This is a genomic window from Promicromonospora sp. Populi (assembly GCF_041081105.1).
Taxonomy (GTDB): domain Bacteria; phylum Actinomycetota; class Actinomycetes; order Actinomycetales; family Cellulomonadaceae; genus Promicromonospora.
Map to the genome: position 1 here is coordinate 971395 of NZ_CP163528.1, position 113597 is coordinate 1084991.

The 113597-nt window shown below is 72.3% G+C and carries 105 protein-coding genes, 1 pseudogene and 1 riboswitch (2 of these 107 only partly in view); of the genes and pseudogenes, 56 read left to right on the top strand and 50 right to left on the bottom strand.

The features are described from left to right. A protein-coding gene (locus tag AB1046_RS04380; protein ID WP_369372713.1) for an NAD-dependent malic enzyme crosses the window boundary here: on the bottom strand, nt 1-685 show its start. Its footprint begins 692 nt before the window's first position; the window shows 685 of its 1377 coding nt (coding positions 1-685); the start codon lies at nt 683-685; its stop codon lies beyond the left edge, outside the window. Nucleotides 686-839: 154 nt separating this feature from the next. On the opposite strand from AB1046_RS04380, the gene AB1046_RS04385 reads away from it, so the two are divergent. Next, a complete protein-coding gene (locus AB1046_RS04385; RefSeq protein ID WP_369375568.1) occupies nt 840-1376 on the top strand; it encodes a GNAT family N-acetyltransferase in 537 nt (178 codons plus the stop codon). A gap of 474 nt (nt 1377-1850) precedes the next feature. Further along, complete coding sequence (locus AB1046_RS04390) at nt 1851-2609, top strand: hypothetical protein (protein ID WP_369372715.1); 759 nt, start codon at nt 1851-1853, stop codon at nt 2607-2609. Nucleotides 2610-2714: 105 nt separating this feature from the next. Here AB1046_RS04390 and AB1046_RS04395 read toward each other — a convergent pair whose 3' ends face one another. Next, the gene (locus tag AB1046_RS04395) at nt 2715-3671 is read right to left on the bottom strand and encodes a ribonuclease Z (protein ID WP_369372717.1); all 957 of its coding nucleotides are present in this window, start codon (nt 3669-3671) and stop codon (nt 2715-2717) included. A 92-nt stretch (nt 3672-3763) separates the two neighbouring features. Beyond that, nucleotides 3764-4099: a hypothetical protein gene (locus tag AB1046_RS04400; RefSeq protein ID WP_369372719.1), complete on the bottom strand. Its 336-nt coding sequence runs from the start codon at nt 4097-4099 to the stop codon at nt 3764-3766. A 226-nt stretch (nt 4100-4325) separates the two neighbouring features. On the opposite strand from AB1046_RS04400, the gene AB1046_RS04405 reads away from it, so the two are divergent. Then, the gene (locus tag AB1046_RS04405) at nt 4326-5558 is read left to right on the top strand and encodes a hypothetical protein (RefSeq protein ID WP_369372721.1); all 1233 of its coding nucleotides are present in this window, start codon (nt 4326-4328) and stop codon (nt 5556-5558) included. Nucleotides 5559-5561: 3 nt separating this feature from the next. Here the strand turns inward: AB1046_RS04405 and galE are convergent, their stop codons facing one another. Further along, nucleotides 5562-6584, bottom strand: a complete 1023-nt coding sequence (galE, locus tag AB1046_RS04410; RefSeq protein ID WP_369372723.1) for a UDP-glucose 4-epimerase GalE — start codon at nt 6582-6584, stop codon at nt 5562-5564. A gap of 55 nt (nt 6585-6639) precedes the next feature. On the opposite strand from galE, the gene AB1046_RS04415 reads away from it, so the two are divergent. The 6 genes from AB1046_RS04415 (at nt 6640) to AB1046_RS04440 (ending at nt 13556) form a co-directional block, all read left to right on the top strand. Beyond that, nucleotides 6640-7101, top strand: a complete 462-nt coding sequence (locus AB1046_RS04415; RefSeq protein WP_369372725.1) for a hypothetical protein — start codon at nt 6640-6642, stop codon at nt 7099-7101. A 75-nt stretch (nt 7102-7176) separates the two neighbouring features. Further along, entirely contained in the window at nt 7177-7887 is a 711-nt protein-coding gene (locus AB1046_RS04420; protein ID WP_369372727.1) for a LysE family translocator, read from the top strand. A 107-nt stretch (nt 7888-7994) separates the two neighbouring features. Then, entirely contained in the window at nt 7995-9485 is a 1491-nt protein-coding gene (locus tag AB1046_RS04425) for a tyrosine-type recombinase/integrase (RefSeq protein ID WP_369372729.1), read from the top strand. Between the two features lie 105 nt (nt 9486-9590). After that, nucleotides 9591-10007 carry a YciI family protein gene (locus AB1046_RS04430; protein ID WP_369372731.1) on the top strand — a complete coding sequence of 139 codons (417 nt, stop codon included), beginning with the start codon at nt 9591-9593 and terminating at the stop codon, nt 10005-10007. Between the two features lie 23 nt (nt 10008-10030). After that, nucleotides 10031-11185: an RNA polymerase sigma factor gene (locus tag AB1046_RS04435; protein ID WP_369372733.1), complete on the top strand. Its 1155-nt coding sequence runs from the start codon at nt 10031-10033 to the stop codon at nt 11183-11185. A gap of 142 nt (nt 11186-11327) precedes the next feature. Beyond that, complete coding sequence (locus AB1046_RS04440; protein WP_369372735.1) at nt 11328-13556, top strand: MMPL family transporter; 2229 nt, start codon at nt 11328-11330, stop codon at nt 13554-13556. A 4-nt stretch (nt 13557-13560) separates the two neighbouring features. Here AB1046_RS04440 and AB1046_RS04445 read toward each other — a convergent pair whose 3' ends face one another. Beyond that, nucleotides 13561-14319: a MerR family transcriptional regulator gene (locus AB1046_RS04445; protein WP_369372737.1), complete on the bottom strand. Its 759-nt coding sequence runs from the start codon at nt 14317-14319 to the stop codon at nt 13561-13563. 58 nt (nt 14320-14377) lie between these two features. On the opposite strand from AB1046_RS04445, the gene AB1046_RS04450 reads away from it, so the two are divergent. Beyond that, nucleotides 14378-15595 carry an erythromycin esterase family protein gene (locus tag AB1046_RS04450; RefSeq protein ID WP_369372739.1) on the top strand — a complete coding sequence of 406 codons (1218 nt, stop codon included), beginning with the start codon at nt 14378-14380 and terminating at the stop codon, nt 15593-15595. Between the two features lie 122 nt (nt 15596-15717). Here the strand turns inward: AB1046_RS04450 and AB1046_RS04455 are convergent, their stop codons facing one another. Continuing rightward, complete coding sequence (locus tag AB1046_RS04455; protein ID WP_369372741.1) at nt 15718-16407, bottom strand: hypothetical protein; 690 nt, start codon at nt 16405-16407, stop codon at nt 15718-15720. Nucleotides 16408-16908: 501 nt separating this feature from the next. Here AB1046_RS04455 and AB1046_RS04460 point away from each other — a divergent pair. The 4 genes from AB1046_RS04460 to AB1046_RS04475 are packed head-to-tail and all read left to right on the top strand — an operon-like array spanning nt 16909 to nt 21564. Then, the gene (locus tag AB1046_RS04460) at nt 16909-17859 is read left to right on the top strand and encodes a DNA-binding protein (protein ID WP_369372743.1); all 951 of its coding nucleotides are present in this window, start codon (nt 16909-16911) and stop codon (nt 17857-17859) included. 44 nt (nt 17860-17903) lie between these two features. After that, nucleotides 17904-18320 (top strand): VOC family protein, encoded by a 417-nt coding sequence (locus AB1046_RS04465; RefSeq protein WP_369372745.1) that lies wholly within the window; start codon nt 17904-17906, stop codon nt 18318-18320. A gap of 50 nt (nt 18321-18370) precedes the next feature. After that, a complete protein-coding gene (locus AB1046_RS04470; RefSeq protein WP_369372747.1) occupies nt 18371-20212 on the top strand; it encodes an alpha/beta fold hydrolase in 1842 nt (613 codons plus the stop codon). Then, on the top strand, nt 20209-21564 hold the full coding sequence (locus AB1046_RS04475; RefSeq protein ID WP_369372749.1) for a CehA/McbA family metallohydrolase: 1356 nt from the start codon (nt 20209-20211) through the stop codon (nt 21562-21564). The genes AB1046_RS04470 and AB1046_RS04475 overlap by 4 nt, the downstream gene beginning before the upstream one ends. Here the strand turns inward: AB1046_RS04475 and AB1046_RS04480 are convergent. From AB1046_RS04480 to AB1046_RS04505, 6 genes are all read right to left on the bottom strand, one after another. Beyond that, nucleotides 21554-22957: an MFS transporter gene (locus AB1046_RS04480; RefSeq protein ID WP_369372751.1), complete on the bottom strand. Its 1404-nt coding sequence runs from the start codon at nt 22955-22957 to the stop codon at nt 21554-21556. The two genes, AB1046_RS04475 and AB1046_RS04480, sit on opposite strands and share 11 nt — an antisense overlap. A gap of 14 nt (nt 22958-22971) precedes the next feature. Then, nucleotides 22972-23841, bottom strand: a complete 870-nt coding sequence (locus AB1046_RS04485; protein ID WP_369372753.1) for a ChbG/HpnK family deacetylase — start codon at nt 23839-23841, stop codon at nt 22972-22974. A 100-nt stretch (nt 23842-23941) separates the two neighbouring features. Next, the gene (locus AB1046_RS04490; RefSeq protein ID WP_369372755.1) at nt 23942-24625 is read right to left on the bottom strand and encodes a hypothetical protein; all 684 of its coding nucleotides are present in this window, start codon (nt 24623-24625) and stop codon (nt 23942-23944) included. 142 nt (nt 24626-24767) lie between these two features. After that, entirely contained in the window at nt 24768-25469 is a 702-nt protein-coding gene (locus AB1046_RS04495; protein WP_369372757.1) for a hypothetical protein, read from the bottom strand. Between the two features lie 163 nt (nt 25470-25632). Next, nucleotides 25633-26310: an FMN reductase gene (locus AB1046_RS04500; RefSeq protein WP_369372759.1), complete on the bottom strand. Its 678-nt coding sequence runs from the start codon at nt 26308-26310 to the stop codon at nt 25633-25635. Next, on the bottom strand, nt 26307-27473 hold the full coding sequence (locus AB1046_RS04505; protein ID WP_369372761.1) for an LLM class flavin-dependent oxidoreductase: 1167 nt from the start codon (nt 27471-27473) through the stop codon (nt 26307-26309). The genes AB1046_RS04500 and AB1046_RS04505 overlap by 4 nt, the downstream gene beginning before the upstream one ends. A 377-nt stretch (nt 27474-27850) precedes the next feature. Here AB1046_RS04505 and AB1046_RS04510 point away from each other — a divergent pair, with 377 nt between their 5' ends. Then, the gene (locus tag AB1046_RS04510) at nt 27851-28195 is read left to right on the top strand and encodes an RNA polymerase-binding protein RbpA (protein WP_026365682.1); all 345 of its coding nucleotides are present in this window, start codon (nt 27851-27853) and stop codon (nt 28193-28195) included. A gap of 68 nt (nt 28196-28263) precedes the next feature. Here AB1046_RS04510 and lnt read toward each other — a convergent pair whose 3' ends face one another. From lnt to AB1046_RS04550, 8 genes are all read right to left on the bottom strand, one after another. Then, entirely contained in the window at nt 28264-29937 is a 1674-nt protein-coding gene (lnt, locus tag AB1046_RS04515; protein ID WP_369372764.1) for an apolipoprotein N-acyltransferase, read from the bottom strand. 45 nt (nt 29938-29982) lie between these two features. Next, complete coding sequence (locus AB1046_RS04520; protein ID WP_369372766.1) at nt 29983-31764, bottom strand: amidohydrolase; 1782 nt, start codon at nt 31762-31764, stop codon at nt 29983-29985. A 25-nt stretch (nt 31765-31789) separates the two neighbouring features. Then, entirely contained in the window at nt 31790-34753 is a 2964-nt protein-coding gene (locus AB1046_RS04525) for a DEAD/DEAH box helicase (protein WP_369372768.1), read from the bottom strand. Nucleotides 34754-34831: 78 nt separating this feature from the next. Beyond that, nucleotides 34832-35575, bottom strand: a complete 744-nt coding sequence (tatC, locus tag AB1046_RS04530) for a twin-arginine translocase subunit TatC (RefSeq protein WP_369372770.1) — start codon at nt 35573-35575, stop codon at nt 34832-34834. Between the two features lie 37 nt (nt 35576-35612). Then, nucleotides 35613-35909, bottom strand: a complete 297-nt coding sequence (gene tatA, locus AB1046_RS04535) for a Sec-independent protein translocase subunit TatA (protein WP_369372772.1) — start codon at nt 35907-35909, stop codon at nt 35613-35615. 127 nt (nt 35910-36036) lie between these two features. Further along, on the bottom strand, nt 36037-36366 hold the full coding sequence (locus AB1046_RS04540; protein WP_369372774.1) for a hypothetical protein: 330 nt from the start codon (nt 36364-36366) through the stop codon (nt 36037-36039). Between the two features lie 11 nt (nt 36367-36377). Next, complete coding sequence (locus AB1046_RS04545; RefSeq protein WP_369372776.1) at nt 36378-37409, bottom strand: helix-turn-helix transcriptional regulator; 1032 nt, start codon at nt 37407-37409, stop codon at nt 36378-36380. Beyond that, nucleotides 37402-38472 (bottom strand): helix-turn-helix transcriptional regulator, encoded by a 1071-nt coding sequence (locus AB1046_RS04550; protein WP_369372778.1) that lies wholly within the window; start codon nt 38470-38472, stop codon nt 37402-37404. Before AB1046_RS04550 ends, AB1046_RS04545 begins: the two co-directional genes overlap by 8 nt. Nucleotides 38473-38506: 34 nt before the next feature. On the opposite strand from AB1046_RS04550, the gene AB1046_RS04555 reads away from it, so the two are divergent. Genes AB1046_RS04555 through AB1046_RS04590 form a run of 8 tightly spaced genes read left to right on the top strand, consistent with a single transcriptional unit; the run spans nt 38507 to nt 45263 of the window. Beyond that, entirely contained in the window at nt 38507-39724 is a 1218-nt protein-coding gene (locus AB1046_RS04555; RefSeq protein ID WP_369372780.1) for a DUF3866 family protein, read from the top strand. After that, nucleotides 39721-40482, top strand: coding sequence for a DUF4129 domain-containing protein (locus AB1046_RS04560; RefSeq protein ID WP_369372782.1), 762 nt, complete (start codon nt 39721-39723; stop codon nt 40480-40482). The genes AB1046_RS04555 and AB1046_RS04560 overlap by 4 nt, the downstream gene beginning before the upstream one ends. Continuing rightward, nucleotides 40479-41024, top strand: a complete 546-nt coding sequence (locus AB1046_RS04565) for a hypothetical protein (RefSeq protein ID WP_369372784.1) — start codon at nt 40479-40481, stop codon at nt 41022-41024. Before AB1046_RS04560 ends, AB1046_RS04565 begins: the two co-directional genes overlap by 4 nt. Then, nucleotides 41017-42069, top strand: a complete 1053-nt coding sequence (locus AB1046_RS04570) for an AAA family ATPase (protein ID WP_369372786.1) — start codon at nt 41017-41019, stop codon at nt 42067-42069. The genes AB1046_RS04565 and AB1046_RS04570 overlap by 8 nt, the downstream gene beginning before the upstream one ends. After that, complete coding sequence (locus AB1046_RS04575; protein WP_369372788.1) at nt 42066-43436, top strand: DUF58 domain-containing protein; 1371 nt, start codon at nt 42066-42068, stop codon at nt 43434-43436. Before AB1046_RS04570 ends, AB1046_RS04575 begins: the two co-directional genes overlap by 4 nt. Then, nucleotides 43433-44041 carry a hypothetical protein gene (locus AB1046_RS04580; protein ID WP_369372790.1) on the top strand — a complete coding sequence of 203 codons (609 nt, stop codon included), beginning with the start codon at nt 43433-43435 and terminating at the stop codon, nt 44039-44041. Before AB1046_RS04575 ends, AB1046_RS04580 begins: the two co-directional genes overlap by 4 nt. Before the next feature lie 52 nt (nt 44042-44093). Continuing rightward, nucleotides 44094-44606 (top strand): Dps family protein, encoded by a 513-nt coding sequence (locus AB1046_RS04585; RefSeq protein WP_369372792.1) that lies wholly within the window; start codon nt 44094-44096, stop codon nt 44604-44606. A 24-nt stretch (nt 44607-44630) separates the two neighbouring features. Beyond that, nucleotides 44631-45263: a GNAT family N-acetyltransferase gene (locus AB1046_RS04590; protein ID WP_369372794.1), complete on the top strand. Its 633-nt coding sequence runs from the start codon at nt 44631-44633 to the stop codon at nt 45261-45263. A 4-nt stretch (nt 45264-45267) separates the two neighbouring features. On the opposite strand, the gene AB1046_RS04595 is transcribed toward AB1046_RS04590, so the two are convergent. Next, entirely contained in the window at nt 45268-45876 is a 609-nt protein-coding gene (locus tag AB1046_RS04595) for a tyrosine-type recombinase/integrase (protein WP_369372796.1), read from the bottom strand. 189 nt (nt 45877-46065) lie between these two features. Between AB1046_RS04595 and AB1046_RS04600 the strand changes: the two are divergent. The 5 genes and pseudogenes from AB1046_RS04600 to AB1046_RS04620 form a co-directional block, all read left to right on the top strand. Then, nucleotides 46066-46293, top strand: a pseudogene (locus AB1046_RS04600) (YigZ family protein); the annotation flags it as partial. A gap of 155 nt (nt 46294-46448) precedes the next feature. Further along, the gene (locus AB1046_RS04605) at nt 46449-46700 is read left to right on the top strand and encodes a DUF1949 domain-containing protein (protein ID WP_369375849.1); all 252 of its coding nucleotides are present in this window, start codon (nt 46449-46451) and stop codon (nt 46698-46700) included. Nucleotides 46701-46766: 66 nt separating this feature from the next. Continuing rightward, a complete protein-coding gene (locus tag AB1046_RS04610; RefSeq protein WP_369372798.1) occupies nt 46767-48170 on the top strand; it encodes an ABC transporter substrate-binding protein in 1404 nt (467 codons plus the stop codon). Further along, nucleotides 48167-49144: a carbohydrate ABC transporter permease gene (locus AB1046_RS04615; RefSeq protein ID WP_369372800.1), complete on the top strand. Its 978-nt coding sequence runs from the start codon at nt 48167-48169 to the stop codon at nt 49142-49144. Before AB1046_RS04610 ends, AB1046_RS04615 begins: the two co-directional genes overlap by 4 nt. Beyond that, on the top strand, nt 49141-49989 hold the full coding sequence (locus AB1046_RS04620) for a carbohydrate ABC transporter permease (protein WP_369372802.1): 849 nt from the start codon (nt 49141-49143) through the stop codon (nt 49987-49989). The genes AB1046_RS04615 and AB1046_RS04620 overlap by 4 nt, the downstream gene beginning before the upstream one ends. A 19-nt stretch (nt 49990-50008) precedes the next feature. Here AB1046_RS04620 and AB1046_RS04625 read toward each other — a convergent pair whose 3' ends face one another. From AB1046_RS04625 to AB1046_RS04635, 3 genes are all read right to left on the bottom strand, one after another. After that, entirely contained in the window at nt 50009-51415 is a 1407-nt protein-coding gene (locus tag AB1046_RS04625) for a UTP--glucose-1-phosphate uridylyltransferase (protein ID WP_369372804.1), read from the bottom strand. A gap of 91 nt (nt 51416-51506) precedes the next feature. Further along, nucleotides 51507-52127, bottom strand: coding sequence for an L-threonylcarbamoyladenylate synthase (locus AB1046_RS04630; protein WP_369372806.1), 621 nt, complete (start codon nt 52125-52127; stop codon nt 51507-51509). 50 nt (nt 52128-52177) lie between these two features. Beyond that, on the bottom strand, nt 52178-53164 hold the full coding sequence (locus tag AB1046_RS04635; protein ID WP_369372808.1) for a threonine/serine dehydratase: 987 nt from the start codon (nt 53162-53164) through the stop codon (nt 52178-52180). Nucleotides 53165-53259: 95 nt separating this feature from the next. Between AB1046_RS04635 and AB1046_RS04640 the strand changes: the two genes are divergently transcribed. Both AB1046_RS04640 and AB1046_RS04645 read left to right on the top strand, forming a co-directional pair. Beyond that, nucleotides 53260-54180: a LysR family transcriptional regulator gene (locus tag AB1046_RS04640; RefSeq protein ID WP_369372810.1), complete on the top strand. Its 921-nt coding sequence runs from the start codon at nt 53260-53262 to the stop codon at nt 54178-54180. A gap of 76 nt (nt 54181-54256) precedes the next feature. Further along, a complete protein-coding gene (locus AB1046_RS04645) occupies nt 54257-54715 on the top strand; it encodes a hypothetical protein (protein WP_369372812.1) in 459 nt (152 codons plus the stop codon). 16 nt (nt 54716-54731) lie between these two features. Here AB1046_RS04645 and AB1046_RS04650 read toward each other — a convergent pair whose 3' ends face one another. After that, nucleotides 54732-55289 (bottom strand): DinB family protein, encoded by a 558-nt coding sequence (locus tag AB1046_RS04650; protein WP_369372814.1) that lies wholly within the window; start codon nt 55287-55289, stop codon nt 54732-54734. A 128-nt stretch (nt 55290-55417) separates the two neighbouring features. Here AB1046_RS04650 and AB1046_RS04655 point away from each other — a divergent pair, with 128 nt between their 5' ends. Then, nucleotides 55418-56557: a hypothetical protein gene (locus AB1046_RS04655; RefSeq protein ID WP_369372816.1), complete on the top strand. Its 1140-nt coding sequence runs from the start codon at nt 55418-55420 to the stop codon at nt 56555-56557. 51 nt (nt 56558-56608) lie between these two features. On the opposite strand, the gene AB1046_RS04660 is transcribed toward AB1046_RS04655, so the two are convergent. Together AB1046_RS04660 and AB1046_RS04665 are read right to left on the bottom strand one after the other, a co-directional pair. Next, nucleotides 56609-57511, bottom strand: coding sequence for a DMT family transporter (locus tag AB1046_RS04660; protein WP_369372818.1), 903 nt, complete (start codon nt 57509-57511; stop codon nt 56609-56611). 354 nt (nt 57512-57865) lie between these two features. Further along, the gene (locus AB1046_RS04665) at nt 57866-58603 is read right to left on the bottom strand and encodes a pyridoxamine 5'-phosphate oxidase family protein (protein ID WP_369372820.1); all 738 of its coding nucleotides are present in this window, start codon (nt 58601-58603) and stop codon (nt 57866-57868) included. A gap of 80 nt (nt 58604-58683) precedes the next feature. On the opposite strand from AB1046_RS04665, the gene AB1046_RS04670 reads away from it, so the two are divergent. Then, complete coding sequence (locus tag AB1046_RS04670) at nt 58684-60021, top strand: PLP-dependent aminotransferase family protein (RefSeq protein WP_369372821.1); 1338 nt, start codon at nt 58684-58686, stop codon at nt 60019-60021. Nucleotides 60022-60133: 112 nt separating this feature from the next. On the opposite strand, the gene AB1046_RS04675 is transcribed toward AB1046_RS04670, so the two are convergent. The 7 genes from AB1046_RS04675 to AB1046_RS04705 all read right to left on the bottom strand — a co-directional run bounded on the left by AB1046_RS04675 (nt 60134) and on the right by AB1046_RS04705 (nt 73193). After that, on the bottom strand, nt 60134-61987 hold the full coding sequence (locus tag AB1046_RS04675) for an ABC transporter ATP-binding protein (RefSeq protein WP_369372823.1): 1854 nt from the start codon (nt 61985-61987) through the stop codon (nt 60134-60136). Then, the gene (locus AB1046_RS04680) at nt 61984-63780 is read right to left on the bottom strand and encodes an ABC transporter ATP-binding protein (protein ID WP_369372825.1); all 1797 of its coding nucleotides are present in this window, start codon (nt 63778-63780) and stop codon (nt 61984-61986) included. Before AB1046_RS04680 ends, AB1046_RS04675 begins: the two co-directional genes overlap by 4 nt. Before the next feature lie 176 nt (nt 63781-63956). Further along, the gene (gene ddaH, locus AB1046_RS04685) at nt 63957-64748 is read right to left on the bottom strand and encodes a dimethylargininase (RefSeq protein WP_369372827.1); all 792 of its coding nucleotides are present in this window, start codon (nt 64746-64748) and stop codon (nt 63957-63959) included. A gap of 9 nt (nt 64749-64757) precedes the next feature. Then, nucleotides 64758-67553, bottom strand: a complete 2796-nt coding sequence (locus AB1046_RS04690; protein ID WP_369372829.1) for a GNAT family N-acetyltransferase — start codon at nt 67551-67553, stop codon at nt 64758-64760. 35 nt (nt 67554-67588) lie between these two features. Further along, a complete protein-coding gene (locus AB1046_RS04695; RefSeq protein ID WP_369372831.1) occupies nt 67589-70060 on the bottom strand; it encodes a GNAT family N-acetyltransferase in 2472 nt (823 codons plus the stop codon). Further along, nucleotides 70057-71493, bottom strand: a complete 1437-nt coding sequence (locus tag AB1046_RS04700; protein ID WP_369372833.1) for a lysine N(6)-hydroxylase/L-ornithine N(5)-oxygenase family protein — start codon at nt 71491-71493, stop codon at nt 70057-70059. Before AB1046_RS04700 ends, AB1046_RS04695 begins: the two co-directional genes overlap by 4 nt. Next, nucleotides 71490-73193, bottom strand: a complete 1704-nt coding sequence (locus AB1046_RS04705) for a pyridoxal-dependent decarboxylase (RefSeq protein ID WP_369372835.1) — start codon at nt 73191-73193, stop codon at nt 71490-71492. Before AB1046_RS04705 ends, AB1046_RS04700 begins: the two co-directional genes overlap by 4 nt. A gap of 280 nt (nt 73194-73473) precedes the next feature. Here AB1046_RS04705 and AB1046_RS04710 point away from each other — a divergent pair, with 280 nt between their 5' ends. After that, nucleotides 73474-74328 carry a hypothetical protein gene (locus tag AB1046_RS04710; protein WP_369372837.1) on the top strand — a complete coding sequence of 285 codons (855 nt, stop codon included), beginning with the start codon at nt 73474-73476 and terminating at the stop codon, nt 74326-74328. Nucleotide 74329: 1 nt separating this feature from the next. Here AB1046_RS04710 and AB1046_RS04715 read toward each other — a convergent pair whose 3' ends face one another. Further along, complete coding sequence (locus AB1046_RS04715; protein WP_369372839.1) at nt 74330-74569, bottom strand: hypothetical protein; 240 nt, start codon at nt 74567-74569, stop codon at nt 74330-74332. Nucleotides 74570-74651: 82 nt separating this feature from the next. On the opposite strand from AB1046_RS04715, the gene AB1046_RS04720 reads away from it, so the two are divergent. After that, entirely contained in the window at nt 74652-75407 is a 756-nt protein-coding gene (locus tag AB1046_RS04720; protein ID WP_369372841.1) for an alpha/beta fold hydrolase, read from the top strand. 30 nt (nt 75408-75437) lie between these two features. Here the strand turns inward: AB1046_RS04720 and AB1046_RS04725 are convergent, their stop codons facing one another. Both AB1046_RS04725 and AB1046_RS04730 read right to left on the bottom strand, forming a co-directional pair. Then, nucleotides 75438-75983: a DUF1990 family protein gene (locus AB1046_RS04725; RefSeq protein ID WP_369372843.1), complete on the bottom strand. Its 546-nt coding sequence runs from the start codon at nt 75981-75983 to the stop codon at nt 75438-75440. Between the two features lie 77 nt (nt 75984-76060). Then, on the bottom strand, nt 76061-77317 hold the full coding sequence (locus AB1046_RS04730) for a hypothetical protein (RefSeq protein ID WP_369372845.1): 1257 nt from the start codon (nt 77315-77317) through the stop codon (nt 76061-76063). Between the two features lie 141 nt (nt 77318-77458). On the opposite strand from AB1046_RS04730, the gene AB1046_RS04735 reads away from it, so the two are divergent. Next, complete coding sequence (locus AB1046_RS04735; protein WP_369372847.1) at nt 77459-78850, top strand: FAD/NAD(P)-binding protein; 1392 nt, start codon at nt 77459-77461, stop codon at nt 78848-78850. Between the two features lie 135 nt (nt 78851-78985). Further along, on the top strand, nt 78986-79981 hold the full coding sequence (locus AB1046_RS04740) for a hypothetical protein (RefSeq protein WP_369372849.1): 996 nt from the start codon (nt 78986-78988) through the stop codon (nt 79979-79981). Nucleotides 79982-80070: 89 nt separating this feature from the next. Here the strand turns inward: AB1046_RS04740 and AB1046_RS04745 are convergent, their stop codons facing one another. Both AB1046_RS04745 and AB1046_RS04750 read right to left on the bottom strand, forming a co-directional pair. Continuing rightward, entirely contained in the window at nt 80071-80985 is a 915-nt protein-coding gene (locus AB1046_RS04745) for a hypothetical protein (RefSeq protein ID WP_369372851.1), read from the bottom strand. 49 nt (nt 80986-81034) lie between these two features. Continuing rightward, nucleotides 81035-81946, bottom strand: coding sequence for a peptidoglycan recognition family protein (locus AB1046_RS04750; protein WP_369372853.1), 912 nt, complete (start codon nt 81944-81946; stop codon nt 81035-81037). Between the two features lie 158 nt (nt 81947-82104). Here AB1046_RS04750 and AB1046_RS04755 point away from each other — a divergent pair, with 158 nt between their 5' ends. Next, nucleotides 82105-82455, top strand: coding sequence for a GntR family transcriptional regulator (locus tag AB1046_RS04755; protein ID WP_369372855.1), 351 nt, complete (start codon nt 82105-82107; stop codon nt 82453-82455). 64 nt (nt 82456-82519) lie between these two features. On the opposite strand, the gene AB1046_RS04760 is transcribed toward AB1046_RS04755, so the two are convergent. Continuing rightward, complete coding sequence (locus tag AB1046_RS04760) at nt 82520-83461, bottom strand: D-2-hydroxyacid dehydrogenase family protein (protein ID WP_369372857.1); 942 nt, start codon at nt 83459-83461, stop codon at nt 82520-82522. A 175-nt stretch (nt 83462-83636) separates the two neighbouring features. Between AB1046_RS04760 and AB1046_RS04765 the strand changes: the two genes are divergently transcribed. Further along, a complete protein-coding gene (locus AB1046_RS04765; protein ID WP_369372859.1) occupies nt 83637-84446 on the top strand; it encodes a DUF899 family protein in 810 nt (269 codons plus the stop codon). Between the two features lie 16 nt (nt 84447-84462). On the opposite strand, the gene AB1046_RS04770 is transcribed toward AB1046_RS04765, so the two are convergent. Both AB1046_RS04770 and AB1046_RS04775 read right to left on the bottom strand, forming a co-directional pair. Further along, the gene (locus tag AB1046_RS04770; RefSeq protein WP_369372861.1) at nt 84463-84969 is read right to left on the bottom strand and encodes a hypothetical protein; all 507 of its coding nucleotides are present in this window, start codon (nt 84967-84969) and stop codon (nt 84463-84465) included. A 97-nt stretch (nt 84970-85066) separates the two neighbouring features. Then, entirely contained in the window at nt 85067-86110 is a 1044-nt protein-coding gene (locus tag AB1046_RS04775; protein WP_369372863.1) for an SGNH/GDSL hydrolase family protein, read from the bottom strand. A gap of 191 nt (nt 86111-86301) precedes the next feature. Here AB1046_RS04775 and AB1046_RS04780 point away from each other — a divergent pair, with 191 nt between their 5' ends. Genes AB1046_RS04780 through AB1046_RS04830 form a run of 11 tightly spaced genes read left to right on the top strand, consistent with a single transcriptional unit; the run spans nt 86302 to nt 100639 of the window. Further along, the gene (locus AB1046_RS04780; RefSeq protein WP_369372865.1) at nt 86302-87387 is read left to right on the top strand and encodes a LacI family DNA-binding transcriptional regulator; all 1086 of its coding nucleotides are present in this window, start codon (nt 86302-86304) and stop codon (nt 87385-87387) included. Beyond that, nucleotides 87387-88316, top strand: a complete 930-nt coding sequence (locus AB1046_RS04785) for an ABC transporter permease (RefSeq protein WP_369372867.1) — start codon at nt 87387-87389, stop codon at nt 88314-88316. Before AB1046_RS04780 ends, AB1046_RS04785 begins: the two co-directional genes overlap by 1 nt. After that, complete coding sequence (locus AB1046_RS04790; protein WP_369372869.1) at nt 88313-89134, top strand: ABC transporter permease; 822 nt, start codon at nt 88313-88315, stop codon at nt 89132-89134. The genes AB1046_RS04785 and AB1046_RS04790 overlap by 4 nt, the downstream gene beginning before the upstream one ends. A gap of 58 nt (nt 89135-89192) precedes the next feature. After that, nucleotides 89193-90701 carry an ABC transporter substrate-binding protein gene (locus AB1046_RS04795; RefSeq protein ID WP_369372871.1) on the top strand — a complete coding sequence of 503 codons (1509 nt, stop codon included), beginning with the start codon at nt 89193-89195 and terminating at the stop codon, nt 90699-90701. Nucleotides 90702-90703: 2 nt separating this feature from the next. Then, the gene (locus tag AB1046_RS04800) at nt 90704-91663 is read left to right on the top strand and encodes an ABC transporter ATP-binding protein (RefSeq protein ID WP_369372873.1); all 960 of its coding nucleotides are present in this window, start codon (nt 90704-90706) and stop codon (nt 91661-91663) included. Further along, the gene (locus tag AB1046_RS04805) at nt 91664-92458 is read left to right on the top strand and encodes an ATP-binding cassette domain-containing protein (RefSeq protein ID WP_369372875.1); all 795 of its coding nucleotides are present in this window, start codon (nt 91664-91666) and stop codon (nt 92456-92458) included. Further along, nucleotides 92458-94113, top strand: a complete 1656-nt coding sequence (locus AB1046_RS04810; protein ID WP_369372877.1) for an FAD-dependent oxidoreductase — start codon at nt 92458-92460, stop codon at nt 94111-94113. The genes AB1046_RS04805 and AB1046_RS04810 overlap by 1 nt, the downstream gene beginning before the upstream one ends. Next, nucleotides 94113-95048, top strand: coding sequence for a dihydrodipicolinate synthase family protein (locus tag AB1046_RS04815; RefSeq protein WP_369372879.1), 936 nt, complete (start codon nt 94113-94115; stop codon nt 95046-95048). The genes AB1046_RS04810 and AB1046_RS04815 overlap by 1 nt, the downstream gene beginning before the upstream one ends. Nucleotides 95049-95093: 45 nt before the next feature. Continuing rightward, a complete protein-coding gene (locus AB1046_RS04820; protein ID WP_369372881.1) occupies nt 95094-97016 on the top strand; it encodes a glycosyl hydrolase family 28-related protein in 1923 nt (640 codons plus the stop codon). Between the two features lie 39 nt (nt 97017-97055). Continuing rightward, complete coding sequence (locus tag AB1046_RS04825) at nt 97056-99080, top strand: fumarylacetoacetate hydrolase family protein (protein ID WP_369372883.1); 2025 nt, start codon at nt 97056-97058, stop codon at nt 99078-99080. Then, a complete protein-coding gene (locus AB1046_RS04830; protein WP_369372885.1) occupies nt 99077-100639 on the top strand; it encodes an arylsulfatase in 1563 nt (520 codons plus the stop codon). Before AB1046_RS04825 ends, AB1046_RS04830 begins: the two co-directional genes overlap by 4 nt. 39 nt (nt 100640-100678) lie before the next feature. Here AB1046_RS04830 and AB1046_RS04835 read toward each other — a convergent pair whose 3' ends face one another. Next, nucleotides 100679-102061, bottom strand: coding sequence for an MFS transporter (locus AB1046_RS04835; protein ID WP_369372887.1), 1383 nt, complete (start codon nt 102059-102061; stop codon nt 100679-100681). A 56-nt stretch (nt 102062-102117) separates the two neighbouring features. Here AB1046_RS04835 and AB1046_RS04840 point away from each other — a divergent pair, with 56 nt between their 5' ends. After that, nucleotides 102118-102540 (top strand): hypothetical protein, encoded by a 423-nt coding sequence (locus tag AB1046_RS04840; protein ID WP_369372889.1) that lies wholly within the window; start codon nt 102118-102120, stop codon nt 102538-102540. Between the two features lie 12 nt (nt 102541-102552). On the opposite strand, the gene AB1046_RS04845 is transcribed toward AB1046_RS04840, so the two are convergent. From AB1046_RS04845 to AB1046_RS04855, 3 genes are all read right to left on the bottom strand, one after another. Next, nucleotides 102553-103356: an SDR family NAD(P)-dependent oxidoreductase gene (locus AB1046_RS04845; RefSeq protein WP_369372891.1), complete on the bottom strand. Its 804-nt coding sequence runs from the start codon at nt 103354-103356 to the stop codon at nt 102553-102555. Then, nucleotides 103353-104591 carry a DUF418 domain-containing protein gene (locus AB1046_RS04850; RefSeq protein WP_369372893.1) on the bottom strand — a complete coding sequence of 413 codons (1239 nt, stop codon included), beginning with the start codon at nt 104589-104591 and terminating at the stop codon, nt 103353-103355. The genes AB1046_RS04845 and AB1046_RS04850 overlap by 4 nt, the downstream gene beginning before the upstream one ends. A 65-nt stretch (nt 104592-104656) precedes the next feature. Then, on the bottom strand, nt 104657-105298 hold the full coding sequence (locus AB1046_RS04855; protein ID WP_369372895.1) for a TetR/AcrR family transcriptional regulator: 642 nt from the start codon (nt 105296-105298) through the stop codon (nt 104657-104659). Nucleotides 105299-105424: 126 nt separating this feature from the next. Between AB1046_RS04855 and AB1046_RS04860 the strand changes: the two genes are divergently transcribed. After that, the gene (locus AB1046_RS04860) at nt 105425-106207 is read left to right on the top strand and encodes an SDR family NAD(P)-dependent oxidoreductase (RefSeq protein WP_369372897.1); all 783 of its coding nucleotides are present in this window, start codon (nt 105425-105427) and stop codon (nt 106205-106207) included. 30 nt (nt 106208-106237) lie between these two features. Here the strand turns inward: AB1046_RS04860 and AB1046_RS04865 are convergent, their stop codons facing one another. The 3 genes from AB1046_RS04865 to AB1046_RS04875 form a co-directional block, all read right to left on the bottom strand. Beyond that, nucleotides 106238-107161: an NADP-dependent oxidoreductase gene (locus AB1046_RS04865; RefSeq protein WP_369372899.1), complete on the bottom strand. Its 924-nt coding sequence runs from the start codon at nt 107159-107161 to the stop codon at nt 106238-106240. 94 nt (nt 107162-107255) lie between these two features. After that, complete coding sequence (locus tag AB1046_RS04870; protein ID WP_369372901.1) at nt 107256-108479, bottom strand: YibE/F family protein; 1224 nt, start codon at nt 108477-108479, stop codon at nt 107256-107258. A 58-nt stretch (nt 108480-108537) separates the two neighbouring features. After that, complete coding sequence (locus AB1046_RS04875) at nt 108538-109296, bottom strand: SDR family NAD(P)-dependent oxidoreductase (protein WP_369372903.1); 759 nt, start codon at nt 109294-109296, stop codon at nt 108538-108540. A gap of 199 nt (nt 109297-109495) precedes the next feature. On the opposite strand from AB1046_RS04875, the gene AB1046_RS04880 reads away from it, so the two are divergent. Together AB1046_RS04880 and AB1046_RS04885 are read left to right on the top strand one after the other, a co-directional pair. Beyond that, the gene (locus AB1046_RS04880) at nt 109496-110002 is read left to right on the top strand and encodes an AraC family transcriptional regulator (RefSeq protein WP_369372905.1); all 507 of its coding nucleotides are present in this window, start codon (nt 109496-109498) and stop codon (nt 110000-110002) included. Next, the gene (locus AB1046_RS04885; RefSeq protein WP_369372907.1) at nt 109942-110475 is read left to right on the top strand and encodes a helix-turn-helix domain-containing protein; all 534 of its coding nucleotides are present in this window, start codon (nt 109942-109944) and stop codon (nt 110473-110475) included. Before AB1046_RS04880 ends, AB1046_RS04885 begins: the two co-directional genes overlap by 61 nt. 9 nt (nt 110476-110484) lie before the next feature. On the opposite strand, the gene AB1046_RS04890 is transcribed toward AB1046_RS04885, so the two are convergent. Further along, entirely contained in the window at nt 110485-111360 is an 876-nt protein-coding gene (locus tag AB1046_RS04890; RefSeq protein WP_369372909.1) for a M15 family metallopeptidase, read from the bottom strand. Nucleotides 111361-111528: 168 nt separating this feature from the next. Between AB1046_RS04890 and AB1046_RS04895 the strand changes: the two genes are divergently transcribed. The 3 genes from AB1046_RS04895 to metE all read left to right on the top strand — a co-directional run. Beyond that, entirely contained in the window at nt 111529-112032 is a 504-nt protein-coding gene (locus AB1046_RS04895; protein ID WP_369372911.1) for an RNA polymerase sigma factor, read from the top strand. A 1-nt stretch (nt 112033) separates the two neighbouring features. Continuing rightward, nucleotides 112034-112948, top strand: a complete 915-nt coding sequence (locus AB1046_RS04900) for a hypothetical protein (RefSeq protein ID WP_369372913.1) — start codon at nt 112034-112036, stop codon at nt 112946-112948. Between the two features lie 126 nt (nt 112949-113074). Beyond that, nucleotides 113075-113177: riboswitch (SAM riboswitch) on the top strand. Nucleotides 113178-113185: 8 nt separating this feature from the next. Next, on the top strand, nt 113186-113597 hold the start of the coding sequence (metE, locus tag AB1046_RS04905) for a 5-methyltetrahydropteroyltriglutamate--homocysteine S-methyltransferase (RefSeq protein WP_369372915.1). Its footprint extends 2066 nt past the window's final position; only the first 412 of its 2478 coding nucleotides appear in the window; it begins with the start codon at nt 113186-113188; its stop codon lies off the right edge, out of view.

Sequence of the window (113597 nt, forward strand, 5' to 3'; positions counted from 1 at the left end):
CGAGCTCCTCGCGCAGCCGCGCCTCGATCTCGAAACAGCGCGGAGCCGCGATGTCCTCCAGGTTCACGCCCCCGTACACAGGCGCGATCGCCTTGACGATCCGCACGATCTCATCCGTGTCCGTCGTGTCGAGGCACACCGGCCAGGCATCCACCCCGCCGAACTCCTTGAACAGCGCCGCCTTGCCCTCCATCACCGGCAACGCCGCGGCCGGACCGATGTCACCCAGACCGAGCACCGCGGTGCCGTCCGTGACCACCGCCACCGTGTTGCGCTTGATCGTCAGCCGGCGGGCGTCCTCCGGGTTCTCCGCGATCGCCAGGCACACCCGGGCCACACCCGGCGTGTACGCGCGCGACAGGTCACGACGCGTCTTGAGCGGCACCTTGTTCGTCACCTCGATCTTGCCGCCCAGGTGCATCAGGAACGTCGAGTCGCTCGACTTGAGCACCTCCGCACCCTCGATCGCGTTCACCGCCGCCACGACCCGCTCACCGTGCTCCGCGTCGATCGTGTCGCACGTGACGTCCACGACCAGGCCGTGCGACGTCGAGTGCGCGATGTCGACCCCCATGACCGCGGCACCGGCGTCAGCTACCGCGGCTACCACCGTGCTCGTGGCCCGCTGCGACGCGGCCACCTCCACACGCAGGGTGATGGTGTAGCTCGGGCTGGGCAGCGACATCGTAGTTCTCCTATGGGTTCCCGGTCCGTCCCGGGCCGGTCTGCAGCGCACGGGCGTCCGCGCACGAGGAGATTCCTACTCCCGTGACGTGACCTGCGCCACAGGGGCCCGCCATACGGACAGCGCGACCCGCACCCGCGCCGAAGATGGTGCCGTGCACATCGCCCCCGAATCCCCCGCCCTCGCCGACGTCCGCACGCTCCTCGACGAGCACCTCACCGACATGTTCGCCACCTCCCCGCCCGAGAGCGTGCACGCACTGGACCACTCGGCGCTCCTCGCCCCGTCCCTCACCTTCTGGACCGCACGGGACGACGACGGCGCCCTGCTCGGCTGCGGCGCCCTCAGCGCCCTCGACCCTGTTCACCCGCCCGAGGTGGACGCCGAGATCAAGTCCATGCGCACCGCAACCCACGCCCGGGGCCGCGGCGTCGCATCCGCCCTGCTGGACGCGATCCTCACCGAGGCCCGACGACGCCGGTACACCCGGGTGAGCCTCGAGACAGGAACACAGGACTACTTCGCCCCGGCACGACGCCTCTACGCACGGCACGGGTTCACCGAGTGCGGACCGTTCGGCACCTACACCCTCGACCCGCACAGCGTGTTCATGACCTTGGAGCTGCCTGGACCGCGGACCCATGAGCCCGGGACCACGGCTCCCGCCGCAGCCGAAACCGCAAGCTCCTGACACGGGCCTCGTCCAGCCCGGCATACCGCAGGTAGGCGACCGGGTCCAGGTCCGCGAGCCACCCCAGGAGCGCCGCCCGGCGCTCGCGGACGCGCACGTCGAGCTGCTGGGCGGTCCAGGTCTCCCCCGGGTGCTGGACCCAGGCGCCCCGCTCGCCCGGAAGACGCCGCCGATCAGGTGCGGGTACATGGCGATGTTGGGCGCATAGGACCGCGGGTGGGAAGTGCGGGTCCCCGGGGTCCTCGGTCGGGGTGTTGCGGGTGACGATCTCGCCTGGCCCGGTGGCGCCGGGAAACCGGTCGTGAGCCTGCTTGATCTCGGCGGGGTTGCGCAGGTCGACGACGGTGGAGAGCCCGGCGTCAAGGGCCGCCCGGACGCCGTTGCGTATAAGCAACAAAGTTCAGCAAGATATGCCAAGCGAGATCACCTCTGGGAGCCTTGGAGCGCTCATTCTCAGTCCCCGAGGAGTCCCAGATGGCCATTCCGACCATGACCGCAACGCACCACCGAGTCGTCGCCACGCTGCTCAGCCCGCCACGCCTTGCCCCGTACCTGAGAGCCTCGGACTGCAACGTGCGCGCCGCGCTCTCGCTGTACCAGTGGAACGTGGACATGTCTTCCGCGGTCTACAAGATGCTGCACCTTCTGGAGGTCTTCCTCCGCAATGCCATGGATGCCGAGCTGCGAACCTGGAATGCGACGCAGATCGACCCGAGGACCGGCCGGCCGCACGGACCTGACTGGCTCCTCGACCCGTCACGACTGGTCGAGTGGATCGTTCGTCGTACGGAGATCGACAAGGCAACCCGTCGCGCGATGCTCGCGGTCAAGGATTCCAGCACCGGTCCCCGGACTATGACCCATGACGATGTTCTGGCTCAGATGATGTTCAGCACCTGGAGGTTTCTCCTGCCGAGCAAGGATCCCGGCCGCCAGCTCCTTTGGCGCGAAGCCATTTCGCTTGCCTTCCCGAACTTGGCACGACCAGTCGCGAACCTGGTGCAGGACGTCGACGGCCTGTACCGGCTTCGGAACCGGATCGCGCACCTCGAGCCGCTCCTGCCGGGCGGTGCTGTTGTGAAGGGCCACCTCAGAGCTGCACGCCGAGTACTCGAAGCGGTCGAGCCGACGGCGGAACAGTGGCTCGTGTCGCACCAGACCGTCTCGACGGTCGTCGCGGAGATGCCCGAACCTGCCTCAGAAATGCCTAACGGCCCCCTCAGTGAAAACTGAAAGGGCCGCGGCCAATCTATAACCGGGAGACCTGCCCCGGCTTTCGTGTATCAGGCTAGACCACTCGCACCACCAGTGCCACCGCGAACCGTCCCTGACCGAGCGCTACTGCCTCCGCGGTACCGGGATGCGGTCCAGGTCGGCCGCCACGGTGAGCTCGCCGTCGAACACGGTGCGCGCCTCCTTCTCGAACTCCGTCGGGTCGGTGTACCGCTGCGAGAAGTGGGTCAGCACCAGGCTGCGCACGCCGCTCTGGGCGGCCACTGTCGCCGCCTGCAGGGCGGTCAGGTGGCCGTGGTCGCGTGCCAGGTCCCGGTCGCGGTCCAGGAACGTGGACTCGATGACGAGCAGGTCGACGCCGTCGGCGAGAGCCCACACGGCGTCGCACATCCGGGTGTCCATCACGAACGCGAACGACTGCCCCAGGCGGGGTTCGCTGACGTCCTCGACTCGGAAGGTGCCGTGCGGGGTCCGCAGCGTCCCCTCCTTGGTGAGCCGTCCCACGTCGGGCCCGGTGATGCCTGCCGCGGCCAGGCGCTCCTGGTCCATGCGCCGACCGTCCGGCTCGTCGAGCCGGTACCCGTACGCCTCCAGCGAGTGGTCCAGGCGGGCGGCGCTCAGGACGGCCGGGCCGTGCAGCTCGCCGGGCACACGCGGCACGACACCGTCGCGGGACAACCCCTGCAGCGCGAGGTGCTCCTGGTGGTAGTAGGCGGTGGAGTCGCACAGGGCCTCGACCCAGCGCCGGCCGGACTCCGGGAACGTCACCGGCACGGTCTGCGGCACGGCGTCGAGGCTGATGCGCTGCACCACGCCCGCCAGCCCGAGGCTGTGGTCACCGTGCAGGTGCGTGATCGCGATCCGGGTCAGGGCTGTCGCCGAGATCCCGGCGTGCAGCATCTGGCGCTGGGATCCCTCCCCGGGGTCGAACAGGATGACCTCGTCGTCCCAGAACAGCGCGTAGCCGTTGTGGTTGCGGGTCCTCGTGGGCACCTGGCTGGCGGTGCCGAGCGCTACGAGCTCACGGCTCGAGACGCGATGGTTGGCGGGGCGTTGGAACACGTTCGCATTCTGTCCCTACAGCGCAGCGCGAGCACGGCAACCGGCACGGGAAAATCACTGCCGAGCCGATCCGGTACCAAACTTTCTGAAGATCACCCGCAGCCGGGCAAGACGTTCATCGGGTCACAGCCGTACCTCGCTTGTGCCAGCACGAGCACAGCCCAGGCAAAGCCGATCAGCATCGCCGCGCCGACGAGTATGTTGAGGACGGGGTAGGTTCCGTCCTGCAGGACCGGGGCGAGTGCGAGGGCCGCTCCGGCGAGCAGGCAACCTAGGGCAACAATGGTGATTGGGCTGGTCAGAGCGTCGGACGTCGACAGCTCGAGCCATCCGAATTGCTCCCCCACGAGGGTCAGTGCGAGGTAGGGCAGGGCGAACCCCAGTGCCGCGATCGCACGCCAGTCCATGATCGAGATCTTCGACAGCACGCTGACCTCCACTTTTGACCTGCTCCAGACGGTGGCCAAACACCCCCCACAAGTGTTAATAATCGGGGGGCGGTCCGCTATCTTTGGTAGTGATTTTCACAGAATCCGACATATTCGTACGTTCTCCACTTTCGGGACTCTCGCACTGATGACACTCTGTGGCGCGTCGTAGCGCCACCGGCGGCACGGCTGTCGAGGAAGGACGCGCATGGCGAGGGATGGACGCGTGGGCAAGCCCGCGTACGCAGCGGTGTCGACGCGGATCACCGGCATCCAGCTCGATCGTGCCCGCTTACGGGAGATAGCGGTCGTTCGCGTCGATGAACGGGGCGCAGTCGTCGACGAGTGGTCGGCGGTGCTCCACCCGGACGGCGCCTGGATCGCGCTCGCCGACGTCGCCGGCACCCTGCGTGAACGGCTGTCCCAGATGGCGATCGTGACGCACAACGGCCGGCTCGGTATCGAGGTGCTGCGCTCCGAGCTCTCCCACCTGGGCTGGGACCTTCCCGCGCTGGCCCAGCTGACGATGATCGACGCGAGCTACCACTACCTTCCGGGCCTGGTGCACCGCCGCCTGTCGGACTGCTGCACCGCCGCCGGTGTGCCGTTCTCGGGTGGTGGCCTCCCGTCGAGCTCCAACCCCGTGCACGAGGCCCGCGGGGTGGCCGGCCTGCTCGGCCGGTTCGTCGAGACCTCGGACGGCGTCAACGACCTGCCCGAGCTGCTGCAGGTCACGCTCCGCGCCTGGGTGTACCCGTGGCCGACAGCGCCCAGCCGTGAGCCGGACGCTCCCCGGCCCTGGCCGGGCAAGCGCGCTCCGAGCGTTCTGACGTCGCTTTCCGGGCAGCCGCTGGCGGACGGGATAGCCGCCGTCGCCGACGTGCGCACGCACGGCTATCTGGCGCTCATCGCGGAGGCGCTCCAGGACGGGCGGCTGACGCCCGAAACCGCGGTAGGGCTGTCCGAGGCCGAGGTGCTCTACCGCCTGACCTCGGACGCGGCCGCCGCGGCCCGCAAGGCGTTCTTCGACGCGCTCGTCCACCAGGCGATCGAGGCCGACCGGTACCACCTGGAGGTCCGCCAGGAGCTGTGGCGCGTCGCGGACACGCTCGGCTGCTCACGGGACTCCGTCATCGAGCCGATCGTCGAGGCGACGCCGGTGGAGTTCCCCAAGCTGATCGACGAGTCGGGGGCCAAGAAGCCGACCGACGGCCGCAACCGGGCGACCCCGGCACAGATGCGTGCCTGGGCCATCGCCAACGGGTTCGACGTCGAGGGCTACATCCGCCTGCCCTGGTCGATCGTGCGGGCCTTCGAGGAGGCACACGCCGAGCCGGTGGACCGGACGCCGCGCATCGTGCGTGACCCGAGGACCAGCGGGCCGGATCTCGACGACGGTGTGCCGCAGCTCGAGTTCGACCGCCTGGAGACCCCGCCGATCGGCAACCCGCTCGTCTGAGGCTCAGGCGCCCGGGAAGCCGTTCGGGTTCTGCGACTGCCAGCGCCAGGTGTCGGCGCACATGTCGTCGATCGTCTTGGTCGCGTGCCAGCCGAGCTCCGTGTTGGCGCGCGTCGGGTCGGCCCAGAACGCGGGCAGGTCGCCGGCCCGGCGCGGGCCGATCTCGTACGGCAGCTCGTGGCCGACCGCGCGCTCGAATGCCTTGAGCAGCTCCAGCACGGACGTGCCCGTGCCGGTGCCGAGGTTGAACGCCCGCGCGGGCTGCGACATGTCGTCCAGGTGCTCCAGCGCCGCGACGTGCCCGGCGGCCAGGTCGGTGACGTGCAGGTAGTCCCGCTCAGCGGTGCCGTCTGCCGTTGGGTAGTCGTTCCCGAACACGGTCAGCTTGTCCCGCCGCCCCACGGCAACCTGGGCGATGAACGGCATCAGGTTGTTCGGGATGCCCTGCGGGTCCTCGCCGATGTTGCCGCTCTCGTGCGCGCCCACCGGGTTGAAGTAGCGCAGCAGCGCCACCTTCCAGCCCTCCGAGATCTGTGCGATGTCCGTCAGGACACGCTCGATCATCACCTTCGTCTGCCCGTACGGCGACGACGACGACAGGTACTCGTAGTCCTCCCGGTACGGCACGGGCGCCTTCTCGCCGTAGACGGTGGCCGACGACGAGAACACCAGCTTCGTCACCCCGTACTTCTGCATCGACGCGGCCAGGGCGAACGTGGAGTCGAGGTTGTTGCGGTAGTAGTCCAACGGCTTGGTCACCGACTCCCCCACCGCCTTGAACCCGGCGAAGTGGATGACGGCGTCGATCCGCTCGTGCGCGAACAGCCGCTCGGTCTTGTCGGCGTCGGTCAGGTTGAACCCGTGGAACGGGATCGCCCGGCCGGCGAGCGCCTCCAGGCGGCCCTGGACCGATGGCTTGGAGTTGGAGAAGTCGTCGACGACTATCACGTCGTGACCGGCGGCTACCAGGGCGAGGACGGTGTGTGAGCCGATGTAGCCGGCCCCTCCGGAGACAAGAACGCGCATGGCTCCACGATATAGCCGGGAGGGGTCCCCGAGCCGCCGCCCTACGGTTCGGGGCATGGAAGCGAAGATGGAAGCGAAAAAGGACAAGCGCCCTCCCAACCTGACAGGCGCCATCGTCATCCTCTGGCTGCAGGCCGCCGGCAACGGCTTCGTCGGGGCCATCACCATCGCCTCGGCGGTGTCCGACATGGAATACGGCAGGGACGCGGGCCTCGACCTGGCCGCCGGGCTGATCTGCGTCCTTGTCGTTCCGGTACTGATCGTCGGGGCTGTCGGCCTTGCCCGACGTCGGGTCCGGGCGCGGGTGCCGGTGATCGTCGTGGAGGGACTCATCCTCGTCAGCGGGCTGATCCAGCTGGTCCTGACGCTGGTCGCGGGCGGCTCGCCGGTGGGTGTCGTCGGGCTGATCCTCGCGGTCCTGGTGCTGCAGGGCACCCTGTCCAGGGAGTCCGACGACTGGCTCCGAGCGGGCGAGGAACCAAGCACCGCAGTGCGTGACACCACGCGCGAGTCCTGAGCCTGACGACGTCGTCGGGCTCAGGACTCGCTGGATGCTGGATCCGGTGGCCCACTGCTCGGTACTGTCGCGGGCATGACCGTGCCAGAGGCGATGTTCCTGTTCGCGCTCGTCGCGATCCCCCTGACGCTGATGCCGGGCCTGGACAGCGCGCTCGTGCTTCGCACCGCCGTCGTCAGCGGACGCAGGCACGCGTACGCGACGGCGCTCGGCATCAACGTGGGCGTCCTGGCCTGGGGCGTCGCTGCCGCCGTCGGCGCGACGGCGGTCCTTGCCGCCTCCGAGACCGCCTACCGTGCGCTCACCCTGGCCGGCGCCGCGTATCTCGTGTGGCTGGGCGGCCGGATGCTGTGGTCCAGCTTCCGCCCCGGCCGCTACGACGCGTTGCCCGACGCTGCCGTCTCCACCCCCGCGCTGTCGAGCCCCGCCGTGTCCAGCGACGTCCCCGTGACCGCCGGCCGACGCTCCGCCTGGCGCTCGTTCGCCCTCGGCGCCACGACCAACCTGCTGAACCCGAAGATCGGCGTCTTCTACCTCGCTACCATCCCCCAGTTCCTCCCCGACGACGTGCCCCACCTGCTCATGGGCCTGCTGCTGGCAGTGGAGCACGACGTCCTCGGGTTCGCCTGGCTGGCCCTCCTGATCAACGCCGCCGGTCTGGCGAAGCGCTGGCTGTCCGGGCGGGCGATCGCGCGGGTCACCGACCGCGTGACGGGCGTGGTCCTGCTCGCCTTCGGCGGGCGCCTCGGGTGGAACGCCCTGAGCGGACAGGCCCGCGTGCTCTGAGGCCCGGTCGGCCGGGCGAGGCTGCCCTGTCCGCCGTTCGAGCCAGCCGCCGCGACACCCGCTCCGTGCTCCCCCACCGGCGTGATCAGGGCCGATACCCTCGCCCCGTGGCGTACACCGAGCAGCGCACCGACTCCGCGGGCCGCACCGGTCACATCGGCCGGTTCCGGGTCGACGGGCGCCTGCGCAGCACCCGCCGCTTCACCGCGAAGCGCGAGGCGCTCGCGGAGGCGCGGCGTCAGGAGGAGGCCGGTAAGCACGCCGAGTGGGTGGACCCGGCCGCCAGCAGGGTCACGGTCGCGCAGTGGTTCGCCATCTGGCAGGAGGCCCGCGTCGACCGCGCGCCGCGCACCATCGAGGCCGAGCGTGAACGGTTCCGGTCCCTGGTCTCCCCCACCTTCGGCGACCGGCCGCTGCGGCAGGTGACGCATGAGGACGTCGCTCGCTGGGCGGCGACCATGACCTCTCCCACCACGGGTGAGACCGCCTCGCCGGCCCGGCGCCGGGATGCCGCGCGGCTCCTGGTCGCCCTGCTCGACGCCGCCGTCGACGCCCGGCGCCTGCGCAGCAACCCGGCGCGGACGCCGTCGGGCAAGGTGCCGAGCCTGCCCCGCGCACCGAAGACCAAGCCGCACCGCTACCTCTCGCACGAGCAGCTGCGTCGCGTCGCAGACGCGACCACGTCCCCGCAGACACGCACGCTGATCCTGCTCACGGCCCTGACGGGCCTGCGCTGGGGTGAGGTGAGCGCCCTGACCGTGGCCGACGTCGACCCGCTGCGCCGCCGCTTGCACGTCACCAAGGCGTACACGCGCCTGGACGACGGCACTCTCCTGCTCGGCGACACGAAGACCCATGCGCGCCGGGAGGTGCCCCTGCCCGCGACCCTGGTCGAGGCAGTTGCGACGCAGGCGGCCGGCCGGGCGCCCGGCGACCTGCTGTTCACCGGGACGCGCGGCGGTGCGCTGCGCCGGGAGAGCTTCGACCGATCGGCGTTCCGCCCCGCCGTCCTCGCGGCAGGCCGCGCGGTCCGCACGCTGCGTGAGTCCCTGGGCCTACCTGCCTCCGGCCTGTACGACGACGCTGTGGTCGCCGCGGTCCGTCGGCTCCAGACCGACGGCGGGCTCCCACCGACCGGCGTCTGCGACCCGGAGACCTGGGCCCTCGTGTCTGACGCCGACCGGGCCCGGCGCGACGGCCGGGTCGGCGGGGCGCGCACTGCCGGGACCGGCGCCGGGTCTTTGGCCGGGGGCATGACGCGCGGCGAGAAGGTGAGCCGCACCCGGCTGCTGGCGGCGCTCTCACGGACGACGCTCGGGCCGGGCGCCGAGGACTTCGACACGCTCACCCTGCACGACCTGCGCCACACGGCCGCCTCCCTCGCCATCTCCGGCGGGGCGACCGTCAAGGCGGTGCAGCGGATGCTCGGGCACGAGTCGCCGGTGCTCACGCTGTCCACCTACGCGGGCCTGTTCGAGGACGACCTCGACGCGCTGGGCGACACGATGAGCGCTGCGTTCCAGGCGTCCGCCGTCGTGCTGGGCACGGATCCAGGCGGCGCGCGGATCCTCCGCGGAAGTTTTTCTGCGAGTTCGTGATCCTGATGTCGAGACGAGCGCGGCGGCTCCGTCCTAGGGTCGAGGGCGCGAACAGCGTCCAGGACTCAGGGCCTCGTGCGAGGCCCTAGAACCAGGGAGAACATCATGGCGAAGTACCTGCTTCTCAAGCACTACCGGCGCAGCGGCCCCGAGCACGTCCCCGGCACCGACGCGCCCATGGACCAGTGGGCGCCCGAGGAGATCACCGAGCACATCGACTACATGCGCCGGTTCGCCGACAAGCTGACCGAGAGCGGCGAGTTCGTCAGCGGCGACGCGCTCTCCCCGGAGGGCACCTTCGTCCGGTACGACGGCGAGGGCCGGCCCCCGGTGACCGACGGGCCGTTCGCGGAGACCAAGGACCTCATCGCGGGCTGGATGATCATCGACGTCGAGTCCCAGGAGCGGGCCTACGAAGCTGCGGCCGAGCTGTCCGCGGCGCCGGGCCAGGGCGGGCGTCCGCTCCACGAGTGGCTCGAGGTGCGGCCCTTCCTGGCCGACCCGCCGGCCACCGCCGGGTGACCACTACCCACATGGACGACCTGATGCGGACTCTGTCGCCGCAGGTCCTGGGCGTCCTCGTCCGTCGCGGAGCAGACTTTGCGACGGCCGAGGACGCCGTGCAGGAGGCCCTGATCGAGGCCGCGCGCCACTGGCCGGACGACCCGCCCGACGACCCGAAGGCGTGGCTCGTGCGGGTCGCCGGCCGCAAGCTCATCGACGCGCAGCGGTCCGAGGCGGCCCGACGACGCCGGGAGGAACGGGTCCATGACGAACCGGCACCCGGGCCGACCGAGCAGGCGGACGACACGCTGCTCCTGCTGAGCCGCTGCTGCCATCCGGCGCTGAGCCCGGCGTCGGCGATCGCGCTGACACTGCGTGCCGTCGGCGGGCTCACCACGGCACAGATCGCGCGCGCCTTCCTGGTGCCCGAGGCGACGATGGCGCAGCGGATCTCCCGCGCCAAGCGCACGATCACCGGCGAACGGTTCGACACCCCCGGCGACGTCCGGGCCGTGCTCCACGTGCTGTACCTGATCTTCAACGAGGGATTCACCGGCGAGATCTCGCTCGCCGCAGAGGCGATCCGGCTGACCCGCCAGCTCGTCGCGGCGACCTCCACGGACGCCGTCAGCACGGCAGACCCCGAGATCGCCGGCCTGCTCGCCCTGATGCTGCTGCACCATGCCCGCCAGGACGCCCGGTACGCCGCCTCGGGCGAGCTGATTCCGCTGGACGAGCAGGATCGCTCCCTGTGGGACACCTCGATGATCGCCGAGGGTGTCGACGTCCTGCAGGTAGCCCTCGCCCGCGAGCGGCTCGGCGAGTACCAGGCGCAGGCCGCGATCGCCGCCCTGCACGACGACGCCCCCACCGCCGACGAGACCGACTGGCCGCAGATCCTCGAGTGGTACGACGAGCTGACCCGGCTCACGGACAGTCCCGTCGTCGCGCTCAACCGGGCCGTCGCCGTCGGGCAGGTCGACGGGCCCCGCGCGGGGCTGGCCGCCCTGGGCGACATCGACCCCGGCCTGGACCGGTGGGACGCCGTCGCAGCCCACCTCCACGAACGCGCCTCCGACGACGCCGAGGCGATCCGCCACTACACGACCGCCGCGGACCGGGCCACCAGCGCGCCCGAACGCACGCACCTCATCAAGCAGGCGGCACGCCTCAGGGCGGCCCGCGAGGACGGCTGAACCGCCTCACCCGGGGGAAAGCACGACGTTCACGCCGGGGGCTGGCCCCCTGCGCGCCGTGGGTGTGCACCAGTGCGTGCAAAGGCCCTGACCAGGGACGCTGCTCGGGACAGCATCGTCGTCCAACCTGGAAGGACCCGTCATGTCGAACGGGACACGATCTCTAACGGTACGCACGGCCCGGTGGTGCGCCACCCACCCCTGGCGCGCAGTGGTGGGGTGGCTGCTCCTCGTGGTCGTCTGCCTCGGCGCGGGCACCGCGGTCGGCACCAACTCGGGCACCATCGATGACTTCTGGGTCGGCGAGGCCGGGCGGGCGGAGTCGATGGCCGACTCCAGCGGGCTCATGCCCGCACCCACCGAGCAGGTCCTCATCACGGCCAACGGCAACGACCAGCTCGACGCGGCCGCCGCGGAACGCGCCGCGAACGACGTGCGACGACGGATGGAAGCACTCCCCGCCGTCACGTCCGTGGCAGAACCCGCCTGGTCCGCCGACCGGACCGCGCTGCTCGTGGACGTCACCCTCCGCGGGGACAACGAGACCGCGGAGGACGACGTCGCAGGCCTGCTCGAACAGACCGCCGCCACACAGGCCGCGCACACGGACGTGACCGTAGAGCAGACCGGTGGCGCGTCGATGTCGAACGAGGTCGACGAGTCGATGGGCCAGAACCTCCTGCGCACCGAGGCGATCAGCCTCCCGGTGACCTTCGTGATCCTCCTGGTCGTCTTCGGCACCGTGCTCGCCGCCGGCATACCCATCCTGCTGGCCCTCACCGCCTTCACGGGCGCAGTCGGCCTGTACGGCCTGGCGTCCTGGATCTTCCCCGACGCCGGCGGCGCGGCAATGAGCGTGATCTTCCTGCTCGGCATGGCCGTCGGCGTCGACTACTCGCTGTTCTACCTCAAGCGGATCCGCGAGGAACGTGCGCACGCAAGCCTCTCCGCTGCAGGCCAGATCGACCACACGGCAGCCATCGAGGCGGCCGCGGCCACGTCCGGCCGCGCAGTCCTTGGGTCCGGCATCGCCGTCGTGCTCGCCCTCGGCGGGCTCTACCTGGCCGACGACGTGATCTTCTCCTCCATCGCCACCGGGGCGATCCTGGTCACGGCGCTCGCGGTGGTCGGCTCCCTCACGGTGCTGCCCGCGCTGCTGGCCCTGCTGGGCGGGCGGATCGACCGTGGTCTGCGGGGACGCCGCCGCACTGGTGGCCGTGGCACGGAGGGCCGGGCCAGGGGCGAGAACGCGGCGTGGACCGCGGTGCTGCGTCCCGTGGTGCGCCGTCCGCTCGTCACGCTGCTCGTCAGTGTCGCCGTCACCGGTGCGTTGGCCGCGCCCGCGCTGACCATGAAGCTCGGCACCGAGGGCGCGGAGACGTTCCCCGACTCCCTCCCCACGGTGGCCACCTACGACCGCCTGACCGGCGCGTTCCCCTCTCAGGGGCCTGCGCACCTCGTGCTGGCTCGCGGGGACGACCCCGCTGCCCCGCTGCAGGCGCTCGCGGACCGGACCAGGGGTGACGAGCTCTTCGCACAGGACCAGCATCCCGAGGTCGTCGTAGCCGACGACGGCACGACGGCGCTGCTGCGGCTCCCCGTACCGTTCTCCGAGAACTCCGCCGAGGCGCAACGATCGCTGGACCGCCTCCGGGCCGAGCTCGTCCCCGAAGCGATGCAGGGGGCGGCGGCCGGCACGGAGATCGCCGTCTCCGGCGAGGTCGCACGTGGTGTGGACTATGCGGCGCACCAGGCAGAGCGGCTGCCCTGGGTCATCGTGTTCGTGTCCCTGACCACGCTCGTCATCATGTTCGTCGTGTTCCGCTCCGTCCCGCTGGCGCTGCTGGGTGTGGTGCTCAACCTTGCGACGGTGCTCGTGTCCTGGGGCGTGCTGACCCTGGTCTTCCAGGGGACCTGGGCGGAGGGTCTGCTCGGGTTCGACTCGGTGGGCTTTGTCGGCTCGCGCACGCCGCTGATGGTGGTCGCGATCCTGGTGGGGCTCTCCACGGACTACCAGATCTTCGTCGTGAGCCGGATCCGGGAGGCCGCGCGTCGTGGGCTACCCACCCGGCAGGCGGTGGTGAAGGGCATCGCCGGCTCCGCGAGCGTGGTCACCAGCGCGGCCGTCATCATGGTCTCCATCTTCGGCAGCTTCCTGTTCTTCGACCGGATCGAGATGAAGCAGATGGCCGTCGGGCTCACCGTCGCCGTGCTCTTCGACGCGATAGTCCTGCGCGCCCTCATCCTGCCGTCCGTGATCACGCTGCTGGGCGAGCGCACGTGGTGGCCGGTCAGGATGCGGCCGAGCTCGGCCCCGGTGGCGGCGCCGGGTGTGGAGGCGCCAGGCGTGGAGGCGCTTCAGCGCAGCTGACGTCTCATCCGCTGCGCTGGAGGTACGCCTCCAGCGCAGCGGCCCCGGCCAGCAGCGCCCTGCCCCGGGCGGACAGCCGGTCGTTCCAGCCGTGCAGTGTGGCCTCCAGGGGCTCGAGCCCGCCGGCCGTTCGCACCTGGGCGATCAGCGGAGCGATCTGCTCCAGCAGGTAGCCGCCGCGCCTGAGCTGGTGGGTGAGCTTGGCGTCCCGCACGTCGTCGCTGGTGTAGACCCGGTATCCGGTCTGCGGGTCGCGGCGCGGGTGCACAAGCCCCGCACGTTCCCACACCCGCAACGTCGCGGGCCGGATCCGGAGGCTCGCCGCCAGCGGGCCGATGAAGGTGTCGCTGGGTGCGGCGTCTGCCTTGGCCTGGCTGGAGCCTCGGATGCGGTTGGATCCTGGGCCACGGCCGGGTCCCAGGTCGCGGAGGGCGTTCTCCACGGCCTGGAGAGTGCGGCGGTCGTCGAGCAGCTGGGCGTGGCTCTCGTCGATCAGGCGGAACGCCTCGGCGGCCGCGCCGTCGTTCACGGCTCGCATGATCGTCGTCGCCGTCTGATGGCCGTGGCCGGGTACGAGGGCGAGAAAGGCGCGCAGCGCCCGCGCGTGCAACGGACCGTAGGTGCGGTATCCGTGCGTTGTGCGGCCCGCAGGCGGGAGGATGCCGGCCTCCTCGTAGTTCCTGATCGCCTGCGTGGACAGACCGTGCTCGCGCGCCAGGTCGATGGGCCTGAGCCGAACGCCGTCTTGAAGGTTCTGGCTCATCCACCCGCCTATGCCAGAGAGAAGTTTCAACCGAGCCTTCAACGATACCGTTGAAGGAATGGCGACAGACCTCAAGGACATCACCCAACCCGTCGACGCCGCAGCAATCATGCGGCTGCTCCCCACCCGACCCCGGCTGCTCGCCCTCGGTGAGCCCACCCACGGTGCGGAGGCCGTGCTCCAGCAACGCAACGAGCTCTTCCGGCAGCTCGTCGAGCAGGAGGGCTACCGGACGATCGTGCTGGAGAGCGACTGCCTGATGGGCCTGATCGTGGACGAGTACGTCACCTCGACCGCGGGCTCCGCCGGCCTTGAGCTGGACGACGTCTTGGCGCGCGGCTTCAGCCACCAGTGGGATGCCTACCCGGGCAACCGTGAGCTGGTGCGCTGGATGCGCGCGTTCAACGAGGGTCGGCCGGCGGCCGACCAGGTCCGCTTCGCCGGGTTCGACGGCCCGCTGGAGATCGAAGCCGCCGCGAGCCCTCGGCCGGTCCTCACCGCGCTCCACGGCTACCTCTCGGCACAGGTCGACGCAACCCTGCTCCCCTGCACCGCTGAGGTCCTCGACAGTCTGCTCGGCGCAGACGACCAGTGGACGAACCTTGCTGCGATGCTGGACCCGGCCCAGTCCGTGGGGCAGTCGGCCGAGGCCAGGGAGCTGCGCCTGCTCGCTGACGACCTGGTGACACTGCTCGACGCGCAGACGCCGCACCTGATCGCGGCTACCTCCCGGGAGGACTGGGACCGGGCCCGCCTGTACGGGCGCACCGCCACCGGCCTGTTGCGCTACCACTTCTGGATGGCGGACACCTCGCCCGGCCGCATGACGTGGCTGCTCAGCGTGCGCGACTCCATGATGGCGGCCAACCTGCTGACCCTGGCCGAACGGGGTCCGGCGCTGGTGAACGCGCACAACAGCCATCTGCAGCGCGGTCGGAGCACCATGAGCATGTGGGACCACCCGCTGCTGGAGTGGTGGGGCGCGGGATCGCTGGTCAGTGCTCACCTGGGCGAGGGCTACGCGTTCCTGGCCACCGCGCTGGGCACGATCAAGCATCAGGGCGTGGACGCACCGCCGTCGGACACGATCGAAGGACTTCTGTACGCGCTGGGAGAGGACCGGTGCGTCGTCGACGCGCCTCGCCTGGTCAAAGCCCTCGGTGACACGCGACCCGACGCTCGCGTGTCACCCTGGTTCGGCTACGCCCCGCTGGAGCCGGCGCACTTGGCCGGCAACGACGGGATCGTGTTCGTCAAGGACGTCCCGCCGAGCTGAGCGTCGCACAGCCCGACCGGTCAGACGTGGCCGTAGGCGGTGGCGCCTGGGCGGTTGCCCCCTCTGACTCGTCACGTGATCGCCACCAGGGCCGATTCACGTGACGGCCAGGTCGGATTCGGCTACCAGAGGATGATCGCCGCGCCGCTGCTGCCAGCGACGCCGCCGCCTTCGCTGCCGCCGTCGCCGTAGCCGCCGTCGCCGTAGCTGTCGCCGCCCCTGCCGGGTACGCCTTCGCCGCCGGCGCCGCCAGCGCCGCCGGCCCAGACGTGGCCGCCGCCGGTATCTCCGGTGAGGGTACTGACGACGTAGGGGGCTGGGGTCCCGCCGCCGCCTACGCCGCCGCCGTAGCCGCCGACGCCGCCTTCGCTGCCGTAGCCGCCGCCGCCGCCGTTTGCGGTGACGGTGATGCCGTTGACGGTAACGGTGGTGTCGCCACCGGCGGCTCCGGCCGCGCCGCCGCCGCCGACCTGGATGGTGACCGGGACTGTGCCAGCTGCCCCGCCGACGTTGTTGATCACGCTGCGGACGTAGCCGCCCGCTCCGCCGCCGCCGCCGATGCCGCCCGCTCCTCCTCCTCCGCCGCCCCAGAGTTCCACGAGGATCGCGCTGCCCGCCGGGACGTTGACCGTGCATGTTGCGGTGCAACGCCGCTCCGCGTTGAACGCCGGACTCAGCGCGCTGGGTCCGGTGGCGTCTGCCGGGCTCGCGCCTGTCAGGCCGCTGAGCCCGGCGGCCAGCACCGTGAGCGCGGCCAGCGCCCCGGTGGCCCTTACGAGCAGACCCCGAGTGGTACCGGTAATTGCCGTCATGGCAGCCTCCAAGCTAGACAGCGGGATACGTCTCGTTCAACTGTGGAACATTTTCACCCCCACAATTTCACAACGTGTCCAGGGCGGCGCGGGCTGCGTCTGAAATCGGCTGGAGCGAGGAGTACTTGCCCGGTGGCCATCTCGTCTGCAGCGATGTGGCGGTTCGTGTCCTTGCTCTCGGGCGGCAGGCGTGGGCGGTGCCGCCGGGTACTGCCCAGCCGAACCGCCACAGACCCATCATCCACACGCCTTTGATGCTCACCATGTGCTCTCTGTATTGCGATTTACATCAGCCAAATGTGCCCTGTAGCGCAGGTATCAGGCTGCTTGTGGACTTGATGCGCACCCGCTTCAGGAAAGCGGGTGCGTACTGTGTGGTGGGAAAGTAGGCGTAGTATTGCACTACTACTCGTACTACTACGAGTGGTTCAAAACTGTGCACTGACTGACGATCACGTGATCGAGGTGACCACGTGCTCGACGAGCTGATCGGGGAACGACGTGCGGGACAAGGAACGGGTCTTCCAAGCGGCAGAGGCGCTGACGGCAGAGGGCGTCCCGGTGACGGTGACGAACGTGCGCGAGCGCGCCGGCTGCTCGAACGCCGCCGCGACGAAGTACCTGCGGGAGTGGCGCGACACGAGGGCCGCGGAGAACGAGGCCCGGCAAGCCCTCCCCGACCTGCCGGCCGCGGTTACCGCGCTGGCCGACAGGAACATGGAGTCGCTGTGGGGTGCGGCGGTCCAGGTGGCCCGGTCCGAGCACGAGGCGGCCACCGCGGCGTCGGACGAGGCGCTGAGCGCCGTTGTCGGCGAGGCGGACGCCCTGGCCGCCCGCGTGGACGAGGCTGACGCCGAGCTCGCCCAGTTCCGCACCCTGCTGGAGACGGCACGTGCGCACGCTCGTTCCGCGGAGGAGCAGCGTGGCAAGGCCGAGCAGGGTCGGGCTGACGCCGCGGCGTCGGCGGCCCGCCTGGAGGGTGAGCTGGCTGCCGCCCAGCAGGCGCTCGGCACGCTTCGGGACGAGCTCGCGCAGGAGCGTGCCACATCGGCGGCCGCTGAGCGTGCCCGGTCCGACGCCGACGCGGCCCGTGCTCAGGCGGAGGGTGCCGCCGTGGGGCTGCGGGAGTCCTTGACCGACGTGCGCGGCGCGCTCGAGGCGGCCCGGAACGACGTCGCCCAGGCGCAGCGCGACCGTGCCACGGCAGAGACCGCGCGGGCGGCCGCCGACGTGGCGGTGGCACGGCTGGAGGGCGAGGTCTCCGCGTCCGGTAGCGCCCTGGAGTCGGCCCGGGAGCAGGCGGCGGAGGCCGAGCGCGCGAGGGTCGCCGCGATCACGACCGTGGCGCGGGCCGAGGCCGCTCAGGCGGAGGCGGAGTCCGCCCGGGCACGAGCCGAGGGACTCGCCGCGGAGCTGGAGAAGAAGTGGGCGGAGGTGCCCGACCCGCGGTGAAAGGTGTCAGCGTCGATGTCAGTGGCTGGTGCTGTGATGGCTGCATGAACCTTCGAGGATTTGCCACCATCAGCTACTGGGCCGACGACGTCGTCGCGGCGGCCGCCTGGTACACCGAGCTGCTCGGCGTCGAACCGTACTTCGAGCGCCCCGGGCCTGACGGCGTGCCCGCCTACATCGAGTTTCGCATCGGGGACCACGAGGCCGAGCTGGGTCTCGTCAGCCGTGCGTTCGCGCCGCCGGGCCTGCCCACACAGCCGGGCGGCGCGATCGTGTACTGGCATGTCGACGACCTGGAGGGCACGGTCGCGCGCTTGCTGGAGCTGGGCGCCACCGAGTACCAGCCGATCACCGTGCGCGGGGAGGGCTTTGTCACCGCCGCCGTCGTGGACCCGTTCGGGAACCTGCTCGGCGTCATGTACAACCCCCATTACCTGGAGCAGCTCGGGCAGAGCCGGTGAGTCGGCCCGTATCCGCGACAGCCGCTCCGCTCCCCCGTTAGGTTGCCATCGTGACTTCAGCACCCCTGACTTCCGCACCAGAGATCATCAACGCCCTGCTCGACCTGACCGCCTGGGCCGTCTTCGACGTCGACCCCGAGGGGCGGATCCTGGCGGGGAACGACGAGTCCGGCAGCTTGCAGCTCGTCGAGCTCTCGCCTGACGGCACCCGGACGCAGCTCACCGCGCTGCCGTCCCGCTGCACCGGGCGATACGTCCCAGGTACGCGCCGCGTGGTGGTGCAGCACGACAACGGAGGGGACGAGCAGATGCAGCTCAGCCTCCTCGACCTCGCGACGGTGTCCGCCCCCGCGACGCTCGGGGACCTCACTCCCCTGGTCCACGACCCCGCGTACAAGCACGACCTGGCCGACGTGTCTGCCGACTCGGTGGTGTTCCTGACCAACCGGCGCGACGGCATCGACTTCGACGTCGTAGTGCACGACCTGGCGACGGGCACCGAGACCACGCTGTACGACGGCGGCGGGTACCTCGCGGCCGCCATCGCCTCCCACGACCGGCGCTCCGTCGCGATCACCGTCGCCAGCAGCAAGCCCCGTTCCACACAGATACTGGTTGCGGGAGACCACACCGCTGGGAACGGCTCGACCGCGCACGCCGTCACCGCACCTGACGAGCACGCCCACCACACGCAGGTCGCCTGGGCTGCGAACGATGACACGCTCGTCATGGCTTCGGACCACGAGCGCGAGTTTGCTGCCGTCGTGCGAGTGCGTCCTGACGGCACGGTCTGGGAGACCCTCGTCGAGGCCGACGACCACGACCTCGAGGTAGTCCTCTCCCCCGACGGCACCGTGATGGTCGTGGGCCACCACCAGGACGGCGTCACCAGCCTGGCCGTGCACGAACAGGGCGGCGCCCACCGCTGCGACGTCGCGCTGCCCGACGCCGGTGTGCCCACCGTCATCTGGGCCCCCGACTCCTCACGGTTCGCCGTGCACCTCACCACCCCCGGCGACCCTGGGTCGATCCTTCTGGTCGACGCCGCTACCGGCGCCGTCACCACACTGGTCGACGGACCCGCCCAGATCCCCGCAGGCCTACCGATCTCGCTGCCCACCGTCCACCGCGTCCCCACCCCGGACGGCGAGCAGATCCCCTGCTTTGTGCACCAACCCGCACCGGGAGCCGACCCCGCCCTCGCCGGCGCATCCGTGATCGTCGTGCACGGCGGCCCCGAAGCCGAAGCGACGCGCCTGTTCTTCCCGATCGTCCAGGCACTCACCGGCGCCGGACTCACCGTGCTCGTCCCCAACGTCCGCGGCTCCGCCGGCTACGGCAAGCGCTGGGTCAGCCTGGACGACGTCGACAAGAGGCTCGACTCCGTCGCCGACCTAGCCGCCCTGCACACCTGGCTCCCCACGCTCGGCCTCGACCCGGAACGAAGCGCACTCTTCGGCGGGTCCTACGGCGGCTACATGGTCCTGGCCGGCACAACCATGCAGCCCGACCTGTGGGCCGCCGGAATCGACATCGTCGGCATGTCGTCACTCGTCACCTTCCTCGAGAACACCTCCGAGTACCGCCGCGCCGTCCGCGAACGCGAGTACGGCAGCCTCGAGCACGACCGGGACCTACTCATCAAGGCCTCGCCCATCACCTACCTCGACCAGCTCCGCGCACCACTCTTCGTGATCCACGGCGCCAACGACCCACGCGTCCCCCTGTCCGAGGCGGAGCAGATCGCCGCGGCGCTCGCGGACCGCGGCATCCGGCACGAGCTGCGGGTCTATGCGGACGAGGGTCACGGGCTGGCCAAACGAGCCAACCGGAAGGATGCCTACCCGGCCGCGATCGAGTTCCTCGCCGAAATTCTGGGGCGCTGGGCGTGACCCGCGAGGAGCGCCGCCTGCGCCTGTCGATCGACGACCAGATCGAGAACCGGTACCTCGAGGTGCCGTTCGAGATACCTCCGGGGCCCGCCGGGAAAGCCCTGGAGGTGACCCTCGAGTTCGACCGGGACGCCGCGGTGATCGACCTGGGCTGCCGCGACCCCGGACGCTGGCGCGGATGGTCGGGCGGCGCGCGGTCTCGCTTCGCGATCACGCAGGGCGCAGCCACACCGGGTTACGAGCCCGGTGAGCTCGTCACCGGCGAGTGGGCGGTGGTGCTCGGCCTGCACCGGATGCCGGCCGAGCCCATCGACGTCACGGTCACCATCGTGACCGGGGTCGACGCCGGCCCGGTCGAGGACGAACCACCGGCGCCGCCCCCGCCGTCGGACAGCGAGCACCGGACCGGGCTCGGCCGTGACCTCCCCGCGCCCGACGGGCTGACCTGGTACGCGGGCGACACGCACGCACATACCACCCACTCGGACGGGTCGCTCAGCATTGCCCAGCTGACCGCCGCAGCAGTGGGTCGCGGCCTGGACTTCCTCGCCGTGACCGACCACAACACCGTCTCCCACCACGCGCACCTGCCTGGTGTGGGCGCCGCGTACGACATCTGCCTCCTGCCCGGGCAGGAGGTGACCACGCATGCGGGGCACGCGAACGCGTTCGGCGACATCGGCTGGGTGGACTTCCGTCGCCCGGCGGCGCAGTGGCTCTCCGACGTCACCGAGCGCGGTGGGCTGTTGTCCGTCAACCATCCGATCCAGGACGACTGCGCCTGGCTGTTTCCCGTGCGGACGGGGTTCCTCGAGCTGTGGCACATCTCGTGGTTCCTCGACCTGACGGCCACGGGGGCGTGGGCCTACCTGCGCGGGTACAACGGCCTGCCTGACGGCGGTACCACCAGCGGCGGCCGGCCCGGTACCACCAGCCCGGCCGGCGGTCCTGTACTGCTGGGCGGTAGCGACTTTCACACGCCGGAGCAGGGTTTCCCGCCCGGCACGCCTACCACCTGGGTCGCCGCCGAGGACCGTACGCCCGAGGCGATCCTGGACGCGATCCGGCAGGGACGCACCGCCATCAGTAGGTTTCCCGGGCCGGGCGAGCCCGCACTGGTGCGCGTGGGCGACGACCTCGTCGCCGTGGACGCGGACGGCACGGTACTCGTGGAGGGTCTCGACCTCGGGGGAATTCCTGAGGTCGCCGGAGGTCAAGGTCGCGCGGACCGGCCGGGGAACGGCCGACGACGCCGGGTGCGCGGCGACCGGGTGACGTTCTCCGCGCCACCCGAGCACGGCCCCTACCGGCTGGAGGCCGCGGACCGTACCCTGCTCGCGATCAGCGCGTGACGGGCGCCGAGTCTGGTCCGGCGTCGGGCTCGACGTTCGGTCCAGCAGCGTTCGGTCCAGCAGCCGGACCGTAGGGCGAGTCCGCCGCCTCCGGCGCCGCCGGCAGGCGGATGAAGCGGGAGACCGTTGTGCCGATCACGAGCAGCGCGAACGGGTACACGCTCAGGTAGACGCGGAACGCCTGCCCCGGGTCGGGACCGGGGTCGGCGCCCGAACGGTAGCCGAACCACAGGGCCAGCGACGTCAGCGCCCCCGCCGTCACCAGGCCGTTGAGCCGGCCCAGCACGCCGAACGCCGCCAGGAACAGCCCGCTGCGGTGCGTGCCGTGGCGTGCGGCGTCGGCGTCCAGCACACGGGCGATGACCAGGTCGTTCGTGGCGAGCACGCCCGAGTAGCCGACCGCCACGGAGAGCCCGGCGAGGATCCCGGTGAGCAGGTCGGTCGCGAAGTACATCGGCACGAACCCCACGGCCGCGACCGGCAGTGCGAGCCGCCACGTCCACGCGGCGCCCTTGCGGCGCACGACTGCCGCCCACACGCTGAGCATCCCGATCGCGACGGCGATCACGACCAGCTGCAGGATGCTCGCGTCCAGCGCCGAGCCGTTCAGCGTGTGGTCCACGTACAGCTGGAGACCGCCCAGCACCAGGGCCATAGCGGACCCGTAGCAGGCGTTGACGACCCCGACCGTCCAGAACTGCGACGTCGACAGGATCTGCCCTACCGACCGGAAGAACTGTGGCCGGGGCTCCGCGTCGAGCGCCGGGTCCTCCCGCACGCCGAAGGCGGTCCAGAGGATGACGGCGGCGGCCACCACCCCGAAGATCACCGCGAGGCGCCCGTAGCCCACCGTGGAACCCTCGGTACCGAGCACGTTGCGCGCCAGGACAGGCGTCAGCGCGAGCGCGATGACCAGGGCCACGAGCTGGGCGCCCTGCCGCACCGCGTTCGCCGTCGCGCGGCGTCGCTCCTGGGTGAACAGCTCGGGCAGCAGCGCGCCGTAGCTGGCGTTGATCAGGGAGTCGGCCATCTCGGTGGTGATCGCGAAGACGGCGAACCACACCGCGAGCCCGACGGCGGAGTCCGCGACGGGCCCCGGCACGGAGAACAGGGCGATCGTCGTGGCGGCCAGCACCAGAGCGCCGGTCACCAGGTACGGCCGGCGGCGCCCCCACCGCGACCGTGTCCGGTCCGACAGGTGCCCGAACAGCGGGTTGTCCAGGGCGTCGAGCACCCCGTACACCGCGTACACGGTCGCGTAGACGACGGCGTCCAGACCGAGCAGCTCGACGTACACGTAGAGCATCGAGCCCTTGACGAGGTTGATCGGCAGCGACGTGCCGAACATGCCGACGCCGTAGCGCACCGGCGAGGTCCCGCGTTCGGCGTCCACGTCGGCGAGCCTACTCACCACCTGCCGACGAGGTCGATGCCCTGCCGCTCGATCTCCCGGATGAAGTCCGGGTCGCCCAGCAGGCGCAGCTCCCACGTCCGCTTCTGCCACCAGCCGGCCGACGTCGCGCGCAGGCGCGCCGTGTCCGGGGACGGGTGCAGGAAGATCTCGCTCGTCCCCTCCGGCAGCCGCTCCAGCAGCCGCAGGTAGTGGTCACGCAGCGTCGGGTAGTCGCGTGCCTCGAGGTCGCCGCCGCGGTGCGTGCCGATCACCCGGGGCAGTGGCACGCCGGCGGCGTCCGCCGCTGCTACTGCCATCGCGTGCCGTGCCCGGACGCCGGGCTCGGTGAGCACCGGGTCGTCGTCGCCGTACAGCTCCAGGCCGCGGGGCAGGCGGAGCGCGAGCCCGAGCCGCGCGCACAGGCCGATCGCCTCGCCGAGGTAGGAGCGGCCTCGCAGCCCGTACAGCGTGCCCTGGTGGGAGTCCAGGCGGTCCGGCGCAGGCAAGCCGACGGCGGCCGTGGCCTGGCTCAGCGCCGTGACCTGGGCGATGATCCGGTCGACGACGTCGTCGAAGCCGCCATCCGGTTCGGGCACCGGCAGGACGACGTGCACTCCCGGTGCCACGTCGGGCGCGGCTTTGGCGATGAGCTCGACGGCGCGAGCCGCACCACCGGCCGCCGGTGCGCCGGGCTCTCCCGGGCTGGGCCCGACGTCGTCGACGCGCCTGCCGTGGTGGCCGCGCCCGGCCTGGTCTGCCGGATCCGCGGCCGTGATCACGCCTACGGCCGTCAGCGGTGAGCCGGCCAGGAGTGCGGCGATCTCACGGTCCGCGTCGGGGTCGAGCCCGGCGTCGTCTGCGGTGAGGACGAGGCTGCGCGTCATCTGCCCAGTCTGGCCCCAACAGCGGGCCCGACCCACGACCCACGCTGAGGACTGACGACCAGCCCGGTTCAGCTCGCCGGTTCAGTTCAGTCGATTCGGCCTAGCCGACTGTGTGGGCCGATTCTGTGTGGGCCGAGTCATGCCAGGCCGAGTAGTGCCACGCCGCGTCGGTGCCACCGGTGTTGGTGGCCGTCGCGTGTGTGCCGGTCGATCGTGTGCCGGTCGCGTCGGTCTGGCCGATCGCGCTCGTGCTGAGCGCTCCCCCGACCTCGCCGAGCTCTACCTCGAGCTCCCAGGGGGTGGTCAGGTGCGGGATGGCCGGGGAGACGCAGGCCGCCACTGCCGTGTGCAGCGTCAGGGTGGCACCCAGGCCGTCCGCTCGCCAGACGCCCGGGCCGACGACCGTGAACTCACCCGCGGCGGTGCGGTGCAGGACCACTACGTACTGCTGACCGTCCTGCAGGACCTCGGGCAGGCCGTCACCCGGCGGTGCCGCCGCTGAACCCACCTGGGTGACTGCGAGGCCGGCGTCCTTCGAGAGTGCGCCCAGCAGCACCTTGCGCACCTGGAGCTCGGTGCGGGTGTACGGCACCCGGTCGACGACGTCGACGTCCGACGCGCCCGCCTGCACCAGGGCGACGACGTCGGCGTCGGCGACCAGCTGTTCGACCGTCTCGTACTTCTCCGGGGCGGTGAAATTAGCCGTGCTGGCGCCGCTGGCGCAGCCGCTGAGGAGCCCGGCTACGACAAGTGTGCCGAGCGCTGTCCCCACGTGCCGTTGCATTAACCGGTCTCGCCTCTGTCGTTCTGGTCTCGTGCAACGAATGCTCCTCCGTTGCGCGACGGCAGGACAAGGGCAGAACGGGGCTAACCCGACCAGATGGGGCGACTACTTTGCCACGATGCGAAAACCTGGGGGCTACTCCTCAGGCGGCGTGTGCTTTACCGATCGCGCGCACCAGACCCGTGGTGGAGATGGAGCCCTTGCGGTAGCGCTCCACCGCGGCAACAAGCGCTTCGCTGACGTCGCGCGGCACGCGTGAGGACCGCGTCACGGGGTGCCAGATCTCCCGCTCGAAGACGGCGGTCCGCCGGGCGGGGCCGCGGAACAGCCTGCCGGCGAGGGGCGGCGGTGGCGGGACTGGGCCCGGCCCCGCGCCGGGTACGGGATGTGGCGCAGGGCCGGGCCCAGCGGCGGGTGCGTCGAGGACCCCGGAAACGATCGTCACCTGCGGGCCTGGTGCCTGCGGGACCGGGGGTTGCGGGACGGGCGGGAGCGGTACCGGAGCCTGGGTGGCGGGCGCCTGCGGCACGGGGAGCTCGACGCCCGGAACGTGTACGGCCGGAGCCGGTGTGGTCGGAACATCTGCGAGCCGCGATGCGCGGTAGCGGGCGCCGGGGTTCCAGCGCAGGGTCGGCACGCTCGGCTTGGCCGATCGCACGCCGGTGCTCGCCCGGCGGGGCGCGGGCGCCTCCGGCGCCTCAGCCTCCTCGGCGTGTGCCTTCCGCAGCGCGGCGACGATTCGAGCGACCCGCTCGGGGTCGGCGCTCAGGTAGTGCGCGTTCGCGCCCTCCGGGCTGTCAGCGTTCGGACCGTCTGGGGCCTGCTGTTCTGTGCCGTCCGCCATGACCGCGCTCCCTCGCCCTCGTCCCGGCCGCGACCGGCGACCGTTGTCCCATATGTTCCCCGCGATGACCTGGCCGTGCAAGCCCCAGGCATGGTGCACCTACCGGGATCACCTGGAAAGCATCGTGAACTTCCCAGGTGCGCAGGTCAGGAGGTGCGCGGCCTCACTCTCCGCCCAGCATGTCCAGGAAGCTCGGGGTGCCGGCGAACGGGTCGGCGGGCTTGGCGTGCGGGGCGCGTCCGGAGACGACGTCGGCGAGGGATCGGCCGGCCCGCTCGATGCGCTGGGGCAGGGACGGCAGAGCGAGCTGGGCGGAGCTGCCCCCGTCGTTGTGCCCGTCGTCGTCTCCGGCCTGTGCCCAGTCGTCGGTTGCCGCGAAGACCGACGTCGTGACGACGTCGGCGCGCAGGTAGGTGAACAGGGGCCGCATCGAGTACTCGAGTGCGAGCGAGTGGCGCGGCGTACCGCCGGTCGCGCCGAGCAGCACGGGAGTGCCGGTCAGGGCTTCCTTGTCGAGGATGTCGACGAACGACTTGAACAGCCCCGAGTAGGTGGTGGTGAACAGCGGGGTGACGGCGATGACGCCGTCGGCCCGCGTGATCGTCTCGATGGCGCGCGCGAGGTCGCCCGTGGGGAACCCGGTGAGCATGGCGTCGATGATCGCGTGACCGTGGTCGCGCAGCTCGATCATCTCGATCGTCACGTCGTGGCCGAGAGCCTTGAGCTCGCGTGCCGTCGCGTCGGCGAGGCGGTCGGCCAGCAGCCGGGTCGACGACGGCTGGCCCAGGCCCGCGTGCACGACGGCGATGGTGCGGGCGGTGTTCCCGACGGATTCGGTCACGACAGGACCTCTTCTACCTCTTCGGCCCGCTTGCCGGTGTACTCGTCGCCGCCGTCGCCCACATGCGTGGCTCCGGCCTCGCCCTTGGCCCGCGCGGCGGCTACCCGCTCGGCGTGCGTGGGCGGGTTGGCAGGCACGTCGTCGGGCCGCTTGGCGTCGGCGATCTTGCGCAGCTCCGGCACGACGTCGGAGGCCAGCAGGTCGATCTGCTCCAGCACCGTCTTCAGCGGCAGGCCCGCGTGGTCGGTGAGGAACAGCTGGCGCTGGTAGTAGCCGACGTCGTCGATGAAGGACCCGTACCGGTCGATGACCTGCTGCGGGGAGCCCACGGTCAGCGGTGTGTCGCGCGTGAAGTCCTCCATGGTGGGGCCGTGGCCGTAGACGGGCGCGTTGTCGAAGTACGGGCGGAACTCGTTCCAGGCGTCCTGGCTGTTCTTGCGGACGAAGGCCTGGCCACCGAGACCGACGATCGCCTGGTCGGCCCGGCCGTGGCCGTAGTGCTCGAACCGCCCGCGGTAGAACTGCACCATCTGCTTGGTGTGGCTGATCGGCCAGAAGATGTTGTTGTGCAGGAACCCGTCGCCGTAGTAAGCGGCCTGCTCGGCGATCTCGGGGCTGCGGATCGAGCCGTGCCACACGAACGGCGGCACGCCGTCCAGCGGGCGCGGGGTGGAGGTGAAGCCCTGCAGCGGGGTGCGGAACTTGCCCTCCCAGTCCACGACGTCCTCGGTCCAGAGCCGGCGCACGAGCGCGTAGTTCTCGATGGCGAGCGGGATGCCCTGGCGGATGTCCTGCCCGAACCAGGGGTAGACGGGACCGGTGTTGCCGCGGCCCATCATGAGGTCCATCCGGCCGTCCGAGATGACCTGGAGCATCGCGTACTCCTCGGCGATACGGACCGGGTCGTTGGTCGTGATCAGTGTCGTGGCCGTCGACAGGGTGATGTTCTTGGTGACGCCGGCCAGGTAGCCGAGCATCGTCGTCGGGCTGGAAGCGACGAACGGCGGGTTGTGGTGCTCGCCGGTGGCGAACACGTCGAGGCCTGCCTCGTCCGCGTGCTTGGCGATGGTGAGCATCGAGCGGACGCGCTCGGTGTCGTCCGGGGTGTGCCCCGTCGTCGGGTCCGTCGTCACGTCGCTGACACTGAAGATCCCGAACTGCATGGTGTTCCGCTCCCTAGGTTGCTACCTGCTCAGCACTGCTGACTTCTACATGCAGATGCATGCATGTCGGCCTCAACCCGCTGCCGGTGTCGATTGTTCCCGCTGCCCGGTTCCCACCAGCCCACCAGCCGTTACGCACGTGAGATCGCGCACATCAGCGCCCAGTTTGCCCGGAGTGCGCTTGCGAGCGCACCTCCGGCGCGTAGCCTGATCAGACGGCTGGACAACCGACGGCCGGAAAATGCGCTGGAACGTCAGAACCTGAAACGTCAGAATCTGGAACGCCAGTACATGGGCTGGAACATCACAGAGGGTCCCTGCGTTGGCACTACGGACCTTTTTCCGCCACCAATCCCGACAACCCTCTGGAGGACATCGTGCCCGACCGGTCCCTGCGCGGTATGAGCATCGGTAGTAAGAGCATGGAGTCCGACGAGGGCGTGGACTTCGCCCCTCGGTTCCAGGCCTACTACGACTGCCCCAACGGCCACACCATCATCCTGCCCTTTGCCACCGATGCCGACGTGCCCCCGATCTGGGAATGCCGTTGCGGCGAGGAGGCGCTCCTGCGCGACGCCGAGAAGCCGGAGCCCAAGGCGACCAAGCCGCAGCGCACCCACTGGGACATGCTGCTGGAGCGCCGCACGGTGAAGGAGCTCGAAGACCTGCTCGACGAGCGCCTCGAGCTGCTGCGCGCCGGCAAGCTGCGCCGCTCCGCCTGACAGCTCAGCAGCAGCAAGCACCACAACGACCGTCGGTCCTGGCCACAAGGCCAGGACCGACGGTCGATTCACATCTGCTCATGGATCCCGGCCAGCCGCGCCCGCCGTCGGGCACCGACCCCGCCCACGACACCCGCCACCACCAGGACGACGGCGAGCCCACCGACCACCCAGCCCGGCCAGTACCCGGCCGCCACAGCCGGCGTGATCGAGGACCGCAACGGCAGCTGCGTCACGAACTGGTCGGCCTCGAACAGGCCCGTCTGCCGCACCACCGTGCCGTCCGGCGTGATCACCCCCGAAACACCCACCGTCGAGATCTGCACCGTCGCCCGCCCCGTCGTGATCGCCTGCATCCGCGACATCGCCAGCTGCTGCGTCGACTCCGCCGTGAACCCGAACGACGCATTGTTCGTCGGGATCACCAGCACCTGCGCCCCCTCAAGGACCGCGTCCCGGATGATCTCGTCGTACGCCACCTCGAAACAGATGATCGTGCCCAACCGGTAGTCCCCCTGACCCAGCCGACTCGGCACATCCACGTACGGCGGGTTCACCCCCGCGATCATGTCCGTCTGCACCCGGTCCACCTGGTCCGAGAACACCCGCAGGATCGACCGCATCGGCATGTACTCACCGAACGGCGCCGGATGCTGCTTCGCATACCGCCCGATCACACCACTGCCCGCCTGCCACAGCAGCGACACGTTGTACCGCCCACCACTGCCCGGGAACTCCTGCGCCCCCACCAGGATCGGCGCCCCCACCGCCGTCGACGCCGCATCCAGCCCCCGCGCAACATCAGGCGCCGTCTGCGGGTCCAGATCGCTGCCGTTCTCCGGCCACAGCACCACGTCGAGCTCACCCGCATAGTCCTCGGCCAGCACGTACGTACCCTCCAGGTGGTTGTTCAGCACCTCCGCCCGGTTCGCGAACGCACCCAGACCCGGCTCCCCCACATTGCCCTGCACCGCACCCGCCCACAGCGTGCCGTCCTGGGCCAAGTCACTCCCGGCGTCGTACACCTCGCCACCCTCCGGCGTCTCGACACTCCCGGCGCTCGCGGAGGTGGGCAGGGGCAGCACGAGCGGTACGACGGCGATCGCGACGCCCAGCGTGAGGGCGCCGGCGGCGCGGCCCACCGCGTGCGGGGCGCCGTCGCCCTGCTGAGTGCGGTGCCGTGCCGCCCGGACCAGGCCGGCCACGGTCAGGGCGAGCAGCACGCCCGCGAAGGCGACCAGCAGGCTCACCAGGACGGTGCCGCCGAGCCAGGCGGCGCGCCCGGTCGGGGCGTCGACCATGGTCCACGCGAGGCGGCCCCAGGGGAACCCGCCGAACGGGACCTCGGCGCGCCACTGCTCCACGGCTACGAACAGCACGGCGAACGCCGCGGCGAGCCGCCAGCCGCGGCGGCGCAGGAACCGGGTGCGCCGCACCCAGGTCCACAGGGCACCGAACCCGGCCAGGAACAGCGCCTCCACGACCGACATCGCGATCCACGGCGCGGTGGCGGTCGACTCGTGTGCCCACCACAGGTGGGGCAGGAAGAACGCGAGGCCGAACAGGAGGCCGATCAGGAAGTTCCACCAGGCGTTGTCCCGGCCGAGCGACCAGTACAGGGCGGCGACGGCGACGAACGCGGCGGGCCACACTGCGGCGTCCGGGAACGCGGCCCAGAGGACGAGGCCACCGGCTACCGCGAGGAACAGGGTCAGCAGCCGGGACGGCTCAGGCAGGCGCACGTTCGCAGCCTACCGGCGCCTGGTCGGCCCCCTGCGCCAGCGGGGTTAGAACGTGTCGTGGAGGATGACGCCGTCGCGCATCGTGTGGAGGCATTCCGGCTCGACGGCGTCGGGTGAGAGGTCGGGCAGCAGGGGCGTTCCCGCGCGGGCTTCCTCGCTCCAGGAGCTGAGCCTGCCGGGTGCGGCCTGCACGCCGAGGTGCTCGGCCCGCCAGACGGCGAGGTGTGCGGGCGCGCCGACGCTGAGCTGTCCGGCGCCGGTGTGGTCGAGCCCGGCCAGGCGCCAGCCGCCGCGGGTGTGCGCGCGGAAGGCCGCGCCGGCGGAGATGCGCTGGTCGGGGTCTTCGTGGCTGGTGGCGGCGCGCACGCCCTGCCAGGGGTCGACGGCGGTGACGGGCGTGTCGGAGCCGAACGCGAGCGGCACACCGGCCTGCGCGAGGTCGGCGAAGGGCATGAGGGAGCCGGCGCGGCTCGGGCCGAGCCGGGTGGCGTACACACCCTTGCTCCCGCCGAAGGCCGACTCGAACGCGGGCTGCATCGACAGGCCGACGCCGTGCAGCAGGAGCGCGGCCAGGGTGTTCGCGTCCACGAAGAGCCCGTGCTCGACGCGGTGGTGCGCGGCACGCAGGGCGCTCTGCCCGCTCATCTGCGCCGCGAGGTGGAGGCCGAGCACCAGGGTGTCCATGGCCCGGTCGCCGATGACGTGGAACGCGGACCGGGTCCCGGCCTCCTGCACTGCCGTGAGGTGGTTGGCGATCTGCTCGGCCGAGAGGTAGAGGTTGCCGGTCCACGGGGTGCCGTCGGCGTTGGTCAGGGCGCCGGTGAAGTGCCCGGAGGACGGGTCGAGCGGCAGGTCGGAGTAAGGGCTGCGCAGTGCGGCGGTGCGGGAGCCGATCGAGCCGTCGACGTTGAGGTCGCCGCCGATCCCGGTGAGGAATGGCAGCTCGGCGAGCAGGGCGCGCGCCTCGTCGGGGGTCTGGCACAGTTCCCCGCGGTAGGCGACGAGGTGCGGCAGGGCGGGTGCGCCCGGGTCGGACCCGGCCTCGGGCGTCAGGGGGCCTGCGGTCATCGCGTACAGCTCGGCGAGGCCGGCGCGGGTGTCGAGGTGCTGACCGTTCATCTCGTGCACGGACACGATGCCGCGGGCGGCCCAGGCGGCCAGCGTCTCGCGGTAGATCCGGGTGCGGCGTTCGGGTGAGAGTGCGTGGGCGACGTCGCGCACGATGTGGTGCAGGCCGGCCGTGACCAGGCCCGTGTCGGCCGGTGCGTCGGACCAGCCGGACCCGGACAGGCGGGTGCCGGTCCAGGCGGGGTCGCGCTCGATGCCGGCGCGGACGGCCAGCGCGGTGGAGATCACCGCGGAGTGCACGTCGATCCGGGCCGCGTAGACGGGGCGGCCGCCGCAGGCGTCGTCGAGCTCCTGGCGGGTGAAGGCGCGCTGCTCGGGCCAGGCCTGCTCGTCCCAGCCGAAGGCGAGCAGCACCTGGTCGCCTTGCGCGTCGGCGGCGGCCAGGCGGCGGGCGCCGGTGTGCAGGGCGGCCAGTGCGTCGGCGAGGGAGTGCACACCGCCGGCGGGTGTGAGGTCCACGGAGTCGTTCGACAGGCCGGACTCCAGCACGTGGGCGTGCGCGTCGACGAACCCGGGGGTGACCAGCGCACCGTCCAGGTCGATCACGCGGTCGGCGCGTGCGGCGAGCCCCGCGGCGGTGTCGTCGGCACCGAGCCAGGCCACCACGCCGTCGTCGACGAGGATCGCCTCGGCGAAGGGGTCGGCGGCGGAGTGGATGACCCCGTTGCGGTACAGGATGGATCGGACAGGCTGGCTCACGGGGGAACTGTATGTGATCCGAGCGTCAGAGGCTGGAGTACGCCACGACTCCGCGCAGGACCGCGTCCTGCGCCTTGCGGGCGGTCGAGCGCAGCTTCTCGGACGGCGCGGCGCCGCCGAGCTGGTCCAGGACGTCGATGACCTGCTTGCACCACCGCACGAAGTCACCCGCGGCCAGGTCAGAGCCGCGCAGCACGCTGTCCAGGCCCTTGCCGGACGCCCACCGGTACATCGCGCCGACCAGGCCCAGGTCGAGCGCCCCGGTGGCCTCGATGCCGTGCGCTTCCTCGAGGTCGTCGACCTCGGACCACACGCGCTGCGTGGCGTCCAGGACGACTCCGAGGCGCCCGGTCGGGCCGCCGGGGATGTACGGGTCGGGGGCGTCGTCGCGCCGCCCCTGGTAGACGACGGTGGAGACGACGGCGGCCAGCCCCGCCGGGTCGAGCCCGTCCCACACGCCGCGGCGCAGGCACTCGGCCAGCAGGAGGTCGTTCTCGGCGTAGAGGCGGCGCAGCCAGCGGCCGTCGTCGGTGACGCGGATGCGTTGGTCAGCGGTGCGTTGGTCTGAGGTGCGCTGGAGGTAGCCGAGGGTCAGCAGCACGTCGAGGGTGCGGTCGAAGGTGCGGGCGATGGAGCCGGTGCGTCCTTCGACGCGGCGGACGAGCTGGTCGTGCTCGCGCTTGAGCTTGTTCCAGCGCTCCGCCCAGCGGGCGTGGTCGTCGCGTTCGGCGCAGGCGTGGCAGGGATGTGCCTTGAGGGCCTTGCGCAGGCGGGCGAGCTCGGCGTCGGTGGCGGCGTCCGTGCGGCGTCCAGTGGGGGCGGTGCCGCCGCGGGCGGCTCGGCTCGCGGCGCTGGTCACGGGGCTGCTCGTGGAGTGCGCCGAGGGGACGTCGTCGGCCAGGACGCCTAGGGCGTTGCGCATGCTGGAGACGAGGTCGCGGCGTGCGTCGGGCTTGCGGGGGTTGAACGCCTTGGGGATCTTGACGGTGGTGACGGTCTCCAGCCCGTCGGGCGCGTCGGCGAGGGTGAGCTTCTTGACCTGGCGTTCCTGGGTCAGGACCGTGGGGCGGGGTCCGTCGAAGCCGCCGGGCTCGCCGGGGTCGAGCACGAGGACGTACCCGCGCCGCCGCCCGGACGGCACCTCGACGACGTCGCCGCGGCGCAGCTGTTCCAGGGAGGCGACGACCTCGGCGCGGCGGGCGCCGGACACCGCGCGGGAGAGCTCTTTCTCGCGGTCCTTGATGGCGCGGCGCAGGTCCATGTACTCGCCGAAGTCGCCTTCGGTGCAGCTCATGGCCTTGGCGTACCCGTCGAGGGCCTCGGCGTGTGCCTGGGCCTGCTTGGCGAGGCCGACGACGCCGCGGTCGGCCTGGAACTGCGCGAACGACGTCTCCAGGACCTCGCGGGCGCGGTCGCGGCCGACCTGGGCGACGAGGTTGACGGCCATGTTGTAGGTGGGCCGGAAGCTGGACTTGAGCGGGTACAGGCGCTTGGACGCGAGGCCGGCCAGCGCCACCGGGTCCAGGGCGGGGTGGTCGACGACGACGGCGTGGCCCTCGACGTCGATGCCGCGGCGCCCGGCGCGGCCGGTGAGCTGGGTGTACTCCCCGGGCGTGACCGGGACGTGGCTGGAGCCGTCCCACTTGACGAGCTTGTCCAGGACCACGGACCGGGCGGGCATGTTGATGCCGAGCGCGAGGGTCTCGGTGGCGAACACGACCTTGACCAGGCCGCGCGAGAACAGCTCCTCGACGGTCTCCTTGAACACGGGCAGCATGCCGGCGTGGTGGGCGGCGATGCCTCGGGCCAGGGCCTGTGACCAGGCCCAGTAGCCGAGCACTTCGAGGTCCTCGGGCGGCAGCGCGGTGGTGCGTGCCTCGACGATGGCGCGGATCGTGGCTTCCTCCTGCGGGCTGGTCAGGCGCAGCCCGGCCTTGAGGCACTGGTCGACGGCGGCTTCGCAGCCCGCGCGGGAGAACACGAAGTAGATCGCGGGCAGCAGGGCGTCCGCGTTGAGGGCGTCGATGACGATGAATCGCGGCGGGGTGCGTCGGCTCGGCCCGATGCCACCGCCCCCGCCGGGGCCGTCGCTGGTGCGGCGGCCGTTTCCGCCGCGGTACCCGCGGTCGCCTCGTCCGCGTCCGCGGGCGCCGCCGCGGCCCCGGTGGCCGGGGCCGCCGTGGTCGCCGGGGCGGTTGCCGCCTCGTCCGGACCGGAACGCGGCGGACAGGTCGGGGTTGATGGGCGGGCTGGTGCCGGGGTCGGTCGGGTCGACGTGCCCGTCGTACAGGTCCAGGAGGCGGGGCTTGCCGCGCGGCTCCGGGGAGGACATGAGGACGTGCTGCCACAGGGGTACGGGCCGGCGTTCGGAGACGACGACGGCGGTGTCGCCGCGCACCATCTCGAGCCAGTCGCCGAACTCCTCGGCGTTGGACACCGTCGCGCTCAGGGAGACGAGCTGCACGTCGTCGGAGAGGTGGATGATGACCTCTTCCCAGACGGGGCCGCGGAAGCGGTCGGCGAGGTAGTGCACCTCGTCCATGACCACGTAGGCGAGCCCGTCCAGGGTGGACGACCCGGCGTAGAGCATGTTGCGCAGCACCTCGGTGGTCATGACCACCACTGGTGCGTCGCCGTTGATCGTGGAGTCGCCCGTGAGCAGGCCGACGTTCTCAGGCCCGTGCCGGCGTACGAGGTCGGCGTACTTCTGGTTGGACAGGGCCTTGATCGGCGTCGTGTAGAACGCCTTGCGGCCGGACGCGAGGGCCAGGTGGACGGCGAACTCGCCCACCACGGTCTTGCCTGCCCCGGTAGGGGCCGCCACGAGCACGGCGCGGCCCTGTTCGAGGGCCTCGCAGGCCTGCACCTGGAACTCGTCGAGCTGGAACCCGACGACGTCCCGGAAGCGGGCCAGCTCGGGGTGCTGGGCCGCTGAACGGCTCTGTGACCGGTATGCCGTGTACCGCTCGGCGGGGCTCAGGTCGCTCATGGGGCACAGCCTACGGTCAGTGTGTGACAGGCCCGCGCGACAACCGGAATGTGACAGCCGGCTATCGCGTGGGCCCTGTCAGACCTCCGCGTCCGCGAGGAGCCGGCGCTCGACGCTCCTGTCGTGCAGCACCGACACACCGACGGCGCCGAAGTAGAGCACGCAGATCGGCAGCGCGACGAGGATCATCGTCAGGGCGTCCGGCGTGGGCGTGATGATCGCGGCGAACGTGAACGCGACGAGGATGGCCCACCGCCACCCGCCCAGGAGTGCTTTGCCCGACATCAGGCCCGCGAAGTTGAGGCCCACCAGCACCACCGGGGACAGGAACGCGAGCCCGAACGCGATGAGCAGTCGCATCACCAGGGACAGGTACTCCTGGGCGTTGGTGAACGCTGTCGCGTTGTCCGGCAGGAACCCGGACAGGAGCTGGATCGCGTGCGGGAACACGAGCCACGCCATGTAGGCCCCGCCGAGGAACAGCGGGAACGCTGCGCCGACGAACCCGTACGCGTACTTCTTCTCGTGTCTGTTCAGGCCCGGCGTGATGAACGCCCACACCTGGTACAGCCACCAGGGGCAGGTGATGAACACCGCGAGGAACAGGGACGACTTGATCTTCAGGTCCAGTGCCGCCATCGGCCCGGCGAAGTTCAGGGTCATCTCGTTGCCCCGCAACTCCTCGGCGACCACCAGCGGTCGCTGGAGCAGGACCAGCAGCGGGTCGTAGAGCAGCCATCCGACGACGGCGCCGACCACGAGGCCGACCGCTATCAGGACGAATCTCTTGCGCAGCTCGAGGAGATGCTCGAGCAGAGGCATGCGGCCGTCGGACGGCCGACTGGTACGTGCCACCGGTTCAGGCCTTGGGGATGTCGCGGTCCCTGTTGGAGATCAAGCCCGGTACCGAGTCGGAGCTCGTCGTCGCGCCCGTCGCCGATCCAGTCGTGGAGCGGGTCGACGCGCCCGGTGCGTTGTCGGCAGCGTTGCCGTCAGCGTCGTCGGACTTGTCGTCACGCAGCTCCTTGACCTCCTTCTTGAAGATCTTCATCGACTGGCCCACGCTCTTGGCCAGCCCCGGCAGTCGGCTGGACCCGAAGAGCAGCAGGACGACGACGAGCAGGACGATCCAGTGCCACGGCTGCAGTGTGCCCATGGTGACTCCTTTTACGATGCGGTGCTGTTACGCGAGGTAGCGGATATGACCGATCCTACGCGGACGCGGGGGGCAAAAAGGTAGCCCCCTGATGGACGGGCTCTGTCAGTCGCTGGTCAGTCGCTTGTCAGTCGTTGAAGTGCTTCCACTTCTGCCACGTGGCCACGTTCCGCGCCCGGCGCGCGTCCCTGCGCCCCGCACGGGCCGCGCGCTGCGCGTTGACGCGCTCGTAGTGGATGGTCACGTCGTCGAACAGGCTCGGCCCGGCGTGCTGCGTCGCCGCCTCGCGCGCCTGGTCGGAGAGCTCCTGCAGCCGCTCGCTCGACTCGGCGAACCGGCGGGAGCTCTCGCCCAGCTCCTGCAGCAGCCCCTTCGCGGAGCGCCACAGAGAACGGGCCAGAAAGAACGCGCCGACGAGGCTGCCCACGATCAGCAGGGTCCACACCCAGAACCACATGGTCACCAAGCCTAGTCCGGATCGCCGGATGTGGCTGCGGCCGGGCTACCACCAGTGCTGACACCAGTGCTGACACCGTATGCCGCCAGCGCATCCTTGGCGGCGCCCGCCACGTCGTCGGCCAGGGCCCGGGGCAGGACCGACCGCACGTACGGTGCGAGCTGGATCAGCGTGCTGCGCAACCAGCCCGGGTTGGTGACCCGCAGCGTGACCTCGAAGTCGCCGTCGGGCAGGTTGCGCACCGACTCGACCGGCACCTCCTCGGCGAACCACCGCGCCCGCGGCGCGAACCGGATGGTCGCCAGCGGCGAGGAACCACCCGCGAACAGCGCCGCGAAGTCGATCTCCGCCGACGGCTCCCCCACCCCCGGGTGCGCCTGCACCGGGATGTCCGTCTCGGTCGCCTCCAGGATGCGGTCCACCCGAAACGTACGCGGCGCATCGGCCCGGTAGCACCACGCGGCGAGGTAGGCGAACTCGTCCTGCGTGTGCAGCCGCACCGGGTCCACCTCCCGCTCGCTGACGACGTCCGACGACGTCACGTACCGGATCCGCAACCGGTGCCGCGCCGTGAGCGCCGACGAGATCGCCGCTACGACCTGCCGGTCCCCACCTGGTGCGAGCCGCACGTCGACGGCGCTCGCGGCCTCGCCCGTGGCGTCGGTGAGCTTGCGCAGGGCGGACTCGACGACGGCGGAGCGGGCGCCGTCGGCCTGGACGGCGCTGGTGGCCTTCATGGCGCGCAGGGCCGCGACCAGGGCGATCGCCTCGCGGGTGCCGAGGCGTAGGGGCCGGGTCATGCCGCGGGCCTCGGTCAGGTGCACAACGCCGCGGTCGATGGATGCGGCGTCGAAGTCGATGAGGTCGTCGGGCCAGTATCCGGGGGTGCCGGAGACCCACAGGGCGTCGACGTCCTTCTGGATCTGCGCGGGGGTGGTGCCGAACCGCTTGGCGAGGTCCTCCACCGGGACGGGCCCGGCGCCGTCGAGGTAGGCGACGATGCCGAGCAGGCGCAGCAGCCGGTCGTCGGCCCGCTCAGCCACGGTGGATCTCCGAGCCGAGCGCCGCGGCGGCGGTGAGCCGGCGCACGGTCTCCTCGCGGACCGGTTCTGGTTCCAGGACGACGACGGCCGCCCCGTACCCGGCGGCCTCGGACGCCATGCCGGACCGGGACCGGTAGGGCACCTGCAGGATGTCCCAGCCCGCGGGGTCGGTTCCCGCCTCGGTGAGGTGCTCGATGTAGGTGCCGCGCTCGCCGTCGGGCACTGCCTTGGCGCGGGCGCGCAGCGCTCCGGCGCGTTCGGGGCGCACCGCGAGCACCGCTTGCTTGACCTCGCCGTGCGGTCCCTTGCCGAGCATGGCGTCGGTCTCGAAGTCGGGGATCTGATAAGCGTCGGTAGGGCCGGTGATCCGCACACGGGACTCGATGCGCGACATGCGGAACACGCGCGGTGCCTGCCGGTCGCGGTCGAAGCACATGAGGTACCAGCCGCCGTCACGGGCCGCGATGCGCCAGGGCTCGACGTGCCGGGTCAGGACCGCCCCGTTGTACGCGGCGCGGTAGCTGAACGTGACCACGCGGCGCGCTTCGATCGCCTCCATCAGGGGCCCGTAGGCGTCACCCACGGCGCGGACGGACGGCGCGAGGCCGGCCAGCGCGTCCGCCGAGGGGTCCCCCGCACCCGCGGCGCGCAGCTTCACCATGGCCCGGTTGATATCGGTCTGCAGCGTCTTGTCCTGCCAGAACTGGGCCGCCAGGGACAGCACACCGAGCTCCGCGGGAGTGAGGTCGATCGACGGCAGGGCGTAAGCGTCCTGGTCGATCCGGTACCCGAGCTCGTCGGTGTGCCCACCGGAGCCGACCGTCACCACAGGGATGCCGAGAGCGCGCAGCATGTCCTTGTCCCGCTCGAACATCCGCTCGAACGCCTCGGCGCTGGGCGCGTCGGCATACCCGGCCACGGCCGTACGCACCTGCTGCTTGGTCATGGCCGCGTTCGTGTTCACCAGCGCGATGACAAGGTTCAGCAGCCGCTCGGCCGGGTTCAGGCCGGGGAGCGGGCTGGTCGGCTGGACGGACAGCGGGGCGGGCAGGTCGATGGGCATCAGGGCAACGCTATCGTTGGGTAGCCTCCATCGTGTGATGACGTGGCGGATCGGGACCGTGATTTCCACAGGCAGGTCGTGGCGGGGTGCCCGCGAGCTCGAGGTGACGCTCAACCAGCCCCTGCCAGGGCGTACCGCCGACATCGGGGTCAGCGGTGGGATCGGTTCCGTGACCGTCCGTGCCCTGGCGTACACCGACCTCGTAGGCGAGCCCGCCCCGGGTGACGCCCTGCTGCTCAACGTCTCCGCGCTCGCCCGCGGGCTCGGCACCGGCGGGTACGCGCTCGTCGTCGGGCCCGCATCCGGAGCGACCGACCTGCCCCCGGACCCTGCCCAGGGTCCCGGCCACCTCGTCAAGGCCCGGTACACCCCCCTGCAGACGATGGTGCTGGGCGTCGACGAGCAGGAGTCCCCGCACCACGCGACCCTGGCCGACGCCGACAGCCTCGACGGTATGCCCGTCGTCGTCGCGGACCTGCACTCCGCGCTGCCCGCGGTCGTCGCGGGGCTGCGGCACGCCGCTGGTCGCGCCGCCACGGGCCCGGACAGCCTGAAGGTCGCCTACATCATGACCGACGGCGGTGCGCTGCCCGCCGCGTTCTCCCGCACCATCGCCGCCCTGCGCGACGCCGACTGGCTCACCACCTGCGTCACCGTCGGCCAGGCCTACGGCGGCGACCTGGAAGCCGTCACCGTGCACACCGGCCTCCTGGCCGCCCGGCACGTCACCGGATGCGACGTCGCGATCGTCGCCCAGGGACCCGGCAACCTCGGCACCGGCACCCGCTGGGGCTACTCCGGTGTCGCCGCCGGTGAGGCGATCAACGCCGCCGCCACCCTCGGCGGCCGCCCGGTCGCCTCCCTGCGCCTGTCCGGCGCGGACCCCCGCGACCGGCACCTCGGCGTCTCCCACCACTCACTGACCGCGTACGGCCGGGTCGCCCTCGCACCCGCCGACATCCCCGTCCCGGTCCCCACCGCCGACGTCGAGACCCTGCCCAACTGGGGCGCACCACTCACCCGACGCGTCCGCGAACAGGCCCTGACGCTCACCAACCCCGGCCGGCACACCCTCGTCGACATCCCCGCCGACGCCACCCTCGTCGAGACCCTGCGCACCTCCCCCGCCGGGCTACGCACCATGGGCCGCAACCTCGACGGCGACCCCGCATCCTTCGTCGCAGCCGCCGTCGCCGGAATCCACGCCCACCACCTCACCCAGAGCAGCTCCGACACCGCGCAGCCCGCATGAAGGCGACCACCCGCCTGACCCTCGTCTGCCTGCTCATCACGCTCGTCGTTCTCGGCGCCGCCACCGCCACCCCCTGGCGCCTCAACCCACCCGAGCTGACCACCCCCGAGCTCACCATGCCCACCCCCGAGACCCAGCCCAGCCCCTCCGGCAGCCCCAGCCAAGCCGCCACCCAAGAAAACCCACCCCCACCAGACCTCAGCTGGCTCGTCCCCATCATCACCGCGATCATCACAATCCTCGCCACCGCCCTGATCATCCTCGTCATCCGCGAGCTCCTCGCAGCACGCAGCCGCCGCATGGCAGCCCGCCACGACAACCTCACCGGCGGCACCGCAGCAGGCGCCGACGACGAAGCCGTCAACCTGCCCGAGCTCCAGGACGCCGTCACCCGCGCCCTCGCCCACCTCGACGGACACGCCCGCCCCCGCGACGCCGTCGTCGCCGCCTGGGTAGCCCTCGAAGAAGCCGCCGCCCGCGCCGGCACCCACCGCAACCCCGCCCAGACCCCCACCGAATTCGCCGGCACCGTCCTGGCCGCCACCCCCGCACCACCCACCGCCGTAACCCACCTACGCACCCTCTACCAGCGCGCCCGCTTCACCGACCGCCCCATCGACGCACCAGCCGTCAACCAGGCCCGCGAGGCGCTCGCGGACATCGCGCGCAGCCTGGACGTCAAGGCCCCAGTCAGGGCTCCAGTCAGGGCTCCAGTCAAGGCCGCAGTCGAGGGCAACCAAGTCGAGGGCACCCCATGAGGTCCTGGAACTGGCGGCGCGTCGTCATCGTCACCGTCCTGGTCGGTCTCACCGCCGGAGGGCTCGTGCTCTGGAACGTCATCGACCCGGGGCACGCCACAGCCGCTGTCGCCCTGGCCTGCGCGCTGGCCGTCGTCTGGTCCGCGACCGACGACGAGACCGCCGACCCCGAGTGGACCCACCTCGACGTCACAGCCCGTGCGGGCGGGCGACACGACGTGTCCGACCTCGGCTGGTCCGTGTTCGGCCGCGACGGCCGGGTCACCGACCGGGTGGTGCTCCGGATCCGGGCGCTCGCCGCCACCCGGCTGCGCGCGCACGGGGTGGACCCCGCCGACCCGGCCGCCCGCCCCGAGATCGAACGCCTGCTCGGCGTCCGTGTGCTGCGCCAGCTCTCGTCCACGCTGCCGCCCACGGCACGCACCGTGCAGACCTGGCTCGACGCGATCGAACGCCTCGACACGGCGCCCACCACAGCACACACCGCAGCACACACCGCCGCGCCCCCGACCGCGCCCCCCACCGAGGAGAACCGTGCCTGACCTCAGCAGCGCCCGCCCGAGCACCACTCCCCGGACGCCGGCACCCCAGTCCGCCGGCACCCCAGCCGCGCCCCAGCCGCACCCCCTCGCCGTCCGCGACGTCGCAGCGCTCGGCGAGCAGGTCCTCACCGAGGTCGGCACCGCCGTCGTCGGCATGCACGACGCCCTCCGGACCGCCCTGGCGACCATCCTCGCGGGCGGGCACGTGCTCTTCGAGGACGTCCCCGGCCTCGGCAAGACCCTCGCCGCCCGCTCCCTGGCCACCGCCCTCGGCCTCGACTTCGCCCGCCTGCAGTGCACCCCCGACCTGCTCCCCGCCGACATCACCGGATCCTCCGTGTTCGACCCCGCGACCCGCACCTTCGAGTTCCGGCCCGGACCCGTCTTCACCGGCCTCTTCCTCGCCGACGAGATCAACCGCACCGCCCCCAAGACCCAGTCCGCACTCCTGGAAGCCATGGCCGAACGACAGGTCTCCATCGAGGGCACCAGCCGCCCCCTGCCCAACCCCTTCCACGTCCTGGCCACGTCCAACCCCGTCGAGTACGAAGGCACCTACCCCCTGCCCGAGGCCCAGCTCGACCGCTTCATGGTCCGCCTCGCCGTCGGCTACCCCGACCAGGCCCAAGAAGCCGAAGTGCTGAGCCGCCGGCTCGCCCGCAGGCACGAGGCCGCGACCGTCCGCCAGGTCGTCGACCCCGCCACCGTCCGCGCCATGCAAGCCGGCACCGAAGCCGTCGCTGTCGACCCCGACGTCGTCCGCTACTGCGTCGACCTCACCGCCGCCACCCGCGGCCACCGCGCCCTCGAGGTCGGCGCCTCCCCCCGCGGCTCCCAGAACCTCGTGCTCTTGGCCCGCGCCATCGCCGTCCTCGACGGACGCGACTACGTACTGCCCGAGGACGTCAAGCGCATCGCCGTACCCGTCCTCGCCCACCGCATCACCCTGACCCCCACCGCCTGGGCCTCCGCCACCCGCCCCGAGACCATCGTCGCCGACCTCCTGCACACCGTGCCCACCCCCACCACGGTCCGCACCCGATGACCATCGGCGGCATCATCGTCGCCCGCGGACGAACCTCCCAGGGCAAACCAGCCGACAACCACCGCGGCTGGCGCCTCACCTCCGCACACACCAGCGCCGTCGTCGTCGGCATCCTCCTGCTCACCCTCAGCGTCCTAGCCGGACGCGCCGACATCGCCCTCATCGGCATCCCCGGCCTCCTCGCCGCAACCTGGGCCCACACCACCCGACCCACCGCACCCCCACGCGGAAACCTCCACGAACCAGACGGCCCCACCACCGCCGGCGAGCTCACCGCCGCCCTCCACCTCACCGCGCCCCACACCACCGCCGACGTCTTCCACCTCCGCATCAACGCCACCGGCCACCGCAGCACCCACCTCGCGCTCGCGGCGCGCCCGGGCGCCGACGCTGACACCGACGAGCGCCGGATCGCACTGCGCCTGTCGTCGGTGCGCACCGGGCCCCAGGAGACGTTCGCCATCGACCTGCGTGGCACCCGGCACGCCGTCTGGGAGCGCGAAGCCGACGAGATCCGCGGCGCCCGCCGCCTCGTCCTGCCAGGAGCCGCCCCGCTCGGCCGCCTGCCCCTGCCGCGGCGTCTGCGCGGCCTGAACGGCCCGCACTCCTCGCGCCGCCTGGGCGACGGCGCCGAGCTGCGCGACATCCACCAGTTCGCGCCGGGCGACCGGCTGCGCCGGATCGACTGGCGCACGACGGCGCGCCGCTCCCCCGAGCTCGACACCCTCTACGTGCGCCGCACCTACGCCACCGCCGAGGCGACGGCCGTGCTCGTCGTCGACTCCCGGGACGAGGTCGGACCCGACATCCGGACCTGGCGCGGCTACGGCACCATCCGCGTCGACGAGCCGACGTCGCTCGACCTGGCCCGGCACGCCGCCGCCTCGGTGGCCCAGGCGCTCGTCGACGCCGGCGACCGGGTCGGCCTGGAGGACCTCGCCCGCCGACGTCGCCCCCTGCCGCCCGCGGCCGGACGACGGCACCTGCGCCGCGTTGTGCACGGCCTCGCCCTGGCCCACCCCAAGGAGCGCGCCTCCGTGCACCGGGTGCGCCCGCCCCAGGTCCCGGCCGACGCCGTCGTCTACCTGTTCACCACGGTGCTCGACGACGAGCCGCTGCACCTCGTCCGCACCTGGCGCACCAAGGGCCACCCCGTAGTGGTGATCGACACCCTGCCCGACCTGCACCCCGTCATCGAGAACCACCTGTGGATCGCGTGGCGCATCGCCCGGCTCGAACGCGAGGTCCGGCTCGCCGCGCTCGCCGACGAGGGGGTGCCCGTGGTGCGGTGGGCCGGCTCCGAACGAGACCGGGCCGCCGTCCGGTTCGAGGCCCTGGCCCGTGCGGCCCAGCGGCACGTCCGATGATCCCCTACACCGTGGCCGAGTGGATCCGCCGGTTCCAGCTCCGCCTGTCCGATCCCGCCGCCCGGCCCCTGCCCGAGGTGACCGTCGAGGCCGGCCCCACCCTGCGGGGCTGGGTGCTGCGCGCCGCCCTCCTCGTCCTCGCGCCGCTGCTGGTCCTCACCGCGGCCGCCCGCACGCCAGGGCTCCCGGCCGGCGTCGTCTGGATCGTCATCATCCTGAGCACCGGGCTGCTCGTGGCCCGCCCCACCCCCGCGACGGCGGGCGGCGTCACCGTGGTCTCCGCCGTGCTCCTGTGGGGCTTCACCAGCGAACCGTTCGACCAGTGGTCCCTCGTCGTCGCCCTCCTGGCCTACCTCGTCGCCCGTGTCACGTGGTGGGCGGCGCACGTCCCGGTCGGCGGGCGCGTCGAGATCGCCGCGCTCCTGGTCGGCTGGCACCGCGACGCCGTCGTCCTGGGCGGCACCGGGCTCCTCGGCGCGCTCGCGCTGCTCGTCTCCGGGGTGACCGTCCCGGGCGCAGTCCTGCTCGCCGCGCTCGCCGTTCTGGGGATCGCGCTCGTCGCGCTGGCGACTGGTGGCCACCCGCGTGACGATGGAGGGACCTGACTCACCCCGATTCACGCGGCCGATACGACGGCCGGAAGAGGAGGACCCTGTCATGTCCCCGAAGCTGCCCCGCTACACCGTCCCGTCCCTCACGCCCGAGCAGGGGGCGCAGGTCGCCGAGATCCTGCAGCAACGACTGCACGCGCTGAACGACCTGCATCTCACGCTCAAGCACGTGCACTGGAACGTGGTGGGACCGCACTTCATCGGCGTCCACGAGATGATCGACCCGCAGGTCGAGGCCGTGCGCGCCATGGTCGACGAGATCGCCGAGCGCATCGCGACGCTGGGCAGTGTCCCCATCGGCACGCCCGGCGCCCTGGTCGCTGCCCGCACCTGGGAGGACTACAAGCTGGGTCGCGCCACGACGACCGAGCACCTGGCTGCGCTCGACGGTGTCTGCGACTCGGTGATCACCTTCCACCGCAAGGCCGCCACCGACACCGCCGAGCTCGACGACGTCACGGACGACCTGCTCATCGGGCACCTGCACGACCTTGAGCAGTTCCAGTGGTTCGTGCGTGCCCACCTGGAGTCGACGTCGGGGGCCATCCCCGAGTCCTAAGGCCCGACACGTTACTGTGCCGTGGTGACCGAGCCCTTCATCCGCCCGTATCGCCCCGCCGACCGGGACGACGTCGCCGACATCTGCGTCCGCACCGCCGCCGCCGGGGGCGATGCGCGCGGGTTCTACTCGTCGGACCTGCTGATGCCCGACGTCTACGCGCTGCCCTACGTGGACCACTCCCCGGACCTGGCCTGGGTTGTCGAGTACGAGGGCCGTGCCACCGGGTACATCCTCGGCGTCGCCGACACCCGGTCCTTCGCCGACTGGTGGGCACGCGAGTGGACGCCGGGCTTTGTCGCCCGCCATCCAGCGCCCGGCCCGGTCACCAGTCATCGCCCGGGCTACACCGAGGCCCAGCTGCTGCACGACGGCGCAGACCCCGAGCGTCTGTACCGCGGCCTGCGCAACGGGGAGCTCACCACCCACCCCGCCCACCTGCACATCGACCTGCTGCCGGTGCTCCAGCGCCGCGGCCTGGGCTCCCGCCTCATCGACACGCTGCGCACTGCCCTCGCGGAGCGCGACGTGCCGGGAGTCCACCTCGGGTACGCGGCCGAGAACACCGCCGCCCGAAAGTTCTACGACCGGTACGGGTTCACGGAGCTGCCGTCGTCGACCCTCCAGGCCCCGCTGCTGGGCATCGCTACCGCCTGACCGCTCACCGCTCCACCTGGGCTGCCTCCACCCACGCCCGGCGGACCTGCTCGAAGCGGGTGGGCAGCGGCGGGCGCAGCGCGCCGTAGCGGGCGTTCGTCCGGTGCACGAACCTCCGCCACGAGAGCACGAGCCCTTGGCGGCTGATCGGCAGGCCGGACGCGACCGTGGTTCCGTTGTCGTGCGTGTGGTGCACCGTGAGCAGCAGCGCCCGCGGCACCGAGCCCTCCAGCTCGGCCGCGAGCTCCTCACGCACCACCATCCAGTGCTTCAGCAGCACGACCAGGTCGGCCGGCAGCAGGTGCCGCCGCGGTGTGCGGTGCTTACCGTGCCGCACCAGCACGCTCCCCTCAGACGCCTTGGCCCGCGCCGGCCCGAGGTCGATGTCCTCGACACGCACGCGCAGCAGGTCGCCGTACCGGGCGCCGGTCGCCCGCACCATCCCCGTGATCACCGCCAGCCGTGCCGCCTCCGGCTTGGCGCCCGGCCGCATGGCCTCGGTCGACAGCTCGCGCCACACCCACTCGGCCTCCTCGAGGGTCACCGGCGGCCGCGGGTAGCGGGCGAGCTCCCCACTCTGTGCTGGTGGTGACGTGGTATCGGTACTGGTCATGGGTCCTAATGTACGCTTGGCACACTATTAATCAAGGGGAAGACGCCGAACGAGAGGCCGAACGAGAGAGGGAGGCGCCTGGCGTCGGCACCTCCGGACAACCCGTAGCCTCGTCCCGTGGACCACCCCAGCAGCAGCCGAGCCAGCGGGAGCCTTCCTGGCACCCTGGCCCGGCCGGTCGACCATGAGGTGGTCATCAAGAAGTCCCGGTTCCTGGCCCACCTCTCCCCCGCCGGCAGCGTCGCGGAGGCTGACGCCGTCATCGCCCGCCTCCGCAAGGAGCTGTGGGACGCGCGCCACCACTGCGTCGCGATGGTGCTGGGCGTGCACGCCCAGCAGGCGCGCTCCTCCGACGACGGCGAGCCCAGCGGCACCGCCGGTGTCCCGATGCTGGAGGTGCTCAGGCACCGGCAGGTCACGGATCTGGTCGCCGTGGTCACCCGGTACTTCGGGGGCGTAAAGCTCGGGCCGGCGGGCTCGTCCGGGCCTACTCGGGCGCCGTCACCGCTGCCCTCGACGTCGCTGCCGCATCCGGGGCGCTGCTGCGCCGCGAGCTGCTCTACGAGGTCGAGGTGCCAGTCCCCCACGCCGACGCCGGCCGCATCGACAACGTGCTGCGCGACTGGGCATCGTCACACGGGTCCGTCATGGAGCCGCCCGCCTACGCCGACGTCGCGCACCTGCGGCTGCTGGTCCCGCAGGACCAGCTCGAAGCCCTGTCCGCCGACGTCGCTGCCGCCTCCTCGGGTACCCTCTCCCCCGCCGTCGGCAACGCCCGCGTGGTCGACGTGCCCGTACCGGGGCAACCGGCGCGTCGGCCTTGACTGGCCCAGCGCACGGGTGAAGTCTCTGGGGCACCCCGCTCTGAGGTACCCCGCAGAGGAGAGTCCATGCAACGTCGCATCCGCTCGTCCGCCGTCGTCCTCGCACTGGCCACCACCACCGCCCTCCTCGCCGCCTGCGGCGGCAGCTCCGAGCCGGAGGAGGCCTCGACCGTCACCTTCTGGACGCCGCAGGCCACGCCCGAGCGGGTAGCCGCGCAGGAAGCGGTCGCCGCCCGGTTCACCGAGGAGACCGGCATCGAGGTCGAGGTGGTCCCGCTCGCGGCCGCCGACCAGGACCAGGCGCTGGTCACCGGCGCGGCATCGGGCGAGGTGCCCGACGTGATCCTGGCCGGAGCCTCGCAGGTCACGTCGTGGCAGGCGCAGGGCCTGCTGGACACCGACGTCGTCCAGGAAGTCATTGACACGCTGGACCCGGCCACGTTCAACCAGAACGCGCTCGGCGCGGTCACGGTGCAGGACGGCGGGGCCAGCACGGTCGCAGCGGTCCCGAGCGACGGCTGGGTACACCTCATCGCCTACCGCACCGACCTGCTCGAGGACGCGGGGATCGAGGTGCCCACCACGGTCGCCGAGCTTGCCGAGGCCGCCACGACCATCGAGCAGGAGCTGGACGTCACGGGCCTCGCCCTGGGCACCCAGTCCGGGACCGCCTCGGCCACGGAGGGCATCGAGTCGATCTTCCAGTCGGCGGGCTGCCAGCTCGTGACCGACGGCGCGGTCACCATCGACGCGCCCGAGTGCGCCGAGGCCGCAGGGTACTTCCGGGAGCTGCGCGACTCGTCGGTCGCCGGCGACTACGACGTCGAGTCCGCGCGCGCCGCCTACCTGGCGGGTGACGCCGCGATGCTGCTCTTCTCGACCCACATCCTGGACGAGCTGGCGAACCTGGACGAGGCGGTGCCGCCGTCGTGCCAGGAGTGCGCCGACGACCCGGCGTTCCTTGCGGAGAGCTCGGGCTTCATCACTGTGCTGGACCCTGGGCCGGGCTCGGGCTCCGCGGCGAGCCCAGCCCAGTTCGGCGCCACCCTCGCCTACGCGGTCCCAGCGCGCGCCAACAGCGACCAGGCACGCCAGTACATCGAGTACGTCCTGGGCGAGGGTTACGCCGACACGCTCGCCGTCGCCACGGAGGGCCGCCTCCCCCTGCGTACCGGGACCCCCGAGAACCCGACCGAGTACCTCGACGCCTGGGGCACCCTGGGCTTCGGGCCGAACGTCGAGTCCTCGGTCGCCGAGGTGTACGGCGACGACCTGGTCGCCGCCATGGGCGAGGGCATGGCCGCTGTCTCCCGCTGGGGCCAGGGCACACCCGACGCGACGCTCGCCGGCCTCGTGGCCACCCAGGGCACGCTCGCGCAGCAGCTCGACCCGCTCTACGCGGGCACCGACCCCGCCGAGGTGACGCGGCAGATGGCCGCCGAGGTGACGGCGCTGCAGCAGGACCAGTGACGGCCCGCTCGACGACGGCCAGCCCGACGCCCGCGCGCCCGCCAGCGGTTCGCCCGACGACGCAGGCCCAGCGGGCAAACCGTTCGGGGTGGCTGCTCGTCTCCCCGTCGCTGGCGGTGGTGGGCCTGGTCGTCCTGCTGCCGTTCGCACTGGTGGTCGTGTTCGGGTTCTCCGACATCCGCCTGGTCGACATCCCGTACCTCGGGACGGAGCCCATCGAGTGGACCCTGGACAACTTCCGGGGGGCGATGGCGTCGCGGGCGTTCTGGGGCGCCCTGTGGACCACCGTCCTGTACGCGGGGCTGACCGCCGTCGGATCCCTGGCCGTTGGCCTTGTGCTCGCGCTGGCGCTGCGGCGGCCGTTCCCCGGACGTGGACTGGTGCGGGCCCTGCTGCTGGTGCCGTACGTGCTGCCGGTGGTCGCGGCCGCGACCATCTGGAAGACGATGCTCAACCCGCAGTACGGCGTGGTGAACGCGTTCGGCCGCGCCTATCTGGGGTGGGACACGCCGGTGGGCTTCCTCAGCACCACCACCGCCGACGTCTGGGGCATCCCCGTGCCGGTAGCGCTGCTCGTTGTGGTGCTGTTCGACATCTGGAAGTCGGCGCCGCTCGCGTTCCTGTTCCTCACCGCCCGGCTCCAGTCCGTGCCCGGCGAGATCGAGGAGGCCGCAGCGCTCGACGGCGCGAACCGCCGGCAGGCCCTCCGGTTCATCCTGCTGCCGCAGCTGCGGGCCGTGGCGCTGCTGCTCCTGCTGCTGCGGTTCATCTGGTCGTTCCAGAGCTTCGACGACGTCTACCTGCTCACCGAGGGCGCCGGGAGCACCCAGGTCATGGCGATCCAGGTGTACACGGAGCTCGTCACCAAGGCCGATATCGGCAGCGCGGCCGCGTTCGGGCTGCTCATGAGCCTGATCCTGGGTGTGCTCCTGATCGGTTACGTGCTGCTCTCCCGACGGACGGACGAGTCATGAGCGGCGTCCGCCCCACCCGCGCGGCGCGCGCCGGCCGCGCGATCGTCGTCGCGATCGCGCTGCTGTGGTCGCTGGGCCCGGTTGCTTACGGGGCAGTGCTGTCGATGCGCCCGTACGCGGACGTGACGCGCGACCCGCTGGGCCTGCCGTCCGGGCTGGACCTGTCCGCGTTCGCCACGGCCATGCGGGACGAGGATGACGGCGGCTTCGGGCTCGGCCGGTTCGTGCTGAACTCCCTGGGTGTGGCCGTCGGGACGGTCGTGCTGAGCATCGTCGTCTGCATCCTCGGTGCGTACGCCGCCGCCCGGCTGCGGTACCGCGGCCGGGCGCTGACAAACGGCATCATCCTGGCCGTGTACCTGTTTCCCGGGATCGTGCTGGCGGTGCCGAAGTTCGTGATCCTGTCCCGGCTGGGCCTGACCAGCTCCCTGGTGGGGCTGCTGATCGTCTACGTCGCGGCCACCGTGCCGGTGGCGCTGTACATGATGCGCAACTTCTTCCTCGCACTGCCGCAGAGCGTCGAGGAGGCGGCCATCATGGACGGCTGCACGCTGGGCCAGCTCCTGGTCCGGGTGGTGCTGCCGATCGCGATCCCGGGCGTGGTCGCGACCGCGATCTACGTGTTCATGATCGCCTGGAACGAGTACTTCTACGCCCTGCTGTTCCTGGTGCAGCACCGCGACCTGTGGACCGCGCCGCTGGGTATCGCGCAGCTCGGCGACTTCCAGGTGCCGGTCACCGTGCTCCTGGCCGGGTCGATAGCGGTGACCGTGCCGGTGGTGATCGTCTTTTTCCTCGCCCAGCGGTACATCGTGTCGGGGCTGGTCCAGGGCGCGGAGAGGTAGAGCGCCGAACGACGAGGGTTCAGAAGCCTTCCGGGCCCACCGTCGCGCCGTCCGGCACGGTGCCGCCCTCCCCCGCGAGCTCCGCCTTGCCCTCGGCCCGCACACCCGCACCGAAGGTCCAGTCGCCGTGGACGGTCAGGGAGTCGGCGTCGCGCAACGACGGCGCGCCGGCGGCGAACCGCTCGGTGAAGCCGTCGATGAGCTTGTAGAACTGCTTGTCCAGGTCCACGAGCGGGGCAGGGGCTTGCGCCTCGAGCAGGTAGTCGGGCGTCAGGGCATAGACGTCCGAGCGCAGCACCAGCAGGTCGTTCGTCGTCTTGACCGGCAGGAACCGGGACCGCTCCACCTCGATCGCCGTCGCACCCTCGAAGACCGCAACCGCGGCACCCATGGCGGACTCGATCTGGACCACCTTCGGCGACGACGAGTCGGCCGGATCCACGGTCTTGTCGTTGCGGATCAGGGGCAGCTCGAGCACACCCGAGGTCCGCTCCAGCTCGGCGGCCAGCGCCTCCAGGTCGAACCACAGGTTGTTGGTGTGGAAGAACGGGTGGCGGGTGGGGTCCAGCGACGCGGCGACGTCGTCCGGGTGGGTCTGCGCGGTCTCGCGCTGGACGATGCGGCCGTCGGCCTTGCGGATGACAAGCTGGCCGCCCTTGACGTCGGCCGGCGTCTTGCGGCAGAGCTCGGCGGCGTAGGGGGCGCCGGAGGCCGCGAACCAGCCGGCGATGGTTGCGTCCGGAGTGGCACCGAGGTTGTCGGAGTTGGACACGCACATGTACTTGAAGCCTGCCTCCAGCAGCGCGACCACGACGCCGGAGGCGTGCAGCGCCGGGTAGAGGTCACCGTGTCCCGGCGGGCACCACTCGAGGTCGGGGTCGCGCTCCCAGACCACGGGCGTGAGGTCGTTGCTAAGGAGCTTCGGCTCCCGGTTCTGCAGGAAGTCGACGGGCAGGCCGTCGACCGCGACGTCGGGGTACGGCTCAAGGGCGGCGAGCGTGTCCTCGCGGGTGCGGAACGAGTTCATGAACAGCAGCGGGAGACGGGCGCCGGTGGCCTCCCGGGCGGCGCGGACCTGGCCCACGATGATGTCGAGGAACGAGAGGATCTCGCCGTCGCCACCCGGCGCCTCGCGCACTGGGAGCAGCGACTTGGCCTGGTCCATGCCCATCGACGTGCCGAGCCCGCCGTTGAGCTTGAGCATCGCGGTCTGCGCGAGTGCGGCGGCCGCGTCCTCGTCGCTGATGGTCAGCTCGGCGCGGCTCGGGATGTCGACGAGCGGGTCGATGTCGCTCTCACGGATCAGGCCGGTCTCGCCCGACTCCAGCAGGTGGTAGAACCGCGTGAACGTCTCGATGGCGGCGGGTGCCACGCCTGCTTCGGTCATCTTGGTGCGGGCCTGCTCGAGCCCGGTGGGGTCCGTCATGGGCACAGGCTATTCGAAGCCGCTGACACTCCGTACGCCGGCGACGACGCCAGCTGCGACACCAGCTAGGACACCGACGACGCGCAGGGCGTCACTCGAACCGCGTGGGGTCGCCCGCGCCCTCGCGGACCACCTGGGGATAGCCGTCCGACCAGTCGACGACGGTGGTCGGCTCCGTCCCGGCGTCCCCGCCGTCGACGACGGCGTCGAGCACGTGGTCGAGCTCCTCCTTGATGGTCCAGCCGTCGGTCATCGGCTCGGCCTGGTCCGGGAGGATCAGCGTGGACGACAGCAGCGGCTCCCCGAGCTCGCGCAGCAGCGCCTGCGCGACTACGGAGTCGGGGATACGCACGCCAACTGTCTTCTTCTTGGGGTGCGCGAGGCGGCGGGGCACCTCGGCGGTAGCCGGGAGGATGAACGTGTACGGCCCCGGCGTGGCGGCCTTGATGGCCCGGAACGCGGAGTTGTCGAGCTTCACGAGCTGTCCGAGCTGGGCGAAGTCCGAGCACACCAGCGTGAAGTGGTGCTTGTCGTCGAGCCGCCGGATGCTGCGGATGCGATCCGCTCCGTCGTGGTACTCGATGCGGCAGCCCAGCGCGTACGAGGAGTCGGTCGGGTAGGCGACCAGGGCGTCGTCGCGCAGCATGGCGACCACCTGCCCGATGGTGCGCGGCTGAGGGTCGACGGGGTGGACGTCGAAGTAGCGGGCCATGGCGCCGAGCCTAGTCGGGCGCCAAGTCGGGCGCTGGCCGGGCGGTTGGCTCAGCCCAGGGCGCGCAGCAGCTCCTCCGCACTGGCATTCCCACCAGAGCAGACCACGCCGATGCGGCGGCCGGCGAACCGCTCGGGGTCGGCCAGGACCGCGGCAAGCGCCGCGGCGCCCGCCCCCTCCGCCACCGTGCGGGCGCCGGTGAGGTAGAGGCGCTGGGCGGCGGTGATCTGGTCGTCGGTGACCAGGACGAGGTCGGTGAGGTGTGCGCGCATGAGGGCCTGCGTGACCTCGAACCCGCAGCCGACGGCGAGGCCCTCCGCGCGGGTGGTGTTCTGGCGCTGGACGAGGGTGCCGGTGTGCCAGGAGTCGTGCGCGGCGGGTGAGGCCGCGGACTGGACGCCGATCACCTGGGTGCGCGGGGCGACGGCGGCCGCGACGAGGCCGGCTGCTGCGGCGCCGGAGCCGCCTCCGACGGGGACGACTATCGCGTCGAGGGCGGGCGCCTGCTGGAGGAGCTCGAGGTAGAGGGTGCCGACGCCGGCGATGATGTCGGGCTCGTTCGCGGCGCCGACGAGCCGGGCGCCGGACGCTTCGGCGAGCGCGGTGGCCTGCTCGCGGGCGTCGTCGAACGTGGCACCGTGCAGCAGGACGTCGGCGCCCTGGTCGAGCACGGCGCGGAGCTTGACGGGGTTGGGGTCGTCGGGCATGACGATGGTGCACGCGGTGCCGGTCAGGCGGGCGGCGTAGGCGACGCCCTGTGCGTGGTTGCCCGTCGAGTAGGCGATGACGCCGCGGGCGCGTTCGGCGTCGGACATCGAGAGCAAGAGGTTGCACGCGCCGCGGGCCTTGAAGGCGCCGGTGCGCTGGAGGTTCTCGTGCTTGACGACGATGCGGGCGTCAGTGGCGCGGTCGAGCTCGGGATACTCGCCGACCGGTGTGCGGACCACCATGCCGTCGAGGCGCGACTGCGCGGCGAGAACGTCTGCGACGGTCGGGAACACGAGCGGGAGCGCAGTCGGGAGCAGGGCCAGCGTCATGAACCCAGCGTGACTCCCCCATGACCCATAGGTCCAATACCTGTTACTTGGACTTTCGATCGATAATGCCTATGTTTCTGCGTTAACCTGGAGACATGACCGCAGAGCTCGATCTCACCCGGCTGCGTGTGCTCGCGGCGGTGGCCCGTACGGGCTCCGTCACGGCCGCGGCAAAGGAGCTGCACTACGCGCAGCCGTCGGTGAGCCACCACCTGTCCCGCCTCGAAGCTGACGCGGGGATCCCCCTGCTCCAGCGGCACGGGCGCGGCGTCCGCCTCACCGAGGCCGGCCGCCTGCTCGCCAACCGGGCCGAGGAGATCCTCGGCCGCGTCGAGGGCGCACGCCGCGAGCTCGACGCGCTCGCCGGCCTCCGTGCCGGCCGGGCCCGCCTCGCCGCGTTCCCCTCCGCGCTGGCCACCCTCGTGCCCACCGCCGTGGCCCGGCTCGTGCAGGAGCACCCCGGCCTGTCCGTCGGACTGGTCGAGCAGGAGCCGCCGGACGCCGTCGCCGCGCTGCAGTCGGGCGCCGTCGACGTCGCGCTGGTGTTCGAGCACACCGACGTGCGCCACGCCCGCTCGATGGAGGACCTGTCGCGCTTCGAGTCGACGACGATCCTCGACGACCCGGTCAACCTGGTGACCGCGGCCGACCTGGACGCGGCTCCCGTACCCGGGTTCGTCCCCGACCTGAAGCTGCTCGACGACGCGGAGTGGATCGCCGGCTGCGAACGGTGCCGCGCCGACCTGGTCGCCCGCTGCGCCGCCGTCGGCTTCGCCCCTCGCATCGCCTTCGAGACCGACGACTACGTGGCAGTGCAGGCCCTGGTCGCCGCGGGCGCCGGGGTGAGCCTCCTGCCCGGGCTAACGCTCCTTGCCCACCGGAATCCTGGGATCGCCACCGCTCCTCTGCCCGGGGCGATCCGCCGGGTCATGGCCCTCACCGTCGGCCCGCCGGCCCCGCCCGCGGAGGCCCTGATTCGGCAGCTCGTCGCGGCAGGCGCTAACGTCCCGGTGTGACCACGGCCACCTGCCCGTCCGGGTCTGACACGACCGGCGGCCCGAGGACAGACGACCTGAGGACGATCACCGCCTGATGCTGCTCCTGACCACGTTCCTCTACTCCGCGGGCGCCGCCGTCGCGGCGTTCATGGCGCTGGAGGCGTACCTGGCGGTGGCCGCCCTGGACGGGACGTACCCGCCCGTGGTCCTGGCCGCGGTGGCGGCCGCCGGGCAGATCACGGGCAAGCTGCTCTGGTACTGGGCCGGCGCCGGGACCACCCGCCTGCCCTGGCTGCGCCGGAAGCTGGAGGCCCCCAAGGTCGCGGCCGCGATGACCCGCTGGCGCGACCGCACCGACGGGCGCCCGGTGTACACCGGCGCGGTGCTGCTCGCCTCCGCGTTCGCCGGGATCCCGCCGTTCATGGTGATGTCCGTGGTCGCGGGGGTGCTGCGCGTGCGGATGTGGCTGTTCCTGAGTACCGGCCTGGTCGGCCGGTTCTTCCGGTTCTGGATCGTGCTCGAGGCCGCCGAGTACGCGTGGTTCCTGCTCTGATTCCTGCTCTGAGCTCTTAGAGGTCGGTCGCGCCGTCCAGAGCCTCGCGCAGCAGGTCCGCGTGCCCCGCGTGCCGGCTGTACTCCTCCACCATGTGCACCAGGATCCAGCGCAGGGTCAGGTTCTTGCCGTGGTGCCCGGTGCGGACGGCGACCTGGTCCAGCGCGGACGCCCGGTCCGGAACGTGCGCGAGGACCCGGTCGAGGATCCGCTCGGAGGCGGCGACGGCGTCGTCGAACCCGGCGGTCAGCTGCTCGGGAGTGTCCTCCAGGGCGCTGTTCCAGTCCCAGTCGCGGTCCGCGGCCCAGTCCACCGTGTCCCATGGCGGGGCGGGCTCGTTGCCGGCGAGCCGCACGTTGAACCAGACGTCCTCGACGTACGCGAGGTGCTTGAGCATCCCGGCCAGGGTCATGGTCGACGGCGGGTGCGGGGTGCGCAGCTGCTCCACCGTCAGGCCGTCGCACTGGCGCCGGATCGTCGCGCGGTAGAAGTCGACAAATCCCCGGAGCGTCGCCACCTCGTCGGCGGCGACGGGCGGCTCGGTCCGGGGAATCTGACTCGTTGCGGAGCTCATGTCGACACCGTACCGATTGCGACAATGTGTTTCCGGGAGGAAAATACTTCGCCTGTCACCCAAGCCGAATCGTTACATGTCCAGTAAGCCTCTTTTGCTAGGAGTGTGAGCATGGCAACATGCGCTAGGTGCACCTGATCCGAGAATTCGCACCTGACGCCTACGAGTTCGCGCTGTCGTCCTGGTCGTGGATAGGGATCGGTGACAAGACCCCGCGCTTCGCCTCCTGCTTCGGCGACATGTTTCTCGAGTCCATCGAAGGCTGGTGGTTCCTCGATACGGTCGAGGGCACGCTGGAGCGTCGCTGGAACACGATCGACACCATGTTCGCGGACCTCGAGGGTGACGAGGGACGCGCGGAGTACCTCCTCGAGGAGACTCTCAACTCCGCATTCGGGCAGGGCCTCAAGCTCGGCGAGGACGAGGTCTTCGCGTTCCTCCCGCCGCCCGCGGTGACCGGAACCATGTCCGTCAGCTCCCTCGCGCCGCTGCGCTTCGCAATCGCCGCCAACCTCGCCGGGCGCATCCACGGCGAGCTGAACGGCGTCCAGCCCGACGCCGGGGCGTCCGCCCTGTTCGCCGCCCAGCAGTTCGCGGCGCAGCAGGCGGCGCAGCAGGCGTCCGCGGAGAAGTACGCGGCCCAGCAGGCTGCCGCGCAGCAACAGGCAGCTCAGCAACAAGCGGCTCAGCAGTTCGCCGCCCAGAACGCGGCCGCGCAGCACCACGCCGCCACACCTGCGTTCGACACCCCGAATCCCCCGGCCGGCCGCTGGGAACCGGCAGTGCAGCAGGTGCACACCGGCGCCTACCCGGTGCACCAGCCCACCCCACCCACCCCAGTGCGCGGGTACGCGGTCCTCCCGACCGCGGCGAGCACGCACCAGGCCGGTGGGTACGACGCTGCCGGGCACGAAGCCGGGTACGAGACGAGTGGCTACGAAACCGGCGGATACGCGACCGGCGGGCACTCGACCGACTACACGGCGGGCGCCGAGCTGGACTACACCGCCGCAGGTGACCAGGGGTACGCCCCCGGCACCCAGACCGCCGCGCCGACCACTTCCGGTTACCTGCCGCAGGCCGGGGACACCGGGTACGACTACCTGGACAACTCGCACACCCTCGACTCGGGCCAGTTCAGCCAGTACATCGCGGACCAGTACAACACCGGCCAGGTCGCAGCCGTCGACTACATCGCGGCCGACTACGGCACACCCGCCCCGGCCCGTCCGGCGCCGCGCCGGGGCGGACACCGCTCCTACGCCTGAGGCCCTGCCTCGCGGGACCCGACCAACACGGCCCGGTCCCGCGAGGCGGTTCTACTCCTCCAGGCCCGCTACCGCGGCCAGAACCAGGATCGACCCGACGATCCCAGCCTGCCCGAGCCGTTCCCCGAGCACGACGGCGGCGGCGACCGCGGCCGTTACGGGTTCCAGCAGCGTCGCGACGACGGCCGCGCCGCTGCGTGTGGTGCGCAGGCCCGCGTAGAACAGCCCGTACGCCAGCGCCATCGTGAAGATCCCGAGGTAGGCGAGCGTGCCGAGCGCCGTCGGGTCGCCGGTGAGGAACGGCCCGCCGCCCGCTAGAGCCAACGGGACGAGGCCGACCGAACCCGCCGTCGTCGCAACAGTCGTGAGCGCAAGCGGGTCCACGGCTCTTGACGCCAGCAGCGTACGGCCCAGCGCCGTCGTGCCCGCGTAGACAACGCCTGAGGCGATGGCCAGCAGCAACCCGAGCATCGGTCGCGTGCCGACGGCGTTCAGCCCCGACGCCGTGCTCACCAGCACGAGACCGGACAGCGCCGCGGTCACGACCAGCGACAGCCGCAGGGTGCCGCGGGGGCGGGCCGTGCGCCGTCGGGCCTGCACAAGGTCCACGACCGCAAGGAGGACCGGCGCCAGCCCCAGGCTGACGACCGTCGCGACGGTGACGCCCGCGGTCGCCACGGACCCGAAGTAGAGCGCCTGGTAGGCGCCCGTCCCCAGCCCGACGACGGCGGTGCGCACCGGATGAGCCCGGACCAGCGCAACGAGCTGCGGGCCCCTACGCAGGACGAGCGAGGCCGCGACCAGCGCGACCGCGGCGATCAGCATGCGATACGCGCTGACCGTCAGGACCGACATCGACGTGTGGTCACGGAGGATTTCGAGGGCAAGGCCGCCGGTGCCCCAGAGGACTCCGGCGAGGCTGATACAGAGCAGCCCGATTCGATTGGAAAACATGTGTGCTCCTGGCCGGTTCCACCAGGTTCCGGCCTGATCCGAGGGACTTGTCGAGGACAGGGAATGTCACGGAGCGCACCTCGACGCCGGCCCACGCGGGCCGGTCGTTGTGCCGCTCCGGTCAGACGACCGGGGGCGGCAGGACGGAGCAGATCGGAGTCACGAACGGGATGTTAGCAGCGGGCGTAGGCGTGCCCGCGCGGAGTCTCGGGCCGGAGCACAGGCAGGGCCGACGTCGGCAGTCTCCTGTGAGGTCGGCAGTTGGCACCGAGGTCGGTCCAGGCCTGAGCCGACCTCGGTGCCAACTGCCGAGTTCGCGGGGCAAACTGCCGACACGACGGGAAGCTGCCGACCTCACGGGAGGGTGGCGGCCTCCCGGCCGAGCTCCGCCACGCGCTGCAGCACGTAGTCGGGCACCGGACCAGGGACGTAGTCCTCGGTCACGGGTGACTGCGCGACGCGGCGGACCGGCACCACTCCCGCCCAGCCGGTGAGCTCCAGGTCGCCCGGCTCGAGCGCGGCGCCGCCCGAGCGCTGCTTCATCGAGGCCTCGGCCAGCGGCAGCGCGATCACGACGGTCGCCGCGAGCTCCTTGCCCGTCGCGGGCCGGAGCGTCGCGGCCCGCCCGGGCATCATGTGGTCCACGATCAGGTCCAGCGCACGACGTCGCTCCTCAGGATCGGTCACCCGGCGCGGACGACCGATCAGCACCGCCGACCGATAGTTCATCGAGTGGTGGAAGCCCGTACGCGCAAGCACCAGGCCGTCCAGCTCCGTGACCGTCACGCAGACATCGCGCTCCATGGCCGGAGCGAGCCATCCCGCGGCGACGGATCCGTGCAGGTACAGCGTGCCCCCGTCGTCCGGCCCGGACTCGTCGACGCCGTATGCCGTGGGCAGCACCACCGGGTGCGCTCCGGCGACCACGCCCAGGTGCGCCACCAGCCCGTCGGCCAGCAGTGCCATGAGCCGACGCCGGTCGTCGACCTGGCGCTTCCGGCCGCGCGTCGGGGTCGTCCGCGAAGTCGGCGAGAGCGGGGTGGTCCGCACGGTGGGCGAGAGCGGGGTCGGCGAGAGCGGCTGCGTCGTCATACCGTTAGCCTGACCGGTAAGTGGCCGATCAACACGGGCCATTTCACGCCATCTTTAACAGGCCACTCCGGGAGGACCTCATGCTCCCCGTCCACCTAGACCGGGCCCGGCCCGAGCCGCTCCCGGCCCAGCTCACCGCCGCTGTCCGCGGGCTCGTGACCGACGGCACCCTCAGCATGGGCGACCGTCTCCCCTCCAGCCGCGCGCTGGCGGCGGACCTCGGGGTGGCGCGCGCCGTCGTCGAGCAGGCGTACGACCAGCTCCTGGCCGAGGCCTGGGTCGAGACCCGGCGCGGGTCGGGCACGTTTGTCGCCTCCGGCGAGACACTCCCCGTGCAGGCCCCGCCGCCCCGGCCCGCGACGCGCGAACCTGAGTATGTCCGGCTCGACGCGGGCACACCCTGGATCGACCCGCGCCACCTCGCGGGCTGGCGGCGCGCCTGGCGCGAGGTGTCCGTCACGCGGCCGCCGCGCGGGTATCCCGACCCGCGCGGGCTCCCTGAGCTGCGCGAGGCCCTCGCCGAACGACTCGCGCGCACCCGCGGCCTGGCCGTCGAGCCCGACGAGATCCTCGTGACGGCGGGCTCCACGGACGGCCTGCGCCAGCTCCTTGGTGTGCTGGGACCTGGGCCCGCCCTCGTCGAGGACCCTGGTTATCGCGCAGCGGTCGAGACCATCCGGGCGGCGGGCCGCGCCGTCGTCGACCATCCGGCACTCACGCCCGTGACGGACCTGGCCGGCTGCGCCGCCGCGTACGTCACGCCCGCCCACCAGCACCCGCTCGGCCGGGTCATGCCCGCCGCGGACCGGCTCGCGCTGCTGGCCGCTGCCCGCGCCGCCGACGCCGTGGTGGTCGAGGACGACTACGACTCCGAGTTCCGCTACGACGTCGCCCCCGTACCCGCCCTCGCGGCGCTTGACCGGTCCCGCGTCGCCTACCTCGGCACCGCCTCGAAATCGGTCAGCCCCAGCCTGCGGCTGGGCTGGCTCGTCGCGCCGGCGGCGCTCCACGAGGGCCTGGTCCGACGCCGCACGATCAACCACGACACCCCGTCGTGGCCCAACCAGCGCGCACTGCTGACCCTGCTCCGTGACGGCTGGGTCGACAAGGTGGTCCGCACCGCCCGGCGCGTCTACGCGGACCGGGCCCCACGCGTCGCCGCCGCGCTGGAGCCGCACGCCGAGCTCGCCGGGCCGCTGGCCGGGATGTACTCGACCTGGCTCACGGACCCGGCAGCGGCCACCGCGGCGCGCGCGGCCGCCCGCGCCGCCGGCTTCGACGTCCGGCTCCTCGCCGAGTACTGCCGCAGCACGAGCCTGACCGGCCTGGTCCTCGGCTTCGGCGGCGTGACCGACGCCGAGCTTGACCAGGCGCTGGCGGCGATCGCCGGCGGTCTCGCCGGGGCGCCAGCGCGGTGAGTGATCTGCGCGCGCAAACCGCGGCAGCAGCGTGCCGGACGGCGAGACCCTTGCCCCGTCGTCCGGCACGTATCTGGGCCGCTGTCCGGCAGCTGTCCGGGCCCGCGGGCACTCAGACCAGCGAGTCCTGCCAGGCCTCGTGCAGCTTGGCGTACCGCCCGTCGCCGGCGATCAGCTCGGCGGGTGTGCCGTCCTCGACGATCCGCCCGCCCTCCATGACGAGCACCCGGTCCGCGATGGCCACCGTGGACAGCCGGTGGGCGATGATGATCGCCGTCCGGTCGGCCAGCAGGGTCTGCAGACCACGCTGCACGAGCCGTTCGCCCGGCATGTCGAGCGAGGACGTCGCCTCGTCGAGCACCAGCACCGCCGGGTCCGCGAGGAACGCCCGCGCGAACGACAGCAGCTGCCGCTGCCCTGCCGACACGCGCCCGCCGCGCTTGTTCACGTCGGTGTCGTAGCCCTCGGGCATGTCGAGCACAAACTCGTGCGCGCCCACCGCGCGGGCGGCCGCCTCGATCTCCGCCTGGGACGCCCCGGGCCGGCCGAGCGCTATGTTCTCGCGCACGGACCCGCTGAACAGGTACGCCTCCTGCGTGACCATCACGACGGCGCGACGCAGGTCGACCGAGGCCAGGTCCCGCACGTCGACGCCGTCCAGGCGCACCGCGCCATTCGTCGTGTCGTAGAACCGGGTCACCAGCTTGGCCACCGTCGACTTCCCGGCCCCGGTCGTGCCCACGACCGCCACGGTCTGGCCCGCGGGGATGGTGAGGTCCAGGTCGGGCAGCACCACCGGTCCGTCGCCGTACTGGAACCGCACGTGGTCCAGGCGCAGCTCGCCCCGGGTCCGGCCGTCGGTCAGCACCAGCGGCGTCGGGTTGGCCGGCTCTGTCACCGTCGGCTCCTCCTCGAGCAGGCCCGACACCTTCTCCAGCGCCGCGGTGGCCGACTGGAACGAGTTGTAGAACATGCCCAGCTGCTGCACCGGCTGGAAGAACCGCTTGCAGTACAGCAGCACCGCCGCCAGCACCCCCACGGCCAGGGACCCGTCGAGCACCCGCCAGCCGCCGACCGCGAGGGCGGCCACGACGGTCATGTTGCCGATCAGGATGAGCCCGGGCTGGAACCGGCCGTTGACGCCGAAGATCAGCAGGTTCGCGTCGCGGTAGTCGTCGCCGAGCTTGCGGTACTCGGCCTCGGTGGTGGGCTCCCGGCGGAATGCCTGCACGGCGCGCATGCCCGTCATGGTCTCGACGAACTTCACGATGAGCCGCGCCGACGCCGTCCGCTGCTCCCGGTAGAACCGCTGCGACATGCGCTGGAACCAGTGGGTGAGCAGCCACGCCGGCACGAACGCCACCGTGAGCACCAGGCCCGACCGCCAGTCCACGAAGAACAGGAAGACGAACGTGAAGAACATCAGCAGGATCGAGGAGACGACGCCGGTCAGACCGCCGTCGAGCAGCTCGCGCAGCGCCTCCAGGTCGGAGGTCTGCCGGGAGATGATCCGGCCCGACGTGTACGACTCGTGGAACTCCAGCGAGAGCCGCTGGGTCTGCCGGAACACCCGGCGGCGCAGGTCGAGCAGCACGGCCTGGGCGATGCGGGCGGCAGCCCGCACGTAGGCCCCCGCCGCGATGCCGCCCAGGACAGCGGCCACGAGGTACCCCGCCCCGACCAGGACCAGCGGCGTGATCGACTCGTCGCGCAGCGCGGGCACTGCCTCGTCGATCGCGATCCCCACCAGCCACGGCCCGGCCACCTGGCCGAGCGTGGAGACGATGACGAGCACGGCGGCCCAGGCCAGCGCACGCTTGTGCGGTCGCACCAGGTCGCCCATCAGGCGCAGGGACCGGCGCCGCACGCTGCGGGACGCCTCCTTGCCGAAGCTCGTCCGGTCGTCCGCGGCCGCATCGGTGGGCCGACGGCGGGCGGCGGGCTGGGGCAGCGTCGGGGCCGTCATGACAGTGCCTCCTGGCTCTCGGTGGTCTGGGTGTCCGAACCCCGCGGGGTGGGATGGTCCGGATCGTGCGCCTCGTAGTCCTCTTCCAGGCTGGAGATGATGTACCGGTAGTGCGGGTCGGTCGCGAGCAGGTCGTGGTGCGTGCCGACGGCGGTGATCTGCCCGCCCTGGAGCACGGCCACCCGGTCGGCCAGCGCTACCGTCGACGGGCGGTGGGCGATGATCAGGCTCGTCGTGGCCACGAGCACGTCCCGCAGGCGGGCCGTCACCGCCTCCTCGGTGGTGACGTCGAGCGCGGAGAGCGGGTCGTCGAGCACGAGCACGCGGGGCCGGGCAGCGATGGCGCGGGCCAGGGCGAGGCGCTGGCGCTGTCCGCCGGACAGCGACATGCCCTCCTCGCCGATGCGGGTGTCGACGCCGTCGGGCAGGTCGGCCACGAAGTGCGCCTGGGCGACCTCCAGGGCCTGGGCCAGGAGCGCCTCGCGCTCGGCCTCGGACAGGGTGTCGGGGACGCCGAGCAGCACGTTGTCCCGCACGGACGCGGAGAACAGCGTCGGGTCCTCGAAGGCGACGGCGACCCGCTCACGCACCTGGGCGCGGGTCATGTCCCGCACGTCGACGCCGTCCACCTCGACCGTGCCCGCCGTGACGTCGAAGAGCCGGGGCGCGAGCATCGCAAGGGTCGACTTGCCGGAGCCCGTCAGGCCGACCAGGGCGGTGGTGGTGCCGGGTGGCAGCTCCAGGTCGACCCGGTCGAGCACGGGGCGCGCGCCGTCGTCGTACCGGAAGGTGACGTCACGGAAGGCGACGTGGCCGCCGGAGGTACCCGAAGCACTGGGGGCACCGGAAGTGACCGCCGGGTCCGTCAGCGGGTTCACGGTGTCCATGACCTCGAAGAACCGGTCGACGGCGGTACGTGCGTTGAGCGTCATCGACAGCGTCATGCCGAGGTCCACCGTGGGGCCGTTGATGACGGCTGTAGTGGCGAAGAACGCGACCAGCGCGCCGATCGTCATGTCGCCGGACGCGACCAGGTAGGCACCCACCACCAGCGCAACGGCCTGCGTGACCTCGGGGATGACCCGCAGGGCGGTGGTCAGCCCGGCGTCGGTGGTGGCCTTGCGGATCTCGGTCTCGCGCAGCTCCGCTGCCTGGTCGGTGAACTGGTCGAGCGCGTCCGGGCCGCGGCCGAAGGCCTTCAGCACGCGGATGCCGTGCACCGACTCCTCGACGGTGGTGGCGAGGTCGCCCGACTGGTCCTGCGAAAGCCGCGAGATCTTCCGGTACTTGCGCGAGAACCGGAACGCCAGGACCGTCACCGGGATCGCCCCGCACAGGAAGATGATGCCGAGCCAGCCGCCCAGCACCACGAGCAGGCCGACGCCGACGACGATGGTCACAAAGCTGACGATGAGCTGGATGACCCCGAAGACGAGCCAGCGACGCAGCAGGCCGAGGTCGCCCATGATGCGGCTCAGCAGCTGGCCCCCCGGCCACCGGTCGTGGAACGAGATCGGCAGGTTCTGCAGGTGCGTGAAGAGCGCCATGCGCATCGTCGACTCGACGCGGGTGCCCGGGAACATCACGAGGGTGCGGCGTAGCAGGATCAAACCGGCCTCCCCCGCACCGAGCACCGCGACCAGGACAACCGACCAGATCAGGCCGGTGAGGTCGTGCTCACGCACGCCGGTGGTGAGCGGGCCGTCAGTGACCCACTGCAGGACGCGTGGGATGGCCAGCGCCATGAGGCTGGCGCCGAGCGAGGCGGCCAGGCCGCCGATCAGACGCGGCATGGCGGTACGGACGTAGGGATGGAGGCGACGGATCGAGGCGAAGGTGCTGCGCTCGGACGATGGATCGGATCGTTTCGAACTGTCGGCTGTTTGAGGCATCACACCCAGTATCGCGCGCGGCGCAAGTTGTTAGTTTGGGTAAGCACCTTCTTCTTTCAGTGACCTGCACCACACGCTCAGCGCACCCGCACCGACAGGCAGGTCACGCAGCCCTCGAGCTTCTCGAACTCGCTCACGGGTGTGGTCAGCACTGTCAGGCCGCGGCCGCGGAGCAGCTCGGCGGTGCCGGGCGCGGCGTCGGACAGCAGCACTGTGGTCTCGTCCAGCACGACGACGGCGGTGCCCTCCGCCTCCGGGACCGGCAGGAACGCGTCGAAGACGCCCGCGTCGTCCACGGTGGGTTCGTAGCCGATAATCGTGCCGTCGGGCAGCGCGGTCACTGCCGACTTCAGGTGCAACGCCCTGGTCACGGGCACCTCCACGACCCGCCACCCGCGCGGTTCGAGCAGCGCCCGGAGCTGGGCCGCGCCGTCGGCGTCGGTGCGCGTCGTGCGCCCGACGTACACGGTGCGGCCTACCTTGAGGATGTCGCCGCCCTCGAGCGTGCCGGGCGGGGCGATCTCGGCGATCTCGTGCACGGCGGCCTCCGCCGCCGGCCGCATCGACTCCACCTCACCCCGCCGGGACAGCGCGCCCGGCCGGGTCAGGACGGCGAGGTCGTCGAAGATCACCACCGAGTCCTCGACGAACACCCCGTCCGGGTGCGCCTCGGCGGCCGGCACCTCGCGCACGTCCCAGCCGCGACCGCGGAAGACGTCCACGTACTGTCGCCACTGCCGGGCCGCCAGGTCGGCGTCGACCGGCACGCGCTCGAGGTGGGTCAGCTCGCCGTCCGCCAGGTGAGTCGACGGCGGACGGACGAGCAGGATGCCACGGGCCGGGCCAGGGTTCGGGGAGCTCGATTCCATGACGCGACGCTAGCGGACCGCCACCTCCGCGAACGCCTCCTCGCGCGTCAGGTAGGCCATCCGCGCCTCCTTGGGCCCCTGGGGCGACTCGAACGAGACCAGCTCGCCGGCCGTGAAACCCATGACGGCCATGCGGCGCAGCGCCCTCGCATTGTGCGCGTCGGGCTCGCCCACCAGGCGCTGGGTGCCGGGCCCCGCGAAGAGGAACTCGCGCATGGCCGGCCGGAGCACGGCCCACGGGTCCAGCGGCGCGCCGTGCCGCGCCGTCGGCCCGCGACCCCCGAGGAAGAAGTGCATGCCCAGGTCGCCGGGGCGCACGTCGTAGGCGCTGCCGATCGGGTCGTGCTCCGGGTGGTAGGCCTGCACCAGGACGACGGGGTCGCCGTCCCACCGGACGAGGTACGCGTGGTGGGTCTCCAGGGAGTCCACGAACGCGTAGGTGTCGCGCACCTCTTCGCGGGTTTGCTCGCCCATCCCCCAGAACAGGGCGTGGGGCTGGATGAACCAGCCGTGCAGCAGGTCGGCGTCGGCCTCCGGGTCCACCACGTGCACGGTGACTACGCCGTCCGCGCCGAAGCTGCCCCGCCACACCTCCTCGCCGGGGCTCCCGTTCAGCAGCCGGAGCGTCGTGTCGACCGGCCGCAGCCGGTCCCAGTCGGTGACGACGCGGGTGGTGCGGGCGTCCGCCCAGGTGGCGTGCTGGTCGTCGAAGTGCAGGTGGCCCGGCCGGCCGGAGGAGCCGAAGGGCACGCCCCACCGGCTATTCGCGCGGTCGTCCAGGTCCCAGACGTACCGCGCGACCGACCCGCGGTAGGCCGTCGGCGCCACCCCGGGTGATCCGCCGGTGCAGCGCACGGTCTCGTTGTTGCCCGAGACCGGGGCGGGAGCTACGTCGGGCAGGCGGCCCGCCGCACTCAGCGAGTCCGGGACCGGACGCAGCGGGGCCGGGACATGCAGGTCCCCCCAGGTCGGTTCGTCCTGCCCGACGGCGGCGGCCGCCACCTCAGCCACCACTTCGGCCAGCGCCGCGCGGGCCTCGGCCGCGGCGTCGATGCGGGTGGGCTGCCCGTCCGGTCCCTCGACGACGAGCCAGTCCGCCGCGAGGATCCGCCCGAGGCCTGCGCCGACCGAGGTCGGGACGTCGAAGACGCCGTCGAACACGGAGGCGTTGGCCCCTGTGGCCTGGCCGTGCGGCGCGTACAGGCCCGCGAACACGGGGTGGTTCGCGATCCGGCGGGTCAGCGCGTCGCGCCACCGCATGTACAGGGCGGCGTCCGTCGAGCCCGCCTCCACGTGCGCGCCGTCGGCGACCCAGGCGCGCAGGCGCGCGGCGGCGCCGGACGGGGCGGCGTCCGGGTAGGCCTCGGGGTGGGCGTCAAGGTGGGTGTCAAGGTGGGCGACGAGATCGGCCGCGCCCAGGTCGCGGGTGTCGCCGTGGATGCGGGCCTGGGTCTCGGGAGACTCCGGTTCGGTCGCCGCGGCGAGGAGCTGCCGGATCCGCTCGGCGCGGTACGGCGCGTACGACCAGCCGAGGTCGTGCGCCTCGCGACCGGGGCGGACGTCACGCGGGCCGAGGCCCGGCCGGCCGTCCAGCCCGGCGGGCTGCTGCGTCGTCGGCCGCTCGTTCGCGTCGACCGCCACCTGGGTCACGGGGATGGGCGCCGGGAGGTCGGCGTAACCGTCGGCGGGCTTCAGGACCGGAAGCGCACGGTCCGGGAGCCCACGGCCGGGCAGGCCGGAGACGTCGGCGGGTACCTTGCCCGCAGTCATGCTCAGCACGTCGCCCGTGCTGTCCGCGGCGAGCACCCGGTTAACCGGGTCGACCCACCCGGCGAATGCGTCGGCGACGTCGCGGGCGGTGCGGACGTGCAGCAGCGCGCGCCAGGACGCGACGCCGACGTCGGACAGCTCCCGCGCCGGCCAGTTCAGGCGCCAGCCCTCGGGTCCGGCGGCGTCGGCGCCGTCGGACACTACCTCGACGTGGTGGGCCGCGGCGTTGGTGATGCCCCAGGCGACCGACGACCCGGCCTGTGCCGAGCCCGTCGAGACCGCACCCGGCGACACCGCACCCGGCGAGACCGCGTGCCCGAAGTGCGGGATGCCCGGCACCCCCGGGAAGGCGAAGCCAAGCACGTCGTAAGGGTCGGCCGGGTCCGTGCACGCCAGCCGGATCTGCTGGTACGGACCGGGCAGCTCCAGCGTGCGGTGCGGGTCCCCCGCCACCAGCGGGCTGCCCGACTCGGTGTACGACCCGTGCACCGCCCAGGCGTTCGAGCCGGAGCTCGCCCCGGCGTCGGCCGAGAACAGGCCGAGCACCCGCTCCAGCACCCCGGGGACCCGCAGGTGCCGGGCGACGTGCGCACGCACAAGGATGCTGGGGAACCCGTTGAACAGCACGTGGGCCGTGAGGAACACACCGATCGGCGTCCAGGGCAACCACGGGCGGTACGGCACGCCGGCCAGCTCGGACACGTCCCGGCCGCCGGCCAGCAGGCCGGCGCTGACACCGTCGGCGTAGGCCGTGAGCCAGGCGCGCTCCGGCTCCGCGAGGGCGTCGTAGATGCGCTGGGCCGTGAGCGCCAGCCGCTCCCGGGCGGCGAACCGGTCCCAGGCCGCGCCATCAGCACCGGCGATCTCGGCGAACCGCTCCTCGGCCCGCATCCGGTCGGCCTCGATCTGCAGGCCCCGGTCCTGGGCGGTCACCCAGCCCTGCCCGTAGGCCAGGGCGGTCTCGGTGGCCGCCCGCACGTGCGGGATGCCGAGGGCGTCACGAAACAGGTCGAAGCTCTCGGAATGGGCGGTCACGTCCCCCATCATCGGACTGTCTGTCACGTTGAGGGTCATGCCGGTCTTCTCCGTGCCGGGTTGGCGAGGGTGCCGGCGTAGATCAGCGACTCCGACTGGTTGGCCAGGTCCACCATCTGCAGGGTGTTGCGCAGCTGCAGGCGGTTGAGGCACGAGTGCGCGAAGCGCTCGGTCCGCAGGTCGATCCCGGTCCTGAGGTCCGGGTGCTCGGTGGCGTGCCGGTCGATCGTCTCGGCGACCAGCGCCCAGAACCGGTCCTCGCCCAGCACGCCGTCCTCGGCGAGGATGCCGGACAGGTGCCGCAGCACGCCGTCGAACACGTCGGTGAAGATCGCGAGCGCCTTCTCATCGTCGCTGACCACTGAGCGGATGCGGGCGATGCCGTCGGGCAGGGGGTGGTTCCCCAGCACGGCGACCTCTTCGCCGACGTCCTTCATGATGGCGCGGCGCACCACGCCGTCGCGCAGGACGAGGATGAGGTTCTCGCCGTGCGGCATGAACGCGAGCTCGTAGCTGAGCAGGGTGTGCACCAGCGGGTAGAGATAGGCGTCGAGGTAGGCGCGCAGCCACTGCTCGGCCGGGATGCCGGACTGCCGGATCAGGCCGGTCGCGAACGAGGCTCCGCTCGCGTCGCGGTGCAGCAGGCTCGCCATGGTCACGAGCCGCTCGCCGGTGTCGAGCCGGGGCAGGGGCGACTCGCGCCAGAGGGCGGCGAGCATCTTGCGGTGCGGGTTGGACTGCGCCTTGTTCAGCGGCGCGCGGTGGTAGATGTCGCCCGTGTAGCCGGCGGCGGCCACCTCGCGGAGCATGCTGAACCCGGCTCCCTGCAGGGTCTGGTCGTTCGCGACCAGGTTCGCCACCCAGTCGTTGATCTGCGGGGTCGAGCGCATGTAGGCCGGGGAGAGGCCGCGCAGGAATCCCATGTTCTGGATCGCGAGCGCCACCTTGACGTAGTGCCGTTCGGGGCGGGTGCGGTTGAACATGGTGCGGATGGACTGCTGCGGCTGGTACTCGTCCGATCCGGGTCCGAGCGGCACGAGGTCGCCGCGGGCGACGTCGGCGGCGAACGTGATGGCTACGCGGTGCTCCCACTGCCAGGGGTGCACAGGCAGGTAGAGGTAGTCGGCGCTGTCGAGGCCGCGGGCGGCGAGGCGGTCGGCGAAGGCGGCCCGTTCGGCCGCGGAGAGCTCGGCGCCGTAGTGGCCGGCTTCGGTCTGGTCGGCGGCGAGCGAGAGGTGGGTGTGCTCGCGGCGGGCGGCGAGCCACAGCATGCGCATGCGTGCGCCGCGTTCGGGGGCGTAGGCGCGGTAGTCGCTCAGGGAGAAGCCGATGCGGCCGTTGTTCGCGACGAAGCCGGGGTGTCCCTCGGACATGGCGGCCTCGGTCTGCTGGAAGGCTTCCGCCACGGTGTGCGTGTCGGACGCGGCCTGCGCGCTCGCGAGCAGCCCGGCGACCGAGGGGGTGCTCCCGTCGAGCTCGCGCTCGCGCTTGGCGGCTGCGCTGGCCAGGGTGGAGGAGAGCTCTTCGAGGTAGGTCGCCAGCATGTCGTCCGGGACCTGCAGCAGCGGCTGCAGCTCGGTGATCAGCTCCAGCGCGTCCACGGGCAGGGCGACGTCGCCGCCTACCCCGGTGTCGGCCGTGCGGCGGATGGACGCCGGGTCGATGACCCAGTGCTCCAGGGTGTACCGGCGGGCGGTGAACCGGTAGCTGACGGCGTCGAGGGTGAGGCGGTAGGTGCCGGGCGCCTCGCCCGGGGCCTCTCCTGGCAGGGTGGCGTCGAGCTCCGGCTGGAACAGCCGCTCGTGGGCGAGCTCGGCGAGCACCTTGGCGGCGAGGTGCCGGTGCGCGTGCTGCATGTGCTCCGGGGTCAGGTGCCCGGCAGTCAGGTGTTCAGTGGTCAGGCGTTCGGCGAGGTGCGCGCCGTCGCCGAGGGCGGACGTCACGAAGTCGGCGCGGGTGGCGACGCTCAGGGCGGCGCGCTTCGCGTGCGCGCCGTGGCCGAGGTCTACCTCGCGCAGCACGCGGAACCCGGCTGCGGCGTTCTTCGCGGCGATCTTCCGGTTGCGGACGTCGGGCTCGACGACGACCCGGGCGGCGCCGGCCTCGGTGAAGCAGAACCGCATGACTGCGGTCATGACGGCGTCCGTGAGGCCGTGCCGCGGGGTCGCGGGCGGGGCGACGAGCAGGTGCATGCCGACGTCGCCGGGTTGTGCGTCGTGGACGCCGTCGAGCACGACGTGCGCCGGGTCGTAGGTCTCGGTCAGGAACACCGGCTCGCCGTCGAGGCGGCCCAGCCAGGCGGCCTCGTGCGGCCGGGACTGGATGCCGACCAGGTACTCGCGCACCTCGTCGACCCGGAGGTCGGCCATCTGCCAGTAGGAGGCCGAGGGGTGCGCGAGCCATTCCTGGACCAGGTCGGCGTCGCGTGCCGGGACAACGGGCTCCAGCGTGATCTCGCCGAGCCGGGTGGTGGTGCTGTACAGGTGCACGGTGGTCGGGGCGCTCATCGGGCTGCCTCCATCTTGTTGTCGCTCGTGTTGTCGCTGCGGATCTCGTCGAGCCCGGCGTCCGGCAGGCCGAACTGCTGGAAGGCAGTCCGGCGTTCGATCGGGTACGGCTCCCGGCCCGTGATGCCGGCGAGGATCACGGAGTTGCGCCAGGCCCCGAAGCCGAGGTCGGGCGCGGTCACGCCGTGGGTGTGCTCCTCGCCGTTGACCACGTGGATGCGCCGGTCGTCGTCGACCGTGTAGTTGCGGGTGACGTCGTACCGGCCGCGCGCGTCGAGGTTGACCAGGCCGGGCGCGAGGAAGCCGGGCACCGAGGCGGCATAGCCCGTGGCGGCCACCACCGCGCGGGTGCGGTGCTCCGCCGTCGTGCCGAGCTGGGCGTGGCGGAGCGTGAGGACGTACTCGCCGGCCCCGCCCGCGCCGTCGGCGTCGAACCGGGACGCGACCACCTCGGTGTCGCTGAGCAGCGTGGTCGGCACCTGCGCGCCCAGGGCGGACTTGCGGTAGAGGGTGTCGTAGATGTCGTCGATGAGGTCGCCGCTGATGCCCTTGTAGAGGTTGCGCTGCTCGCGCCCCAGGACGTCGCGCTGCTCGATCGGCAGGGACACGTAGTGGTCGGTGTACTCGGGCGACGTCATCTCCAGCGTCAGCTTTGTGTACTCCATCGGGAAGAACCGCGGCGAGCGGGTCACCCAGTCCACCCGGTGCTCCCCCGGCCCGGTGCCGCAGCCCTCCAGCAGGTCGCGGTAGACCTCGGCCGCGGACTGCCCGCTGCCGACCACCGTCACCGACCCGCTCGCGGCGAGCTCCGCCCGGCGCGACAGGTAGTCGCTGGTGTGCACCACCGGGCCCGCGCCGTCGAGCCCGCTCAGGGCTTCCGGCAGCCGCGGCTGGGTCCCGGTGCCCAGCACAAGGTGCTTGGCACAGTATTTCTCGACGCCGTAGGCGGTCTGGGCAGTCACCTCGAACAGGTAGCTGCCGTCGAGCGCGCCGTCGTCGGGCCCGATGCCGTCGGGCCCGATGCCGTCGGCCGTCGCGGCCGGGTCCGGCACGCGCACGACGCTGATCACCCGCCGCCCCCAGCGCAGGCTCGGCAGCTGCTCGGCCACCCAGCGGCAGTACTGGTCGTACTCGGCGCGCAGCGGGTAGAACGACTCGCGGACGTAGAACGGGTACAGCCGCCCGGTCGCCTTGAGCCAGGCCAGGAAGGAGTACGACGACGTCGGGTCGGCCATCGTCACCAGGTCGGCCAGGAACGGGACCTGGAGGGTGGTGCCCTCGATCAGCATCCCCGGGTGCCAGGAGAAGGCCTCGCGCTGGTCGAGGAACACCGCGTCGACGTCGGCCAGGGGCTCCGCGAGCGCCGCGAGGCCCAGGTCGAACGGGCCGATCCCGATGCCGAGCAGGTCGTAGGTCGTGGTCGGGGCGGTCATCTGGTCTCTCCGTCGGTATCCGGGTCAGCGTCTAGCTCGGTGGTCAAGTCTGTGCGGTGCAGGTCGGCGTGGTCCAGGTCCGTGTGGTCCAGATTCGCGTGGTCCAGATTCGCGTGGTCCAGGCCTGCGCCGTCCAGATCAGCGCGCGCGAGCCGCGGGTGCACGTCGCGGCAGGGTGGCTCCTCGGTGCCGGCGAGCGCCTCCCCCGCGAGCAGGCCGTGCGCGGCGGAGCGGACGAGCTCCAGCACGCCCCGGATGTCGGCGAGCGTGGCGTCGGGGTTCAGCAGGGTGAGCTTGAGGCAGGGGCGGCCGTCGATGACGGTCTTGGCCACCAGTGCGCGGCCCGAGTCGAACAGCACGCGCCGCACCTGCGGCACGAGGGCGTCCGCGCGTGCGGCGTCGAGCCCCTCGGGCTGGTAGCGGAACAGGACGGTGGACAGGTCGGTGGTGCCCACGAGCCGGAAGTCGTTGTCGTGCGCGAGGTCCTGGTGCACGGCGGCGGCCAGGTCGCAGACGGCGTCCACCATGGCGCCGACGCCATCGGGCCCGAGCGCGCGGAGCGTGACCCACAGCTTGAGCGCGTCGAAGCGGCGTGTGGTCTGCAGGGACTTGTCGACCTGGTTGGGTTCGGCGTTCTCGGGCGGGTTGAGGTAGTCGGCGTGCCAGGCCACGGGCGCGAGGTCCGTACGCTCCCGGACGATCAGCGCGCTGGAGGACACGGGCTGGAAGAACGACTTGTGGAAGTCGACGGTGACGCTGCGGGCGCGGTCGATGCCGGCGAGCAGGTGGCGGCGCGTGGTGCTCACCAGCAGCCCGCAGCCGTAGGCGGCGTCGACGTGCAGCCAGGTGCCGACGGCGTCGCACAGGTCGGCGATCGCGCCGAGCGGGTCGATGCAGCCGCGGTCGGTGGTGCCGGCGGTCGCGACGACGGCGATCACGGTGTCGCCGGTGCGCTCGATGTCGACGAGGGTCTCCGCCAGGGCGTCCGGGCTCATCCTGCCGTCGGCGTCGGTGCTGACGGCGACCACTGCGTCGTCGGGCAGGCCGAGCAGCAGCGCGGACTTGGCGACGCTGAAGTGGCTCACGGCCGTCGCGAGGATGCGCATGGACTCCAGGCGGGTACCGGTGCGGCGCGCCTTCTCGCGGGCCAGGAACAGGGCCTGGAAGTTGGACTGGGTGCCACCAGAGGTGAAGATGCCGTCGGCGCCATCGGCTCTCCCGGTGACCGGGAACCCGATGCGGCCCGCCGTCCAGTCCACGAGGCGACGCTCCATCAGGGTCGCGATCGTGGACTGGTCGTAGGTGTCGACCGAGGTGTTGATCGCGGCCAGCATCGCCTCGGCGCCCACCGCAGGCAGTGCGACCGGGCAGTTCAGGTGTGCCGCGTAGGTGGGTTCGTGGAACCAGATCGTGTGCTTCGCATACAGGTCCGCTGCCTCGCGCAGCGCCTCCTGCGTGCCCGACGGCGGGCCGTCGAGGTCCACCGCGTCCACCAGCCCTTGCAGCTCTGAGCGGCTCGCCCCGGAGAACGGCTGTGTCACGGCCCTCAGCCGGGCCGCGACGTCGTCGACGACGTCGCGGACTGTCTCCGTATAGGCACTCGCGGTGGCCCCGCGCAGCAGCGCGGTCGTGTCGTGGCGCGCACCCGGGGCGGGTGCGCTGGTCACTGGCTGCGTCACTGCGGGCAGGCGTGAGGGCATGCGGAAGGCTCCTCGTGGAGGGATGATAGGAACGCCGTCCGGACCGGACGGCGGAGCGAACACTTAGGTTTGCCTGACCTAACTTAATCGCTCGGAGACCCTCGTCAAGACGTGGGTGAAACAAGGTACGTGGCGCCCGTCACTCCGAGCTCGCTCCGCGCTCGCTTCCCGCTCGCGACAAGCCTGCTCAGGGCACCTCACGCAGAACCTCACCAAGAAACTCTGAGCGAAACGCCGCGCAATCCTGGGCATAGAGCCCCCACATCGGTACGTTTCCCCCATGAGCAGTGACAGCGACGCGCCTCAGTCCGAGGGCGGCGAGAAGACTGAGCGGATGGACCGCCTACGGGCTCTGCTGACCAAGCCCATCAAGATCCCGGAGTCCGCCTCGGCCGACACCGAGGACGCCGACTACGCCGCACCCGTGGCGGACGCCGCGGCGCCCAAGGGGGCCAGGACATCGATGACAGCGCCACCGAAGGGCACCAAGGTGCCGGTCGAGACCCCGCCGGCGGTCAAGGCCGCGGCCGAGGCGCTCGACCGCCTGACCGAGGAAGAGGGCGAGGAGAAGGACGCCGTCGCCGACGGATCCGGATCCGGCAACGGGTCGGGCAAGCGCAACAAGTCCCGGCGGACCTGGGCCGACGCCTACCTCGCCAAGCCCGACGAGCCCCTCACGCCGGAACAGGTCCGCGCCGAGCTGACCGTCGCGCTCAAGGAGCAGGGTGCGGAGGTCCGCGAGCTCCTGGCGAAGCAGGGCACCGCCCACGAGAAGGCCTTCGAGGCGGCGCGGGAGACGGCCGAGGCCGAGCTGACCGCCCGGTTCGACCTCAGGCTCGACGAGCTGGCCGGCTCGGTCGAGGTGGTCTCGGTGACCGCCCGCGACGAGGCGACGCGGCTGCAGGGGCGGATCGACGAGCTCTCCGCGACCAGCGAGGCGCTGCGCACCGACCTCGACGCGGTCCGCGCAGTCGCCTCCGCGGCCCAAGCCGCGGCGGACTCGGCCACGACAGCCGCATCAGCGGCACGCGAGGCCACCGACGCCGCGACGAAGAAGGCGGCCACCGCGACCACCTTTGCCTGGGTCGGCATCGCGCTGGCCCTGGTGGCCGCCGTGCTCGCGGTAGTGGTCTAGCTCAGCGCGGATCGTCAAGGTCGGCACCGGCGCGCAGCACGAAGCGCCGGTGCCGCCGCTGACCGGAACGGTGCCGGCCGTCCCCCTCGTAGTGCACGGGCCGTTCCCCGACCGGCGGGTACGTGACCCGGGGACCGGTAAACAGCTCGTCGAGCAGTGCCGCGAACGCCGCCTCGACCGGCGGCCCCGCCACCCGCACGCTCGGCCGGCCGAACGCCTGACCTTCCGTTGATTCGTACATGTGTTCGATCTTACCCGTCGCTCGCACTGGAGTCCACCGAATGCGCTGGCCACTGCCGGACCGCCGCCGTTACCGTCGCCGGATGATTCTCAGCCACGACACGACGGGGTCCGGCCCTGCCGTGCTGCTCCTGCACGCGGGCGTCGCCGACTCCCGGATGTGGGGCCCCCAGCGCGCTCCCCTGGCCCGGCAGCGCCGCGTGATCCGGTGCGACCTGCGTGGTTACGGCGACACCCCGCTGACCAGCGAGCCCTTCGACAACGCGAGCGACGTGAAGACCCTGCTCGGCTCGCTGGGCGAGCGCCCGGTGGCGGTCGTCGGGTCGTCCGCCGGCGGGAACGTGGCGCTCCAGGTGGCCTCCGCGTGGCCGGACCTCGTCTCGCACCTCGTGCTGCTGAACTCCGCCTTCGCCCTGCCCGCCACCCGGTCCCTGCAACGGTTCGCCCGGCGCGAGGACGCGCTGCTGGAGGCCGGCGACGTCGAGGGCGCCACGGAGCTCAATGTCGCCACCTGGCTCGGGCCCGACGCCGACGCCGATGCCCGCGAGCTGGTGCGCACCATGCAGCGCCACGCGTTCCAGGTCCAGCTCGGCGCCGGCGAGGACGTCAACCAGGAGGCCGGCCCGGCGATCGACCTCGCGGCGATCAGCGCCCACACCCTGATCGTCTCCGGCGGCCAGGACCTCGACCACTTCCGCGCCGTCGCGAACCACCTGGCCGGGCGCATCCCCGGCGCCAAGCACACGCAGCTCGGCTGGGCCGGCCACCTGCCCAACCTGGAGCGCCCCGACGAGGTCACGGCGCTCATCACCGAGTTCCTGGCCGAGTACCCGGCCTGAGGCTTTCCGGCCCGCGCTACCCGGCGCCAGCTACCGGGCCCCGACCGCCAGCGCGGCCGCCAGGTAACCGCGCGTCACCCGGTCCTGGACCCGGTGGGCCACCCGCGGCAGGATCCGTGAGCCCCAGAAGTCGTGCCGGGCCACCGCGTGGATCTCGAAGACGAGACCCGACGGGACGCCGTCGTCACGCAGCACGCGGAACGCTTCCACCCCCGTCTCCGGGTGGTGCGGCAGGGTGGCGTAGGTGAAGCCGATCTCGTCGGGCTCCCGGACGACGTCGACCACGCGACAGGGGGCGGTGAACCAGAGCGGGCCCACCCGCACACCCTGCACGACCGTCGTACCGATCTCCGCCGGGCCGCTCGGCGCGATGACCAGGCCGGCGCCGCGATGGATGCCCCAGCCGAACAGCGCGTCCGCGGTGGCCGTGAGCGACGCGCCCTGGTCGAGCACGACCCGCTCCCGCAGCACCCGGGCGCCCGGCGGCGGGGCGTCCAGCCAGCCGAGGTCCGCCGTCGGGCAAGCAGGGACTGAACGTTCAAGAACCTGCGCAAGATCCGGCCTGGTCAGCTGCACAGAAGGAACCGTACCCGCCCGAGCCAGCCAGTTGAGTGCTGGCTGTCCGCCCTCCCGAGAGGGCGGATAACCACTATTCAACGAGCCGGGCGGTGTTGTTCGAAGCGGACCGGAAGTGCTCGCGGGGCCGACGACCACAGCGTCCCCGTAGCGCTCAGCGCCTCGGGCGAGACGGTCAGCGTGACACCGCCGAGGCGACGCAGCGCCTCGGCGACCGCAACCTGCGCGATCACCGTCGCCGGACGGCGCGCCGGGCAGGCGTGCGGGCCCGCGCCCCAGGTGAGGTAGGACAGGTTGGCCGGCTCCAGCCAGATGTCGTCGCCCGCGGCCCGCGACTCGGCGCTCGCCCCCAGGATCCCGGGCACGACGGCGTCGCCCGCCCAGATCTTGCGGCCGCCGAGCGTGGTGTCGGCCACCACGAACCGAGGCGCGGCGTTCGTCGCGGGCGGCGTCGAGCCGAGCACGGCGGCGAGGGTGTCGGGCGCCGACAGCAGGCCACCGGACCGGCCGTCGAACCGCGGGTCGGTGAGCCGCAGGCGCAGCGCCTGGGTGATCCACGCGACCTCGTACTGGCTGCCCAGGATGAGCGTCGCGGAGACCGCGCTCTGCACGTCCAGGTCGGTCGGCTCGCTCGGGTGGCGCAGGAGTGCCGAGGTCAGGTCGTCCGACGGCGCCGCGCGGCAGCTCGCGACCAGGTCCGCGATGAGAGCCCGCTGGGCGTCGAGGGACTCCCCGCCCGCCGCCCCCTTGGCCTCGAAGACCCGGCGCGAGTGGCTCAGCATGGCGCGCGCCTGGTCGGCGTCGAGCCCGAACATCGTGGACATCACGAGCAGCGGGACCGCCCGCGCGTAGTCGGCGACGAGGTCGGCCTCGCCCTCGGCCAGCACGCGGTCCAGCGCGAGGCCGCACCAGCGCTCCACGACGGCCGCGAGCCGGTGCTCGTCGACGCTCTCGAACGCGTCGTCGAGGAGGCGGCGCAGGTGGCGGTGCCGCACCCCGTCCACGTAGTAGATGCCGTCACGCGGGGCGAGGACCCCGCCGACGCCGCTGCCCGGACCGACCGTGCCGTCCGCAAACAGGTTCCAGCCGCGCGAGTCGCGCGAGTACAGGCCCTCGTTGCGCAGCACCGTGACCACCTCGCGGTGCCCCAGCGCGAGCCAGGCCGGCACCCCGGGCTCCAGGAGCACCGGTGCCACGTTGCCCCACCGGGCGCGCAGCCGCTCGTACACCTGAGCGGGATCCGCACTTGTGGTGGTCTCCATCAGCGGCGTCAGGTCGTCGTGGGCGACCAGGTCTTCCAGGCGCTCCGACTGTGTCGTCGTCGTGGCTGTCATGACTCCCCGGTTCCGGGCGCGACTTTGCGCGCACCCTGTACTTTTACCCGGAATGTACCTCATGTCCGAAGCGCAGTCATGGGCCGGACTTGTCATGGGCCGGATTCCTCGGGCGCTCGCAGCGCCGGATATCCTCGGGCCATGCCGCGGACCATCGCCGTCGTCGGGGGAGGCGCCGCCGGCGTCATCCTGGCGGCCCACCTGCTGCGCGCCGCAGCCGTCTCCCGGCCCGTACGAGTGCTGCTCGTCGACCCGGCCGAGACGCCCGGCCGCGGGCTGCCCTACCGGACCACCGACCCGCGGCACACGCTCAACGCCGTGGTCGCCCGGCTCAGCGCCTTCGACGACGATCCCGGGCACCTCCTGCGCTGGTGCGGGCCGGCCAGGGTCCCCGCCGGTCCGGGGACGTTCCTGCAGCGTGCCGACTTCGGGCGGTACCTCACCGAGCTGCTGCCGTCGATCGACGTGCCGGAGGGCTCTGCGCTGCGGCACGTGCGCGGCTCGGTGGTCGATATCGACGACCGCGACGGAGAACACGGGCCCGTCGCCCTCACGCTGGCCGACGGCGGCATCCTGCGGGCCGACTCCGCCGTGCTGGCGCTCGGCACTCCCCCGCCGGTACGGCTGCCCGAGTACGAACCGTGGGGCGACCGTTACGTCGCCGACGCATGGTCGGCCGACCTCGACGCCCGCGCGGCGGGCGCCCGTCGGGTCCTGGTCGTGGGCACGGGTCTGACGACGCTCGACGTCGTCACCCACCTGCACCCCCTGCTGCCCGGCGCACGGTTCACGGCGGTCTCCCGTGGCGGCACCCTGCCCGCCGCGCACGCGGCCGACCCGCTGCCGCCCGCGATCGACGTCGACCTGTGTGGTGCCGTCGGCGCGGCCGGTACTCCAACCGTGCTCGACACGGCGCTCGACACGGTGCGCCAGCGCGTCGCGGCCGAGCGTGCAGCGGGCCGGGACTGGCGGGCAGTGATCGACGCGGTCCGGCCGCAGGTCAATCCGGCCTGGGCGCGGCTGAGCCCCGAGGACCGGGTGACGTTCCAGCGCGAGCACGCCCGCTCCTGGGAGAACGTGCGGCACCGCATGTCGCACGCCATGCGCACCCACGTGGACCGCCTGGTCGCCGACGGTGTGCTCACCGTCGGCACGGTCGCCGAGGTGCGCGGCGGGGACCGCTGGGACACCTCCGCGTTCGACCTCGTGGTGGGCGCCACCGGGCTCCCGCCCCTGACGTCGCCGGGCTGGAACCCGCTGGTGGACGCCCTCCTCGCGCGCGGCGCGCTGCGCCCGCACCCGCTCGGCACGGGTCTCGACCTCACGCCCGACGCCGCCCTGGTCGACGCCGCCGGCACCGGCCACCCGCGGCTGCGCGCCATGGGCCTGGCCCGGCGCGGGCTGGAGTGGGAGTGCACGTCGGTCCCGGACCTGCGCCGTCAGGCCGCACTGCTCGCGGAAGATCTCCTCGCGGACGACCTCCTCACGAACGTCCAGCCCGCGGACGTCCCGCTCGGCGCACACTCCGCCTGAACGGACAAATCGTCACCCGCGTGCCATGCGCGCGTTGCCCGGCGGCCATGCCCCCGGTGAAGTCTTCCTTCGACATCGCTACCTGTGTCACCACCTGTATCGCTACCTGTCGGAACGAACGGGACGAGGGAAGACATGCGTGGAACAACACGACCACTGAAGCTGGCCATCGGTACGACCGCGGCGGCGGTCGCCCTGGGCATAGCTGCGGCGGGCCCGACGGCGGCGGCCCCCGAGCTGGCCGTGAGCAACGCCGACCTGGCCCAGCGCTGGGCGCCCATCCACTACCAGGACGTGGACCAGACCGGCACCAACGCCCTGGGCGGCCGCTCGGACTACATCGCCGCGTACGACTTCGACGGCGATCTGAACGCCCGCAACAACTGGGACAACACCGGCAGCTACTCGCTCGCGGCCACCGCGTACTACTCGGTGCAGGAGACAGCGACCCACTGGTTCGTCACCTACATGTTCTTCCACCCGCGGGACTGGTCGGACTCGATCTTCGACACGGAGCACGAGAACGACGGCGAAGGGGTCATGGTCGCCGTCCAGAAGAACGGCTCGACGTACGGCGTGCTGCGCGGCGCCGTCACCGTGGCGCACACCAACTTCTACTCGTACACGCCGTCGGGCAGCACGTGGGGCGCCGGCGCCGAGACCATCGACGGCACCCTGCAGCTCGCGACCAACCCGCACGACGGCCTCACCCACCCTGTCACCGCCCAGGAGGCCAAGGGCCACGGCCTCAAGGCGCGCCCGGGCTACGACATCGTGGGCGACGGTGTCATCTACTACCCGGCCGGCCGCGCCGAGGTGCCGGAGCACCCGGACGACCGGAACGTGGCCTACCGCCTGGTGGACGTCCAGGCGTCCGGCGGGCTCTGGGCGCAGCGCGCCAACACCCAGCTCTTCGCGAGCGCCGGCACCTTCGCCGGCGACGGCTCGGGCAGCTGCGGCGACGGCGGCATCTCCTGCACCACGAACTCCGCGAACGCCCCGTGGGGCTGGGACGACGGCGACGACCTCCCGGGCCGCGGTGCGCTGGCCACCGACCCGGCGGGCCTGGCGGCCAACTACTTCCGCATCCCGGAGCCCCTGGACCGGACCTACGTGAACAACCCGTACTGACGACATGCGGTGACAGCACGCACTGACTCTCAGCCTGAGGTTGAGACCTGGGTGAGGTTCAACCTCAGGTTGAGGGTCAGGGTCTGGCGTCAGACCAGGCGGGCGCTCACCACGAGCTGCTGCCCGATCTCCAGGCGCACGTCCGCCACCCGGACGCCGTCCGGCAGCCTCTCGGCCAGGTCGATGTCGCGGCTCGTCGCGGCCTCGACCTGGCTGCGCACCGTCCCGAGGAGCGCCGCCACCAGCGGGTTGCCGCTGGAGAGCTGCACGTCGCGCACCGTGAGCACCAGGTTCTCGTCGATGCTGGCCGAGGCCGTCGCCTGCACCCGGGCCGAGAGGAACAGGCCCTTCTTGATCGCGGCGTCGGCCCGGAGCGTGGCCGCGCGCGGCCCCTGCGACTCGATGTCGAGGTCCAGCCCGGTCAGGGTGATGCCCTGCTGCAGCAGGACGACGGCCAGCACGCCGCGGGCTGTCGCGACCAGGCCGGCCTTGTCCACGGCGACCCGCGCGTGCCCCGAGACGGGCGTGTCGGCGGTCGGCTCCACCGGCTGGACTCCGGTACGGCCATCCGCACCCTCCACCCAGTCGAACCGCAGGCCTTCGAGCTCCGCGGTGATGTCGACGGGCAGGTCCACCGCGACGATCGGGTGTGCGTCCACGCGCAGTCGGCGCAGCGTCCCGGGCTCGTGCCGGACGACCTCGGGCTGCCACCGCCCGGCGTCGGGCCCGGTCCCGGACGCCGGACTCCCCGACCCGCCGTCGAGCCGCACGGCGACGCCCGACAGGTCGATGTCCGCGGACACCACGTCGGCGCCGTCGAGCACCGCCTCGATCCGGGCATGGCCGAGCCCGACGACCTGGCCGCCGAGCTCGGCCGCGAGCGCATCGCGGATCCGGGCGGCCAGGTCGGCGCCGTCGACGGGCCGGGGCGTGGCCCCGAGCGGGATCGGTGCGGGCGTGCGGCTGGCGGGGATCGTGTCGGGGCGCGGAGCGGCGTCGGTCATAACCGCGAGACTAGCTGCGACCACCCGTAGACGATGGTCATCGCGCCGGTCACGCCGACGGCGGTGTTGCGGCCTCGTCGTCGTCGCCGAGCGCGTTGAGCGTCTCGTCGAGCCTCGCCATGACCACCTCGGGGTCGACCCCGACGCTCTGTGACAGGGTCCGGATCGTGGCGAGCATGGCCCGTTCCCGCGCCGCCGACGCGGCCTCGTGGTTGCGTTGGGCTGCGCGCCGGGCGGCCTCGTCGGCCTCCAGCCGGTCCACCTTCGTGATGAGCTGCTCCGTGCGGGTCGCGGTCTCGCCGGTGTTCACAAGAATGATCCGCTGCTGCTCGTCGGTCAGTGCCATGAGGAAGTCCTCCAAGTCGATCCGGATGTCGTCGAGGCGCGCGTACAGGTTCTGGCCGGGGCATGCGGTCTCGGAGACGTTGCGGTGCCCCCGCAGGGGCGCGCCCTGGGTCCACCAGCGCTGCCTGCCCACGTGGTAGATGGCGTTCGCGGTCGAGATCTGGGCTTCGGTGGGATTGTTGGTCTCGTAGTTTCCCGCGAAGCAGATCGACCGCGCGGTGCTGTTGCGCCCGCCGGTGTGGGTGCCTCGGCGGTTCCAGCTCACGCCCTGGTAGGCCCGCCCGGACGGGAAGACGACCACGTTGTAGGAGATCCCGGTGCCGAACCGGGACTGTCCGACGCTCTCCAGCGCCCGCATCTGCTCCGCCTCGGCGGCGATGCTCGCGGAGGGCGAGAGCTGCGCCGTGACGGAGTGGTGCACGAAGACCTCGGCCGCCAGACCGGTTAGCGTCAGGTCGCCGTCCTGGTACCGGGCGCCCCAGGAGGCGCGCGTCGCGATGTTTACCGCGGCGAGCGGCGCGGGCTCCACCGTCGGTTCGGGCACGGCCTGCGGGTTGGCGGGGGGCACGTCGTCCGGACCGAGCACCTCCAGCACGGTGCCGTCGTCGCCCCTCATCTCGTATACCTCAGCCACCGCGCCCCCCAGGTTACGGATATGTCCCACATGTCTACCATCGAGCGGGTGGCGAGGCGACCCCTGCCGGGCGCCTGTGACCGCCGGATCGTGCCCGTCCCGCGCCTCGACGGGCCCCGCGCGCTTGTACTGTGGCACGCGTGATCAGCATCGACGCCGACTCCCCCGTCCCGCCGTTCGAGCAGGTGCGCACCACGCTCGCCCAGCAGATGGCGGACCGCACGCTGCCCGTCGGCACCCGCCTGCCGACAGTGCGCGCGCTCGCGGCAGAGCTCGGCATCGCGGTCAACACAGTGGCCCGCGCCTACCGGGAGCTGGAGGCGGCGGGGCTCGTGGAGACCCGCGGCCGGGCCGGCACCTTTGTCAGCGCCGCCGGCAACCAGCGCCTTTCCCTGGCGCAGGAGGCCGCGGCGCAGTACGCGGAGACCACCCGCGCGCTCGGCCTCGGCCGGGCCGAGGCGCTGGAGATAGTCTCCGCGGCGCTGCGGTAGCGCCCGCCGGCACAGCTGTAGCGCCCTACGGCACAGCGGTCGCGCCCTACGGGCAAAGCCCGGGCTAGCCGAGCACCCGGACGGGGCTGCCCGCCGCCCAGGCCGCGATGTCCTCGACCGCCTGCGGGTAGAACGTGGCGTAGGTGTCCTCGGTGACGTACCCCAGGTGCGGCGTCAGCACGGTGCGTGGGGCCGAGCGCAGCGGATGGTCCGCGGGCAGCGGCTCGACGTCGTACACGTCCAGGCCGGCGCCGCCGATGCGGCCCGCGTGCAGGGCCTCCAGCAGTGCGCCGGTGTCCACGAGCGGTCCGCGCGAGGTGTTGATCAGGAGCGCGGTGGGCTTCATGCGCGCCAGGTCGTCCCGGCCGACGATGCCGGCGCTGCGCGCGCTCAGCTTGTAGTGCACCGTCACGACGTCGGACGTGGCGAACAGCTCGTCCTTGCTCACCGCGCGCACGCCCGCCTCGGCGGCCGCGGCCGGGTCGAGGTTGGTGCTCCAGGCGACGGCGTCCATCCCGAACGCCGCGCCGACCCGGGCGACCTGGGTACCCAGCCGCCCCAGACCCACCACGCCGAGCCTGCGCCCGGCCAGGTCCATGCCGATCGTGTGCTGCCAGCCGCCCGCGCGCAGGCGCGCGTCCTCCTGCGGAACGTGCCGCGCCACGGCAAGGATCAGCGCCCAGGTCAGCTCTGGCGTTGCCGACGACGGCGACTCCGTCCCGCACACCACCACCCCCCGGGCGCGTGCCGCCGCCAGGTCGATCGACGCGTTCGCCCGCCCGGTCGTCACCAGCAGCTTCAGGTCGGGCAGGAGGTCGAGCACCTCGGCGGTGAACGGCGTCCGCTCCCGCATGGCGACGACGACGTCGACGCCGGCGAGGGCCCTCGCGAGCCCGGCCGGGTCGGCGTGGTGCTCGGGATGGAACTGGACGTCGGCCTGGAGGCTCGCCCAGTCGGCGAAACGGTGGGCGGCCTGCTGGTAGTCGTCGAGGACGGCGATGCGCATGCGCCTGAGCCTAGGTGCGCCGGTCCGGCGGATGCGCTTTGCGGGTGCGACCGGTGTCGATCTTTCGGCGTCTCGTTCGTCGTCCTGACAGGGGGCGACCGATGAGCTTGGGCACGGTCGGTCGTCAGTACTCACGGGAACCACGTCGAACGTCGAATCGAACGAGGAGAGCGCCATGACAGCGACGCACGAGAGCCACACCCACCAGGACGGCACGGCGGCAGTCCCGCCCGTCGTCGACCGGGCCGCCTGGCAGACCGCCCGCGACGAGCTGCTGCTGCGCGAGAAGGCGCACACCCACGAGGGTGACGCGATCGCTGCGGCGCGACGCCGGCTGCCGATGACGGAGGTCGACGGGACCGTCGCCGTCGTCGGGCAGAACGGGCCGACTATGCTGCTGGACCTGTTCGAGGGGCGTGAGGAGCTGATCGTCTACAAGCACATGTGGCACCTGGGCGAGCCGTTCGAGAACCAGTGCGAAGGCTGCACCCTGACCTACTGGGCGGTGCAGGACCCGGCGTACCTGACGGCGCGCGGGGTGTCGTTCGCCGTGTTCGCGAAGGCGCCGCACGTGGAGCTCGCGCCGTTCGTCGAGTTCATGGGGTACCCGCAGCACTGGTACTCCGTGTTCGACATCGAGGAGCCGATCGTGGGCGGTGACACGTTCGAGGACTTCGGCTACTGGACGGTCTTCCTGCGTGCAGGTGACCGCGTGTTCCTCACCTACCGGAACACCGGCCGGGGCAGCGAGGTGACGATGCCGGCGCTCGCGCTGCTCGACATGACCCCGCGCGGGCGCATCGAGGCCTGGCAGGACTCCCCCGAGGGCTGGCCGGAGGGTCGGTCGGCGGGCTGGTTCTGGCGGTCCGACGAGGACGGCGCCGGGAGCGGCGGGGACGCCCAGGTCGAAGGGCGGCCCGCCATCCAGTGGTCCCGCCCGGGCGCGACGCCGGTGGCGGCGGGCAGGCACCGCCACAACCACTGAGTCGGCCTGGCGCTGGTCAGCTCTGGGTCTGCCGGCGGCTGCTCGTCCCGAGGCTCGCGCGGACCGCCGGGTGCAGCATCACCGCGACGCCGACCAGCACGAACAGGACGTGCAGCGCACGGATCACCGGGAAGGCCGGGGAGACGTCGCCCTCGAAGGCGGTGAACCAGGAGGCGCCGTCGGCGAGCGCGGCGGCCATGGGCAGCACCATCGAGGCCAGGCCCACCACACCGAGCCCGAGCAGGAGCGCCCACCACGCCCAGCGCCGGCCCCGGGCGAGGAACCAGGCGCAGGTCAGTGCGGCGGCGAAGATCAGGCCGCGCAGCGTGACCTGCGTGACGAGAGCGTCGGTGACCCCTTCCTGGGCGACGATGGTGCTGATCGCGACGACGGCCTCGGCGACCCCCGCCAGGACGGCGAGCGCAAAGGAGCCGGCCGCTACCGTCCGGAGCGGCTGGGCCGTGAGCGACGTCGGTCGCGGTGGCTGGGTCGTGGGCGGGGTGTCGAGCATGGTTTTGGTCATGCCTCGATCCTGGTCCGACGGCGATCGGTCAACCAACCGGCTGTCCTCCGTCCCGCACGGTGGGTAATCCCCACCTCCCGGCTGCTGTCGCCGTCGGCTACACCGCGCTCTTTGGTACGGGGAGGGTGCGCACCGCCGGGGCGATCACCGCCGCCATGCGCTCGTAGCCCGCCGGGCCGGGGTGCAGGCCGTCCTCCAGCAGGTGCGTCTGCTCCGGCCCGAGCACCGACCGCCCGTCAAGCAGGTGCAGGTCCGGGTCGCCGTGCGCGGCGAGCAGCCCGACGGCGGCGGCCACCTGGTCGCGCACCTGCGCCAGGGTCAGGCCCGCGCTGCCCACCGTGGCCTCCCGGCGGGGCGAGGCCACGGGCGAGATCACCAGCACCGGTACACCCGGGTGCCCGTCCCGGACGGTGCTCAGGAACCCGAGCAGCGCGGGCAGCAGCGAGCGCGCGCTGAACGTGCCCGCGCCGTAGACGTTGATGCCGAGACAGGCCACGACGACGTCGGCGGGCAGGTCCCGGACCACTCGCGCGACCATCGGGTCGAGGTGTGCCTCGCCCGCGAAGCCGAGGCACGTCAGGTCCAGGCCGAGCTCGCGCGCCACCAGCGCGGGCCAGGTGCGCGCCGGGGAGGCGGCCTGGCGGCACTGCGTCAGCGAGCTGCCGTACACCACGAACCGGGGGCGCCGGCCCGGCCCACCCGGCGCCGTCGGCCCTACCGTCGGCCCTGCCGACGGCCCAGCCCAGACGCGCGCCCCGTCCTCGACGGCCACGCTCACCAGGGCGAACGTCCCGAACTGCGGCAGCCACAGCTCCACCCGCTTGTCCCCCGGCGGCAGGTCCAGCACAAAGCTCCCGTCCGGGCCGACCGGTGCGGACGCGACAACCGCGCCGTCCACCACTGCGTCGAGCGGCACCTCGATGCCCTCGACCACGGCGCGTCCGGTGAGCACCCGCGTGTCGGTGCCGAGCACCACCCGCACCCCGGCCGGCATCGCGGCGCGGAGGCGCAGGACTCCGCCCGGGAAGAGCTCTATCCGGTCGTGCGGCAGCCGCCACGCCTGCGACCCGCCCGGCGTGTGCTCTACGGAGACGGCGCCCTCCCAGGTCAGGACGTCGTCGTCCGCCAGGATCTCGCGCATCGCACCCTCGTTCCCTCAGGCCCGGACAGCCGGCAGCTCCATCGACCGCTCCATCAGCAGGGTGAAACGCGAGACAAATGTCCATAAGTCCCTTGACGCCCTGCATGACGGTCAATAGCGTGATCGTCGCACGGCCCTTATACGTATTAGAGATTCTGCCGCCGACGGCGTCGGGGAATCGAGAGACTGCGATGAGCCAACGACGGCGACCCACCCAGGTGGACATCGCGCGCGCCGCGGGTGTCTCGCAGGCGACCGTCTCGCTGGTGATCAGCGGCGGCCAGGCCAGCAGCCAGATCGCGGAGCAGACCCGCAGGTCGGTGCTCGACGCCGCCGCGGAGCTCGGCTACACCGTCAACACCGCAGCGCGCAGCCTCAAGGGCGGCCGCAACCGCATGCTCGGCCTCTACACGTTCGAGCCGGTCTTCCCGGTCGACCAGCGCGACTTCTACTTCCCGTTCCTGCTCGGCGTCGAGGAGGCCACCGCCGAGTTCGGGTACGACCTGCTGCTGTTCAGCTCCGTCAGCTCGGGCGAGCGCCGCATCTACTCGGACGGCATCAACCGCCTCAAGGTCGCCGACGGCTGTGTGCTGCTGGGCCGGCACATCGACCGCGCGGACCTCGCGGACCTGGTCCGCGAGGACTTCCCGTTCGTCTTTGTCGGACGGCGAGAGCTGCCGGGCGTGGAGCTCTCCTACGTCGCCCCGGACTACGTGGGCGCGACGCGCGACATGGTGCGCCGGCTGACCGACGTCGGGCACCGCCGCCTCGCCTACCTGCGGCCCGCGGACCACCAGGAGCCCACGCGCGACCGCGAGGCCGGGTTCCGCGAGGGGCTGGCGGACGCCGGCCTGCCCGACCAGCCGATCCACGAGATCCCCGACGACGACGTCGACGCCCGCCTGGCCGCCCTGCTCGATCAGTGGCTGGCCGACGGCGTCACCGCGCTCCTGGTCGAGCCGAGCGAGGACGACCAGGCGATAGTGGCCCTCGAGCGGGTCGCCGCCTCGGCCGGGGTGCGCATCCCCGAGGACCTCTCGGTCGCCCTGCTCGGGGACCCGGCCCGCAGCGGCACCGGCAGCACGGGTGGTCCCGGCACCGCGAGCGCCCGCGACTGGACCCGCTTCACGCTGCCCCGCGAGGACATGGGCCGCGCGGCCGTCGGCCTCCTGCTCGAGCTCATGGCCGCCGACGACTCGGGTTCCGACGTCGGCCCGCGCCAGCTCTCCGTCGCGTGCACGCCGGTCGACGGCGACTCCGTCGGGAGGCCACGCTGATGCTCTCCTTCCTGCTGCGCCGGGTAGCGATCGGGCTGTTCACGATCTGGGGCGTGCTCACCGCGGTCTTCCTGATCGTGCGCCTCGCGCCGGGCGACCAGGCCACCGTCACCCTCGGGCCCGACGCCACGCCCGAGCAGCTCGCCGAGCTGCGGCGAACTCTGGGGCTGGACCAGCCGGTGCTCGTCCAGTACCTGTCGTTCCTGGGGGACGCGGCCCGGGGCGACTTCGGCGAGTCCTACCGGTACGGCCGCCCTGCCATGGACGCGGTGCTCGAACGGTTCCCCGCCACCGTCACGCTCACGCTGGCGGCCACCGTGATCGCGATAGTCGTGGGGATCGTGCTCGGCGTGGTGGCCGGGCACCGGCCCGGCAGCCTGGTCGACCGCACGACGTCGGCGGCCACGCTGGGGTTGCAGGCGCTGCCGCCGTTCTGGGTGGGCATCATGCTCATCCTGGTTCTCGCGCTGTGGCTGCGCCTCCTGCCGAGCGCCGGCGGCGGGGACCTGGAGCACCTGATCCTGCCCGCGGTCACACTGTCCATCCCGTTCACCGCGCTGGTCGGCCGGATCACGCGCAGCGGCGTCGCCGAGACCATGTCCGAGGCGTTCGTGCGCACCGCGCGGTCCAAGGGCCTGACCGAGCGCGAGGTCCTGACCGGGCACGTGCTGAAGAACTCGCTGGTCCCGGTCGTCACGGTCGTCGGGCTCCAGATCGGCACGCTGCTCGGCGGCGCCGTCGTCATCGAGACGGTGTTTGCCTGGCCCGGGCTCGGCAACCTGCTGGTCGGCGCGGTGGGCAACCGCGACTACGCGGTGGTGCAGGCCGCGACGGTGCTGATCGCCCTGTGCGTCATCGTGCTCAACCTGGCCGCCGACCTGGCCTACGCCCGCCTCGACCCGCGCATCCGGCTGGAGGCCCGCCGATGAGACACCTGCGCTCGCCTGCCGGCTACCTGATCTACGCGATCATCGGCGTCTATGTGCTCGCGGCCGTCGCGGGCCCGTACCTCGTGCCGTACGACCCGGTGGCCACGGTGGTCACCGAGCGGCTCCTGCCGCCCGGCTCCCCCACCGCCGCGGGCACCGCCTGGCTGGGCACCGACGGCGTCGGCCGGGACGTACTGGCGCAGGTGGTGCACGGGGCGCGCACGTCCCTGACGATCGGCGTCGTCGTGGTGCTGGTGTGCAGCCTGGTGGGCGTGGCCCTCGGCGCGGTCGCCGGCTACGCGGGCGGGTTCGCCGACGTCGCCGTGGCCCGCACCATCGACGTGCTCATGGCCTTTCCCGGCATCCTGCTCGCCATAGTCGTCGCGGGCATCCTGGACCGCGGCATCGACGTGGTGATCATCGCCCTGTCCGTCGCGGGCTGGATCGGGTTCGCCCGCCTGTCCAGGAGCGTCGCCCTGTCCGTGCGCGAACGCGACTGGGTCGATGCCGCCCGGATCATGGGCGTGCCCACGCCGGCCATCCTCGGCCGGCACGTCGTCCCGTTCCTCGCGGGGCCTGTCGTCGCCCTCGCCACGATGGAGCTCGCCTCCGTCGTCCTCTCCGAGGCGGCCTTGAGCTTCCTCGGTCTCGGCCTGCCCCCGTACGTCGTGTCCTGGGGGCAGAGCATCGCCAACGGCAAGGAGTACCTCGCCACCGCCTGGTGGATCTCGGCCTTTCCAGGCATCGCGCTCTCCGTCCTGGTCGTCTGCATCGGCCTGGTCGGGGACCGCCTCACCAAGCGCTTCGCCCAACGGTGACCGCCGCACCCGGCGCACCCACCCCGCCCCGCCTCACCCCACCCGGAAGGAAAGAGCGATGAAGCTCAGCACCCGGCGAGCGGTACCTGCCCTTGCCATCACCCTCGCCCTCCTGACCACGGCCGCCTGCGGCAGCTCCGGCACCGACGACGACGACGCCGGCGGCGGCACCCTCACCGCGGCCGGCCCCATCCCGATCGAGAACCTCGACCCGCACGGCCCGTCCAGCATGGACGCGGGCACCCAGCTCGCGGCCCGCGCCCTGTTCAGCCAGCTTGTGGTCAGCACCGGCCCGGGCGAGTTCGCCGGCGAGCTGGCCACCGAGTGGGAGCCGAACGAAGACACCAGCCAGTGGACCTTCACCCTGCGCGACGGCGTGGAGTTCTCCGACGGAGAGCCCGTCACGGCCGACACCGTCGTCGCGTCCTTCGAGCGGGTCCAGGAGCTGCAGGGACCGCTGGCCGGCAACTTCGTCGACTACACGGTCGAGGCGCCCGACGAGGCCACCGTGGTGTTCGACGCCGGCAAGCCGGACGCCTCGTTCGTCGCGAAGATCTCGTCGTTCTTCGTCACCCCCGAGGGAGTCGACGACGCGTTCTTCCAGGAGCCCGTGGGCTCCGGGCCGTTCGTCGTGGAGTCGTTCGAGCCCGGCCAGGAGCTGCGGATGACGCCGAACCCGACCTACTGGGACGGCGCGCCCGAGCTCCAGGAGCTGGTCTTCCAGTCCATCCCGGAGATCTCGGCCCGCATGACGGCGCTGCAGACCGGTGAGGTCGACGTCACCTGGGCCATGCCCGACGACCAGATCGCCGCCCTGCAGGGCGACACGTCGATCACCGTCGAGAACGTGGACAGCCCCGGTGTCATCACCATGTGGATGAACAGCTCCGAGGAGACGCTCCAGGAGGCCGCCGTGCGCCGCGCGCTGTGGCAGGCGGTCAACTTCGAGGAGATCACGGCGTCGCTGTTCCCGGAGACGGGCACCCCGGCGGACTCCGTCGTCAGCCCCGTCGTGCTGGGCTACGCACCGCAGGAGCCGGTGGCGTACGACCCGGAGGCCGCCAGGGCGGCCCTCGAAGAGGCCGGCTTCGACTTCGACACGACGCTCCGGCTCCAGTTCTCGCAGCCGCAGTTCGCGCAGTTCGCGCAGGCCGTGGCCTCCGACCTGGCCGAGATCGACGTCCAGGTCGAACCGCTGCAGAAGGAGCAGGCGGTGTTCCTGGAGGACCTGCTGGCCATGAACTGGGACATCAACCTGCAGCAGGTCGGCTCGCAGGGGTACGACGCCGCCACGAACCTGGGGCGCCTGTACCCGTGCGCCGCGGGTCGTACCGGCTACTGCAACGAGGACCTCGACACGCTGCTCGCCGACGCCGAGGCGACCAGCGACACCGCCGAGCGGGAGGACCTCTACGCGCAGGCCACGCAGATCATCTGGGACGACGCCGTGGGCATGTACCCGATGTTCGTCGGCACGCCCTACGCGTGGCGCTCGGGGGTCGAGGGCTTCGAACCCGCCTCGGACAGCACCCCGTACTTCACGCACGTGACGAACTCCGAGGACTGAGCATGCCCGAGGCGACGGGGCTCGAGGTGACCGGGCTCGAGGTGGTGCTGCCCGCGGGGGCAGTGGTCGACCGGGTCTCCTTCGCCGTGCCGGCCGGCCGCACCACCGGCCTGATCGGCGAGTCCGGCAGCGGCAAGACGATGACCGCGATGGCCGTCGTCGGGCTGCTGCCGGAGGCCGCCGTCGCCTCGGGCGAGGTGCGGTGGAAGTCCCAGGACCTGCTCGCCGCGCCCGAGAGACGGCGGCGGCAGGTGCGCGGCCGCGAGATCGGCGTCGTGTTCCAGGACCCGTCCGCCGCGCTCAACCCGATCCAGATGGTGGGCAAGCAGGTCGGTGAGATCCTGCGCCGCGACGGCCTGCCGCGCGCCGAGGTCCGCGCCCGTGTGCTGGAGCTGCTGGCGCGCGTCGGCCTGCCCGAGCCGGAGCGGCAGGCCGACGCGTACCCGCACGAGCTGTCGGGGGGCTTGCGCCAGCGCGTCATGATCGCCATCGCCCTGGCCGGGCAGCCCGAGCTGATCATCGCGGACGAGCCGACCACCGCGCTCGACGTCACCACCCAGGCGAAGATCCTGACCCTGCTCGCGGACCTGCGGGAGCGCGAGGGCCTGGCCATGATCCTGGTCAGCCACGACCTGCGGGTCATGGCGCACGTCGCCGACGAGGTGGTGGTGATGTACGCGGGCCGGGTGTGCGAGCAGGGCCCGGCGCGCGCGGTGCTGGACAGCCCGCACCACCCCTACACACGCGCACTCGCGGGCAACGTCCCGTCGGTCAGCAGCCGGACGGCGATCGCCGAGCCGCTGCCGGGCGCGCCCGCCAGCCCGTTCGCCCGGCCGTCCGGGTGCCCGTTCCACCCGCGCTGCCCGATCGCGCGAGCCCGTTGCGCCACCGAGGAACCGGCACTGCGTGAGGTAGCTCCTGGCCGGTTCAGCGCCTGCCACTACGCCGAGGAGGTCTCCTGAATGAGCGTGCTCGAGATCCGCGGCCTGCGCGTCGCCTTCACCGCGCCGCGCCGGTCGGTCCGCGAGCGCCGCACCGCTGTGCAGGCGGTCGACGGGGTAGACCTCGACGTGGGCGCGCGCCAGACCGTGGCACTGGTGGGCGAGTCGGGCTCGGGCAAGTCGACGGTCGCCCGGTGCGTGCTGGGGCTGGTGACGCCGCAGGAGGGCAGCATCACGTTCGAGGGGCGGCCGCTGGGGCCGATCCAGCGCCGGTCACCGGAGCTGCACCGGGCGGTGCAGATGGTGTTCCAGGACCCGGGGTCGTCGCTGAACCCGCGGATGACGGTGGGCGCGATCGTGCGTGAGGCGTGGCGGGTGCACCCGTCGGTGGCACCGGCCGGGGACCGGCGGGCGGCGCTGGCGCGCGTGCTGGCCGACGTCGGGCTGGACCCCGGGGTGGCCGACCGGCGGCCGTCCGCGCTGTCGGGCGGGCAGAAGCAGCGGGTGAGCATCGCGCGGGCGCTGGAGCTGAAGCCACGGCTGCTGGTGTGCGACGAGGCGGTGTCCGCCCTGGACGTGTCCGTGCAGTCGCAGATCCTGCGCCTGCTGGTGGACCTGCGGGACGAGCACGACCTGTCGGTCCTGTTCATCACGCACGACCTCGCCGTGGTGCGGCAGATCGCCGACCGGGTGGCCGTGATGCACCGCGGGGTGCTGGTCGAGGACACCTCGGCGGAGCAGCTCTTCACCGCGCCGGAGCACCCCTACACGCAGGGGCTGCTGCGGGCCGCGCTCGATCTGGAAGGGGTGGCGTGATGGGCACGCAGGAGATGGGCACGCCGGAGCTGAGCCCGCGGGAGACGAGCACTGAGGTGCTGGTCGTGGGCGGCGGCACGGGCGGGGTCGCCGCCGCGCTGGCCGCGCTGCGGCGCGGTCGCACCGTGGTGCTGACGGAGGAGACGGACTGGCTGGGCGGGCAGCTCAGCGCGCAGGGTGTGCCGCCGGACGAGCACCCGTGGATCGAGCAGTTCGGCTGCACCCGGTCGTACCGGGCGTTCCGCGAGGGCGTGCGGCAGTACTACCGCGCGTGGTACCCGCTGACGGCGGCGGCTCGCCAGGTCGTGGACCTGAACCCGGGCCTGGGGCGGGTGAGCCGGCTGTGCTACGAGCCCCGCGTCGCGGCCGCGGTGCTGGGCGCGATGGTCGCGCCGTACCTGGCCTCGGGCCGGCTGCGGGTCCTGTTCGAGCACCGCCCGGTGGCCGCGCGGTCCGAGGGCGACCGGGTGGAGGCCGTCACGCTGGCGGGCCCGGACGGCACCCTGGTGACGGTCGCCGCGCCGTACGTCCTGGACGCCACGGAGCTGGGCGACCTGCTGCCGCTGGCCGGCGTCGAGCACGTCACGGGCTTCGAGTCGTCGGCCGACACCGGGGAGCCGAGCGCGCCGGCCGTCGCACAGCCGGGCAACCAGCAGGCGTTCTCGTGGGTGTTCGCCGTCGAGCACCGCGAGGGCGAGGACCACACCGTGGACCGGCCCGAGCAGTACGAGTTCTGGCGTGACTACCGGCCCCACTTCTGGCCCGACCGCCTGCTCAGCCTCACCGCACCCGACCCGCGCACGCTGGAGCCGCTGGAGCGCACGTTCGTGCCGCACGCACCCAGCGGCCCGGTAGTGGCCGACCAGAGCCTCGACCCCGGCGACCGGGACCTGTGGCTGTTCCGGCGCGTGGTGGCCCGCGAGCAGTTCGAGGCCGGGTTCGCGGCGAGCGACGTCACGCTCGTCAACTGGCCGATGATCGACTACCTGCCCGGCCCGCTGGTCGGCCCGGCGTCCGACCCCGTGCCCGACGCCGAGCGCGACAAGCATCTCCTGGGCGCCCGGCAGCAGTCCCTGAGCATGCTCTACTGGCTGCAGACCGAGGCGCCCCGGCCCGACGGCGGCACGGGCTGGCCGGGCCTGCGACTGCGGCCGGACGTGCTGGGCACCCAGGACGGGCTGGCCAAGGCGCCGTACGTGCGCGAGTCGCGCCGCATCCGGGCCCGCACCACCGTCGTCGAGCAGGACCTGTCGATGACGGTCCGCGGCGACGCCGGGGCCGTGGCCTACCCCGACTCGGTCGGTGTGGGCATGTACCGGATCGACCTGCACCCCAGCACCGGCGGGGACAACTACCTGGACGTCCCGTCCAGCCCGTTCCAGATCCCGCTGGGCGCGCTGCTGCCCGTGCGGGTACGCAACCTCCTGGCGGCCGGCAAGAACATCGGCACCACGCACATCACCAACGGCTGCTACCGGCTGCACCCGGTCGAGTGGAACGCCGGAGAAGCTGCTGGGGCGCTCGCGGCGCACTGCCTCGCGGGCGGCGTGGAGCCCGCGCAGGTGCACGGCGACGCCAAGCTGCTGGCGGCGTTCCAGGCCGAGCTGGTCGCCGACGGGTTCGAGCTCGCCTGGCCCGAGATCAAGGGGTACTGATGCGAGCAGGGACCACGCTCCTGACGGGAGTGACCGTGCCGCTGGTCACCCCGATGGACCCCGGCGGACGCCCCTCGGCCGAGCACGCGACGCGCCTCCTGGACGCCCTGTACGCGCACGGCGCGCGCACCCTCATGCTGCTCGGCAGCAACGGCGAGGGCCCGCTGGTGCCGGCGTCCGACATCGGCTCGTTCGCCGCCGGGGTGATCGCGCGCTGGCGGGAGCTGGGCACCGGCTCTGTCACCGTCACCGTGAACGTCACCGCGGCGGGCACGCTCGACGTCCTCGACCGGGCGGACGCCGCCGCGGCGGCCGGCGCGGACGCGCTGGTGCTCAGCCCGCCGATCTACTTCCACCACCGCGCCGACGAGATCGTGTCGCACTACGCGGCCCTGGCCTACGTCGGGCTGCCCGTCGTGGCCTACAACGCGCCCCGGTACAGCAACCCGATCACGCCCGGCATCGCAGATGCGCTGGCCGACCTGGAGCACGTGGTCGGCATCAAGGACAGCTCCGGCGACCTCACCCTGCTGGAGCACCTGGTGGGGATCTCGGCGCGCCGGCCGGGCTTCGCCGTCGCGCAGGGCGCCGAGACGCAGCTCGCCGCCGCCCTGGACCTCGGCGCGCACGGCATCGTGCCCGGCGTCGGCAACATCGCGCCCGGGCTGGCGCTCGCGCTGGTGGCCGCGCACCGCGCGGGCGACACCGCCGAGGTGGTCCGCCTGCAGCAGGTGCTGACCGACCTGACGGGCCTGCACCGGGTGCGCCCGGGAACGCCGTCGATCAAGGCGGTGCTCGCCCGGCGCGGGCTGTGCCCGCCGCACGTCGCGCCGCCCCTGCTCGCCTGCGACCCCGCCGAGCAGGAGGCGCTGCGCGCCTTCGTCGTGCCGTTCGAGGAGCACCTCGTCGCAAGGCTCCCCAGTCCGAACCTCTGAGGTTCCACCGGCTCCCCCGTAAGGCTCAACGGAAGGAAAGCAACGATGCCCCAGCCCGTGACCCGACGGAACATGCTCTGGACCGCCGGCCTGGCCGGCCTGGCGACTGCCGCCGGTGCCGTGTCCGCCCCCCTGTCCCCCGCCTACGCCGCTCCGCTCGGCACCGCCCCCGTGGACGACCCGCCGCAGCTCGCCGACCCCTCGCTCGCCACCCTGGACATCTCCGGCGCCACGACCCCGCAGGAGTTCGGCGCCCTGGCGGACGGTGTCAACGACGACACCGCCGCCATCCAGGCCGCCATCGACGCGCAGTTCGAGCGGCTCAGCAAGATCGTCTGGTTCCCGCCCGGGACCTACCGCATCACCTCGCCGCTGGTGGTCCAGGACACCGAGTTCACCGAGCCGGTGAACCTCAACCGCATAGTCCTGGCGGGCCAGGGCACCATGGGCGTGCGCACGTCGCTGATCTTCGTGGACTTCGACGGCATCGGCCTGGAGATGCGTGCCCCGCTGTGCGGCATCCGGGGGCTGTCGTTCGTCACGCGGACCCGCACACCCAACTCGGTGGCGATCCGCACCGCCCGGACCACCAACACCGACGACATGGACGCGACCATCACCGAGTGCACGTTCGTCTCGTTCAACCAGGCGGTGGTGCACATCGGGCGCGGGCTGATGTTCACCAACAACCTGGTGGCGATCTCCGGCACGGCCCTGACGGTCCAGTGGCCCACCGGTGGCACCGAGGGCGACCCCCTGCACCTGCTGCCCTACGGGATGCGCAAGTGGCTCATCGAGGGCAACCACTTCCACAGCATGAACCAGTGCATAGCGACCACCGGCGCCGACAACGCGAACTTCCGCGGCGCGGTGATCTCCAACAACCTGGTCGACATCGGCCGGCGGTTCTTCGTCGGCGGCATCATCAACTCGACGATCGTCGGCAACGTCGTCGAGCACGCGACCGGGCCGGCCATCGACATCACCGCGGGCGGCAGCAACCTCACGATCGCGGGCAACGTGATCGGCGGCGGCGGGGTGGAGCCGGGCGGGGCCCGGCCGCCGAACGCCATCCTGTTCCGCGGCGTCGACGCGCACAACGTCACCATCACCGGGAACACCTTCAACTGGATCAACCTGGACCCGGTGGCGTTCGAGCAGTCGGCCTCCGAGATCACGATCTCGGCCAACTCGTTCGACAACTGGAACCTCGAACGGAGCATCGTCCGGGCGGCGGTGCGGTTCGCCGCCAACGCGTCGGGCATCTCCGTGATGGGCAACGCGTTCGGCGCCAACACGGTGGCCGCGAACGCACCCGTGCGCGTGGCCGGCACCATGACGGGGTCGACGATCAGCGGGAACATCCTGGACCCGGGCGCCCCCGTGGTGATGGCGGGTGCCGTCGGCGAGGGCTGCTACATCCAGCGCCGCGGCCCCGGCGCCAACGAGCACGAGCTCACCTCCGTGCGCAACGGTGCGTCGGTGATCCGGGCCACCGCCCCCGACGGGTACGCCGCGGGCGACGCCTACGGCAGCTTCCTCGCGGCGTCCGCGCAGGTCGCGGGAGCCGGACCCGGCGTGAAGGGCGGGGTGCGGGTGGTGCCGACGGACAACACGGGTGCCGCCGTCGTCGAGCTGGTGGCGTCCACGCCCGAGGCCAACGGCGTAGCCGTGGTCCAGGTCGGGGCCGACGGCGTGGTCCCCACCACCGACAACGAGCGCGACCTCGGGTCGGCGGAGAACAGGATGCGGACCGTCTACGCCCACGGCATCCAGCTCGCCCCGAACCCGGTGGCCGACCTGCCCGAGCCCGTCGCCGGTGGCATCGTGATGGTGCCCGACGCGCTGGGACCGTTCCCGACGCTCGCCATCTCCGACGGCCGGCGCTGGTACCGGGTGATCGTCGCCGGGTACCTGAACCGGAACGGCGCCACGGTCGAGGTGCCGGGGGCCGAGGAGACGTCGTGAGCGGCGACACCTGGGCGGACCGGTAATGAGAGGACATCAGTGAGGTTAGCCAGCTTCTTGGCCCAGGGCACCGAGCGCTGGGGGGTCGTGGTGCGGGAGGGCGGCCGGGAGTGGCTGATCGAGCCAGCCCTGGCCGAGGCCGCGCTGGCCGCTCACGCGACCATCCCGTCCTCGGGTCCGGCCGCTGCCCCGGGCTTCCTGGCGGGGCAGTGGCCGGACACGCTGGTCGGCTTCCTCGCCCTGGACGACGCCGGGCTGGTCGCCCTGTCCCGGCTCGTCACCGCGATCGAGCGATTCGCGGCGCAGACCGACGCGACGATCCTGCCGCGGTCGGGCCACCTGGTAGGCGACTCTGCCGGTGAGCCTGCCGGCGACCCAGCCGGCGACCCGGCCGGCGATATCGAGCTGCTCGCCCCCGTCCCCCGGCCACGCCTGTGCTGGGGGCTGGTGACGAACTCGCCGTCGTTCGTACGCAACAAGCCGCACGTGCCGCTGGTGAACCTGTTCCCGCTGGGCCACCAGCGGCCGCAGGGGGCGGTGGTGGGCCAGGGCGCGCCCGTCGTCATGCGGCACGACAACCACCTCCCGGCCATGGCCTACAACGTCGAGCTGGCCGTGGTGATCGGCCGGGCTGGGCGGTACATCCCGGTCGAACGGGCGATGGAGCACGTCGCGGGCTACACGGTGGTGGACGACGTGTCCGGCACCCACTACTACTCCGCCGTCCCCGGCAACGTCGGCACCGGCTACTCGCTGCCACCCGGCTACAGCGACTGGCTGTACCAGGCCACCGCCTCCTGGGGCGGCAAGAAGGCCGACACCCTGTGCCCCATGGGCCCGTACCTCGTCACGAAGGACGAGGTCGGCGACCCGTACAACCTCCTGATGTGGACGCGGCAGTCGGGCCGCACGCGCGACCGCGCCCACAGCGGGGCCACGCTGCTCGGCATCGAGCGGGTCATCGCCTGGTACTCGTCGTTCGCGTCGCTGCACGTGGGCGACGTGATCCACTTCGGCACCATGGGCGTCGACGGCCTGCCCGTCACGCCCGGCGAGATCGCCGCCGGCACGCGCCTGGAGGTCGAGATCGAGTCGGTGGGCACCCTGGCCAACCCGGTGGTGGTGCCCGACGCCGGGTCGGGCCCGCCCGACCTCACCCAGCACTCCTCGTGGGCCGTGCGAGAGCTCGCGCTGCGCGAGCGCGAACAGCCCGGCACGACGGCGCCTCGGTCGCCCGGGGACTGGTCCGTCACGGACACCCGGCACTTCTGGACCGCCTTCGGCAACGGCGCTCCCGTCGACGCGCTCGACCCGGACGGTCTGCCGCGGCTGGCCGTGCCGCGCTTCCTGAACGGGCCTGCCTCGGCGCTGTCCGCGGGTGCGGCGGACGACGCGACGGGGGCCGGCATGGCGCCGGCGGACACCGTGCTGCCTGACCCCGCGGCGCCCGGCGTCGGACCGACCGTGCGTGTGCCGGCCCGCGCCACCGACCTGGTGATCGCGGTCGAGCTGGCGCTGGTGGTGCGGCGGCTGGCCGCCGACACTTCCACGAGCGACGACTCCGGCGACGACCTTGTGCTCGGGTACACGCCCCTGGTGTCGCTGTGCGACCAGTCGTTCCACGACGCCGTCGCCGAGCCTGCCCGCGCCGGCGAGCGCGGCATCGGCGCGGTGTACGGGCGGTGGGCGGACGGCTTCAACGTGGTGCTCCCCGCGCCGCGCCCGCTCACGCCCGTCGACTCTCTGCCCGACCCGGGCGGCTGGTCCGGACGCGAGATGCGGCTGCGGACGGGCGGAGTCGGCGGCACCGAGACGCGCGGCACGACTGCCGCGTACGCGGCCGGGCCGGCCGAGCTGCTCGCCACGATCTCGCGCATGATCACCCTGTTCCCCGGGGACGTGGTGACGCTCGGCGCGACGTCGGCCCGCCTGCGAGTCACCCGCGCGGAGTATGCGGCGGGGCTGGACATCACGGCGGGCATCGAGGGCCTGGGCGCGGTGCGGGTGCGGATCGCGCCGGACGATCTCCCCGGCACGCCGGCCGGCCTCAAGGAGCCGTCATGACACGCAGGCCAGACGTGCTGGTGATCCTCGCCGACGACCTCGGCTTCTCCGACCTCGCTTCGTTCGGCGGCGAGATCGACACCCCGGCGCTGGACCGGCTGGCGCGGCGCGGGGTGCGGATGAGCTCCTTCTACGTGACGCCCCGCTGCAGCCCGTCCCGTGCGGCGCTGCTCACCGGGCGGCACCCGCACGACGTCGGCATCGGTGTGCTCACCAGCGACGACCGGCCGCACGGGTACCGCGGCTCCCTGGACCCCGCCGTGCCGACGCTCGCCGAGCGGCTGCGCACAGTCGGGTACACCACGGCGCTCACGGGCAAGTGGCACCTGTCGTCGCAGGTGTCCGTGCCCGACGAGACGTGGCCCACCCACCGCGGGTTCGACGAGTTCTACGGCATCCTGCACGGCGCCGTCAGCTCCTACAGCCCGCCGCTGGTGGACGGTGAGGAGCGGCTGCCGCTGTCGGCCACCGCCGGCGACTACTACCTGACGGACGACCTGACGCGGTACGCGCGCGGGTTCGTCGAGCGCGCGCACCAGGCCGGCACACCGTGGTTCCTGTACCTCGCGTACACGGCGCCGCACTGGCCGCTGCACGCGCGGGAGGCGGACGTCGCGAAGTACCGCGAGCGCTACCTCGCCGGCTGGGACCGGCTCCGCGAGCGCCGGATCGCCGAGCAACGCCGTGTCGGCCTGGGCACCGGGACGGCTGAGCCGCTGCGCGACCCGCGGGTACCGGCGTGGGCGGAGGCGCCCGACCCGGGGTGGGAGGCCGAGCGCATGGCGGTCTACGCGGCGCAGGTCGAGGCCATGGACCGGGGTGTGGGCACGCTGCTCGACCAGCTCGAGGCGCAGGGCACGCTCGACGACACGCTGGTGGTGTTCTGCTCCGACAACGGGGCGTCCGCGGAGGAGCTGCCGACGCCGTCGGGCCGCATGCCAGCGGACATGTCCCCGCCGACGACGCGGGACGGGCGGGCCGTGCGGGTGGGCAACTCCCCCGACATCGTGCCGGGGCCCGAGGACTCGTACGCGAGCTATGGCCGGGCGTGGGCGCACCTGTCGAACACGCCGTTCCGGCTGTACAAGCGGTGGGTGCACGAGGGCGGCATCGCGTCCCCGCTGATCGCATCGTGGCCCGCGGGCGGGGTCCTTCCCGGGAGCCGCACGGGTGAGCCGGGCCACGTGGTGGACATCGCGCCGACCGTGCTGCGCGCCGTCGGCGGGAACACGGGCGGCATGTCGGGTGTGAGCATGCTCGACCAGTGGCGCGGTGAGCCGGCGATCGAGCGGCCGCTGTTCTGGGAGCACCTCGGGAACTCCGCGGTACGGCACGGCCCGTGGAAGCTGGTGCGCGAGGCCGGGCGGCCATGGGAGCTGTACAGGATCGAGGCGGACCGCGGCGAGGCGCACGACGTCGCTGCCCAGCACGCCGACGTCGTCACGCGGCTGGAGCACTGCTGGGAGGTGTGGGCCCGGGAGAACGGGGTGATCGAGTGGGACCGCCTCCTGGCGTACTACCGCTCACGAGGCCTGGAGCGGTCGGTCCTCCCGGACTGACCGCGGGGCGGTGTTCCGGACCCGTCGACCGCAGATCGGTCAGCGGCGGCGGATCAGGAGTTCCGTGACTACCGTCGCCAGGAGGATCAGCGCGCAGGCGGTCGCGAAGAGGGCCAGGGCGTGGAGGCCGGCGGTGTCGGGCTGCTGCCGGAAGGCCGACGCAGTGGCCGCCGTCGCGCTCAGGGCGCCGAGGTACATGAACGTGCGGAACAGGCCGGACGCCGCGCCGATCTGGTCCGGGGTCGCCTGTTCGTAGAGGGCGTTCTGGTTGGCCAGGCCGTTCAGGGCCTGCGGTATGCCGTGCAGCGCGGCGGCGACGCACAGCCAGACGACGGCCGTGCCGCCGTCGAGCAGCAGCAGTGCCGCGCAGGCGAGGACCTGGGCGATCGACCCGGCGAGCAGCTTGCCCAGGATCGCCGAGCGCCGCCCCGTCAGCACGGTGAACAGCATCGCTGTAGCGAACATCGGCAGCACCACCAACCCGGTGTGCGACGGCGAGAGCCCGCGCCCGTGCTCCAGCCACTGGGGCAGCCCGTAGACCACGCAGTACATGACCACCGCACTGAGCATCTGCCGCACATACGTGAGCAGCAGCGGGCGGTTCTGCCCCAGCACCCGGACATCCAGGAACGGGTCCTCCGTGCGCAGCTCGCGCCACGCGAACCCGGCGCCGGCCACGGCCGTGATCCCGACGAGCCAGGCGGCTTCGACCGCGGGGTCCATGAGGAACAGCATCAGCGAGACGAGCGCCACGGCGAACAGCACGATCCCTGGGACGTCCCAGCGGCGCCGGGGGCTCCTGGCGGCGGCCGCGTCGGGCGTGTCGTCCTTCGGCAGGATCAGCCCGCCCAGCACGAGGCACGCGATCGCGAACGGCACGTTGACGAAGAACACGGTGCGCCAGCCGCCGAGGTCCACGAGCAGCCCGCCGAGCGACGGCCCCACCACCGCTATCACCTGGTTGGCGAACGACAGCGTGGCCAGCACCCCCGCGGGCGAGGCCTGGCCGGTGCGACGCCCTTCGCGCTTGATGAGCGCCATCGCCGCCGGGTAGCCCGCGCAGGTGCCGAGCCCGATGAGCACCCGGGCGACGACCAGCCAGCCCAGCGTTGGGGCGAACGTACCGAGCAGGCCCGCCGCGCCGGTGAGCGCCGTGCCGATCAGGTACAGCCGGCGCGGCCCGTAGGTGTCGACCAGCCGCCCGACGACCGGCTGGCCCACGGCGCACGCGAGGTACAGCGCGCTGACCAGCCACGCGGTCTCCGACGGCGGCGCGCCGAACGCAATGCCGATCGGCACGAGCGCCACCGCCAGCAGTGACGTGTTGAGCGGGTTGAGCACCGAGCCGAGGACCATCGGCGCGATCAGGCGCCGGTCGAAGCCCTCTCCCCCGGCGGCATCGGGTTCGGTTGCTCTGGGCACCTGATCACCCTACGACTGTCGGGCGTACCGCGTGGCTGGGGTGCGAGACTGCGCGCATGCGTGATGACGGGTGGGCCCGGCAGCGGGCCGAGGCGGTGCGTGTGCAGGCCGAGCGCCTGGAGGCGCGCCAGGACGCCGAGCACACCCGCGCCGAGGCGATGCTCCGCGACTTCGTGGCCGCCGCCACGGCCGCCGGGCTCGTTCCCGGGGATCTCCAGGTCCAGGGTTACGGCGGACGCGGCACAGCCCGCACCGGGCTGACGGGCTGGTACCTGCGGGTCGACCGGACGGCCGGCGTCAGCACGGACGGCGCGTTCTACGTGCTCACCGCGCCGATCGGCCTGCTAGACCGGGTGCGCGGCATCCGGCTCGAACCGCGCCGTCCCCCGCTGATCCTCGGCGCGGGCGGCAAGGACGGCGAGTCCGTCCCCCTTGCCACCGCCCTGGACCGCCTGCTCCCGGGCTGGCGCACGGAGTGAGCGCGGCGGCCATCAGCCAGGCGAGCGGCCCAGAGCTTCCCAGCGCCGCCACGCGGCGATCCGTTCCTCGGTGATCGGCAGAACGGCGTCCGCCGCGAGGTCGCCCACCAGGATCCGCAGCGGCGGCTCGTCCGCGTCGACGACCGCGAGGACCACGCGGGCGACATCGGCCGGCGACGACGAACCGGGTGGGTGCCAGGCGGCCGCTCGGAGCGCGTCGTACGCCGGGAGCTGTGCGGCGTGCGCCGCCGACTCTCCGCGCCACGCGGTGTCCACCGGTCCGGCCTCGACGAGCGTGACGTGGATGCCGAACCCGGCGACCTCCTGGGCGAGCGCCTCGGTGAGCCCTTCGAGCGCCCACTTGGACGCGCTGTAGCCGCCGAGCCCGGGCCAGGCGGCGACGCCGCTGGAGCTGGACACCTGGACCACGTGCCCCGAGCCCTGCGCCCGCAGCACGGGCAGCGCCGCCTGGGTCACGTGCAGCACGCCGATGAGGTTCACCTCCAGCTGGGCGCGCAGCTGCTCCGGCGTGATCTCCTCGACGTAGCCGAACAGCCCGTACCCGGCGTTGTTCACCACGACGTCGATGCGGCCGAGCCGGTCCACGGCGGTCCGCACCGCGGCGACCGCCTGGGCCGGCTCGGTCACGTCCAGGCGCAGCGGCACGACGGCGTCGCCGTGCTCCGCGACGAGGTCGTCGAGGGAGGCCAGGTCGCGCGCCGTCGCCGCCACACGGTCGCCGTGCTCCAGGGCTGCCGTCACGATCGCGCGGCCGAGCCCTCGGCTCGCGCCGGTCACGAACCAGACGCGGCTCACCTCGCACTGCCAGGTGCTGAGCTACCGGAGGGCGAGCTGCCGGGCGCCGCACCGCCCGGTGCCGCACTGCCCGGTGCCGCACTGCCCGGTCGCGCCGAGTACGTCACCCGCCGCGTCAGCGTCTCGAACGGGCCGCGCCGCCCGGTGCGGCGCATCCACTCGGCCAAAACCACCGACGCTGCCCACACTCCCGCCGCGAGCAGCGCGGTGCTCGCCACCGTGAGCTGGTCGGCGAGGCCGAGCAGGAATGGCGTGAAGACCACGAACCAGACTGGCGACTGCAGCAGGTAGCACGTCATCGACCGCTGACCGGTGGCGGCGATCGCCGCGACCAGGCCGTGGTTCCGCAGGCGGGTGGCGACCAGGCAGATCAGGGCCGCGTACCCGAACCCGCCCAGCACCCCGGTCACGTCGTGCAGCGGGCCGAACCACTGCAGCACGCCGTCGGCCGGGCGCTCGTACACACCGGCGACCAGCAGCGCCGCGGGCTGCGCGCCGAGCACGGCGGCCGCGATACCCACGGCCGCGACGATCCGCAGCAGCACCCGGTGCTCGGCGGGCCGCTCGAGGACCTGGCGTCGTCCGGCCCACAGGCCGATCGCGAACGGGCACATGAACCCGATGGGGCCGCCGAACGCGACGATCGCGGCCACCACCGCCCGTTCGGAGAACATGGTGGCGAGGTCGGGCGGCAGCGCCGCGGCGTCCGGCCCGGTTGTGCTGATCGACATCGAGTCCACGCCCGGCAGCGCGTTGAGCAGGAAGAACACCGCCGCCACGGCCAGCAGCCAGCCGTCGGACCGGCGCACCAGCAGGATCCCGACGAACAGCAGCACCCCGTACATCGCGAGGATGTCGCCCGCGTAGAACAGGACGGCGTCGAGCAGGCCGACGACGACGAGGATCAGCGAGCGCCGGCGCAGGATCGTGTTCACGACGCGCGGGCCGAGGTAGGCGTTGCGCCGCACGATGTGCGCCACGCCGTAGCCGAACAGCAGCCCGAACATCGGGAACGCCCGGCCGTCCACGAAGGTGGAGATCAGCCACGCCACCGCCGAGTCGAGCCAAGACCCGTCGGCCGGGAACCCGCCGACGTACCGCTCGCCGACCAGAAAGTAGTGCGAGTTGGCCAGCGCGATGAACAGCAGCATCACACCGCGGGCGAGGTCGGGTCCGAGCGCGCGCTCGGACAGCCCGGTGGGCGTCGCCGTCGCGGGCAGGGGTTCAGCCGTCATGGGCGTCATCGTGCCAGGCGGGACGACGCCACGCCGCCAGATGACTCACCGGCCCTCGGGTCAGCTCAGGTTCCCGCGCGCATCGCCGTCGCTACCTGCTCGGCGGTCATCGCCGGCGCGGACAGCGGGTGGGCGCCCTCCGCGCGCAGACCGTCGAGCTGCAGGTCGAGGAAGCGTCGCCACGCATCGGGCGCGACGTCGACGGTCGCGGAGACGATGCGGGAGACGGACCAGACCAGGGACGCCAGGTCCTCCATCTGGAAGTCGGCACGGAGGGCGCCCGATGCCTGCGCGCGCTCGACGAGCTGGCTGGCGGAGGCGAATCCCTCGTCGCAGGCAGCGGCGAGCGCCGTCGCGTCCGGGTAGCGCAGGGTCATCGCGTCGTTCATGCCGCGGTCGGTCGCCTGCAGCTCGAAGACCTGGACCAGAAAGGTCCTGAAGCCGCGCCACGGGTCGTCGTCGGCGAGCGCGGTCTGCGCCGTGCCCGCGAGCGCCGCGATGCGCGCGGGGTACACGGCGTCGAGCAGGGACCCGCGGTTCGGGAAGTGGTTGTAGAGGGTCCCGATGCTCACTTCGGCGCGCCGCGCGATCTCCTCCAGCGAACCCGTCACTCCGTGCTCGGCGAACACCGTCTCGGCGGCAGCCACGAGCTTCTCCCGGTTGGCGACGGCGTCGCGGCGGCGCGGTCGGCTGCTGACGCTCGGCATGGGCCCACTGTACTAGTTGAGGCCGTCCTCAGTTTTTAGTTGAGGATGGCCTCATCTTTGGGCTAGGGTTCAAGCGAACTTGAGGCATCCCTCAGTTTCCCGAGAATTCGACGAGGAGAACACACCGTGACCACAGATCACGCTGGAGAGACGAACAACGAACGTCCGGGCGCCGCGGTGGTGCTGGGGGTCGGCCCTGGCCTCGGCCTGGCGATGGCGAGCAGGTTCGGCAAGGCCGGCCACCCGGTCGCCGTCGTCTCTCGCTCCGCGGACCGGCACCCCGCGTACCTCGAACGCCTCCGCAACGAGGGCACGACGGCGATCGCCGAGGTCGCCGACGTCCTGGACCCCGAGGCGCAGACGAAGGTGCTGGCCCGGATCACCGAACAGCTCGGCCCGGTCGAGGTGCTCTACTTCGGCCCCGCCGCCATGGACCCCGGCAGCTTCCCGGTACCGATCGACCAGGTCACGGGCGAGTCCGCGTTGCGCGCCCTGACCGCCATCGTGCCGCCGGCGGTCAACGCAGTCTCGGCAACACTCCCTGGGATGCGCGAGCGGGGGCGCGGGGTGGTCCTGCTGCCCACCGGCCTCAGCGCCGTCCGCCCGATGCCGCCGCTCGGCAACCTGGCGCTGGCCGCCGCCGCGCTGCACACCTACGCGGTGACCCTGAAGGCCGCGCTCGTCGACAGCGGTGTCTATGTCGGTTCGCTGGTGATCGGTGGCGGCGTGCGCGGCGGCGACATCTACACCGCGATGTCGGCCCACGCGGTCGACGGCCTCTCTGAGTCCGGCCTGGACGCCGAGAAGCTCGCCACGATGTCCCTCGACCCGGACGAGATCGCTGAAGCCGCCTGGCAGCTCGCGACCAAGCGCGACCGCGCGGACCTGGTCTTCTCGGCGATCGACTGACGCCGCTCAGCCAGCAGCCGAACCGGACCGTCAGGGGACGAGAACCACCTTGCCGCCGGAGTGGCCGTCGTCGACCAGGCCCTGCGCGCGGGCCGCCTCCGCCAGGGGCAGCACGGTCGCGACGGGGACAGACACCCCGCCCTCGCCCACGAGGTCGATCAGCCCACCGAGCTGCGCGGCCGACGGCTCCGACCGCTCGGTGAACTTGACGCCCAGGCCGTGGGCGGCCGGGTCGGTGATGGTCAGGACACGTTCGGTGCCACCGCGCAGCTCGATGCTGTCCGGGAGCACCCCGTGGCCGGTGGTGTCGAGCACGGCGTCGACGACGGGCGCCAGCGCGCGGACCCGTTCGACGAGGCCCTCGCCATAGGTCGTGGGGGTCGCCCCGTACTTGGCGACCCGGTCCTGGTTGGCCGCCGACGCCGTGCCGATGACGATCACGCCGGACGCGGCCGCGAGCTGGGTCACCAGCCCGCCGATCCCGCCGCTGGCGCCGTGCACCAGCAGGACCTCCCCCACCTGCGGGTCGAGGATGCGCAGCGCGCGCAGCGCCGTCTCGCCCACCACGGGCAGCGCGGCAGCCTGGGTCGCGTCCATCCCGTCCGGGACCGGCGCCCAGCGGTCGAGGACGGCGAGCTCCGCGGCGCCCCGGCGAGTCCAGCCGGTGACCCGGTCGCCGACGGCGACCTCGATGCTGTCCCCGTCGGCGTCGACCCCGTGGGCGCCGGCCCCCACCTGGTCCACGACCCCGGCGACCTCAAGCCCGGGAACTGCCGGGAGCGGCGTCGAGAAGACAGCCTCCATGGCGCCGGACCGGACCTTGCCGTCGAACGCGTTCAGGCCCACGGCCTCGACCCGCACCCGGACCTGCCCCGGCCCGGCCTGCGGCTCCGGCACCTCGCCGATGTGCAGAACCTCAGGACCGCCGAACTCGTCGAAGACAACTGCTCGCATGATGCTTCCTCCCCCGATTCGGGACGGCGTCCGGCGCCCCGCACAAGTAACCCTCCGCGTAACCATCCAGGACCACAGAACATGCCGGGCACGCTCAGCGCCCCTCCGGCGCCCGCGCCTCGGCCCAGTCCTGAGACACCGGCGCCATCAGCTCCGGGTCCGAGCGCGGCTCGGGCGCCGTCAGGCCGCCTCCCCCGTCCGGCCCCGGGACCACGAGCGTGGCGATCCAGGTGGTGATCGGGATGGCGAGCACGAGCCCGATCGAGCCGACGAGGGTGCGCACCACCTCCTCGGCGATCTCGCCCGAGGTCAGGGACGTCGCCGGCGACTGGTCCACGAGCCAGACCATCATCAGGAGCGGCAGGGATGCGCCGACGTACACGAAAGCGATCGTGTAGACGGTCGAGGCGATGTGGTCGCGCCCGATCCGCATGGCGCGCGTGAACAGCTCGGTGCGCGACGCCGCCGGTGCGGCGCCCCGCAGCTCCCACACGGCCGAGGCCTGGGTGATCGTCACGTCGTTCAGCACACCCATGCCCGCCAGGACCATGCCGCACAGCGCGATCCCGCGCAGGTCGGCGCCGGGTGCGCTGGACGGCAGGAACGCCGACGCCTCGGAGCTGGTCCCGGTCATGTACGCGGCGCCCGAGGCCCACGCGGCGAGGCCGGCGGTCAGCGCGAGGCCGACCAGGGTGCCGAGCAGCGCCGTCGACGTGCGCGCGGACAGCCCGTGCGCCAGGTACAGCGTGACGAACATGACCAGGGACGACGTCACGAGCGCCACGCCGATCGCGGACTCGCCCGCGAGCAGGGCCGGGATCGTGAACCCCAGGAGCACCACGAAGGCGAGCCCCAGCCCGGCCATGGCGGCCAGCCCGCGCCATCGTGCGACGAGCAGCACGACGACGGCGAACACGGCCGCCAGCAGCGCGATCGGCAGGTCGCGCTGGAAGTCCATGAACACGAGCGGGTCGACGCCGGGCTGCGCGACCTGGGAGATGTCGACGGCGGTGATGTGGTCGCCGGTGGCGAGCGGCACCGACGGTCCGGGCGACTGCATCTGCGACTGGCTGCCGTCCGCGAGCTCGACCGGGATGCTGCCGGTGGCCGGGTCCGCGGGGCCCGCCACCGTCACGTCGACGAACGACGTGCCCTCCGCCCGCGCCTGCACCCGGCCGGGCACGTCGCCGCCGTCCGGCCACAGCAGCCACAGCCCGGCCAGCGTCAGCAGGAGCGCCGAGACCAGGGTCATGACCAGCAGAAACGTCGTGCGGGGCGCGGCAGGGCCGGCCGAGCCGTGCGAGTGGGAGGGCGGCATGCGCACATCCTGACCCACCGGCCGGAGGCGGGCGCGGGGAGGGCGCGGTACGGGCCCGCTACAGGTTGAACCCGCCCGCGACCTCGATGTCCTGCGCGGTGACCCAGCGGGCGCCGTCGGACAGCAGGAAGGCGATGACCGAGCCCGCATCGTCGGGCTCACCGATCCGCCCGAGGGCCGTGCGCTGGACGAGCTGCGCCGTCATCTCGGGGAACTCCTCGAATGCCCCACCGGCGAACGGGGTGCGCGTCGGCCCCGGGGACACGGAGTTCACGCGGATGCGGCGGCCGCTGAGCTCCTTGGCGAGGTACCTGGTCAGCACGATGACCGCGCCCTTCATCGACCCGTACGCCGAGTACCCCTCCGACAGCCCGGCCGTGCCCGCCGAGTTGCTGGCGGTGTTCACGATCGCCCCGCCGTCGTCGAGCAGCGGGAGCAGTGCCTGCGTGACCAGGTACGGGCCCTTGAAGATGACGCTGTAGAAGTGGTCGAGCTGCTCCTCGGTGGTGTCGGCGAACAGGGTGCCGCCGCCCATCCCGGCGTTGTTGACCAGCCCGGTGAACTTCTGCGCGCCCCAGGTATCGGCCAGGGCCTGTTCGACGGCGGTGCGGAACGCGGGGAACGTTGCACTGTCGCCGACGTCGAGCGGGAGGGCGACGGCGGTGCCGCCGGCCTCCTGGATGCGGGAGACGGTCTCGGCCGCGCCGTCCTTGTTGGAGTTGTAGGTGACGATGACGCCGGACCCGCCCTCCGCGGCGCGGATCGCGGCGGCCTGCCCGATGCCGGAGCTGGCTCCGACGACGATGGTGATCGACATGGTGTACCTCGTGTCCTGATCGTGTGCTGCTTGTCGAATAGTGCTGTTGGCCGACGGCCTGAGGCAGGCGCCGCGGCGCTCTGCCCCCTCGACAAGTCAAGGCGATGCAAGGGCCCGATGGTGATAGCGTTCCTCGCACGTTCTTGCCTGATCCTGCTCGGACGGCGATTCCCGGAACCTGGAAGAGGAAGGTGGTCTCATGGACCTCGACCAGCTGCGCACCCTCATCGACCGATGTGCTCCCCCGGGTACGAGCGAGCCGCTGCCAGGCATCTCCCTGTGCCGGGAGGTCGTGTCCGGGCCGCCGGAGACCTCGACCACCGGCACCGTCTTCGCGCTCATCGCCCAGGGAGCCAAGCAGCTCCGGCTCGGCAACCAGACCGTCGACTACGGGCCGGGCGAGTACCTGGTTACCTCGATCGACCTGCCGGTCATCGGGCAGTTCACCGAGGCGAGCGAGGTGGCCCCGGCAATGGGCTTCGGGATGACGCTGACCGCCTCGGCCATCGCTGAGCTGCTGCTGTCAGCGGACACGCCGGGGGCAGGCTCAGGGCCGGGGGCCCGGCGCGGGTCGGCGTCCGGGTCCGACTCCGGGTCGGGCTCCGGGGCCGGGTCGGGCTCCGGGCCGGCGAGCGCGGCCCCGCCGTGCCGGCGCTCGCGACCAGCCGGGCGCCCGCGGAGCTGCTGGACGCCGTCGGGCGGCTGATCCTCTTGCTGGACCGGCCGCGCGACCTGCCCGTGCTCGGGCCGATGGTGCAGCGGGAGATCCTGTGGCTGCTGATCACCGGGCCGCAGGGCGACACGGTCCGGCAGCTCGGCCTGGCCGACAGCAAGCTCACGCGCATCAACCAGGTGGTGCAGTGGATCCGGGCCAACACCGCCGAACCGCTCCGGGTCGAGGATCTCGCCCAGCGCGCCGGCCTGAGCGCCTCCGCGTTCCACCGCACGTTCCGCGCGGTGACCGGGTCGAGCCCCCTCCAGTTCCAGAAGCAGCTCCGGCTGGTCACCGCGCGCCAGATCCTCGCGTCGCAGGACTCGAGCGTCACGCAGACGGCGTTCGCCGTCGGCTACGAGAGTGCGGCCCAGTTCAACCGGGAGTACCGCCGCTTCTTCGGCGCCCCACCGGGCCGAGACCGGAACCGCATCCCTCAGGCCGCCCCTCTGGGCGTCAGCCCGTGAGATCCGGTGTCAGCGGGCGTATCCCCCGCCGGGCACGTCGAAGACCTCCTCCAAGGTCGTGACCCCGGTGTCGCGCATGTAGGCGGCCAGTTCGCGGCCCACCCAGCGCAGGTGCCAGGCCTCGGCGGCGTACCCCGTGACGGCGCTGTTCTGCGGTGTGTACCGGACGACGAAGCCGAACGCGGCGGCATGCTCGGCGACCCAGCGCCCCTCGACTGTCTCGCCGAAGCACTTCTCGAAGTCGCACCCCGCTTGCGTGGAGCTGCCGACGTCCACCCCGAGGCCAGTCTGGTGCTCGCTGTGCCCCGGGCGGGCCGACACCTTGTCCGCCTCCGCGGCGCCGAGCTGCGCCACCCAGCCCTCGTAGACCTGGGCCTGCTTGGCGTACGCGCGGTAGGCGCTACGCAGCGTGAGGTGCACGCCGTCGGCGTCGGCGGCCGCCAGCAGGGCGGTGAGGTCGGGGGCGGCGGCCGGCTGCACAAGGTAGCCCCGGACCGTGGTCAGGTCGGGCTCGAAGGCCGGGTCGAGCGGCCTGCCCTTGTTGACGACCACCCACGGGCTCGTGGGGTCGGTGATCGAGTGCGCCGCCAGGTCGATCGCCGGCTCGTCGCTCGGCGGGGCCGGGGCCGGGGCCGGGGCTGGGTCTGCGGGGCCCAACTCTGCAGAGCCCGGCGGCGCGAGCGACTCCGGCGTCGCCCCTGCCGCGCGTGGCTCCTGGAACACGGTCCCGATGGCGCCGGGCGCACACCCCGCGAGGAGCAGCAGCAGAGCGAGCGCAAGCAGGGCGAGCAGCAGCGGCGCGCGCGGAAGCAACGTGAGCGGAAGCGGCGCGCGAGCGCCCGTCGTCGTACGCGGCAGGGGTGGGCGGTCCGAAGAGGTGGTCACACCGGTTCGTGTACGTCGGCCAAGCCCTCATGCCAGCGCACGGGCTGTGACGTGGACAACACCTACGAACCTGTAATGGGCGGGTCTCCGCCGGACACACTGAGTCGGAAGCATGTCTCCTCACCCCCGGAGCCCGCCCTGGCCACGAACACGGATTCGCACCCCCTCGTGCCGGGCACGCTCACGCCCGAACGCACGGAGGAGCTCTTCGCTGCGCACGCGACCGCCGTCTACCGCTACGCACGTTCCCGGCTCCCGGCAGCCGAGACGGACGACGTGGTCGCCGAGGTCTTCGCGATCGTGTGGCGCAAGGGCGAGCTGCCCGACAACCCACGCGCCTGGCTCCTGGGGGTGGCGCGCCGGGTGATGGCGAACCAGGCGCGCGCCCGGCACCGGCGGATCGCGCTGGTCGAGCGGGTGCGTGCACATCCCGAGCCGGCAGGCCAGGACGAGGTCCGCCTGACCGGCGAGCTCGACGAGCTCCGGCGCGCGATGGCGCTGCTGCGCCCCGCCGACCGCGAGGTCATCGCCCTGCTCGGCGCGGCCGAGCTGTCCACGGCGGAAGTCGCCCAGGTCATGGGCTGCACGACGGCGGTCGCCGCCACCCGGGTGCACCGGGCCCGACGGCGGCTGCGCGCGGCCTACGAAAAGCTGACCGAGAGAGGAGCCTGACGTGGCCGATCGTGACCAGTTCGATGCTGGGCGGTTCGATGTCGACCGGGCCGACTCTGACCAGACCGAGAACGAGCTGACGCGCGTGCGCCGCGCCCTGCGCGAGGTCGAGCCCGAGATCGATCTGGCGCGGCTGTACGCCGAGTCGCGGGCTCGCGCAGGAGATGCGGCGCCCGGACTCGCCCCCGCGGACCGGGTCGGCACCGAACGTGTCGAGATCCTGCTGCGCGATCCCGGGTCTGCCGCCTGGCGGCCCCGGTCCGGAGCTCGCCGCGGGCAGGCGTTCGCGTGGGGGGCGGCGGCCGCCGCGGCCGCGATCCTCGCGGTGAGCCTCGCCGGCCCACCTGTGCTGCGTGCCCTCCCGGGTTCGGCCCCGAGCGCGTCGACCTCCGACCCGTCGCGGCTCCTCGACCTGACGGCCGATGACGTGGTCACCCGCGCGGTGCAGGCGATGGGCAGTGACAGCTGCCGGCTCAAGTCGCGCTCAACCCTCGGAACCGAGTCGACGTCCGGTTTCGACGCCCTCCCCCCGACGGGTGCGGAGCCGCCCAAGGCCGTGCTGCTGGACGACCAGCCCCTGCAGGCGCTGCATGCGGTATCGATCAGTGCGCTGTTCGGCCTGCCCCAGCTCGAAGGCACGGACTATCTCCTCCACGAGGACCTTGGCATGGAGTCGGTGGACGGGCAGACGGTTGTGCGGATCAGGATCACCCCCTCGGACACCCTGGTGCTGGACGGTGCCGTGACCCGCTTCGAGCTGCTGGTCGACGTGGCGACCTGGCTGCCGCTGGCCGGGGAGATCCGGGCCGAGTCGGACCAGGGCAGCCAGTACGTCATGCACAACGAGTTCACTTGGGCGGGTTGCACCGAGCCGAGCCCGGGGCCGACCGAGCACGACGACACACCCGGGTCGTGATAGCGCGTAGCCCGTGGTGCGGCTGCTCGCTTGGCACACTTTTTGTTGGCGACGGTCCGAGGCAGATGAGTGTCCGAGGGATGGACGCTTTCGCGACCACATGCCGGGCATGCTTACGATCCAGGTCAATCATCCAGAGCGGTCGAGAGTCCTGGCTCAACGACACCGCAGCAACCTGCCTCCGGAGCGCCAATTCCGGGCAAGGTGCTAACGCCAGGTCCGATGGAGCTGATACGCATGGCAGTCGAGTTCACGCCCCCGCACCTTGCCCACGCAACGATTCTGGGCTACCCGCGCATCGGCCGACGACGCGAGCTCAAGCGCGCCGTCGAGGCACTCTGGGCCGGACGCACCACCACCGAGGAACTAGAGGCGACCGCCCGTGACCTGCGGCTGACCACAGCACGCCATCTCGTCGGGCTCGGCCTTGATGCGGGCTCGGCCGCCGTCCCCGGCTCGTTCTCCTTCTACGACCAGGTGCTCGACGCCGTCGCCCTGCTCGGCGCCGTGCCCGAACGGTTCCGGGACCTCGCGATATCGGCCGACGGCGCCCCCGGCCGCCTCTCCCTGGAGGGCTACTTCACCCTGGCCCGCGGCGAGGGCGACAAGCCGCCGCTCGAGATGACCAAGTGGTTCGACACGAACTACC

What these genes read in the sequence shown, in the direction of transcription:
- AB1046_RS04390 (WP_369372715.1), top strand. Translation starts at nt 1,851, where the DNA reads ATGGCCATTCCGACCATGACCGCAACGCACCACCGAGTCGTCGCCACG.
- galE (WP_369372723.1), bottom strand. Translation starts at nt 6,584, where the DNA reads ATGCGCGTTCTTGTCTCCGGAGGGGCCGGCTACATCGGCTCACACACC.
- AB1046_RS04415 (WP_369372725.1), top strand. Translation starts at nt 6,640, where the DNA reads ATGGAAGCGAAGATGGAAGCGAAAAAGGACAAGCGCCCTCCCAACCTG.
- AB1046_RS04420 (WP_369372727.1), top strand. Translation starts at nt 7,177, where the DNA reads ATGACCGTGCCAGAGGCGATGTTCCTGTTCGCGCTCGTCGCGATCCCC.
- AB1046_RS04430 (WP_369372731.1), top strand. Translation starts at nt 9,591, where the DNA reads ATGGCGAAGTACCTGCTTCTCAAGCACTACCGGCGCAGCGGCCCCGAG.
- AB1046_RS04435 (WP_369372733.1), top strand. Translation starts at nt 10,031, where the DNA reads ATGCGGACTCTGTCGCCGCAGGTCCTGGGCGTCCTCGTCCGTCGCGGA.
- AB1046_RS04440 (WP_369372735.1), top strand. Translation starts at nt 11,328, where the DNA reads ATGTCGAACGGGACACGATCTCTAACGGTACGCACGGCCCGGTGGTGC.
- AB1046_RS04445 (WP_369372737.1), bottom strand. Translation starts at nt 14,319, where the DNA reads ATGAGCCAGAACCTTCAAGACGGCGTTCGGCTCAGGCCCATCGACCTG.
- AB1046_RS04450 (WP_369372739.1), top strand. Translation starts at nt 14,378, where the DNA reads ATGGCGACAGACCTCAAGGACATCACCCAACCCGTCGACGCCGCAGCA.
- AB1046_RS04455 (WP_369372741.1), bottom strand. Translation starts at nt 16,407, where the DNA reads ATGACGGCAATTACCGGTACCACTCGGGGTCTGCTCGTAAGGGCCACC.
- AB1046_RS04465 (WP_369372745.1), top strand. Translation starts at nt 17,904, where the DNA reads ATGAACCTTCGAGGATTTGCCACCATCAGCTACTGGGCCGACGACGTC.
- AB1046_RS04485 (WP_369372753.1), bottom strand. Translation starts at nt 23,841, where the DNA reads ATGACGCGCAGCCTCGTCCTCACCGCAGACGACGCCGGGCTCGACCCC.
- AB1046_RS04490 (WP_369372755.1), bottom strand. Translation starts at nt 24,625, where the DNA reads ATGCAACGGCACGTGGGGACAGCGCTCGGCACACTTGTCGTAGCCGGG.
- AB1046_RS04495 (WP_369372757.1), bottom strand. Translation starts at nt 25,469, where the DNA reads ATGGCGGACGGCACAGAACAGCAGGCCCCAGACGGTCCGAACGCTGAC.
- AB1046_RS04505 (WP_369372761.1), bottom strand. Translation starts at nt 27,473, where the DNA reads ATGCAGTTCGGGATCTTCAGTGTCAGCGACGTGACGACGGACCCGACG.
- AB1046_RS04525 (WP_369372768.1), bottom strand. Translation starts at nt 34,753, where the DNA reads ATGAGCGACCTGAGCCCCGCCGAGCGGTACACGGCATACCGGTCACAG.
- tatC (WP_369372770.1), bottom strand. Translation starts at nt 35,575, where the DNA reads ATGCCTCTGCTCGAGCATCTCCTCGAGCTGCGCAAGAGATTCGTCCTG.
- tatA (WP_369372772.1), bottom strand. Translation starts at nt 35,909, where the DNA reads ATGGGCACACTGCAGCCGTGGCACTGGATCGTCCTGCTCGTCGTCGTC.
- AB1046_RS04540 (WP_369372774.1), bottom strand. Translation starts at nt 36,366, where the DNA reads ATGTGGTTCTGGGTGTGGACCCTGCTGATCGTGGGCAGCCTCGTCGGC.
- AB1046_RS04550 (WP_369372778.1), bottom strand. Translation starts at nt 38,472, where the DNA reads ATGCCCATCGACCTGCCCGCCCCGCTGTCCGTCCAGCCGACCAGCCCG.
- AB1046_RS04560 (WP_369372782.1), top strand. Translation starts at nt 39,721, where the DNA reads ATGAAGGCGACCACCCGCCTGACCCTCGTCTGCCTGCTCATCACGCTC.
- AB1046_RS04565 (WP_369372784.1), top strand. Translation starts at nt 40,479, where the DNA reads ATGAGGTCCTGGAACTGGCGGCGCGTCGTCATCGTCACCGTCCTGGTC.
- AB1046_RS04575 (WP_369372788.1), top strand. Translation starts at nt 42,066, where the DNA reads ATGACCATCGGCGGCATCATCGTCGCCCGCGGACGAACCTCCCAGGGC.
- AB1046_RS04580 (WP_369372790.1), top strand. Translation starts at nt 43,433, where the DNA reads ATGATCCCCTACACCGTGGCCGAGTGGATCCGCCGGTTCCAGCTCCGC.
- AB1046_RS04585 (WP_369372792.1), top strand. Translation starts at nt 44,094, where the DNA reads ATGTCCCCGAAGCTGCCCCGCTACACCGTCCCGTCCCTCACGCCCGAG.
- AB1046_RS04595 (WP_369372796.1), bottom strand. Translation starts at nt 45,876, where the DNA reads ATGACCAGTACCGATACCACGTCACCACCAGCACAGAGTGGGGAGCTC.
- AB1046_RS04610 (WP_369372798.1), top strand. Translation starts at nt 46,767, where the DNA reads ATGCAACGTCGCATCCGCTCGTCCGCCGTCGTCCTCGCACTGGCCACC.
- AB1046_RS04620 (WP_369372802.1), top strand. Translation starts at nt 49,141, where the DNA reads ATGAGCGGCGTCCGCCCCACCCGCGCGGCGCGCGCCGGCCGCGCGATC.
- AB1046_RS04625 (WP_369372804.1), bottom strand. Translation starts at nt 51,415, where the DNA reads ATGACGGACCCCACCGGGCTCGAGCAGGCCCGCACCAAGATGACCGAA.
- AB1046_RS04630 (WP_369372806.1), bottom strand. Translation starts at nt 52,127, where the DNA reads ATGGCCCGCTACTTCGACGTCCACCCCGTCGACCCTCAGCCGCGCACC.
- AB1046_RS04635 (WP_369372808.1), bottom strand. Translation starts at nt 53,164, where the DNA reads ATGACGCTGGCCCTGCTCCCGACTGCGCTCCCGCTCGTGTTCCCGACC.
- AB1046_RS04640 (WP_369372810.1), top strand. Translation starts at nt 53,260, where the DNA reads ATGACCGCAGAGCTCGATCTCACCCGGCTGCGTGTGCTCGCGGCGGTG.
- AB1046_RS04645 (WP_369372812.1), top strand. Translation starts at nt 54,257, where the DNA reads ATGCTGCTCCTGACCACGTTCCTCTACTCCGCGGGCGCCGCCGTCGCG.
- AB1046_RS04650 (WP_369372814.1), bottom strand. Translation starts at nt 55,289, where the DNA reads ATGAGCTCCGCAACGAGTCAGATTCCCCGGACCGAGCCGCCCGTCGCC.
- AB1046_RS04660 (WP_369372818.1), bottom strand. Translation starts at nt 57,511, where the DNA reads ATGTTTTCCAATCGAATCGGGCTGCTCTGTATCAGCCTCGCCGGAGTC.
- AB1046_RS04665 (WP_369372820.1), bottom strand. Translation starts at nt 58,603, where the DNA reads ATGACGACGCAGCCGCTCTCGCCGACCCCGCTCTCGCCCACCGTGCGG.
- AB1046_RS04670 (WP_369372821.1), top strand. Translation starts at nt 58,684, where the DNA reads ATGCTCCCCGTCCACCTAGACCGGGCCCGGCCCGAGCCGCTCCCGGCC.
- AB1046_RS04675 (WP_369372823.1), bottom strand. Translation starts at nt 61,987, where the DNA reads ATGACGGCCCCGACGCTGCCCCAGCCCGCCGCCCGCCGTCGGCCCACC.
- AB1046_RS04680 (WP_369372825.1), bottom strand. Translation starts at nt 63,780, where the DNA reads ATGCCGCGTCTGATCGGCGGCCTGGCCGCCTCGCTCGGCGCCAGCCTC.
- ddaH (WP_369372827.1), bottom strand. Translation starts at nt 64,748, where the DNA reads ATGGAATCGAGCTCCCCGAACCCTGGCCCGGCCCGTGGCATCCTGCTC.
- AB1046_RS04695 (WP_369372831.1), bottom strand. Translation starts at nt 70,060, where the DNA reads ATGAGCGCCCCGACCACCGTGCACCTGTACAGCACCACCACCCGGCTC.
- AB1046_RS04700 (WP_369372833.1), bottom strand. Translation starts at nt 71,493, where the DNA reads ATGACCGCCCCGACCACGACCTACGACCTGCTCGGCATCGGGATCGGC.
- AB1046_RS04705 (WP_369372835.1), bottom strand. Translation starts at nt 73,193, where the DNA reads ATGCCCTCACGCCTGCCCGCAGTGACGCAGCCAGTGACCAGCGCACCC.
- AB1046_RS04710 (WP_369372837.1), top strand. Translation starts at nt 73,474, where the DNA reads ATGAGCAGTGACAGCGACGCGCCTCAGTCCGAGGGCGGCGAGAAGACT.
- AB1046_RS04715 (WP_369372839.1), bottom strand. Translation starts at nt 74,569, where the DNA reads ATGTACGAATCAACGGAAGGTCAGGCGTTCGGCCGGCCGAGCGTGCGG.
- AB1046_RS04720 (WP_369372841.1), top strand. Translation starts at nt 74,652, where the DNA reads ATGATTCTCAGCCACGACACGACGGGGTCCGGCCCTGCCGTGCTGCTC.
- AB1046_RS04730 (WP_369372845.1), bottom strand. Translation starts at nt 77,317, where the DNA reads ATGACAGCCACGACGACGACACAGTCGGAGCGCCTGGAAGACCTGGTC.
- AB1046_RS04735 (WP_369372847.1), top strand. Translation starts at nt 77,459, where the DNA reads ATGCCGCGGACCATCGCCGTCGTCGGGGGAGGCGCCGCCGGCGTCATC.
- AB1046_RS04740 (WP_369372849.1), top strand. Translation starts at nt 78,986, where the DNA reads ATGCGTGGAACAACACGACCACTGAAGCTGGCCATCGGTACGACCGCG.
- AB1046_RS04745 (WP_369372851.1), bottom strand. Translation starts at nt 80,985, where the DNA reads ATGACCGACGCCGCTCCGCGCCCCGACACGATCCCCGCCAGCCGCACG.
- AB1046_RS04750 (WP_369372853.1), bottom strand. Translation starts at nt 81,946, where the DNA reads ATGAGGGGCGACGACGGCACCGTGCTGGAGGTGCTCGGTCCGGACGAC.
- AB1046_RS04760 (WP_369372857.1), bottom strand. Translation starts at nt 83,461, where the DNA reads ATGCGCATCGCCGTCCTCGACGACTACCAGCAGGCCGCCCACCGTTTC.
- AB1046_RS04765 (WP_369372859.1), top strand. Translation starts at nt 83,637, where the DNA reads ATGACAGCGACGCACGAGAGCCACACCCACCAGGACGGCACGGCGGCA.
- AB1046_RS04770 (WP_369372861.1), bottom strand. Translation starts at nt 84,969, where the DNA reads ATGACCAAAACCATGCTCGACACCCCGCCCACGACCCAGCCACCGCGA.
- AB1046_RS04775 (WP_369372863.1), bottom strand. Translation starts at nt 86,110, where the DNA reads ATGCGCGAGATCCTGGCGGACGACGACGTCCTGACCTGGGAGGGCGCC.
- AB1046_RS04780 (WP_369372865.1), top strand. Translation starts at nt 86,302, where the DNA reads ATGAGCCAACGACGGCGACCCACCCAGGTGGACATCGCGCGCGCCGCG.
- AB1046_RS04785 (WP_369372867.1), top strand. Translation starts at nt 87,387, where the DNA reads ATGCTCTCCTTCCTGCTGCGCCGGGTAGCGATCGGGCTGTTCACGATC.
- AB1046_RS04790 (WP_369372869.1), top strand. Translation starts at nt 88,313, where the DNA reads ATGAGACACCTGCGCTCGCCTGCCGGCTACCTGATCTACGCGATCATC.
- AB1046_RS04795 (WP_369372871.1), top strand. Translation starts at nt 89,193, where the DNA reads ATGAAGCTCAGCACCCGGCGAGCGGTACCTGCCCTTGCCATCACCCTC.
- AB1046_RS04800 (WP_369372873.1), top strand. Translation starts at nt 90,704, where the DNA reads ATGCCCGAGGCGACGGGGCTCGAGGTGACCGGGCTCGAGGTGGTGCTG.
- AB1046_RS04805 (WP_369372875.1), top strand. Translation starts at nt 91,664, where the DNA reads ATGAGCGTGCTCGAGATCCGCGGCCTGCGCGTCGCCTTCACCGCGCCG.
- AB1046_RS04810 (WP_369372877.1), top strand. Translation starts at nt 92,458, where the DNA reads ATGGGCACGCAGGAGATGGGCACGCCGGAGCTGAGCCCGCGGGAGACG.
- AB1046_RS04815 (WP_369372879.1), top strand. Translation starts at nt 94,113, where the DNA reads ATGCGAGCAGGGACCACGCTCCTGACGGGAGTGACCGTGCCGCTGGTC.
- AB1046_RS04820 (WP_369372881.1), top strand. Translation starts at nt 95,094, where the DNA reads ATGCCCCAGCCCGTGACCCGACGGAACATGCTCTGGACCGCCGGCCTG.
- AB1046_RS04830 (WP_369372885.1), top strand. Translation starts at nt 99,077, where the DNA reads ATGACACGCAGGCCAGACGTGCTGGTGATCCTCGCCGACGACCTCGGC.
- AB1046_RS04840 (WP_369372889.1), top strand. Translation starts at nt 102,118, where the DNA reads ATGCGTGATGACGGGTGGGCCCGGCAGCGGGCCGAGGCGGTGCGTGTG.
- AB1046_RS04850 (WP_369372893.1), bottom strand. Translation starts at nt 104,591, where the DNA reads ATGACGGCTGAACCCCTGCCCGCGACGGCGACGCCCACCGGGCTGTCC.
- AB1046_RS04855 (WP_369372895.1), bottom strand. Translation starts at nt 105,298, where the DNA reads ATGCCGAGCGTCAGCAGCCGACCGCGCCGCCGCGACGCCGTCGCCAAC.
- AB1046_RS04865 (WP_369372899.1), bottom strand. Translation starts at nt 107,161, where the DNA reads ATGCGAGCAGTTGTCTTCGACGAGTTCGGCGGTCCTGAGGTTCTGCAC.
- AB1046_RS04870 (WP_369372901.1), bottom strand. Translation starts at nt 108,479, where the DNA reads ATGCCGCCCTCCCACTCGCACGGCTCGGCCGGCCCTGCCGCGCCCCGC.
- AB1046_RS04875 (WP_369372903.1), bottom strand. Translation starts at nt 109,296, where the DNA reads ATGTCGATCACCATCGTCGTCGGAGCCAGCTCCGGCATCGGGCAGGCC.
- AB1046_RS04880 (WP_369372905.1), top strand. Translation starts at nt 109,496, where the DNA reads ATGGACCTCGACCAGCTGCGCACCCTCATCGACCGATGTGCTCCCCCG.